This is a genomic window from Brucella sp. NBRC 14130, assembly GCF_040371715.1.
GTDB classification, from domain to species: domain Bacteria; phylum Pseudomonadota; class Alphaproteobacteria; order Rhizobiales; family Rhizobiaceae; genus Brucella; species Brucella intermedia.
The window spans coordinates 57672-171026 of sequence record NZ_BAABTE010000004.1; the positions used below are offsets into that span (position 1 = coordinate 57672).

A 113355-nucleotide genomic window follows, 5' to 3' on the forward strand; every position below is an offset into this window, starting at 1 on the left:
GAAATGGGTTCGCGTAAAATCGTCTGGAAACGCGGTCTTCAGAAAATGAAGCTGCGCACCAAGGTTGAGGCCGAGCGAAAGCGACGGGGAAAACGTATCCTTGAAATCGGGTTTGATGGCGGCATAGGCGGCACGGATTTCTGCCGGATAGTCGAGTTCATAATCGAGGACAGGCATCGCCAGAGTGCCGTCCGCCGCGACAAGGGCGGCTGATGCGCCATGCGTCGTGATTGAAATGGCGTCGAAGCCCGGATCTCGGGCAAAAGCTGCAAGACTTTTCAGGAAAAAGCGCCACAGCCCATCAATGTCATAATGCGGATAGGGACCATGGCGCAGCACCGTATTGGGCATGCGGCTGGCGGCAATCTCTTCGCCGCTCGCGGCATCAAGCACAACGACTTTGGCATTTGTCTTGCCGATATCCAGAATGGCAATGTGTTTCATGGGCGCTTCATGGCATATGAAAGACAGGCTTGAGGTCCACCGAAACCGGCGAGTTGTCCGGATTGGTCGCCATGATGTCGGCCATATGCGCCCACCACTTTTTCATCACCGGATGATCGGGCAGGGCGGCCATGCCGTGATTGGCACTGCGCGTCAGCACGCCGAACAGGGCATTGCTCTCCTCATCGAAATAGATGGCATAGTCCGACACGCCAGCCTTGTGCAGGAGTTCCACCAGTTCCGGCCATATCGCGTCATGGCGGCGGCGATATTCCGCTTCCATGCCGGGGTTTAGCTTCATGCGAAATGCATAGCGTTCACTGGTCATGCCGCGCGCCTCGCCCTGAGCTGCCTGATGAGGATGGGCAGTGAAATGGTGACGATCAGAAGCAGGCCGATGAAGATCGACATGACGATGCCCGGCACGTTGAGAAGACCAAGGCCGAAGGTCACGAGGCCCATCACGAAGGCGGCGATCACCACGCCGACGATCGTGCCCGAGCCGCCGAGGATCGACACGCCGCCAAGCACCACCATGGTGACGATTTCCAGTTCCCAGCCCTGCGCGATGGACGGCCGCGTGGAGCCGAGGCGCGAGGTGAGGCAGACGGCGGCGATACCGCTCATCACCCCGGTCATCAGGAAAAGCACGAACTTGGTTTTCTCCACCGGAATGCCGGAAAAGCGCGACGCAAATTCATTGTTGCCGATGGCATAGATGCGGCGCCCGAAACTGGTCCGGTGCAGGAGCACGCCGAACAGCACGGCAAAGAGCACAAACAGCGCGAATTCGAACGAGATCACCCAGAACACATAGCCCTGTCCGAAATAGGCAAAGCTCTCCGGATAGCCGCCAAAGGCCTGATCGCCGAGCACGATATAGGAAATGCCCCGAAACAGGCTCATCGTGCCGATGGTGACCACGATGGAGGGCAGTTTCAGCCCGGCAACCAGCCCGCCATTGATCGCGCCGCAGACAAGACCCGTGCCGATGCCGATGACGACGAGGCCGGGAGTGCCGACGCCAGCCTGCGCCGCCGCGCCCATGGCCGTGGAGGCAAGCGCGATGATGGCGGCGACCGAAAGGTCGATTTCACCGGAAATGATCAGAAGCGTCATCGCGAAGGCGATCAGTGCCTTTTCGGTGAAATTGAACGTGGCGTCCGACAGGTTCCAGGCATTGAGGAAATAGGGCGAGGCGAAGGAATTGGCGATGAAGATCGCAATCGCCACGCCAAGCAGGAGCATTTCCCAGCTTGCGAAGATGCGCGAGAAAGGCGTTCCGAGCCGGTCGGGAATGTGACGGCGCTGTTCGTTATTCATGCCGCAGCCTCCTCATAAGTCTTTGCGGCCTTGTCGCGCAGGATGATGCGTCCGCGCCGCTTTTCCTGCCGCGCATTGAAGATCACGGCCAGAATGATGACGGAACCGGAGATCGCCATCTGCCAGAAGGGCGATATGTCGATGACCGGCAGGGCGTTCTTGATGACGCCGAGGAAAAGCGCGCCCAGCACCGCACCGGCAACCGTACCGATCCCGCCAAGCGTCGAGATGCCGCCAATGACGCAGGCCGCGACGCTGTCGAGTTCGAACCCGGCGGCTACATCCACATAGGCGACGGCATAGCGCGAGACCCAGAGATAGCCGCAAAGCCCGGCAAGCGCGCCCGACAGCACGAAGGCGAAGAAGCGCGTGCGCCCCACATCGATGCCGGTATAGACGGCGGCGGTCGGGTTGCCGCCCGAGGCATAGAGCGCGCGCCCGAAGAAGGTCCGCGTCAACAGAACATAGATCAGAGCAACGATCAGGATCGCCGTCCAGCCAAGCAGCGGCAGGCCGAAAACCACCGTGCGGGGCGTGTTGAGAAACGGTGCCGTCATCTGGTGCGCATTGACCCACGCGCCGCCGGAGAGCACGAAGGCCATGCCGCGATAGATGGTAAGCGTGCCAAGCGTGACGACAATGGCCGGAATGTTGAGCTTCCAGACGAGAATGCCGTTGATCGCACCAAGAACGGCACCGATGCCAATGGCCAGCACGATGAGAAGCACCAGCGGGAGCCCGGGGTAGGTGGCGTTCAGCATCGCGACCGCCATGCCGGTAAAGGCGAGATTGGCGGCGACCGACAGATCGATGGATTTTGTCAGGATCACCGCCATCTGCCCGAGCGCGATGATGATCAGGATCGACGTATCGTTGAAAATATTCGCCAGATTTCCGGCGTTGGCGAAGCCCGGCGCGCGGCTTGCGAACAGCCCCACCATAAGCGCGATGATAACGAGGAGCAGGAGTTCGCGCTGCTTGAGCAACTGTTTCATCGTCTACTCCGTATTTCCGGTGGCGGCGCGCACGAGCACTTCGGCATCAAGGCTGGCCCGCTCGAAGATGCCTTCCATCAGCCCTTCGCGCATCACCATCACCCGGTCCGACATGCCGATGATTTCCGGCAGTTCCGACGAGATCATGATGATGCTCAAGCCTTCTGCCGCCAGTTCGCTGATGAAGGCGTGGACCGCGGCCTTGGAGCCGATGTCGATGCCCTTGGTCGGCTCGTCGAGAATGATGACCTTCGGGCTGGTGGCAAGCCACTTGCCGATGACGACCTTCTGCTGGTTGCCGCCGGATAGGGTTCCGACAGGGACCGAAAGTGCGGCGGCGCGCAGGTCGAAACGCTCGGCATATTTGCGCGCCAGCGCCAGTTCTTCCGCCATGCGCAGAAAGCCGTTGCGTGACGTGCGGGCAAGCGAGGGCAGCGACACATTCTGGAAGATCGGCAATTGCAGCACGGCGCCGTGGCGTCCGCGCTCTTCCGGCACATAGACGATCCCATGCGCCACCGCATCGCCGGGGCGGCGGATGCTGATCTCGCGGTCTTCCAGCACGACACGGCCGCTCGAAGGCCTGGTGATGCCGAAGAGCGACTGCGCGAACTCCGAACGCCCAGCACCGACAAGTCCATAAACGCCGAGAATTTCACCCTTGCGCAGCTCAAATGAAATGTCGCGAAATTCGGTCGGATGCGAATAGTTTTCAACCTTCAGCACGGGCTTGCCGATGGCGACATCCTGCTTGGGAAAAGCCTGCTCGACGGAGCGCCCGACCATCATGCGCACGATATCATTCTGCCGCGTATCGGCCAGCGCGCCGTGTCCGACAGCGTGACCGTCGCGGAAAACGGCATAATTGTCGGCGATTTCATAAACTTCATCGAACTTGTGGCTGATGAACAGGATGGCCTTTCCCTGCGCCTTCAGCCGCGCCACGATGCGGAACAGATCGTCCACTTCCTTGCGCGACAGCGCAGCGGTGGGCTCATCCATGATGACGATGCGCGAATCCACCGACAGCGCACGGGCAATGGCGACCAGATGGCGCTGCGCGATGGACAATTCCTTCAGCTTGATACGCGCATCGACGGTCGTTTCCAGCGACGACAGCAGCGCCTGTGAGCGCGCATAGACGGCCTTCCAGTTGACAAAGCCCAACCTCGTGCGCGGCGCATGGCCGAGATAGATGTTTTCGCCCACCGACAATTCGTCGAAAAGCACGGTTTCCTGATGAATGGCCGTAACGCCGTGATCGGTCGCATCCTGCGCCGTCGCGAAATGCACCGGCTTTCCGTCGATGAGGATTTCGCCTTCGTCGGGCTGGTAGATACCGGTCAGGATTTTCACGAGCGTGGATTTTCCCGCGCCGTTCTCGCCGATCAGCGCCGTCACCTTGCCGGGGTAGAGCGCGATGTTCACGTCATCAAGCGCTCGCACACCCGGAAAGGTCTTGGCTATGCCGCGCATTTCCAGAATGGGCTGGTCCGTGGCGGCAAGCGCCGGCTCTCCGACGGATTGGCCCCCGGATTGGCCGTTGGATAGAAAGGCTGCATTCATCGCAGATACCTGAAATCGGGTTTGGAAAGCGACAGGCGGCATTGGGTGCGACACCCAATGCCTCTTTTGTGCGCGCATCTTTTCCGAAAACCGGTTTCCACCTTTCGGGATGCGCTTTTCCGATCAGAAGACCTTGGAGAACTCGTCGATGTTCGACGCGTCATAGACGAACGGATCGCTCATCGCGGCTTCGCCGTTATCGCCGATCTTGATCTTGCCCATGCGTCCGGCTTCGATTTCCGAACCCGGCTTGCCATCGGCATCGCCCTTGACGAGGTGATAGGCAATCTGGGTTGCCGAATAGCCGAGGTCGATCGGGTTCCAGATCGCGAATTCCTTGGTCGCGCCCGACTTGATCGCGCCCGCCATTTCGGAGGGAAGGCCAAGGCCCGTCACATAGACTTCGCCGATCTTGCCCGCATCCTTCACGGCCTGCGAGGCGGCGAGGACGCCGACGGTGGTTGGCGCCACGATGACCTTCACATTCGGGTTCGAGGTGAGAAGCCCTTGCGCTTCGCGGTAGCTCTTGTCGGCTAGGTCGTCACCGTAAACAGTCGTCACCAGATTGAGGCCGGGGAAGTCTTTCAGCTGCTTCTTCATCTCGCCGATCCAGATATTCTGGTTGGTCGAGGTGGTGGTGGCAGACAGGATCGCGAAATCGCCCTTGCCATCCGGCAGGTGATCGGCGGCAAGCTTGAGGCACATCTTGCCGATCAGTTCGTTCGAGGACGGATTGAGGTGAACGATGCGGCCTTCAGGCGCGACGCCCGAATCCCACGAGATGACCTTGATGCCGCGCTGCGCGGCTTTCTTCAGGGCAGGGACGACCGCATCCGGGTCGTTGGCAGAAATGGCGATTGCGTCAACGCCCTGCGCGATCAGGGAATTGATGACCTCGATCTGGCCTTCCGCCGTCGTCGTGGTCGGGCCGGTATAGATGACCTCTACGCTATCCCCTCCCTTGGCCAGTTCCTTGGCGGCTTCCTGCGCGCCCTTGTTGGCAGCTTCAAAGAAGCCGTTGCCGAGCGACTTTGCGACAAGCGCGATCTTCATGTCGGCGGCCTGCGCGTGGGTGGCCATGAAAGCCACGGCCAGCGCTGTACCCAGTACAAGTTTCTTGAAAAGTTTCATGTCTCATTCCTCCCAGTATAAAGACATATGTTTCGCTTCGTCCGGTTCGGAACCGGAGCGTAAGTCAGGTCCGGCTCAGGCCACCTCGGCGGAACCTCCGCCTTCGTCACCTCTGCCTGCATTTGCGGAAACCTGCGCCACGATGAGCCGGATGCCCGCATTTTCCACCATGCGCCGTGCTTCGTCCGAAATGCCGTCATCGGTGATCAGCGTGCTGACCCGGTCGAGAGGGCAAAGGATGAGACTGGAACGGCGCGTGAATTTGGTTGAATCGACCATCAGGACAAGTTCGTCCGCCTGGCCCATCAGCTTCTGTTCGCTCTGGATGATCAGCGCATCGGACTCCATCACCCCGAGCGGGCTGATGCCCTGACAGCCCATGAACATGCGTCGTCCGTAGAAATTGCGGATGACGTCGTTGTCAAACGGCGACAGGATCAGGCTCTGGTCGCGATAGATCGCGCCGCCGGGCACGATCACCGTACTTTTCGACTGGCGCAGAAGATGTTCCGCTATGGCAAAGGAATTGGTCAGCACCTGCAAACGGCGCGGGGCAAGATAGTGCACCATCTGGAAAGTCGTGGACCCGCCATTGATGATGATGCTGTCGCCTTCCTCGCAAAGCGCCACGGCCTCGCGGGCGATGGCGCGCTTGCGATCCGCATTTTCCGATTCCGAAACCTTGAAGGGACGTCCGGTCAGGCTGGCGAACTGCGGCGGATGGATTGCCTCCGCCCCGCCGCGCACGCGCTTGATGCGGCCCTGCATATGGAGCGACGCGATATCCCGGCGAAGGGTCGCTTCCGACGCTTCCGTCAGTTCCACCAGATCCTGAATGGTGATCACCGGCTTTTCCTGAACTGCGCTCAGGATGATGCGGTGGCGCTCTCTTTCGTGCATGGCTCCTCCTTTTTCTTGTATCGGGCAAAAAGCCTGCGCGTGTCAATCATAAACAATCACAACAGCGCACAATAATCACATTAATGATTGAAGATGATTGTTTGTGATTGACAGCAATTCCTTTCATACGTCATATCTGCCGCTAACATGATCGCTGGCGCATCGGACGGGCACATGGCCCGGACATGCGGATTGCGATCCACCATAACAGCATTGGGAGGATGACATGGTGGCCCAGAGCAGGCTTCTCGAAAACCGGTGGGATGACGCCAGGGCGGCAACGATGGATGAGCCGGGCAAGCTGCTCTATCGCTCCAATCTGCTCGGTTCCGACAAGCGCATCACCAATTACGGCGGCGGAAACACCTCCGCCAAGGTGGAGGAAACCGATCCGCTCACCGGCGGGAAGGTGCAGGTTCTCTGGGTGAAGGGCTCCGGCGGCGATGTCGGCACGATCAAGCTGGACGGTTTCGCCACGCTCTATCAGGACAAGCTCGACGCCTTGAAAGGCATCTATAAAGGCGTCGAGGACGAGGACCGCATGGTCGGCTTCCTGCCGCATTGCACGTTCAATCTCAACCCGCGCGCCGCTTCCATCGATACGCCGCTGCATGGCTTCGTGCCTTTCAAGCATGTGGACCACATGCACCCGGATGCGATCATTGCCATCGCAGCCTCCAAAAACTCCCGTGAACTGACGGCCGAGATTTTCGGTGACGAAATCGGCTGGCTGCCATGGCGCCGCCCCGGTTTTCAGCTCGGCCTCGATCTTGAAGCCTTCGTGAAGGCAAACCCGGACGCCAGGGGTGTCATCCTTGAAAGCCATGGGCTTTTCACCTGGGCCGACGATGCGAAGAACTGTTATGAAACCACACTCGCCCTCATCAACAAGGCCATCGAATGGCTGGACCGGAAGACGGCAGGCAAGGCTGCTTTCGGCGGCGCTGCCGCGCAAAGCCTTGCCGCTTCCGAGCGCCGCGCCATCGCCGCGCGGCTGATGCCGGAAATTCGCGGGCTGATCGGCAAGGACGAGCGCAAGCTCGGCCATTTTGACGATCAGGACGCAGTGCTGGAATTCGTGAACTCGAATAATCTGCATCCGCTCGCAGCACTTGGCACCTCCTGTCCGGACCATTTCCTGCGGACCAAAATCCGTCCTCTGGTTGTCGATTTCGATCCGGCGAAGCCCGATGTCGATGCCCTGGTTGCCGGGCTTGAGGGAGCGCTGGAAGCCTATCGCGCCGATTACAAGCGCTATTACGAAGCGTGCAGGCGCGACAATTCACCCAGAATGCGCGACCCAAATCCGGTGATTTTTCTTATACCCGGCGTCGGCATGCTGTCCTTTGCCCGCGACAAGGCGACGGCGCGCATTGCTGGTGAGTTTTATGTCAATGCGATCAATGTGATGCGCGGTGCTTCCGGCGTATCAGAATATCAGGGCCTGCCGGAACAGGAAGCCTTCGATATCGAATACTGGCTGCTTGAAGAAGCAAAGCTGCAACGTATGCCGAAGCCAAAAAGCCTTGCGGGCCGCGTTGCATTCATCACCGGCGGCGCTGGCGGTATTGGTTTTGCGACCGCCGAAAGGCTGGCGGGCGAGGGCGCTTGCGTGGTTTTGGCGGATATTGACGCAGGATCGCTCAAAACCGCTCACGAAAACCTCGTAAAGCGGTTTGGTGCCGATCAGGTGCGTAGCGTCGAACTGAATGTCACCGACGAGCACGGCGTCGCGAAGGCCTTTGTCGAAGCCAGTGTCGAGCTTGGCGGCATCGACATTCTGGTTTCCAATGCCGGTATCGCCTCATCCGCGCCGGTGGAAACCACCGAACTTTCCATGTGGAACCGCAATATCGACATTCTGGCGACCGGCTATTTCCTTGTGTCGCGAGAGGCATTCCGCCTGTTCCGCCGCCAGAAGATCGGCGGCAATGTAGTGTTTGTCGCATCCAAGAACGGGCTTGCCGCTTCGCCCAATGCTTCGGCCTATTGCGCTGCAAAGGCTGCGGAAATCCATCTGGCGCGCTGTCTGGCGCTGGAAGGCGCGGATGCGGGCATTCGCGTCAATGTGGTCAACCCCGATGCGGTTCTGCGCGGCTCGAAGATATGGGACGGCGAATGGCGCGAACAGCGCGCAGCGTCTTCCAAAATCGAGGTTTCCGAGCTTGAGGAACATTATCGCAAGCGCTCCATGCTGAAGCTGAATGTCTTCCCCGAAGACATTGCGGAGGCGATCTATTTCCTTGCGAGCGACGCCTCGGCCAAGTCGACCGGCAACATCATCAATGTAGACGCCGGAAACCAGCAGAGCTTTCCACGCTGATCCGGGAAAGGCGCGACAGCCCTTGCTTTCGCGCCTTTTGTCCATGAAATTCAGGACATTCTGGGAGGAACCATGTCCGAACAACGCATTGCGGCAGATTTCATCGCCGAGCATAATTCCGGTTTTGAAGACGCCTTGAACAGCGATTATCAGGCGCTTGGCGAACAGCTTTTGCGCCGTGGCATCGAGATCGACAGGATCACCGACAAGGTGGCGGCTTATTTCGTCGCCGTGCCTTCATGGGGCACCGGCACGGGCGGCACACGCTTCGGGCGCTTTCCGGGCAGGGGCGAACCGCGCGGCATTTTCGACAAGCTCGATGATTGCGCGGTCATCAACGAGCTAGGCCGCGCAACGCCGAATGTTTCACTGCATATTCCATGGGACAAGGCTGATCCAAAGAAGCTGAAAGCCCATGCGCAGGCGCTTGGTCTCGGCTTCGACGCCATGAATTCCAATACGTTTGCCGATGCGGCGGACCAGAAGCTTTCCTATAAATTCGGGTCGTTGACCCATGTCGACCCGGCAGTGCGGGCACAGGCCGTCGAGCACAATATCGAGTGCATCGAAATCGGAAAAGCCATAGGTTCCAAGGCCTTGACCGTTTGGCTCAGTGACGGTTCCAACTTTCCGGGCCAGCAGAATTTCACGCGCGCCTTCGAGCGTTATCTGGCTTCGATGGGCGAAATCTATAAGGCGTTGCCAGACGACTGGCGGCTATTCTCCGAGCACAAGATGTATGAACCGGCCTTTTATTCGACGGTGGTTCAGGACTGGGGCACCAATTATCTCATCGCCTCGACGCTTGGGCCGAAGGCGCAATGTCTCGTCGACCTTGGCCATCATGCCCCCAACACCAATATCGAAATGATCGTGGCGCGGCTGATCCAGTTCGGAAAGCTCGGCGGTTTCCATTTCAACGACAGCAAATATGGTGACGACGACCTCGACGCCGGCTCCATCGATCCCTATCGATTGTTCCTTGTTTTCAATGAGTTGGTGGATGCCGACTATCGCGGTGTGGCGGATTTCCATCCCGCCCACATGATCGACCAGTCGCATAATGTCACCGATCCGCTGGAAAGCCTCATCTCATCCGCAAATGAAATCCGCCGCGCCTATGCGCAGGCGCTGCTGGTGGACCGCGAAGCACTGGAAACCTACCAGCGGGAAAACGATGCGCTGATGGCATCCGATACGCTGAAACGCGCCTACCGGACAGACGTCGAACCGATCCTGGCGGAAGCGCGCCGCCTCACCGGTGGGGCCATCGAACCCATTGCCGCATACAGGGCGAGCGGCTACCGCGACAAGGTTGCCAGGGAGCGCCCGGAGAGCAAAAGCGATGGCGGGGCATTCAACTGAAACCCTGTTTGCCACAAAATAGCCACAGAAAGAACGGGCGCTCGCCGCATTTGAGAAGCGTTTTATGACGTTTTTCGTTCGAAAAATCGCGTTTAACGGGCCGTTAGCGCGATTTTCTGAACGTCAGATTGAAGCGAAACGGACCCAATTTTTCATGCTCGCCGCGCTTCAAGGCAAGTATGCCGTGATAGAAGAGGCGCGACGGTCCGCCCCACACAACCACGTCGCCATGGTGCAGGATATATTTCGCGATCGGGTCGGTTCGCTTCAGCCCGCCGAACTGGAAAGTAGCGGGCAGGCCGAGCGACACCGAAACAATCGGCTGGTTGAAATCCTGTTCATCCTTGTCCTGATGCAATGAAAGTTTCGCACCCGGCTCATACCGGTTGATGAGGCAGGCGTCCGGCACGAAATCGGGATAACCGGCTTCTCCGGCGGCAGTCCGGGCAAGCGTGCGAAACGCTTCCGGCATGGCAGGCCAGGGCAGGCCCGTTTCCGGGTCGTCGGTGCTGTAACGATAGCCGCTCCGGTCCGTAACCCAGCCGAAATTCCCGCAATTCGTCATCGCAACCGACATGCGATAACCGCCGGGCGTCGTCATATGCCGGAAGGACGCGGCAGCGGAAACATCCGCCACAGCTTTCAGAACGGCATCCTCGCGGGAAAGCGCAAAGCCGCGCAGAAGCACGGCTCCGGGCGCAAGAACTTCACGCGGTTCGATCTGGTCGAAAAGGTCTCTCATGGGAACTTTCTAGCACAAGAACAGATGACAGCCTCCCGAAACCTGCTTTCAAACTGAAACAGCTGCCGCAACCGTGGAAAGAGGGCCGAATCAGGCCGCATGACCGCACTTTCCGGTGCGTTTGCCCCCTGCCGGACCGCAGCTTTTTGTCGGTCAGCAGCCTTCAGGAGAGACTGGCCAAGTCTAAAATCCAATTTTGCTTATATATGTATAGACAACATATAAAAAAGATGGTCCTATGTCGGTGAGACCACAAAAAATTGCTAAACATTAGTGCCGGAACGAGTAGAAGTTCGGCAACAATATTGTTTTGCCAAAGGTCCGCAGGGGAACATGATGCAGGTTTTATCGCTTTTCGACCTCAGCGGGCGTAAAGCGCTGGTTACCGGTGCGAGCCGGGGACTGGGACAGGCCATTGCCGAAGCGCTTGCCTCGGCTGGTGCCGATGTCGCTATTACAGCGCGCAAGTCCGGCGATCTTTCCGAAACGGCATCCCGTATCGCCGCTCATGGGCGCGCCTCGGCAAGTCTTTCGCTCGATGTGCGTGATGTCGCCGCCTGCGCCTCCGCCGTCGCACAGGCAGCGGAAACGCTTGGCGGTCTCGATATCCTCGTCAACAATGCAGGTTATGAAGAAATCCGCCCGTCGCTCGATGTGGACGAGGCGCTCTGGGAGCGTATCGTTTCGACCAATCTCAAGGGCGCGTTCTTCTGCGCGCAGGCCGCTGCCCGCCAGATGATGGAGAACGGCAAGGGAGGTTCGATCATCAATCTCTGCTCGCTGACCTCCTATGTCGGCGTGCCGACCGCCGTGCCTTACGGCTCCTCCAAATCCGGCCTCATGGGCATGACCCACGCGCTTGCGGCTGAATGGGCGCCTTCCGGCATTCGCGTCAACGGCATTGCGCCGGGTTATTTCCGCACCGCCATGACCGATGTGTTTTACGAGAATGACGACTGGCAGAAGGCGATGCTGGCCAAAATTCCGCAGGGGCGTTTCGGCGCGATGGAAGATGTGGCGGGGGCAGTGGTGTTTCTGGCAAGCGCCGCATCGTCCTATGTCACCGGACAGGTGATACCGATTGACGGAGGCTACCTCGCTTCAATCTGATTTTCCTGAAGTGGAATATCAGCAAGTCGCGAAACAGGACTGAAATAACATCATAAAGCATCTTCCGGTGCTTTGACCGAAATGGGAAACTGCGATGAATATAACCGACACCGGACCTAGCCGTAAAGTTTCAAGCGGACCGGCTGCCGTATCGGTCAACAATGTCAGCATGATCTATAACGGCTTCCACGCCGTGCGTGCGGCATCTTTCGATCTCGCCAAGGGCCGCTTTCTGACCATTCTGGGGCCGTCCGGTTCCGGCAAGACGACGCTCCTGCGGCTCATTGCCGGTTTCCAGAAACCGAGCATCGGCGAAATCTTCATCAATGGTGAAGCCGTCAGCGCCGTGCCGCCGCACAAGCGCTCCATCGGCATGGTTTTCCAGAAGCTCGCGCTTTTTCCGCATATGACGGCGGCTGAAAACGTCGCCTTTCCGCTGAAAATGCGCCGTTTCGATGCGCGCTCCATCCCCGAGCGGGTGGAACGCTATCTCGACCTCGTTCGCCTCAACGGCCTCGGCGGTCGGCGTGTGCACGAACTTTCCGGCGGCCAGCAGCAGCGCGTTGCCATCGCACGCGCCCTCGTTTTCGAGCCGGACCTGCTTCTGCTCGATGAACCTCTGGCAGCGCTCGACCGCAAGCTGCGCGAGGAAATGCAGCTTGAATTCCGCCGTATCCAGCGGGAACTCGGCGTCACGACGATCAACGTCACCCACGACCAGCGCGAGGCGCTCGTCGTATCCGACGAGATTATCGTCATGGATGGCGGCGAAATCCAGCAGATGGCTGAGCCCTCCGAAACCTATCGCAACCCATCCAATGCCTTTGTGGCGAACTTCATCGGCGTCACCAATTTCATTTCCGGCAAGGCATCTTCAATCGACGGCAATCTGGTGCGGGTCGATGCGGGAACGGCTCTGGCAGGCACGGCAGGCGAGGGGCGCGGAGGCGTTGCCCCCGGCACGAATGTTTCCTGCGCAATCCGCGCCGAACAAATCCGCATTGGCGGCAGCGCCACAGCGCATGGAGCACTCGATACCGTGCTCGTAGGCATCGTAACCGACGCGATCTTTGAAGGCGAACGCATCGTCTATGAATTGCGGGTTCCTGCCCTGGGAGACGTGTTGATGCGCGTCTTCGACCACGATCCCATCGGCCACAGCCAGTTTGCGGAAGGTGAGACCGTGCATCTTGGCTGGAACGCCCGCGATCTCATCGTCTTTGCCGCATGACTGAAACATTACGGGGAAACTCCACAGGAGAAACAAAATGAACAATCTGAAGAAGCCTTTTCTGATCCTCGACCGCCGCCGCTTCCTGCAAAGCGCGGGCGCTCTCGCCGCCGCAGCCGGCACGACGTCGCTCGGCCTTTCGCGCGCCTTTGCCGAAGAACCGGCAAAGCCAAAGGAGCTGATCGTGCGCGCCTGGGGCGGCAGCTGGGTGGATGCGCTGAAAGCTGGCGTGTCCGATCCGTTTACCGCCAAGACCGGCATTTCTATCCGTCACGACCTGACGGAAGACAACGAAATCCAGCCGAAGCTCTGGGCTGCGGTCGCGCAAAAGCGTGTTCCGCCGATCCACGTCAACTGGGATACGACCACCAATGCGACCAAATCGGCATTGCGCGGCGTGACGGAAGACCTTTCGGACCTGTCGAACCTCAAGAACACCACCGATCTTGCCAAGCCGGTTGGTCTCGACGGCTATCCAATCGTCAACACATATGGCTATGTCTATGTGCTGGCCTATCGTCCGGAAGCCTTCCCGGATGGCCCGCCGAAGTCGTGGCACGCCCTGCTCGATCCGAAGTTCAAGGGCCGCATCGCGCTTTACAACGATGGCATCGGCTTCCACTTCCCGGCGCAGGTTGCCGGTGGCGGCAAGCTGGAAGACATTCCCGGCAATATGCAGCCCGCATGGGATTTCATCACCAAGGTGAAGCAGCAGCAGCCGCTTCTCGGCGAAGACCCGGATTTCACCACCTGGTTCCAGAAGGGAGAAATCGATCTGGCCTGCACCATTTCCACCAATGCGCGCGAAGCCCAGAAGAACGGCGTCAAGATCGACTGGACCGTCCCGGAAGAGGGCGCGAAGTTCGACACGGACGGCCTGTGGATTCCAAAGGGCCTGCCGGAAAACGAGCTTTACTGGGCCAAGGAATATATCAACTTTGCGCTCACCAAGGATGCGCAGCAGGTCTGGCTCGATGGACTTGGCCTGCCGGGCGTCGTGCCGGGCCTGACCCCGCCCGCCGATCTTGTGAACGATCCGGCCTATCCGACCAAGGACGAGGATTTCAAACACCTCATCCGCATTTCGGCAAAGGTGCAGGTGGAAAACGAGAGCGAATGGTTCTCGAAATTCAAGGCCATCATGCAGGGCTGACAGGCCCTTTATTGCAGGAGCTGCCTTCAGGGGCGGCTCCCCATTCAGATATTCAGGAATTGAGACATGCGAGCGGCACGCACTGCCTATCCGGTTGTCTGGCGCATCATGGATGCGCTGGAAGCAATCGCAGCCTTTCTGTGGCCTGCGCGGTTCAACCGCGCCGTGCCTTATCTGATGCTGCTTCCGGCGATTGTCCTGGTCGGACTGCTGGTGCTGGGCCTGATCCAGATCGCGGATACCAGCCTGCGCACGCTCGACACTTCGACATTCCTGATGTCGGACTATTACACGCTCGCCAATTACAAGCGCGCGCTGACGGAAAGCCTCTTTGCAACCGTGGCATGGCGCAGCCTGTTCGGCTCCCTCGTCGTGACCGTGTTCACGCTCGTTCTGGCCTTTCCCTATGCCTATCTCATGGTGCGCACGCCGTCTGCTGCCTTGCGCAAATTCCTGCTGATCGCGCTGTTCCTGCCGTTCTTCATCGGGCAGGTGGTGCGCGCCTATGGCTGGCTCATCATTCTCGGCAATCAGGGCATGGTCAACGAGGCGCTTGGCCTTGTCGGCATCGCGCCGATGCGGCTCCTCTATAACTATCCGGCGGTTCTGTTTGGCCTCATTCAGTATATGCTGCCATTCGCCGTACTGATGCTCGCACCGGCGCTCACCGCCATTCCGGAAGAAATGGAAGCGGCTGCAAGCTCGCTCGGCGCGAACTGGCTGCGGACCTTCGCCCATGTCGTGCTGCCCATGGCGCGTCCGGGCCTGATCGGCGCGGGGCTAGTGGTGATGACGCTTTCGCTCACCGACTTCGCCGTACCAGCCATTCTGGGCGGCGGATCGCAGGATTTCATCGCCAATGCGATCTATGACCAGTTCTTCCGCACATCCGATCAGGGACTGGGCGCGACGCTGGCGCTGCTTCTGGTCGGCGTCGGCTCCATCCTCGTCGGGATCGTATTCACGTTGTTCGGGGCAGGCACGCTTGCCATGGGGAGGGCGCGCAAATGACCTCGCCGCTGTCGAAATCCATCGTCATATGGACATTTGTTATCGCCGTTCTGGTGCTGCTTTCCGCACCGACCATCGTGGTGCTTGGCGCTTCCTTCACATCGGGCAACATGATCACCTTTCCGCCGGAAGGGTTTTCGCTCAAATGGTATCAGAAGATCGCCGGAACGAGCGACCTCTGGGATGCATTCCTGCGCTCGCTCTATGTCTCCTTCATCTGCACCATCGTCGCCATTCCGGTCGGAACGCTGGCGGGCATAGCGCTTGCCAAATATGCAGTGCGATTTGAAAAGACGATCCAGATTTACCTGCTGCTGCCATTTACCATTCCGCTGATCGGTTCCGGCATCGGCCTCATGCTGATCTTCGGTCAGGCGGGCATACTGGGCCAGCTCTGGCCGGTGGGGATTGCAGCCTGCGTCATCAATCTGCCCTTCATGATCTGGGCCGTCACGGCAAGTGCCGCCAATCTCGATGCCGATCTGGAACTTGCCGCCGCCAATTGCGGGGCAGGGCCGATCTCGACCTTCTTCTTCGTCACCCTGCCGGTCGTGGTGCCGGGCGTCATCAGCGGCTCGCTTCTGATGTTCATTCTGGCGCTGAACGAATTTCTAGTGAGCCTGCTTCTGGTCGATGCCCGCATCGTCACGCTGCCGGTGCAGATCTACAATTCAATCCGGTCCATCATCACGCCGGACCTTGCGGCCATCTCCGTCGTCTTCATCGCCTGTGCCGCCGCCGCCATCTTCCTGCTCGACCGGCTGGTCGGGCTCGACATCTTCCTCAAATCGAAATGACCGGTTGCATCTCCACCGCAACCGGCAAGGAGCCGATCATGTCCGATGTTTCTTTTCACGAACTGGCAAAACTGGACGATGCAGCGCGCGCCGAACTGCTCAAGCGTTCGGAAACCGACCTCTCCGGTTTTATCGAGAAAGTGAAGCCGATCATCGAAGCCGTTCGCACGGAAGGCGATGCGGCACTTGTCCGCTTTGCGCGCGATCTCGACAAGGCCGAGGTTGACCCGGCCAACATCAAAGCGACGGAAGCCGAGTTCGATGCCGCCTTCGACAAGGTGGAAAAGGACGTGATCGAGGCCATCCAGTTCGGTATCGACAATATCCGCCATTTCCATGAGGAGCAGAAGCCGGAAGCCATGTGGCTGAAGGAAATGCGTCCCGGTGCCTTTGCGGGCGATCGTTTCACGCCGATCCGCTCCGTCGCGCTCTATATTCCGCGTGGCAAGGGGGCGTTTCCGTCCGTCACCATGATGACCGCGGTTCCGGCCGTGGTCGCCGGCGTGCCTGATCTTGCCATCGTCACTCCGCCAACGCCGGATGGTTCAGTCGATGCTGCCACGCTCGTTGCAGCACGCCTTGCCGGTGTGGAAACCGTCTACAAGGTCGGCGGCGCGCAGGCTGTCGCTGCCGTTGCCTATGGCACGGAAACGGTGAAACCGGCGCTCAAGATCGTCGGCCCCGGCAGCCCGTGGGTGGTTGCGGCCAAGCGCCTGCTTGGCGGCGTGATCGATCCCGGCCTGCCTGCCGGCCCCTCCGAGGCGGTCATTTTCGCCGACGATACGGTGAAGGGCGGGCTTGCGGCGCTCGACCTTTTGATCGAAGCGGAACATGGCCCGGATTCATCGGCATGGCTCGTCACGCACAGCCGCCGCGTAGCGGAGGAAGCGCTGGCCGCATTACCGGACCATTGGGCGCGCATGACCGAGCAGCGCGTCGGCTTCTCCAGGACCGTGCTTACCGGCAAATATGGCGGCATCGTCCTGACGTCATCCGTGGAAGAGAGCTACAGGTTCATCAACGACTATGCGCCGGAACATCTGGAGCTTCTTTCGACCGATCCGTTCGCGCATCTCGGCCATATCACCGAAGCCGCCGAAATCCTGATGGGACCGCACACGCCGGTTGTCATCGGCAATTTCGGCCTCGGCCCGAACGCCGTGCTGCCGACCAGCCGCTGGGCGCGCACCTATGGTCCGCTTTCGGTAACGGATTTCGTCAAGCGTTCGTCCATCGGCTATGTGACGGCATCCGCCTATCCGGAATTTGCAAAACATGCCCGCACGCTGGCACGTTATGAAGGCTTCTCCTCGCACGAGAACGCCGTGTCGGAAATCCGCAAGGATTACCTCTAAGGCCGGGAGGGGCTGCGATGAAGGCTGTCCGGCTTTATGCGGCAAAGGATTTGCGGGTCGAGACCATCGACCCGCCGGCGCATCCCGAGCCGGGCTGGGTCCGGCTCAAGGTGACGGCTGCGGGCATATGCGGCTCGGACCTGCATAATTTCATGACCGGACAGTGGATCAGCCGTTCCCCTTCGGTCGCAGGCCATGAATTTGCCGCCATCGTGACCGCAACCGGCGATGGCGTGACCGGCTTCAAACCAGGCGATACGGTGATCGCGGACTCCCGTTACTGGTGCGGCGAATGCCCGTCCTGCAAAAGCGGCAGGCACAATGTCTGCGACACGCTGGGCTTCATCGGTGAAGTCTGCGATGGCGGCTTTGCCGAGGAGACAGCACTTCCCGTCCGTCTGCTCGTTCATTACGACCCGGCCATCAATCCGGTGGTCGCCGCGATGGGCGAGCCGCTGTCGGTGGCACTGCACGCCATCCGCAGGCAGCGTGTGCCGTCGGGCGAGGCCGTTCTCGTTGTCGGCTGTGGGCCGATCGGCGGGCTTGCAGCGCTGCTGCTCTCCCGCCTGCATGACGGTCCGGTGCTGGTCTGCGACCGCAATGACCAACGCGCCAATCTCGTTTCAACAGTCACCGGCGCGACCGCAGTGCCTCTCGACAAGGCGGCGATTGAAGCCGCAATCAGTGGCCAGCCGATCCGCCATGCGATCGATGCCACCGGCAATATCAGCGTACTCAAGGCAACGCTCGACGTGCTTTCCGGCGGCGGCTCGCTGGCACTGGTCGGCATATCCCATGGCAAGATCGAGCTTGATCCGAATAGTCTGGTCGAGCGGGAGATAAGCCTGATCGGCTGCCACGCCTATCAGGACGAACTGCATGAAATCGCAAGGCTTCTGCCCGATCTTGAGGCGCAGCTATTACAGCTTGTCGACCGGGAAATCCCGCTCGATGAAGTGCCACGCGCCTATGCCCGGCTGATAGCCGGTGAGGCCAACGGCCTGAAAACCATCATACGCCCGGTGATGTAACGGTGCCTTTGCAGGCCTGAAACAGCTACATAATCAAGCCCGCGCCATAGCTATCACATTTATCTGATCCGGGGTTTTTCGCCGGGTGTGTTGACATTTGCCGATTCTCGTAACATTTATAGTTACATGAAAAGAGATAGCAAACTATCGGGCGTCCTGCACGTCCTTCTTCACATGGCGGAACATAGAGGGCCGGTCACATCGGAGGTTCTTGCCAAAGCCATGACCACCAATCCGGTCGTCGTCAGGCGTGTGATGGGCGGTCTGCGCGAGCAGGGCTATGTCCGCTCGGAAAAGGGACATGGCGGCGGTTGGGAGATCGCCTGCGATCTCGACAAGGTGACGCTGCGCGACATTTACGAAGCCATTGGAGAACCGACACTTCTGGCCATGGGAAACCGCGCCGAAAAGCCTGAATGCCTGGTGGAACAGGCGGTCAACGCTTCGCTCGGCAAGGCATTCAGCGACGCCGAAAACCTTCTTCTGGAGCGTTTTGGCGAGGTCACGCTCGCCATGCTGAGCGCGGATTTTCATCAACGCGCGCTGGAACGCGGCGTAAAGTTCGATCTGGAGAGCAGTCATGCGTCATGATGCGATCATTATCGGCGGCAGCTTCGCCGGCCTGTCTGCGGCAACCTATCTGGCGCGCGGCAGGCGAACTGTCCGCGTGATCGACGCCGGAAAACCGCGCAACCGTTTTGCCGAACATTCGCACGGTTTCCTTGCGCAGGACGGCAGCAATCCGCTTTCCATGCTGGATACCGCGAAAACGCAGGTCGAAGCCTATCCAACCGTGACCTTCACACAAGGAAAGGCCGTTTCCGGCGGCGGCGAAATCGACAATTTCAGGATCGAACTCGAAAGTGGCGAGATCGTCGAGGGGCGGCGGCTGATCCTTGCCTTCGGCATATCGGACGAACTGCCGGATATTCCCGGCCTTGCGGAGCGATGGGGCAATACGGTCATTCATTGTCCCTATTGCCACGGCTATGAATTCAGCGACCGGCAGCTTGGCGTTCTCAATCTGTCGCCCATGTCGGTGCATCAGGCCATGCTGATTTCCGAATGGGGACCCACGACCTTCTTCATCGACAAGGGAATGGAGCCGGATGCCGAGGCATTGGCAGAACTGCAACGGCGCGGCGTGAAGATTGAACGCAGCCCCGTCCGTGCGCTCTGCGGGCAGGGGACAGAACTTTCGCAGGTCGAGCTTGACGACGGGCGACTGGTGCCCGTCGATGCGCTTTACATCGGCCCCCGTAATCGCCTGAACAGCGAAATTGCCGGAATATTCGGCTGCGCGATGGATGAACTGCCGCTCGGCAGAACGATACGGACGGACGGTATGAAGACGACAACGGTGCCGGGCATTTTCGCGGCAGGCGATATTACGCGCGGTGCGCACAGCGTTGCGTGGTCAGTTGCCGACGGGGTGACGGCGGGAACAGCGGCGCATCGATCCCTGGTGTTCTAGAGCATTTCCAGCAAAAGTGCGAAGCGTCTACGCGGGAAATCAGTTCACTGGACTGAATTCTTATCCCGCTTCGATGCGGTGGATAATGCGACAAGACAAATACCTGGAGCGGTTCCGACAATTCCGTTTTAACCGGAACCGCTCCAGGCTCCCAATTTGTTGCATTCCGGCTACATTGGCGCTTCCGTCTGCAGCCGTCATATATCAGCCTCTTGCTTATGGGCTCCAGTCCTGCAAATTCAGCGTTCGTGGTCCATCCCGCTACGGGATTCCTGGACCGGATCGGGGAATCCATGAACACCGGGTCAGTCAGTTCAAGACCGCTTGCAGGCATTGCCCTTGCTTGCGGCGGCTACGCTTGTTTTGCCCTTCAGGATGCAATGGTGAAATGGCTCGTCGCGACCTATCAGGTGCCGCAGATCTTGTTCATGCGCAGCCTGGTGATTGTGCTCATCACGGGCGTGCTGATCCGCTATCACCGCCATCCGTCGATTTTCAAAAGCCCTTATCGCAACACCATCGTGCTCCGCGCGGGCCTGATGCTCGGCGCGTGGTTGCTGTTCTACAATGCGGCTCGCCATCTTGAGCTTGCAGAACTGACCACGCTCTATTTTTCCGCGCCGATCATGGTCATGTTCCTGTCGATCCTCGTGCTGAAAGAGAAGATCGGGCCGGGGCGGTGGATCGCCTGCGCCATCGGTTTCATCGGCGTGACCGTGGCTGCGAACCCGACCCATTCGCCCAATCTCATTCCCGCCGCCATGTGCATCGTTGCAGGCTTCTGCTGGGCATGGAGCACGATCCTGATCCGGCTTGTCAGCCGCAGCGAAACCACGATGACGCAGATGTATGCGACCAGCCTGCTGTTCGGTCTGGCCTGCGCGCTGTCGTTTCCATGGACCTGGCAGGAGCCCGACCTTTCCGGCTGGATGCTGATGATCTGTCTCGGGCTGGTGTCGACGCTCGGCCAGTTCCTTCTTTACGAAGGGTTTCGCCACGCACCGGCCTCCGCGCTGGCGCCCGTGGAATATAGCGGTCTGATCTGGGCCTTTATCTATGGCTACCTGATCTGGGCGGAAGTTCCGGCAACAAATGTCTTTGCCGGGGCATTCCTGATCGTGCTGGCGAGCCTGCTGCTCATCGCATGGGAACAGCGTCAGGCGAATTTGCGCAAGCGCCGCGCTCCCTGTTGAGAGCCGGCTGCCAAACTCGCCCCGTGCGGCTGCATCGCTCCTGAAGAAAGCTCAAACCGCGTGCGCGGCCTGACCGACAGGCAAGGGGAACAGCTTGTCATATGCGATATTGAACACAAACGCATAGACCAGATAGAAGACGACAATCGCTATATCCATCACAAGGGCGGCTACCAGCGAAATTCCCAGATACCAGGCGATGAACGGGATCAGGAGCACGATCAAACCGCCCTCGAAGAGGATCGCGTGCAGCACCCGGACAATCATGCTCTTGCTGACGCTGCCGGTGAAGCGCAGCATCGCCTTGTCGAAGCCCAGATTGAACAGAAAATTCCACACGGTCGCGGTGGTAGCCGAAACAATGCCGATGACGCCCATCTCTGCCGCAGGCTTGTCCAGAATGAAGGCCGAACCGGGTATGAAGATCGCCAGACCGATGATTTCAAACATCATTGCATGGCGGACACGGTCCATAAAACTGCGCATTTCCTTTAATCCCTGTTGTTAACGGGCGTGCTTCTATCTTATTCAGACGATAAGAAAAGTTAGATATTATCTGGAATTCAGATAGATGAGCATCGAACTGGAGCAACTCGAAGCTTTTGTGGCCTCCGCGGACCACGGCTCGTTCTCGGCTGCCGCGCGGCAGCTGCGCAAGGCGCAGTCCGCCATCAGCACGCTGGTTTCCTCGCTGGAAGACGATCTCGACGTCAAGCTGTTCAGCCGGGCTTCCCGCAATCCGGTGCTCACCGAGGCCGGAGCACGGCTGTTGCCGGAAGCGCGCCTGCTGCTTGCCCGGCGGGAGCACCTGATTTCAGTCGCCAGAAATTTCGGCGATCACGTTGAAACCCGCCTCGTCGTCGCGATAGACGAACTTTACCCTGAACCAGCCATCGCCACGCTGTTTGCCGCTTTCGCGCAGGAATTTCCGCATGTCGAGCTGGAACTGAAATTCCCACCCTCGACCGCGATAAGCGGGCTTGTGCTGGACGGAAAGGCGGATCTCGGGGTCATGTGGCGCGCCGAACAGATGCCGGATGAACTTGGCTTCCATACCATCGGCTGGGTGCCTCTGGTGCTGGTCTGCGGACGCACGCACCCGCTGGCGCAAACAGCGGTCAGTTGGGAAGATCTGCGTTCGTTTCGCCAGATCATGGCGCGAAAGCACAGCGATACGGCTGAAAGCCAGCGCCTGCGGGTCGGCGCGGATGTTTGGTGGGTGGAAAGCCACTGGGTCATCCTGCAAATTCTCACGCGAGGGATCGGCTGGGCGTTCATTCCCGAACATATACTGAAGGACTCGCCGCTGGCGCCGGAACTCGTCATTCCCCGGTTACAGTTCGACGAGGGCGCACATCCCGTCGCTTTGGAACTGATCTGGAACAAGCGGCGGCGACAGGGGCCCGCCGCCCAATGGCTGCAGCAACGTTTTGCAAAGAGCCGTTTTTGAGTTTCGATAATGAAGTGCCAAGGGCAGGGATCATCCCTGCCCAAGCGCGATAGCGTGCAATGGAGCATGCCTCATTGGGTCTTGAGGGACAGCCAGCGGGTTGCGTGCACGTTCGTCAGATTGTCGCTATAGCCTTCGACCCGTTCCGATACGAGCGCTTGCGACAAGGGGTAGAGCAGGGGAATGACCGGCACTTCTTTCAACAGGATGCGCTCGGCCTTGGCAAGCGTTTCCGCCCGCGCCTTGGCGTCGGTCATGGTTTCCGACCGGGTGATGAGGGCATCGTAATCCTTGTTCGACCAGTCGGATATATTGAAGGAATTGCCGGTGGTGAACAGGCTCAGGAAGGAATAGGGATCGTTGTAATCGCCAATCCACGCCTGATAGGCAAAATCATACATGCCCTTTTCGTGCAAATAGTTGAAATAGGTCGTGCTTTCGACTTCATCCTGCGACGCCTCTATGCCGATATTCTTGAGCATGTCGGCAATGGCGATCATCGAGTTCTTGTTATTGATCGAGGTGGCATAACGCAGCTTGACTGAAAGGCTGCCCGGCTTGACGCCTGCCTCCGCCAGCAATTGTCTCGCCCTGTCTTCGCGATCGAGAATATCCTGGTCCTTATATTCCAGACGTGGCGCATCCGCGACATAGTTTTGGGTGCCGGGAGGCACCATCGAATAGCCGGGCACCATCATTCCGCGCCTGATTTCACTGGCCAGAAAATTGCGATCGATTGCCATCGAGATGGCCTGACGCACCCGTGGATCGCGCAACTTGCCATCGGGTTCGCCTTTGACGCTGACAAAATAGATGCCGAAATAGGGGGCGACGCGCAGATTCTTTCCCAGATTTGCCTTGATATAGTCCATCTGCTCGGCAGCAACCGTGCCACAAATCTGTATCTCGCCGGATTCAAACCGGCGCATGCACGAGGCAGGCTCCTCAAACGGAACCCAGTTCACCACGTCGATCCTGACGCTTCCGGCATCCCAGAAATACGGGTTCTTTTTCATGACGATCTGGGCATTTGGCGTGAAGCTCACCAATGTGTATGCACCGTTCGACACCATGTTTCCTGCCATGGTGAACTTGTCGCCGTATTTCTCGACCGCTTTCCGGTTGAGCGGCAAGGCCGTTTGATGGGCCAGTATGGGAAGGAAATAAGGGGTGGGGGAGGCCAGTGTGATTTTCAGCGTATGATCGTCCAGCGAATGGACGCCGAGCTGATCGACCGGCAGTTTGCCCGTATTGATTTCCCGCGCATTTTTGATCGGATAGAGGATGCTGGCGTAACCAGCACCGGTTTTCGGGTCCATGATGCGGCGCAACGAATACTCGAAATCTCCAGCCGTGACGGGATCGCCATTCGACCATTTCGCGTTCTCCCGCAGGCGGAACGTATAGGTCAGTCCATCGGACGAAATATCCCAGGATTGTGCAACGCCCGGTATCAGCTCTCCCTTGCCGTCTTCCGTGACGAGCCCTTCGTAAAGATCACGCAGCAGGGCGCCTTCCTGCGCCGTTGTTGTCCGATGCTGATCCAGCGATGACAGATCGCTGCCGCTGTCGCGGTTAAGCACGATTTCAGCCGACGCGGCGCCAGCCAAGGAAAGCCAGCAAGCGCTTGCAAGAACGAAACGTAGATACATGAAACCCTCCCAATGACAAAGCGGCCCCAAGGGCCGCGAGAATAAGTAACTGTATCCGTTCAGTGTCAGGCTTACTATTTTAAGTAATTACCCCCGCTTTATTGCCACTTCCTCTTCAATAACGTGCAACTAATTGTGCGATACAATTAATGTAATACAACTTGCGATTAGAGAAAAATATTCCTTTCATCTATCATTCTCACGCATCGTAAGACGAAGCAAATCTTTGACAATAACTTTTTAAATATTTGTGAGGGGAAATGAGATTTACTTTATTATCGATGAGTTCCATTGCGACTCTGAGCACCCTTTCCGTGGCATATGGTGCGGACAACATAGTCGCACCCGAGCCGGATGCAGCACAATATGTCAGGGTCTGCGATGCCTATGGCGCTGGGTATTTCTACATACCCGGCACCGAAACCTGCCTGCGGGTTCATGGCTATGTCCGCTATTTCATGCAGGGCGGCGATGATGTCTATGGCCGCGGCTTTACCGACAAGGACGGTGCGCCATATCTGCAGCGCTCCACCAAGCGCGACACCTGGGATATTTCCACGCGCTTCACGCTTCGCGCCAGCACAGCATCCGAGACGGAGTTGGGTACGCTCAAAACCTATGCGGAAACCCGTTTCCAATGGAGCAATGGCGCGGATTCCAGCTCCACCGGGTCGTTGCGCGTTGCATATGTGGATTTGGGCGGGCTGCGTGTCGGTCTCGATTATTCGGTCTTCACATCTTTCGTCGGCTATCTTGGCGACGTCTTCAACGACGATGTTATCCCGGCTGGCGGCGCACGCACCGCCGCGATCAGCTATACCTATACCGGTAAAGATGGCTGGTCGGCTGTCCTTGCGCTCGAACAGGGCAACAATAAGGACACCGATCATGATTATGGCTATGACGGCACCATAAGCGATTACGCCCCGCATGTCGTTGGCGGCGTGAAATACTCCAAGGACTGGGGCGCCATCATCGCAGTCGCCGCCTATGATGCCCGCAATGAAGAATGGGCGGGCAAGCTGCGCGGCAATCTCAACATTACCGACAAGCTGTCCCTTTGGGCCATGGGAGCCTACAAGTCCAACAAGGACAGCTATATGGACGTCAAGGGCGAGGACGGACAGGTCGCGGGGCAGGTTCGCGCGATCAACAGTTTCTACGGCCAATGGGGTGGCGATTGGGCCGTCTGGGGCGGCGGCGCCTACAAGATGTCCAACAAGACCGTATTCAATGCCGAGCTTTCCTATGACGGCGTGAATACATTCTACACGACCGCAAATGTTGCTTACGAAATGGTTCCGGGCTTCACGGTCACGCCGGAGGTTTCTTATGTGCGGTGGCGCGACAAGAAGTCGGTCCTCAACGGGACAGACGCCTGGCAAGGCTTGATCATGCTGCAGCGGACATTCTGATGATAGAGGAAGCGCCTGAAAAGGCGCTTCTTTCTTTGCGGGAGCAGGCCTTCGGGCCTCAGCGTAAATCAGATAATATGTATTATGGAACTATCCGATGTGAAGCGATGGACCTATCGCGATAGTGGTGGATATCGTCCCGCATGCGCGACGGCGATTAACGGCAGAATGCAGATTATAACAGGATCGCCGCTGAAACTGTGCATGTAACTTTCCAGCGAATCGAGCCGTTTTCACGCGCATTCCAACTGACATTCAAATGTCGGAAATCGCGGGAAATGCGGCGTTTTCTGGGCGCGCCCAGATGGCATTCCGGCTTTGTAAATCAGATGAAAACCCGTGACCCCGTACCAGAAGTTTAGCGCGCGAATTACTCAAAAAATTGTGAATATATTAATTAAGTCAAAGTGTTGATAAGTTCTCTTGCAAGTGGCGATCTTATAAATAAGATGCGGGGCATTTCAAAAATTTCAAAGGAGGGGTTCTCACATGTATCGTAAATTTCTACTGACAGGTGTATGTCTTCTGGCGCTGGCCGGTGCTGCTTCAGCCGAAGCCGTCCTCAATCGCGGCAACGACACCGACCCGGCGACGCTGGACCATCACCGCACCTCGACTGTGTCCGAAGGCAATGTCCTGCGCGACCTTTATGACGGCCTGACCATTCAGGACGCCAAGGGCGAGGCAATTCCCGGTGTGGCGAAATCCTGGGATATTTCCGAAGACGGCACGGTCTACACCTTCCATCTGCGCGACAATGCGAAATGGTCGAACGGCGACCCGGTCACCGCCGGCGATTTCCAGTTCACCTTCCGCCGCCTGATGGACCCGAAGACAGCCGCCGGTTATGCCAGCATGCTGTTCGTCATCAAGAATGCCGAAGACATTGCCGGCGGCAAGAAGCCGACTGACCAGCTCGGCGTGGAAGCCGTCGACGACCATACGCTCAAGGTGACCTTGAACTCCCCTGCTCCGTATTTCCTTGAGCTTCTGACCCACCAGACCGGCTTCCCGCTGCACCAGAAGAGCGTCGAGGCCAACGGCGACAAGTTCACCACGCCCGGCAAGATGGTGACGAACGGCGCCTATATGCTGGAAAGCTTCACCCCGAACGACAAGATCGTGATGAAGAAGAACCCGCATTACTACGAAGCGGATCAGGTGAAGATCGATACGATCAACTGGATACCGTTCGAGGACCGCGCAAGCTGCATGCGCCGTTTCGAGGCGAAGGAAGTGCAGGTCTGCTCCGACGTTCCGGCCGAGCAGATGGACTATGTGAAGAAGAACCTTTCCAAGGAATTCCGCCTGGCGCCTTATCTCGGCGTCTACTATCTGCCGGTGAAGGGCAAGACCGCCGACAGCAAGCTGAAGGACCCGCGCGTCCGTCAGGCCATTTCGCTGGCCATTGACCGTGATTTCATCGCCGATCAGGTCTGGCAGGGCACGATGCTGCCCGGCTATTCGATGGTTCCTCCCCATATCGCCAATTATGTTGAGGATGCGCCAAGGCTGAAATATTCCGACGATATGCTCGAGCGTGAAGACAAGGCCAAGGAACTGTTGAAGGAAGCAGGCGTCGAACCGAATACGCTCTCGGTCGAACTGCGTTATAACACCTCGGAAAACAACAAGAACACCATGGCTGCCATCGCCGACCAGCTTGGCAATATCGGCATCAAGGCTTCGCTCAACGAAACCGAAGGCGCGACCTATTTCAACTACATGCGTGACGATGGTCCGTTCGATATTGCCCGCGCTGCCTGGATCGGCGATTACAACGATCCGCAGAACTTCCTCTACATCAGCCAGAGCGATGTGAGCTTCAACTATTCCAAGGTGAAGAACGCCGATTATGATGCGTTGATGGAAAAGGCGGCAAAAACCCTTGATCTCAAGGAACGCGCCAAGACGCTTGCCGAAGCCGAACAGCTGAAGCTCGATGAACTGAGCAATATTCCGATCCTCTATTATTCCTCGCGCGCCCTTGTTTCGGACAAGGTCGAGGGTTGGACCGACAACCTGATGGATGTCCACAAGACGCGCTGGCTTTCCTTAAAACAATAAATTTTCAGCTTGGGCTGCGCTTATCGGCGCGGCCCATTTTTCTTCCGGCAGTTCCGGAAGGCCCTTTTGCGGGGCGAACATTTTGTAAAAAAGTATATGGGAGTTTTTCATGGTTCGCGGAATTTTGATGACAGGCGTTTGCCTGATGGCGCTGGCAGGTGCCGCATCGGCAGAAACAGTGCTCAACCGGGGCAACGATACCGATCCCGCCACGCTGGACCAGCAACACACGACCACAGTTTCGGAAAACCGTGTCCTGCGCGACCTTTATGAGGGTTTGCTTGTGCAGAACGAGAAGGGTGAGGCCATTCCCGGCGCCGCATCCTCATGGGACATTTCCGAAGACGGCCTCATCTACACGTTCCACATGCGCGAGAACGCCAAGTGGTCGAATGGCGATCCCGTCACCGCTGGCGATTTCGAGTTCACTTTCCACCGCATCATGGACCCGAAAACCGCCGCCGGATATGCCAGCGTCCTATATGCCATCAAGAATGCCGAGGAAGTCGCTACCGGCAAGATGCCGCTGGACCAGCTGGGCGTGAAGGCGCTTGACGACAAAACATTGCAGATCACGCTCAAGAACCCTGCCCCTTATTTTCTGGAACTGCTCACCCACCAGACCGGTTTTCCGCTCAACCGGAAAGCGGTCGAGAAGTTCGGCGACAAGTTCACCCTGCCCGGCAATCTCGTGACCAATGGCGCCTATACGCTTGTCAGCTTCAATCCCAATGACAAGATTTCCATGAAGAAGAACCCCAACTACTGGGATGCTTCCAATGTGAAGATCGATGCGGTGAACTGGATACCGTTTGAAGACCGTGCAAGCTGCATGCGCCGTTTTGAAGCGAAGGAAGTCGATATCTGTTCCGATGTTCCGGCCGAGCAGATGGACTATGTGAAGAAGAACCTGAGCGGCCAGTTCCGCCTCGCCCCCTATCTCGGGATCTATTATATCGACATCAAGGGCGAGCCGTCGAGCAAGCTGCGCGATCCGCGTGTGCGCCGGGCCATTTCCATGGCTATCGATCGTGATTTCCTCGCCGGTGAAGTCTGGCGCGGCGTCATGCTGCCAGCCAGTTCCATGGTGCCGCCCGGCATAGTGAATTACGTCAAGGACGCTCCGAAGCTGGATTTTGCCGATGCGGACATTCTGGACCGTGAGGACAAGGCCAAAACGCTGCTGAAGGAAGCCGGTGTCGAGCCGGGAAGCCTTTCGGTTACCCTGCGCTACAACACTTCGGAAAACCACAAGAATACCATGGCGGCCATCGCCAATATGCTGGGCAATATCGGCATCAAGGCCACGCTCAACGAGGTCGAGGGTACGACCTTCTACAACTACCTTCAGGAAAAGGGGATGTTCGACATTACCCGCGACGGCTGGATCGGCGATTACAATGATCCGAATTCGTTCCTGGAGCTTTATACCACCGGCAATTATTTCAATTACGCCGAATGGTCGAACAAGGATTACGACGCGCTGATGGCGAAATCCGCCACGACGACCAATCTCGCCGACCGGGCAAACATTCTCGCAGACGCAGAGAAAATCCTGCTCAGCGAGGGGGCCGTCGTTCCGCTGATGTATTACTCGTCCACCGCGCTCGTTGCCGACCGTGTTCAGGGGTATGAAAACAACCTGATGAATTCCCACGGCACCCGCTGGCTATCCTTGAAGAACTGAAAACACAAGAAAAACAAGGCCCAAGAAGCATTTTCCAGCCAAGGGCGCGAAGCGGTTTTGCATAAGGAAAATGCATAAAACAAAGAGTTTGGGATTTGCCGGACCGCTGCACGGCGGTTCGGCAAAGAAGGGAAAAGAACATGCTGGGCTATACGCTCCGACGATTGGGTAGTGCGATACCCACGATATTCATCATCATCACGCTGACATTCTTTGCGATCCGGCTGGCGCCCGGCGGACCTTTCGACCTTGAAAGGCCCATCGACCCCCTGATCCTGGAAAATCTCAAGAAGGCCTATAATATGGATGCGCCGCTGTGGCAGCAGTATCTGATTTATCTGGGCAATCTTCTGCATGGCGATCTTGGACCGAGCTTCACGCGCCGTGACTTCTCCGTGAATGATCTCTTCGCTTCCGGCCTGCCGGTATCGATCGTTCTCGGCACGCTCGGCCTGACGCTTGCGGCAATCATCGGAACGTTTCTCGGCACGCTTGCAGCCCTGAAGCAGAACTCGACCATCGACTATTTCGTCGTGGCGCTCGCCACATTCGGCATCACCACGCCGAACTTCGTCGTGGCCCCCCTCCTCAGCCTTCTGTTCGGTGTCATTCTCGGCTGGGTTCCGGCGGGCGGCTGGTCCTCGGCCAATATATCCTACTGGATATTGCCGGTCCTTACCCTGGCACTGCCGCAGGTGGGCGTCATTGCGCGTCTCGTGCGCGGCGCAACGATCGAGGCGCTGCGCGCCAATCACGTGCGCACGGCGCGCGCCTATGGCCTGCCTTCCCGCGTGGTTGTCGGCGTGCACGCCTTGCGCGCCGCCATGCTCCCCGCCGTTTCCTATCTCGGCCCCACCGCCGCCGGCCTGCTCACCGGTTCGGTCGTGGTCGAGACGATCTTCGGCATCCCCGGCATCGGCCGTTACTTCGTGCAGGGCGCGCTCAGCCGCGATTACACCCTCGTCATGGGAACCGTTGTCGTCATTTCGATCTTCATCGTGGTTTTCAACCTGATCGTCGATCTTCTCTATGCATGGCTTGATCCGAGGGTTCGCTATGACTGATCTTTCCGTTCCGACCGAAACAGCCCGGCTGGAAGTTCCAAGCCGCTCCCTCTGGCAGGATGCATGGCTGCGCCTGCGCAAGAACAGGGCCGCCGTGGCGAGCGCCATCGCCCTTCTCGTGACGGCTTTTCTGGGCGTGTTCGGCCCCATGCTCAGCCCGCATCCCTATGACAAGATCTATCCGCAGTTCGTGCGCGTGGCTCCGAGCCTCGAAGCCTATCCGCGCGCGGATACGATCATGCCCGGCCTTGAACGCGAACTGGCCCGTGCACGGCTGAAAGCCGCCGGCGAACCGGAATTGACCGGCAACAATGTCGTTGTCAATTTCACCTCGCAGCGCCCGACAGATGACCGCGTGCTGCGTTATTTCCAGCGTTCCGATCTGTTCAGCAATCCCAAGATCGATATCGCGTCCGATGGGCTGTCGGGCAAGCTCACGCTCGACGTGACGCGCAACTATTTCCTGCTCGGGACCGATAATCTGGGCCGCGATCTGATGACCCGCATCTTCGTCGGCGTTCGCATGTCGCTCGCCATCGGCCTGCTGGCTTCCGCCATGTCGCTGATCCTCGGCGTGTCCTTTGGTGCCATCTCCGGCTATCTGGGCGGGCGCATCGACAATGTGATGATGCGGTTTGTCGATATCATCTATTCGTTGCCCTTCATCTTCTTCGTCATATTGATGCTCGTCTTCTTCGGGCGATCCATTTTCATCATCTTCATCGCCATCGGCGCGACGGAATGGCTGGATATGGCGCGCATCGTGCGCGGGCAGACATTGAGCCTCAAACGGCAGGAATTCGTGCAGGCGGCGGAAGCGCTCGGCGCGACACGCAGCGGCGTCATTACCCGCCACATCATCCCGAATGCCCTCGGCCCCGTCATCGTTTTCGTGACGCTTCTGGTGCCGAAGGCAATCCTGCTCGAAAGTCTCCTTTCCTTCCTCGGTCTCGGCGTTCAGGACCCCCTCACCTCTCTGGGGTTGCTGATTTCCGAAGGTGCCCAGAACATGCGCGGCGCCAGCTGGCTATTGATCTGGCCTGCCATCACGCTGACCACCATCCTGTTTGCGCTGAACTTCCTTGGCGACGGCCTGCGCGACAGCCTTGACCCGAAGGATCGCTGAGATGACAAGTGAAAACATTCTGAGCGTGCGCGACCTGAAGGTCACTTTCGACACGCATGACGGCCCCGTCGAAGCCGTGCGCGGCATTAATCTCGATGTCAAAGCGGGTGAGACCATCGCAATCGTGGGAGAATCCGGTTCGGGCAAGAGCCAGACGACGATGGCGATGATGGGCCTTCTCGCCCAGAACGGCAGGGCTACCGGTCAGGCGCTCTATCGCGGGCAGGATCTGATCGGCATGCCCGAAAAGAAGCTCAACACCATCCGCGGCGCAAAGATCACCATGATCTTTCAGGAGCCCATGACATCGCTCGATCCGCTTTACCGCATCGGCGACCAGCTTGCAGAACCGCTCCGCTATCATCGCGGGTTGAGCAAGAAGGATGCGCGCCCGCGCATTCTCGAACTGCTCAGGCTCGTCGGCATTCCCGAACCGGAACGCCGCATCGACAGCTATCCCTATGAACTGTCGGGCGGCCAGCGCCAGCGCGTCATGATCGCCATGGCGCTCGCCAACGAGCCGGATATCCTGATCGCCGACGAACCGACGACCGCGCTCGACGTCACCATTCAAGCGCAGATTCTCGACCTTCTGGCCAATCTGCAGAAGCGGCTTGGAATGGCGGTGGTCTTCATTACGCATGATCTCGGCATCGTGCGGCGCTTTGCCGACCGGGTTTACGTGATGCGCTCGGGCGAAGTGGTCGAAACGAACGAGACGGAAAAGCTCTTCAGCGCGCCCGAGCACGCCTATACGAAGATGCTGCTCAACGCGGAGCCGGAAGGCGAAAAAACTCCTCCCCGCGATGATGCGCCGGTTCTCATTCGCGCCGATAATGTGAAAGTCAATTTTCTCATCAGCAAGCCGTGGCTTGGGGCCGCCAACTACCTCACAGCCGTCAACAATGTCTCGCTGACGCTGAAGCAGGGCCAGACCATCGGCATCGTGGGCGAATCCGGTTCGGGCAAGTCCACGCTGGGGCGCGCCATCCTGCGGCTGATAGCCTCCGAGGGCCGCATCGCCTATCTGGGGCAGGAATTGCCGCACGAGCCGCAAGCAATGCGCCCCAAGCGCCGTGAATTGCAGCTCGTCTTTCAGGACCCGTTCGGCTCGCTGAGCCCGCGCATGACGGTCGGACGCATCATTACCGAGGGGCTTCTGATCCACGAACCGAACCTTTCGGCAAAGGAACGCGACCGCCGTGCACAGGAGGCGCTGAAGGAAGTCGGTCTCGATCCGGCCATGCGCAACCGCTATCCGCACGAATTTTCAGGCGGCCAGCGCCAGCGCATCGCCATTGCGCGCACGATGATCCTGAAACCGCGCGTCATCGTGCTCGATGAGCCGACAAGTGCGCTCGACCGTTCGGTGCAGAAGCAGATCGTCACGCTTCTGCGCGACCTGCAAAAGGACCATGGACTGTCCTATCTCTTCATCAGCCACGACATGGCGGTCGTGCGCGCCGTCTCGGACTATGTGATCGTGATGAAGAACGGCAAGATCGTCGAACAGGGCGACACCGAACAGGTCTTTGATCGCCCGCGCGAGGACTATACCAGGGCCTTGATGGCGGCGGCGCTCAGCGAAGAACGCTTCGGCACATGACGAGATAAGCGGAAATGGGCCCGATTTTCGGGCCCATTTTCATCACGCCCAGAGGGTTCAGGCGACGCTGTGCAGTTCGGTGCATACCTTGTTGCGTCCCAGATGCTTGGCGCGATAAAGTGCAGCATCCGCCCGGTGGAACACGGTCAGGAAATCACGGTCTCCCGGCGTACAGAATGCGATGCCCGCACTGGTCGTCGTGGAAAAATCACCGGCCAGAGCTTCAAAAACCGTCGCTGCGAAGGCCTTGCGGATCGCATCCGCCATGGCGAGAACCTCGCTGTTCTGCTTCTGCCGCAGGACCAGGACGAATTCCTCGCCGCCGACGCGGGAAATCAGCGCCTCGCATCTGACATGGCTGCGCAGGACATTGGAAAAGGTTCCAAGCACCTCATCGCCGATGATGTGGCCGTGCGTATCGTTGATCGACTTGAACGCATCGAGGTCGAAGATCACGACGGAATCCCCGAGCTGCAATTCATTGTCGGTCAGCACATCGTAAAGGGCGCGCCTGTTCAGCAATCCGGTCAGGCTGTCGGTGCGCGCGTCATTGGCGTGGCGGCGCGCAATACGCGACTGGGTGAAATTCAGCGACAGGGCGCCAATGCCCGTAATCCCGATGATGGCCGTTATCGCATTGATATGTTCAGCCCAGTTGCTGGGAATGGCGGTCATCACCCATTGCCGTTCATAAAGGATCACCGCACCGCAGAGAAAGAACGAGATCGCCGTCAGGACATAAAGCGCGATCATGCCTGTCACGGGCACCGGCGCCTCGCGGTAGACATGGAAATATTCCTTCGCGGTCAGCAGGAGCAACAGGGCCGATGTCAGGTTGAAAATTGCCGTGCCGGTGCCTGTCTGTCCCGCCAGGATCGGCAGCACCGTCGCGCAGATGACGGCAATCGCCAGAACGATCAAAAAGCGGCTGCGAACCGCACGGCCCGAAATCTGCCGCGAACCGAGGATCAGCAATATGAAGCCGAGGCTTTCGAGGGTGAAGGCAATGATGGAGGCCGTGGCCAGCGGCAACGGACCGGCATAATAAAGCACCGCCCCCGTGCCGAGCAGAATCATGCCAAGGCAACCCCACAACAGGAAGCTGTCGCGGGAGTTCTGGTACCAGACACTCAGGATCGTCAGGGCCACTGCCAGGGAGCAGATACCCGCCGCAAAAAACAGAGTATTCTCGTCAAAACCCAAGGATGCGTTCCCCCAACCGCAAGACACTGCCCGACAGAGTGTAATTCAGCTCTTTGTAATAAGCGATAAGCAATGTGCCTGCGCGTCTCTCCTGGCAGCCCTAGTCATTTCAGGCGCCATTTCCATCAAATTGACAGGGTCCTGCCCCTAAACCCCAGAAGCTGAAAACTTTTTTATTCCGGCCACTTGAACGGCCGTGGCAGCTTACTAAATCGACGCCGTCACACTAACATTTTCGTTCGATCAAATGGAGGTTCTGATGAGCGACCGTTTGTTTGACAGCCCTGTATTTGTTAAGGATGGGCCCTATCTCATTCGCGAAATTGCCTGCGTTGAAGATGCAATAGATTATCTTTATGAATGGCCGGAGCATGACCGCGATGTCATATATGAAATGACATGGAAGGCATGTTGCGATGCGCAGAACGGTCTCAAACCCCTGCACGTCGCGCGCCATGCGGTAGCAGGCTTCGCCCTCAAGCGAAATATTCTCGAAGAACCGCAGGCAGCAATTCCATGGGCATCGAACATTCGATCTGGCGGCGGCAGAGTTCCGGCATAGGAGCTTCGCTCATGCACTGGTATTTTATTATCGAGGGTACGATCCTTGCAGCTTTTCTGACGGTGACAGCCGCGCTGGTATGGAAAAACCTGCGCAGGCACTGATTATCCAAGGCAAAACCCCGGCACCGATGGGCCGGGGTTTTGCATTTCTGGATAGACGTGCATCTCCAATATTCGGTTGAAACGGGAAATGCCCTGTCCTCCGGCCTACATCACGCTGCCAGCGAAGCCATGTCGATGACGAAGCGGTAGCGCACATCACTCTTCAGGACGCGTTCATAGGCTTCGTTGATCTCCTGGATATTGATCTTCTCGATTTCGGAAACGATGTTGTGCTGGCCACAGAAGTCCAGCATTTCCTGCGTTTCCTTGATCGAGCCGATCATCGATCCCGCAAGCGACTTGCGGCCCGGAATGAGCGAGAAGGCGTGCACCGGCACCATATGTTCCGGCACGCCGACAACAACCATGGTGCCGTTTACCTTGAGCAGCGCAAGATAGGCATTCCAGTCGATGGCGACGCCGACCGTGCAGATGATGAGGTCGAACGTTCCGGCCAGCTTCTCGAAGGTGGCTGCGTCGCTGGTGGCGTAATATTCATGAGCGCCGAGCTTGAGACCGTCTTCCTTCTTGGAAAGCGACTGGCTCAGCACCGTCACATGCGCGCCCATGGCGTTGGCGAGCTTGACGCCCATATGCCCGAGCCCGCCCATGCCGATGATCGCGACCCGCTTGCCCGGACCTGCATTCCAGTGGCGCAGCGGCGAATAAAGCGTGATACCCGCGCAAAGCAGCGGAGCTGCCGCATCGAGCGGAAGATTGTCGGGCATGGAAAGGACATATCCTTCCTTCACGACGATATGGTCCGAATATCCGCCCTGCGTCCGTTCCTTTCCTTCGGCGTCGAAGGTGTTGTAGGTCTGGATGAGGCCCGGAAGATATTGCTCGTTGTCGACATCCCGGCTGGCGCAGCCGACGCAGGAATCCACGAAGCAGCCGACGCCGACCTTGTCGCCGACCTTGAATTTGGTGACCGCATCGCCGACGGCAGTCACGACGCCTGCGATTTCATGTCCCGGAACGATGGGATAAACGGCATTCTTCCATTCATTGCGAACGGTATGGATGTCGGAATGGCAGACGCCGCAATACTGGATCGAGATGACCACGTCATCCGCGTTGGGCTCGCGCCGTTCAAATGTGAACGGAACCAACGGCTCGTCTGCATCCGTAGCAGCATAACCTCTTGCTATGGCCATGATAGACTCCATTTATTGGATTGGGGAAGCAGGCGGAATATGCCGGAGACCCGGGCAGATGCGGTAGACCGATCCTGCAAGCTTCTTGCACGATCCTGCAAAACTGCCTGTTTCGCGATTGCCGATACCGACCCGCTTGCGCAATAATTGCTCTATTCCATTTCATCTGACCGGATCATCCATGACGTCATTGACAGAGACCTATAACGAGCTTGCCGCTCTCGCGGAGCGTTTCACCGCACAGGACGGCGAATACCGCACGCCGATCGAGGGCCTGTCGATCAGCAGGCGCACGACGCCAAGCATACCGTGCCACAGCAGTTACAGGCCCTGCCTCGCCATGGTGCTGCAAGGCGCAAAATCGCTGCGCCTCGGTTCCGAAACGATCAACTATACCAAGGGCGAATATCTGGTGACGTCGCTGGACCTGCCGGTCACATGGCGCGTGGTGGAGGCCAGCCCGGAAGCGCCGCATCTGTGTCTGGCGCTCGCCATCGACAGCGAGAAACTGACCGACCTGATCGGCCGTGTGGATGTTCGCAGACGGATGCTAGCCGATGGGGATCAATGGGGAATAACCGTCAACGCCGCGCCTGCGGGCCTGCTCGATGCCGCCTTGCGCCTGCTGCGCCTTCTCGACAACCCCGACGATATTCCGGTGATGGCGCCCCTGATCGAACAGGAAATCCTCTATCGCCTGCTGACGGGTTCCGGCGGCGAGCGACTGATCAACATCGCCACCGCCGACAGCCAGGCCAACCGTATAGCGCGGGCTATCGCATGGCTTCGCCAGAACTTTGCCGCACCGTTGCGGATCGAACAGCTTGCCGAACACGTCAATATGAGCGCGTCGTCGTTTCATCACCATTTCAAGGCGATCACGGCGATGACGCCGGTGCAGTATCAAAAGCAGCTCCGCCTCAACGAAGCCCGCAGGCTGATGCTGGTCGAGCGGCTGGACGCCGGCACGGCGGGCCATCGCGTCGGCTATCAAAGCCCGTCGCAGTTCAGCCGCGAATATAGTCGCTTCTACGGCAACCCGCCGATGCGCGACATCGAAGCCGCCTGAATGACAAAACGGCGGAACTTTCATTCCGCCGTTCTTTAAAGAGCATCCCGAAAAGTGTGAAACGGTTTTCGGGAAAGATCGCCCAAAACAATGGGACAGAGCGCCGATCTGATTCAGTCAGATCGGCGCTTCGTTGTCAGTGGGTCTGGCTGTTGCGGACCGTTGCAACATCCGCCGCCTTCACCGGCCCGGCGCTGTTGCCCCATGCGGAGCGCACGAAGGTAGCCAGTTCGGCAACTTCATCGTCCGTCAGGCGGTCGGCATAGCCCTGCATCACAAGACGCATCGGACGCTTTGTCGTGGACGGAACCTCGGCGCCGTGCAGGATGATCGAGATCAGCGGCTTCGTTTCCGAACCTGTCACCAGATCATTACCGGCAAGCTCGGGGAAGATTCCCGGAGCCCCCCTGCCCGTCACGAAATGGCAGGCAGCACAGTTGTCGAGATAGAGCCGCGCACCAAGCGGCATATCGGGAGAAGCTTCGGTCAGCATCTTTGTCGTTGCTTCACCGGCGGCATCAGCCGGGGCGGCTGGCAGCGCCTTGGACGCCTTCACGGCAAACTCCTGCGGCACTTCAACGGCAGCACCGTCAATCCCCTTCAGGAATGCGGCAATCGCCAGATTGTCGGCATCGGTGAGATGCTGAAGCGAATGTTCGACCGCAAGGCCCATTTCGCCATTGGCCGTGGAGTAGGAATTGCGGCCTGTTGCAAGATAGGTCGCCAGTTCCTCGATGGACCACTTCTGCGGGGCGGAATTTGCGCCGCGCAGCGACGGTGCGTTCCAGCCATCGACGACGCCGCCGGTGAGGAAGTCCTTGTCACCAACCTGCGTGCCGCTCTGCGCCATCAGCGGATTGCGCGGGCTGTGGCAGGCGGCGCAGTGAGCCGGGCCCTCGACCAGATACTGGCCGCGATCCTGTGCTTCCGACTTGCCTGCGGCCTTGAAGCCCGCTTCCTGACCGAGAGCCAGCCAGTTCCATGCACGAATGCCGAAACGCATGTTGAACGGGAAGCCGAGCTTGGTTTCCTGAACGACATTGTTCACCGGCTGTACCTGATGCATGAAATAATCATACAGCGCGCGGACATCTTCCTCGGTCAGCTTGCGATAGTTCTCGTAAGGCATTGCCGGATAGAGATGTGAGCCATCGGCACGAATGCCGTCATAAAGAGCGGCGCGGAACTGATCGAGTGTCCAGTTTCCGATGCCGGTTTCCTTGTCCGGGGTGATGTTGGTCGTCCAGATCGTACCCATTGGGCTTGCAATCGGGCGTCCACCGGCAAAAGGCTTGCCGCCTTCCGCCGTGTGGCAGGCCATGCAGTCCGATGCATACATGACATACTGGCCCTGCCCTTCGGCGGGTTTCCAGTCCGCCGCCAGTTCCCTGGTCGGCTTCGTCAGCTGTACCGGCACGAAGATGAAGGCCAGCAGCGCGACAATTCCGATGACGACGAGAGCGCCGATTATGCGAAGAAAAGTCTTCATCACCATTCTCCTCAGATCAGCGGACGCGGATTGGACAGGTATTGCGTGCGGATCGCATGCGCAGTCGAATAGGCAAGCCCGCCGAGCAGACCTGTCGGATTGTACTGCGTGTTCTGCACGAAATTGCCCGCGCCGGTCAGGAACACATTGTGCTTGTCCCATGCCTGCGAATAGCGGTTGACCACGCCCTCACGCGGATTGTCCGACATGATATGGCCACCCGTATTGTGCGTCGTCTGGTATGGGCGCACGTCATACTGCGCGCCTTCCTTCTTGAAGGACGACTGCATCAGGTCGGGGTTCATCGTCTTGGCCAGCGCTTCCATCTTGGTCTTCATGTACTGGGTCATCCGAATATCGTTCGGATTCCAGTTGAAGGTCATGCGCATGAGCGGGCGACCGTGACGGTCCTTGTAGGTCGGGTCCAGATCGAGATGGTTGGTCCGGTAGGACATGTGCGAACCATGGCTGCCGATCGACATGGAATGGCCGTACCATTCGGCGATGGCCTTTTTCCACGCGCCGCCCCATGCCGGTGTACCGGATGGCAGCGCCATGCTGCGGATCGGCTGGCCGTTGGTCTGGCCGGCGCGCCAGTACGAACCGCCGATGAAGCCTTCCCGTCCGAAATCGATCTGGTTGACACCGAAATCGTCGATGCACATGCCGTTCGCGCCGGTGCCGATGAAAGGGTTGAATTCCTCATCCTTGAAGAAGAGCGTCACGCCGCCATTCATCTGATAGGCATAGTTGCGCCCGGTGACGCCCTCGCCCGTTACCGGGTCGTATGGCTGACCGATGCCCGACAGAAGCGCCAGATGCACGTTGTTGAGCGAGAAGGACGCGAGGATGACGATATCGGCGGGCTGGAATACTTCTTCCTGCGTCGCCTCGTCGAAATAGGTCACGCCCGTGGCGGTCTTACCGTCCGGCGCCATTTCGACGCGAAGAACTTCAGACTCCGTGCGATAGGAGAAATTCGGCATGCGCTTCAGCGCATCGAGGATGGCCGTCTGCGGCGATGATTTGGAATACTGGTAGCAGCCGAAACGCTCGCAGAAACCGCAGTGATTGCACGGCCCCATCTGCATGCCATATTCGTTGACATAGGCGGTTGAGGCAATGCCGCCCGGCGACGGGAACGGGTGATACCCCATGCCCTGAGCCGCATCGGCAAACTTCCGTCCGTCCCAGGTGGTGTGCATCGGCGGCATCGGGTAGTCATTGGAACGCCAGCCCTCGAACGGATTGCCGCCTTCGACGATCTTTCCCTTCAGATTGCCCGCCTTGCCGGAAATGCCCGCGATGCGCTCGAAACGGTCGAAGAAAGGCTCCAGCTCGTCATAGTGGATCGGGTAGTCGCCGAGAAGCATGTCTTCGGGAATGATCTGCTCGCCCCAGCGTTCCTTGACATAGGAGCGCAGGCGCAGCTCTTCGGGCTGCGGACGCCAGTTCAGGCCGTTCCAGTGCGTGCCCGCTCCGCCGACACCGTTGCCGGGCAGAAACGAGCCGAAGCTGCGGTAGGGCAAGGCGACTTCGTCGGCGTTGCGGCGGATCGTGACGGTCTGCTGGCTGGCGCGCTGCATCATCTTCAGGCGCACGCCGTATTTCAGCTCGTCGATCATGTTGGGATATTTGAAATCCGGGACCGTGTTCTGGTCATGCCCGCGCTCGAGCGCGACGATTTCAAGCCCTTCCTGCGCCAGTTCCATGGACAGGATGGCTCCGGTCCAGCCGAGGCCGACCACAACCACGTCTTTTTTCTTTTCCTGACGTGCCATCGTTAAGCCCTTTCGCCCTTGATCGAGACCGGGCCCAGCGGGTAGCGAACATTGTAGCGTTCGACCCATTCCTTGTAGCTGCCGCGCGCACCGGGGAAGCCGATATAGCTCCACGCCTGCATGCCGTGATTGCCGCCATACATCGGATCGGCGAAATAGCCTTCCTTGGTGTTCTGCAAGAGAAGCGTGAAGAAGTCGCGCAGTTCAGGCTGAAGGCCGACCTCCCCTTTCTGCAGCGAGGTCAGCGCCGCGTCCTGCTGTTCACCAGTCAGGGCGGAGAAAGCCGCGCCGTACTTCTGCTCGCACCATGCGTTGAATGCGGGAATGCCCTGCCGGTAAATCTGCGCAGGGTTCAGCGGTGTCTGCCAGCCGCGCGTCGGATCTGCGGACGGATCGTGGGGTCCGACCATGTACCAGTCATCCGCGCGACCGAAATCGCCGGCGAGCTGGAGATCGATGAATACGGGAACACGGGCTTCGATGGCGCCGGGGCCGTCGCCTTCGGACGGGATCAGTCTCGCCGTGGCGGCAAGGACGAAAGCCCATTCGACTTCATTGAAATACTGGCGTTCATATTGTTCGAGTGGAACCGGGGGAGTTTGCGGTTCCGCTTTTGCTGAGACAGCGAGCCCTGAAAGCATCACACTTGCTGCGGAGGCTTTCAGAAAACTGCGACGACTCGGATATCCGGGGAGGTCGGTCATGTCGTTTCCTGCCGATCTGGTGGGTAAGACTTTTTGAGGTGTTTCCGAGAAATTCCACGATACGCAGACGAGAAACATATACGCTGGATACACATACCTTCAGAATAGTTCAAATATCTTGTACCCTAGTTGTGCATAAACATGCCGAGGTCTCTATAAAACCGGGGCTTTAGCGCGTTCGGAAAAGCCCCGCAGAACGACCGGAAATCCGCTTGCTTGGGCGGTATGGCGCGTTGTTTTCACAATCACGTGATTGCAGGCACGTGATTGCAGGATTTGCCCGCCGAATATTGCCCGGCAACGCCCTTGAGCCCGCTTCCGCAGGGAAAATTCGCCTCGCCCGACCGGAACCGGCCCCGGCTTTTCACGTTGAAAGCGGTGGCCGAAAGAGGTCATTATGGGCCGTCGTGGTTTGCGCACGACGGGAGTGAAACGAAGGGAGGTCAGAAAAATGAAGGCACGCACAGCGACTGTCGGTGATCTTGAAAGCGTTTTTCATGACCTTTCGAGGCGCATGGCGATCGAATATATCGCCGCCGGCAAGGATACCAAAGCCGCCTATGACAACCTGATGATGAACCTGCGGGAAGGTCGTGCACATGCCTTGCTGCAAGACGACAAGGTGGTGGCAATCATCGCGTGGCACGAAGCGGATGGCGCGACGGACACGCTTTTCGCCGCGAAGGAAGAATTCTTCAACCGCAACACCGTGCGCTTCTGCAAGCAGCATATCCGGCAGATTCAGGCGCTGGCGGGCGATCTGCCTGTCCACTCGCGAAGCTGGCTCGACCGTTCCGACATTGTGAAATGGTTCCGGATCATCGGCTATGAGGAAAAGGGCACCGAGAACGGCGCCCGGCTGTTTGAACTGCCCGCCCCCAACGACGCAATCGTCTCCGCATGATTTTCGCCACCGGAGCAATTCCGGTGGCGCCCACGGCAAAAGCAAAATCCGACTGCAAAGCGGCCGAACTTGAGAAGTCTGTTCCTTGATGAAGGAGACTTCGTAGCTCACCATCGCAGCATGGACACGAGCTATATCTATATCGCCATCGCCCTGCTTCCATTCCTGCTCTGGAGCACGATCATCGTCGTACTGTCGGAGCTGGATATTGATGCCGGTCACACGGACCGCGATAGCATGAGCGATGATCGCCCCACCGACGACCAGATGGCCGATGTCGTGACCATTCCCTACGGCCTGATCTTCCCCCTTTATTATCACACGCCGACCGCATCCCGGGAGATCGGCTGACCTTTTCCAAGCGCCCGGCACAACCCTTGTTCGCAAGCTGCTTCACGCCCGCCATACAGGGTTGCGGAAGCACGGGCAAAGTGTTGCAGATAGATCGCAGCCGCAAGCCGGACCTCACCCTTACCCTTCGATTGCCCCCTAATAATTGTTGACTCTGTTACTCCATTTTATAGTTGAGTAGCAGACTCTTATTTAATGTCACGAGACGGGGAACGCTCGCGACAGGCTTATGAACCGAGGGATCCGCATGCGCTTCTATTCCCGTCACGGTCGGCTGAACCTGGCTTTGACCTGCTCCACCCTTCTTGCTTCCACTGCGATTTCGCTGGCTCAGGACAGCGCGCAACCGCTTGTTCTGGACACGGTTACGATCCAGTCGCAGAGCAACGACACGCTCGTTCAGGACGGTTATGTCGCCAAGAGAGATCGTGAAGGCACCAAGATCGACACGGATATCGTCAGGATTCCGCAGTCCATTTCGGTCATCACCCAGCGCCAGATGGAAGACCAGAAGCCTGTTACGCTCAACGATGCGTTGAGCTATACGGCGAGCGCCAATCCGAACAATTTCGGCTTCGACACACGGTATGACGCGTTCTATCTGCGTGGTTTCCCGGCCTATTACACCGGCATGTTTCGCGATGGCCTGCGCATCATCAACGGCCCGTCTGCGTGGCTGAAAACCGATCCATACGGCATCGAGGGCATTACGGTGCTGAAGGGCCCGGCTTCCTCCCTCTATGGCGTGAGCGGCCCCGGCGGTATCGTCAACGTCGTTACCAAGCGCCCGAAGGAAGAAGAATTCCGTGAGGTGGAGTTGCTGTTCGGCAGCCACAATCGCTATCAGGCCGCTTTCGACCTGTCCGGGCCGGCCAATGAAGACAAAACATTCCTCTATCGCATTACCGGCCTTGGCCGCATTAGCGATACCGAACTGCCCGGCTATCCGGACGACAAATATTACATTGCCCCGTCATTCACCATAAAGCCGGATGAAGACACGCGCTTTACATTCCTCAGCGAGTTTTCCCGCTCCGTGACCGGCTGCACGGCGGCGTTCTACAATCCGTCCTATGGCGAGGTTTCCAACCTCTACGAAGGCGATCCGAACTATAATGATTTCGTGCAGAAGCAGGGCCGCGTTGGTTACGAATTCGAGCATCGTTTCAACGATCTGCTGACCGTTCGCCAGAATGTCCGCTACAGCGATGTCGATGCCGACCTTGAATATAGCGGCCATTATCCGCAGGAAGGCAGCGCCGATCTCGCCCGCTACTGGGGCCACTACAAGGAGCGCATGAAGAACTTCGTCGTCGACACGATGGCGCAGTTCGATTTTGAAACCGGAGCGCTGACCCACAAGGCAATCGCTGGCATCGACTATGCCTGGTCGGACTACAAGGCCTATAGCGGCCTGTCCTACGTGTCGATTGAAGACATTCGCGCAATGGACGTTCCGTTCAACGGCGCCCAGAAGATGAATCAGGTCGGCATCTACGCGCATGACCAGATCGAGTGGGACAACCTGACCGTGTTCGGCAGTGGCCGCTATGACTGGGTGAAGTCCACGACCACGGATGTCGACTATACCGATACCAGGCAGAACGACAGCGCGTTCTCGGGACGCGTCGGCGTGGCTTACAAGACCGAATGGGGCCTTATCCCCTACGTCAACTATTCGACCTCCTTCTCTCCCAATATCGGCTTCGTTTACGATGACGTCGCGAGCGATGACAGGCACGTCGCCAATCCGACCATCGGTCGCCAGAAGGAAATCGGCGTCAAATACGAAATTCCCGGTTATAACGCCGTCATCAGCGCTTCATTGTTCGACATCGACCAGAAGGACGGCATCGTGCTCGATGCGTCTTCGGGCATGAACAAGCAGCGCCAGCTCGATCTGAATTCGCGCGGTTTCGAGCTTGAAGCCAATGCCACGCTCGATAACGGCATCGGCATCATCGCTTCCTACACCCACTTGCGGGTCAAGATCGACAAGGGCGCGGAAGGCACCGTCGGCAACGAACTCTCCGGCACGCCGAACGATGTCCTGTCGCTCTGGGGCAACTACAAGATCGAGAACGGCGTGCTTGCCGGTCTCGGCCTCGGTTCCGGCATTCGTTACGTCAGCTCCAGCTATGGAGACGATCTGAACAGCTTCAAGAACGAATCCCGCATCATGGTCGATGCCGCCGTTTCCTATGATTTCGGTTATCAGGATCCGAAGCTTGAAGGCGTTCTGTTGCAGGTCAACGCCAAGAACATCTTCGACAATCGCGACCCGGTCTGCACGGCAGGCTATTGCTATCAGCAGGAAGGCCGCCAGGTGTTCGGCAGCCTCCGCTACCGCTTCTGATGGCCCAAATGGAGCGGATGGACAAAGCACCCTCGCCGGTCGCCGTGTTTGCGACGATCGGCGGCCTCTACATCGCCCAGAGTGTCATTGGCGGCATGACGTGGACGGGTTTGCCAGCGATCATGCGCGACAATGGCGTATCGCTCGACCAGATCGGCCTCGTTTCGCTCATCATTCTGCCCTGGGCGCTCAAGTTTCTCTGGGCGCCCGCGGTAGAGCGTTTCCGGCTGCCTCCGGCGGGCAAAACCCGCACCGCCACCATTATTCTCGGCGGCGGCTTTCTGTCCGTTCTCTGCCTCCTTGTCATCGGCTTTGTCGATCCGGGACAGGTCTATCTGCTGCTTGCGATCCTGGCCGTCGTCGCCTTTGCCACGGCGACTGTGGACATCGCCTGTGACGGCTATGCCGTGCAAAGCCTGTCGCCCGAAAACTACGGTTGGGGCAATGCGGCGCAGGTCGGCGGCGCCTATCTCGGGTCGGCCATCGGCGCCGGTGCCTTTCTGATCCTAGTGGACAAAGCGGGCTGGCAGGTTGCCATCTGGACCATGGCCGCAGTCCTCGTGCTGCTCGGCCTGCCTTTCGCGGTCTTTTCGCGCGGCCGAGACAGCATCGAGGATCGCCCTCACACCCCTTCCCTGCTGGCCGCATGGCGGCGACCGGAAATCAGACGCGGCCTTGCGGCGGCTGCGGTCTATGTGATCGCGCAAAAGGCCGGACTGGCAATGCTCGGCCCGTTTCTCATCGATGCAGGGCTTGACCTCACCACGGTCGGCATTTTGAACGGAGCAGGCAGCATGTTCATCGGCCTTGCGGCGGCGCTGGCCGGTGGCTGGCTGGTTCGCGCTTTCGGCGTTCGCGGCATTCTGGTCGCGGCCCTGCTGCTCCAGGCTTTCTGCTTCCTGTTCTTTGCCCTCCATTCCACCGACAGGAATGCGGGCGTCGTGCTCATTGCGGTTGCAGTGGCGAGTTCCTCCGGCGTTGTGGCACTTGGTTTCGTCGCGCTGTATGCGCAGTTCATGCACTGGTCGGATCCGAGGCAGGCCGGGGTGGACTTCACCCTGTTCCAGTGCATGGATGCTCTCATCAGCATGGCGGGCGGCGTCGCATCGGGCTACGTGGCGCAATATTTCGGATATGGACCGTTCTTCGCAGGCGTCGGCGCCATCGCAATTCTTGCAGTGCCGCTGATATGGAAACTCTGCCGTCCGCGCCTATCGCATTAGTTGCACGGGGCGACCGATTCCCCCCGTACCTTAACCGATTTCTGACGATTAGCCGCTATCTGATGGATAGCAGCCAATCGGGGGAAATCATGGCTTGGAAATTGATGTTTGCGAGTGCCGTCCTTGCTGTAGCTCGGACAATGCCAAGGGTCTTCGTTGCGCCCCAGGGGCCCGCCGTCGTCTCCGACAATGCAATGGAAATGGAGTTGAAGCCCGCGCCGATCAATCCTGACTGGGTGCTGGATGGCAATCCGCAGGCCCGCTCCAGCGAGCAATCGGCAAGCGCGGACGGGGCCGCCTATACCGCCATATGGGATTGCACCGCAGGTACCTTCCGCTGGTATTTCGGCTGGGACGAAACCGTCTATATCCTTGAAGGCGAAGTCCACGTCACCGATGCGGACGGCGGCACCCGCACCTTGCGGGCGGGCGACGTCGCCTATTTCCGCGGTGGCACATGGGCTACCTGGAAAATCGAAAACTATTTGCGCAAGGTCGCCTTCATGCGTCGCACCTTGCCCGCACCCGCTTCATTCATTTATCGCGCAAGCGACGCCGCAAGACGCCGTCTGGGTCGGCGCAAAGGCGGCGCTCTCAACTGATTACCGCTTTGTGATCGGTACGGGCGATGGAGCCGCGCCCGTCAGATTGACGGGCGGTCCCGGTTTTCAGTATAAATCCCCCATGGCCTTTGCCATACGTGATGGGAATGGGGTTCTCCCGAAACTGCCAGCAATTGGCTGATGACTCCTGCTTGAATTGAAACAGGAGAAGAGCGCGTCGCAATGCCTCGTGAAGCAGGATACTTATCAAGATTCCGGAAGCAGACGGCGAAGCCTCTATCCATTATTGAATGGACACAGAACAATGCAAGCTACCCTCGTTGTAGCGCTCGGCGGAGCGATCGGAAGCGTCGCGCGATATTGGCTGGCCCTCTTGATGCTTCCCGTAAGCCGTGAGCTTCCCTGGGGCACTATCGTCGTCAATATTATCGGTTCGTTTGCAATCTCGTTCTTCGGAGCATTGACGCTGGAACAAGGCCGCTTTCCTATCCCAGAAATCTGGCGCATCGCTTTCATGGTCGGCGTCTGCGGAGGCTTCACCACTTTCTCGTCCTTCAGCTTGCAGACAATGGACCTCCTCCGGGCTGGCCAACCGGGCAAGGCATTGTTCAATATCGGTTTTTCGGTCGTGCTGTGCCTCATCGCCGTATGGCTCGGACTGCTGGCCGCCGAACGCTTCAACGGCGGCATCGAACAGGTCGCACAGAATGTAATCGAGGAAGAAGCCTCTTGAGCATTGCTTCGGGCGCGAAACCTGTCGCGCCCTTCTCATTTTCGCGCCCCTGAGAGAAAGTAAATTCGAGTATTAGATCAATAAAAAAAGCACACACCCTCAATCGAGAATCATCTTCTGGCGTGTCAAGTAATTTTATGCTAGTCTATACAATATTATATTTTAGGATTAATGAATATGAAATTGATACATTCTCTATTCTCCAATCCCTTGCATTATTCGGGGTCGTCATAGTGATAATGTTCATGATTTTTATTGGCATGAACACCAATGGGACATTGTAGTATATTTGAGGTTCGCTTTTGCAAGGATTGCAGTCTGGTGGCGCTGGGGTTCTCCACAGTTGCACAAGCTCGGCCGTCCTTGGGACCGAGAAGAACGAAGGCTTTCAATACGGGCATCGTAGCCCGAGCCAACACGCGCGCCCTTACAACCAAATATCGCTGATATTTATTGAATTCGATGAAAATGGCGGAGGGGGTGGGATTCGAACCCACGGTACAGTCTCCTGCACGCCGGTTTTCAAGACCGGTGCCTTAAACCGCTCGGCCACCCCTCCAGGCAATTGACTTCTCGTGCTTTTCCCGATTTCGGTAAAGCAGCAAACCGCAGCAAGCTACCGATTTGCGACCAATCGCTCAGCGAGTGACTTCTTAGCAGCTTTTCTTTTCACGTCAACGTGCACTGTTTCATTTGCCAGCATTCTGGATAGCAGAGATCAAAACGGCGGCTTGTTGAGAGGACGACAGCGAACCGGCGCTCGAAATGCAACTTTCGATGTCGATGCCATGGCCAGCGGCCCGATGCGCACTAGGTTCTTGCGAGCAGCCTCTATCACAGATTGCCATTTCGGCAGAATTCAACACGGAGAAATCCCATGCAGCACGAAATCCGCGAAAATATGGAAGTAATCGGAGCCGATGGCGTGCATGTCGGCACGGTCGACCACATTGAAGATAACCGCATCAAGCTCAAGAAGACCGATAATTCCGGCCAGCACGCCGGCCATCACCATTATATCGAACTCGGCTTCGTTGCCGACGTTGAAGGCGACAAGGTAAGACTTTCCGCCAATGCGAATGTGGCGGTAACCCTGGAAGAAGAAGCCTCCGGTCGCCCGGTCGATCTTTGAAGCAGTCCGAACGCCAGTTCATAACACGGCGCCGCGGGCTGCCGTGTTATGAGCGCGCTGCCCTCTCCAACATCTTCATCATTTGTTGCAGATTCGGACGCCGGTCTGATAGAGTTTTTATGCAAAAATGCCGCAATGAAGCGACCGGGCTTGTCCTTTGCCATAATGCGGCTTAAACTTGAGTTTAATAATCAAAATAAGAAAAAGGGAAGCTATGAGTCTGGATTCCGTAAAGGCCTTTTTTGCGGCCAAAGCGCCTGAAATCGAAGTGATCGAACTGCCTACCAGCACCGCCACCGTTGTTCTCGCCGCCGAAGCGCATGGCGTGGAACCGGGGCAGATCGCCAAGACGCTCTCCTTCTCGGCCAAGGACCAGACCATTCTCATCGTTACTCGCGGCGATGCCCGCATAGACAATCGCAAGTTCAAGGATCAGTTTGGAACGAAGCCGCGCATGCTGGATGCCGAGACTGTCCTTGCCGAAACCAGCCATCCGGTCGGAGGCGTGTGCCCGTTCGGCCTGCCGAGCGCCCTGCCCGTCTATTGCGATGTTTCGCTGAAGACCTATGAGGAAGTCGTGCCCGCAGCCGGGGCTACCAACAGCGCCGTGCGCATCGCTCCGCACAGGATGGCCGAACTCGTCAGCGCCGAGTGGATAGATGTTTGCCAGTGACGCTAAAATGGACATTTGCGGCCGGTCTGGGAGGAACTCGCAGCGAATTGATGCCGGCAACAACTTTTCCCCTTTAAAGGTGAGAAAAGACTTCATATATTTTAAGAATGATTCTAAAGTGGGTTAAGAAACAGATACTCGCTTTAGCGCATGTTCCGATCGCGCCTTGAACCTTTCGGAAACGAAGATGCGACAGGACCAGAATTTTAAAGCAGTTCCGAAACAGGGATGAACCGTTTTCGGTTGGAGCTGCAAACTCAAGGATTGGAGCATCGCTGCCTCTGTGGAGGCGAGATTGCTTCAAGACGTGTTGAAAGGAACAGTGATGCGTCTTACCCGCCAGACGAATTATGCCGTTCGTATGCTCATGTACTGCGCTGCCAATGATGGCAAGCTCAGCCGCATTCCGGAAATCGCGCGCGCATACGGCGTTTCTGAACTGTTTTTGTTCAAGATTCTTCAGCCGCTCGTCGAGCATGGGCTGGTAGAAACGGTACGCGGCCGCAATGGCGGCGTGCGGCTCGGACGCGCGGCACAGGACATTTCGCTGTTCGACGTCGTGCGGGTGACGGAAGAAAACTTCGCCATGGCCGAGTGCTTCGAAAACGACGCCACCGAATGCCCGCTGGTTGATAGCTGCGCACTGAATTCGGCGCTGCGCGAAGCGCTCAATGCCTTCTTTGCCGTGCTGATGAAGTACAGCATTGCCGACCTCGTCAAGGCGCGCCCGAATGTGCGGCACCTGCTTGGTCTCGATGAGATGGAACCGGAGCGCGTCGCGAGCTGACGGCTCAGCGCCAGGGTGCGAACGTACAGGTCCGGCTTGCTGCCGGACCTTTTTTCATTCTGCGGCGGCGCGATAGGCGGACTGCGGCAGTATGAAAGGCACGCCCTTTTCGGGCGGAACGCCGACCCGCAACGAGCATTCATAGACACGTTCGAGCCGCTCGTCAGTCAACGCTTCGCGCGGCGTCCCCATCACGTCGAGCTTGCCCTTGCTCATCACCGCGATACGGTCGGCAAACATGGCGGTCAGGTTGAGGTCGTGCAGGATCGCGATCACTCCGCCGCCTGCCGCCGCGAAATCCTTCGCAATCTCCATCACGACGATCTGATGCCGTATATCGAGGCTTGAAATCGGCTCATCGAGAAACAGATAACGCGCCTTGCCGTCCACGACCGGTTTCCAGACCTGACACAGAACACGGGCAAGCTGCACGCGCTGCTGCTCTCCGCCGGAAAGCTCCTGATAGAGCCGCCCGCTGAAACCGGCAAGATCAACCCTTTGCAAGGCGAGATCGGGCAGCCGCTTTTCTTCATCCCGAGAAACACCGCTATAGCCGCCCGTAAGCCCGATCTTCACAATTTCCCGTACCGTGAACGGGAATGACAGGGCGCTTGCCTGCGGCAGCACCGCGCGGCGCGCCGCCATCTGCCAGGGCTTGATTTCCGCGAAGGACTTGCCATCCAGACAGGCTGTTCCGGTGTAGGCGATATCACCGGAAAGCGCACGCAGCAGCGTGGTCTTGCCGGAGCCGTTCGGCCCGACGATTGCCGTCACCTCGCCCGGTTTGGCGGAAAAGGCGACGTCGCTGATGATGGTCTTGCCCGACAGGCTTACGCCCAATGAAGTCGTTTCAATCATGACAGCCTCACAGATCGAGCAGGCCGCGCTGGCGCAGCAATATCCAGAGGAAGAACGGCGCGCCGAAAAGCGCGGTGATGATGCCGATCGGCAATTCCGCCGGAGCCACAATCGTGCGGCTTACCGCATCTGCGAGCAGCAGAAGCGTCGCGCCCAGCAGGGCTGAGGCCGGCAGGAGATAGCGATGATCCGGACCGATGCCAAGGCGCAGCATATGCGGCACGACGATACCGATAAAGCCGATCCCGCCTGCGACGGCGACCGTCGCGCCGGTGGCGGCAGCGACCGTAACAATGGCGATGTTCTTGACGCGCTGCACCTGAATGCCAAGATGGCCAGCGGCAGCTTCGCCGAGAGCCAGCGCATTGAGACCGCGTGCCAGCAAGGGCGATACGGCGAGGACGACGGCAATGATCGGACCTGCGGCGCCGATCTTCGCCCAGGTGGAACCTGCAAGCGAGCCAAGGCCCCAGAATGTCAGGTCGCGGAGCTGGCGGTCATCGGCCAGATAGATAAGCCCGCCGGTGGCAGCGCCCGCCAGCGCCGCCAGTGCGATACCTGCGAGCAGCATGGTCGCCACAGAGGTCCGCCCCCGCCGCGTCGCAACACGATAGAGCAGAAACGTGCTGCACAGCCCGCCAAGGAATGCCGCCAGCGGCAGCGCATAGACACCAAGAGCAGCAATGACCGGCGCAAGAACGGTGCCGCCCAGAACGATCATGGACACCGCTCCAAGGCTCGCGCCGGCGGAAACGCCAACGAGGCCCGGATCGGCAAGCGGATTGCGGAAAAGCCCCTGCATGACAGCCCCGGAAACCGCGAGCCCCGCCCCTATCAGCATGCCCATGACGATACGCGGCAGGCGGATTTCCATGATGATCAGATGATCGCGGCGAAATGCATCCGCGCCCTCGGTTCCACCGGAGGTCAGAGTGCGCAGAACCGAAAGCACGGACGCGTCCGAAGCGCCAGCCGTGAGGCTGAACAGAGCAGCGAGGCACAAGGCCGCCGCGAGCAATATGATGGTGAGCCGTGCGCGTGCCGCGCGGTCTCCCGTGTCGTTTTCTGCATGACGCGCTGCAATGCGCTGCTCGCGCGCCACGCGACCCTGGATCGTCATTTCCAATAATCCTTGCAATCGGGCCCGCGCTGGAACCGCGCAAGCCCGACCATGTTACTGCCCCGCAGGAGCGCCATAGAGTTTTGCCGACAGGTCGCGAATGGCGGCGCCGGTTCGCGGCCCGAAACCCAACAGATAGGACGCCTCCATCGAAACGATGTTTCCGTCACGCCCCGCCGGTGTTGCCGCGATAACCGGGTTTTTCATGAGCGATTCCGGCGTCATCCCATCCGCGCCCGTATCCATGATCAGGATCATGTCAGGCGCCGTCTTCTCAACGGCCTCGTCGGTCAACTGCTTGTATCCGTGATATTCGCTGACGACGTTTTCACCGCCGGCAAGCTTGATCATGCCATCAGCCGCCGTGCCGGTGCCTGATGCCATCAGGCGTCCGCCGGGGGCCGACAATACGAAAAGCACACGCTTGCGTGGGTTATGGCCTGCCGCAGCCTTTTCGGCCGCCTCAATGTCGCTGGATATTTCTGCGGCAAGCGTCCGGGCCTTGTCTTCCAGACCGAGGGCCTCGCCCACGATCTCGATTTTCCTGACGACGCTTTCGCCTGTAAAGGTCTCCGGCACGACGATCATCGGCACGGACGCTTTTTTCAGGACATCGAGTGTATCCTGCGGGCCACTGCCTTCGAGGAGCAGAATGCCGGTCGGGTTGACCGAAAGCACGCCTTCGGGGGCAAGCTGGCGCATATATCCCACATCTGCCAGCTTCTTGACGGCTTCGGGATAAACGCTTGTCTGGTCACGACCGGCAAGCATATTTTCCGCCCCGAGAGCGTAGACTATTTCCGTCAGCGATCCGCCAACGGAAACAATGCGCGACGTATCGGTGAAACGATCGACAGTGTCGGCGCTCGCAGCGCCGGTCGCCAGCGACAGTGCGATGGCGACAAGGGCGGCTCCGTGCCTGAGGCGCAAGGAAATGAACGACATCGCCGTCACCCTATGCAGCGGAGGATTGCGGCAGACGTGGAAGATTTTCCACGATCATGCGCCAATCGGCCAGTTCCGCTTCGCCCTCATGACGCTCACCGAAGAACTGAACAATCAGTTCGCCCCTGGCATCATAAGCTTCGAGCGAGGTCACAGGCCCGTCCTTGGTCGGCTTGCGCACAACCCAGACGTCAGAGATGTGATCGAGGCGCAAATGCATATGGAAAGTCGGGTCCAGCACGTTCAGCCAAGGGCCCATCATCTTGATCTCGTGGATCGGCCCCGTGTGAATCTGGATGCAGCCGCGGCTACCGACAAAGCACATGATCGGAAGCTTTTCCTGCACCGCATGGTTCATCATGGCCTCGACTGACGACGTGTCGACCCGCCAGGCGAAATCATGACCGGCAAGATGCACGGCCTGATGCCGGTCCACGCCGAAATCCTTCAGCAGGCCGACAAACTGGTGCACATCAGTGAGAGCGCCCCAACGCTCACGGAAAGCGTTGATATCGAGAAGCGACACATCCGCCTTCGGCCCCTTGGGAGCGAGGATGCTTGTTTCGATGACCGGTGACTGATCATCCAGCAGCATATCGGTTACGAGCGCCTCATAGGCATCAACGTCGGAAGCCGGGCGCAGATGTATCTTGAAGACCGCCTCGCCCGTGGCGTCGAAGAACTGCAGGCTGCGGCGCGTTGCTTCACCGTCCCGCTTGGCGACTGCAAAACCGTGAACCCAGTGCTTTGGAAAAATGCGAAGATCGATTTCCTTGCCGAGCGCCAGCGAAGCGTGCGCTCCCCAGACGGTCTTTTCAAAAGGTCCGATCTTTTCATGGACCACGCTTTCATTGCGCGTCAACGCCATGATTTCGCCGACAGACGCGATGCGGTTCAACAGCGTTTCAACATCGGCGCGAATGCGTCGCGCCGAAATCAACGCCGTCTCGGGCTGTCCGCAATGCGCTGCAACAAAATCGGCTTCTGATATAGCGAGACTCTGCGCAAAATCGCGTTCGCGCATTTTCGGATTATCAGCCCGTGCCTTGAGAATCTCCTCTGGGGAGGGCTTGGTATGGGTCGTCATCTGATGTTGCCTACTTGTTTAGGATGAGCTTGCCTTGGCGGGTGATCTTGAGGCGATAGAGCGAGCCGCCGTGCTCTATGCCCACTTCCCGGGAGCCGTCGAAAAGTTCGCGGCTGCCATAGGTTTTCAGTTGCGGCTCAAGCGCACTCTCGCCGAAGCGAGGTCTTATCTGAGCCGGAACACATCCGGTCGAATCGCTGTGAAGCTGGCTTTCGGAAATGCGATCTGCGGCCCGATCGGAAACGGGTCCGCGCGGCAACCGCACCTGCATGTCGATATGGATACGCCTGTTCATTTTCTCGCCTCAGCATCGACTTTCCACACGGTGACGACAGCAAATTTGTTTTGTTGACATCAATACTCATGTTTATTAATCACTGCATTACTGGAATAAACGAGTCAAGTTTAAATCTCGCTTTTTCCACGCAAGCCAGGGAGATGTTTTCTTCCCAGCCAGCACGCGGCCTTCTCTTGAGGGGGAAGTCATAAACAATTGAAATTTTTCGGTTTCTTCGCTGTCCACAGGACTGGCGAAGCGTGTCTGGTCATGAAGGAAACATTGGAAATGCGGGCGACTGGTGGGGTTCATAGAAGGTCATTCAAGGCGAGCACGGGACTTGCCGTCATTCTGGCGGCGATGACGTCGCAGGCATTCGCGCAGGAGCAGAAAGCGGCTGACGACGAAGCCGGCGTTGCGCTGAAGACGATCACCATTCGTCGCGCGAACGACGTACAAGTGCCGACCTCGGTCACGGCGCCAGTGGGCAAGGTGAACCGCGAAGAGATCAATCGTTTCGGTGGCGCGAAACTGGACGATGTGCTGCGCGGAACCGCAGGCGTCTTCACCCTCCAGAGCGGCTCCAATCCGGGCGTGGCGGTCAATATCCGTGGCTTTGAAGGCTCCGGCCGCGTCAACATGATGATCGACGGCGTGCCGCAGAGCTATCGCAACACCGCGCATGACGCGCAGGGCTATGCCTATATCGACCCCAATCTGCTGTCTGAAATTGATGTGGCGCGCGGCGCTGTTACGACCGAAGGCGGTACTGCGCTTGCTGGTAGTGTAAATTTCCGCACGCTCGGCGTGGACGATGTCATTCTCGACGGCAAGGACAAGGGCGTTCTTGGACGTGCTTCCTGGGGCAGCAACGGCACCGGCTTTTCCGAAATGCTGGCGGGTGCGGCCCGTGTCAATTCCATCGGGCTTGTCGCAGCCATCAGCCGCCACGATTCCAACGACTACAAGAATGGCGACGGCGTGACTGTCGAGAAGACCGGCGAGGAACTGACTTCCGGCTTGTTCAAGGCCGAGTTCGGCCTTGGCGAAGACCAGAAGCTGACGCTTGGCGGCGTTCTCTACAACAACCACTACGGCACATATGCTGCGGGCTATCGTCCGGGAACCTATACGATCTACGATATGTTCCTGCAGAACCGCACGTTCTTCGCACAGTATAACTATAACCCGTCCGACAACGATCTCATCGGCATCGACGTCAACCTCTACCACAACAGCACATTGCAGAACTGGGTGGATGGAAATGGCGGCTTCGTCGGGCGGCAGGTCTCGACCGAAACCACCGGCATGACCGCCTCGAACACGTCGCGCTTCACCTTTGGCGATGTGGCGGTTGCATGGAAGAACGGCTTTGAAATCAACCGCGACAATGCGGGCGGCACCAAGACAGGCGTCAACCCGACAGATGCCACATCCAATCGCGGTGCGGTATTCTCGGAAGCGACCTGGAATTATCAGGCGCTGCAAGTCGTTACCGGCCTTCGCTATGATTACTTCAAGCTCGAAAGCGAAGACAGTTCGATCTCGAACAGCGACAGCGAGTTCAGCCCCAAGGTCACAGTCGCCTACAACGTGACCGACTGGTTGCAGCCCTACATTACCTATGCGCATTCCATGCGTTCGCCGACTTTGCAGGAAACCTTCCTTGGCGGCATCGCCCATGCCGGAACCGCCGGGCTGCATGGAAACCCCAATCTCCGTCCTGAAAAGCAGCGCGGCTGGGAGTTCGGCGTCAATATCGCTCGCGATGGCATCCTGACCGCAGAAGACGGCCTGCGCATCAAGGCCAACTATTACATGATGCGGGTTGAGGACTATATCACCGCCTCCAGCACCAACAGCCAGTTCATCAATGTTGACGGCACGTCCGATGTGAAGGGCTTCGAACTCGATGCCCGTTACGATGCCGGCTTCGCGTTCGGCGGCATTGCCTATACGCACTCCACTTCCGAACTGCCTGAGCAGACGGCTGGGCTTGGCGCCAACCAGTATCTGCCGGAAGATGTGGTGACTGTTACCGCCGGTGCGCGCTTCTTCGAGCGCAAGCTTGAAAGCGGCCTGCGTGTCCAGCACGTTTCAAGCGGTCGGACCATCAGCGGCAGCGATACCGATCCCTACACGCTGGTGGACGTGTTCGCGAAGTACAAGTTCACCGATACGGTCGATCTTTCGCTTCAGGTGCTCAACATCGCCGACAAGGAATATACCCCTGCGCTGAGCACCTATGGCTCCGGTCGCGGGCGCACCTTCCTCGTCTCGACGCAGTTCCAGTTCTAGAACTGCGGGAGGCGTTCCCGCCTCCCGTTTAAGATCGTCACATCTGCTAAGGCCGACCAACCTGACCGCGGCGGCCTTCTGATCCCGAGATGTGACGCGGCGAGTGCAGCCCTACCGCTGCACTCGCCGAAAACTATATAGTTAGAGCATTCCGCTTCGCACTTTTCGGGATGCGCTACAGCCAGTCCCAAACCTGATGGAAAAGGATCAGCAATGTTCATAGCCATGAATCGCTTCAAGGTTCGCGTCGGCAGCGAGGCCGATTTCGAGACCGTCTGGAAGAATCGTGACTCCAGATTGTCGGAACTTCCCGGCTTCGAAGGCTTTCATCTGCTTCGCGGCGCGACCAACGAAGAAGAAGGCTACACGCTTTATGCTTCGCACACGGTCTGGCGCGATCGCGAGGATTTCGTCGCGTGGACCAAATCCGAACAATTCCGCGATGCGCATCGCAATGCCGGGGATAACAAGCCGCTCTATCTCGGTCCCCCACAGTTCGAGGGCTTCAGCGCCGTGCTTGGCTCGTGATGCCGCAGGCCGCTGCCTATCCACAAGGTGCGGCGAAATAGCGCATAATGTCCTGGCGGCGCCTTTCCCGCGCCGCTATGGCGAACGCAGTTGGCAATTGTCCTTTAAAGATGGGTAGTTAACTCATATTTAGAACAATTCTAAGCTATTGATTTTTAGAACATTTCAAAAACATAAAAATTGACAGAACTGAACCCGAACGGCCATAACCTGACTTAATTGGGTGGGTTTTATAAACGCCGCTTAAGTAACGCCTTTAATGTTCGGGCCTTTAACCCTTGCAGTTGGAGGAACCATTGACCGGTTCAGTTCGGCCTTGCGCCATGAGTGAAATAAAGCTGCCAGCTTTTTCGGGCGGCCACACAGTTGAAGTACAGTTTGAGCCGGTAAAGTCCCTCCCTTCGGTGCTTTTCGCATCCGACTTTTTCTGCGCGCGCATGGGAGATAGTTCCTCATGCTAGTGTGCAGCTGCAATGTTATTACCGATAAGGACATCGAAGCCGTCGTTATCGAGCTTCTCGATCAGGATTGCTGGCAACTTATCGTACCTGGCACCGTCTATAACATCATGTCCAAGCGCGGCCGTTGCTGTGGCTGCTTCCCAAACGTCGTGGAAACGATCATAAGGGTGACTGAAGAGTATCATCTTCGTCATAACCAAATGGACGAAAACGTGATCCAGTTCATGGATCGTGTACGTTCTCTACGCGACAAATTCGGGAGTTCATGGAATGAAAGGCGAACCAAAGGTCATCGAGCGGCTTAACGAGGCACTTTTCCTCGAGCTTGGCGCTGTAAACCAGTATTGGCTTCACTACCGCCTCCTCAACGACTGGGGCTTCACGCGTCTTGCCAAGAAGGAACGTGAAGAGTCTATCGAAGAAATGCATCACGCCGACAAGCTGATTGACCGCATTATCTTCCTGGAAGGTTTTCCAAACCTGCAGACCGTAGCTCCGCTGCGCATCGGCCAGAACGTCAAGGAAGTTCTGGAAGCCGATCTTGCAGGCGAATATGACGCCCGCGCTTCCTACAAGAAGTCCCGCGAAATCTGCGACGAACTCGGCGACTATGTTTCCAAGCAGCTTTTCGATGAGCTTCTGGCTGATGAGGAAGGTCACATCGACTTCCTCGAAACCCAGCTCGACCTTCTCGCCAAGATCGGCGAAGAGCGTTACGGCCAGTTGAACGCGGCTCCGGCCGATCAGGCCGAGTAAGCCAACCTCACCAAGTATCAAGAAGCCGGAGCCCTGCGCTCCGGCTTTTTTTGTCATCTCAACTTTACCGTTGCCCCTTTATCGTGATATTGCGCGCGCAATTTCCGATATTTGCAAGGTTCTCCCAATGAGCGCACCGCGCGTCAGTTTCGTTTCCCTTGGCTGCCCGAAGGCGCTTGTCGATTCCGAACGCATCATCACCAGCCTTCGCTCCGAAGGTTATGAAATCTCCCGCAAGCATGACGGCGCCGATCTGGTGATCGTCAATACCTGCGGCTTTCTCGATTCCGCGCGCGATGAATCGCTGGATGCCATCGGCCTTGCCCTCAACGAAAACGGCAAGGTAATCGTGACCGGCTGCCTGGGCGCAGAGCCCGAGGTCATCCGCCAGCGCCACCCGAACGTGCTCGCCATCACCGGGCCGCAGGCCTATGAAAGCGTGATGAGCGCGGTGCATGAAGCGGCCCCTCCCGCGCACGACCCGTTTGTCGATCTGGTGCCCCCGCAGGGCGTGAAGCTGACCCCGCGCCATTACGCCTACCTGAAAATCTCCGAGGGCTGCTCGAACCGCTGTTCGTTCTGCATCATTCCGGCGCTGCGCGGCGATCTCGTCTCGCGCCCGATTGATCAGGTCCTGCGTGAAGCGGAAAAGCTGGTCAATGCAGGCGTGAAGGAAATCCTCGTCATCTCGCAGGATACGAGCGCCTACGGCCTCGACATCAAATATCAGGAAGCCATGTGGCAGGACCGCACGGTTCGCACCAAGTTCCTCGATCTCTCGCGTGAACTGGGCGAGATGGGCGTATGGGTGCGCATGCACTATGTCTACCCCTACCCGCATGTCGATGAAGTCATTCCGTTGATGGCGGAAGGCAAGATCCTGCCTTATCTGGATATTCCGTTCCAGCACGCCTCGCCCGCGGTGCTGAAGAATATGCGCCGCCCCGCACATCAGGAAAAGACGTCGCGCCGCATTCAGGCCTGGCGTGAAACCTGCCCTGATCTGGCCGTGCGTTCCACTTTCATCGTCGGCTATCCAGGTGAAACGGAAGAAGATTTCCAGATGCTGCTCGACTGGCTCGACGAAGCCAAGATCGAACGCGCCGGCTGCTTCAAATATGAGCCGGTCAAGGGTGCGAAGGCCAATGACCTCGGTCTGGAGCAGGTACCGGAAGAGATCAAGGAGGCCCGCTGGCATCGTTTCATGGCCAAGCAGCAGCAGATTTCGACCAATCTCCTCAAGAAGAAGGTCGGCAAGCGCCTGCCGGTCATCATCGACGAGTCGAACGGAACGGTTGCCAAGGGCCGCACGCGCTACGATGCTCCGGAAATCGACGGCAGCGTTCACATCCAGTCGCGCCGCCCGCTTCGCGTCGGCGACATCGTGACGGTAAAGATCGAAGCGAGCGACGCCTACGATCTGCACGGCATGGCGGTCTGATGGCGGCGGACGCGGCCATAAAGATCAGAAAAACAGCCTCGGCTGACGTGGCGGCGATTGTCGCCATGCTGGCCGATGATGCGCTGGGCGCAAAGCGTGAAGATGCGAGCCTTCCCTTGCGGGATTCCTATCGCAGCGCATTTGCAGCCATCGACGCCGACCCCAACCAGCTTCTGGCTGTCGTGGAGCAGGATGGCGAGATCATCGGCTGCATGCAGGTCAGCTTCATACCCGGCCTCTCGCGGATGGGCATGTGGCGCGGCCAGATCGAAAGCGTCCGGATTGCGAGCCGCATTCGCGGCGGTGGAATCGGTCGTCAGATGATCGAGTGGGCGATCGAACGGTGCCGCGAACGCGGCTGCGGCCTGGTGCAACTGACAACAGACAAATCACGTGCCGACGCATTGCGTTTCTATCGCTCCCCTGGCTTCATCGACAGCCACGAAGGACTTAAGCTATCGCTTTAACAGACGGCTTCAATACAATGTAAGAAAATAAAAAGGGCGCTTTGAGCGCCCTTCTTTTTGATCGTGGTGAAAACTCACTGCGGTAGCTTGTCGTCCACGCCAGCGACGTAGAAGTTGAGGCCCAGCAGGGTCTTGTCGTCAGCCTGTTCGCCTTCTTTCAGCCAGACGGAGCCGTCCTGCTTCTTGATCGGACCGGTGAAAGGCTTCAGTTCGCCGGACTTGATCTTGGCTTCGGTTTCTTCCGCCAGTTTCTTCACGTCGTCCGGCATGTTGGTATAAGGCGCCATCTTCACGAGGCCTTCCTTCATGCCCCACCAGATGTTCTGGCTCTTCCACGTACCGTCGAGAACGGCCTTGGCGCGGTCGATATAGTAAGGACCCCACTCATCCACAACCGCGGTAAGCTGCGTGTCGGGCGCGAACTTGATCATGTCCGATGCCTGACCGAAAGCCTTGATGCCGCGATCATGCGCGACCTGAATGGCAGCGGTGGAATCGGTGTGCTGGGTGATGATGTCCACGCCCTGATCGATCAGAGCCTTGGCTGCATCAGCTTCCTTGCCCGGATCGAACCAGGAATTGGCCCAGATCACCTTGACCTTGAAGTCAGGATTGACGGACTGCGCGCCGAGCATGAACGCGTTGATGCCCTGCACCACTTCCGGCACCGGCACGGAAGCGATGTATCCGGCCACGCCCTTGGTGGACATCTTGGCGGCGATCACGCCCTGCACGTAACGGCCTTCATAGAAGCGCGCATTATAGGCCGACATGTTGTCGGCGGTCTTGTAGCCGGTCGCGTGTTCAAATTTCACATCCGGGAACTTCTTGGCGACCTTGAGGGTCGGGTCCATGTAGCCGAACGAGGTGGTGAAAATCAGCTTGTTGCCTGCACGCGCCAGACGCTCGATCGAACGTTCGGCGTCAGCACCTTCCGGCACGTTTTCCAGGAAGGTGGTTTCGATCTTGTCGCCAAGCGCTTCAACAAGCTCCTTGCGGGCCTGATCGTGCTGATAGGTCCAGCCGAAATCGCCCGGAGGTCCGATATAGATGAAGCCGATCTTCAGTTTATCTTCTGCATGCGCCGCGCCGCCGAGCATAAAGCTCGTCGCGGTGGCTATAGCCAAAAGCGTCTTTTTCATGATCCCTGCACTCCTTGTTTGCACCCACTAACCAGAACGAAAATCCTTGGGAGTGATTTTCGTCTACCCCTCAACCGTTGGCTTTACCTGTCCGGCACGAAGGGCTTGCCGAGCGAAGCCGGCGTATTCATCATCGTCAGGCGCTTGTTGCGCGAAATGATGACCAGCACCACAATCGTCGCAAGATAAGGCAGCGCGGACAGAAACTGCGATGGCAGGCCAAAGCCCAGCGCCTGCGCGTGGAGCTGGCCAATCGTCACCGCGCCGAACAGATAAGCGCCGATCAGCACCCGCCAAGGTCGCCACGAAGCGAAGACGACGAGGGCAAGCGCGATCCAGCCACGACCGGCAGTCATGTTTTCCACCCATTGCGGTACATAGACGAGCGAAAGCTGCGCGCCCGCCAGACCGGCGCAGGCACCCCCGAACAGCACCGCCAGATAGCGTGTGCGCACCACATGCACGCCGAGCGAATGGGCGGAGCCGTGGCTGTCGCCGATGGCGCGCAGGGTAAGGCCAGCCCGTGTACGGAACAGAAACCACGCCACGCCGATAACCAGCAGGATGGACATATAGAAGATCGGGTCCTGACCAAAGAGGAACCGACCGACAAGCGGGATATCGGTCAGATAGGGAATATGAACGGCTTCTAGCCGGACGCCGGGAAGCCCGACAAAACTTTCGCCGAGCAGGGCCGACGCGCCGACGCCGAGGATTGTGAGCGCCAGCCCGGTCGCCACCTGATTGGTGACCAGTATGAGCGTCAGAAAGCCAAAGACGGCGGAGAAGAGAGCGCCCACCAGAACGGCGGCAAACAATCCCAGCCATGCCGAACCGGTCATCTGTGCGATGGCGAAGCCGGACACCGCACCCATCAGCATCATGCCCTCGACACCGAGGTTGAGCACGCCGGAGCGCTCCACCACCAGCTCACCGATGGCCGCGATAAGGAGAGGCGTCGCAGCCGTTGCAATTGTCAGGAGAATAGCCTGTGTCAAATCCATGGGATCAGGCCTTTCCCGCTCGGGCTGCGGATATGAAGCGAATGCGATAGAGGATCAGCGTATCGCAAGCGAGAACGAAGAACAGGATCATGCCCTGAAACACGCGTGCTGACTTTTCCGAGATGCCTATGGAAACCTGTGCCGCTTCGCCGCCAAGATAGGAAAGCGCCAGCACCAGACCGGCCGCGATCGCCCCCAGCGGGTTAAGACGTCCGAGAAAGGCGACGATAATTGCCGTGAAGCCATAGCCCGGGGAAATGACGGGGCGAAGCTGGCCGATGGCGCCCGAAGTTTCCGCAATGCCGGCAAGACCGGCAAGTGCGCCGGAAACCGCAAAGACGAAGAACACCATCCTGCCTGCGCTGAAACCCGCAAAACGCCCTGCCCTCGGGCTTTGGCCGATGACCTTGACCTCGAAGCCCTTCAGCGTGTGCTTGAGCAGAAACCAGACGACCACCGCCGCCACAAGCGCGAAGATGAAACCCCAGTGGGCACGGCCCGATGCACTCCAGATTTCCGGCAGAATGGCGCTATCGTTGAACTGGCGGGTTTCGGGGAAGTTATAGCCTTCCGGGTTGCGCCACGGGCCGCGCACCAGCCAGTCGAGAAACAGTTGCGCGACATAGACAAGCATGAGGCTGGTCAGAATTTCGTTCGTGTTGAAGCGCACTTTCAGCAAGGCGGGAATGGACGCATAAGCCATCCCGCCTGCCATGCCCATCAGCATCATCAAGGGCAGAACCACCCATGACTGCAGATCGGGGAACATGACGGGCAGCACCGAGCCCGCGATGGCACCGGCAATGAACTGCCCCTCGGCACCGATATTCCAGTTGTTGGACAGGAAACAGATGCATAGCCCCACCGCGATCAGGATCAGCGGCGCGGCTTTCACGAGTAATTCATGCCACGACCAGATGTCGAACAAGGGCTCCACGAAGAAGACATAGAGCGCATGCAGCGGGTCCTTGCCCATCAGCGCAAAAGCGAGACCGCCGAAAACCAGCGTCAATGTCAGCGCAAGCAACGGCGACAAGGCGCTGAAAAGTTTTGAGGGTTGCGGGCGTTTGACGAGTTCGATCCGCATCATGCAGCCTCTCCAGAAACACCGCCCATCAGGAGGCCGATCTTTTCCAGCGTCACATCGGCAATCGGCATTGGATCGGAAAGCTGGCCGTGGTTCATGACCGCGATCCGGTCGCTGATTTCAAGAAGTTCATCAAGGTCCTGGCTGATAACGAGAACTGCGGAACCGGAACGCGCAAGATCGACGAGCGCCTGACGAATATGCGCCGCAGCACCGGCATCGACGCCCCATGTCGGCTGGTTCACCACCATGACAGACGGTGAACGGTCAAGCTCGCGCCCGATGATGAATTTTTGCAGATTACCGCCGGAAAGTGCGGATGCTAGTGGATTTTCAGCGCTCTTGCGCACATCCATCCGTTCGATGATGCGCTTTGCAGCCGACCGAAGCGCGCTCTCCGCGATCAGCCTGAGTTTGCCGCCGCGCAGGAACATTTTCGCGTCGGTCCTGTATCGCGACAAGAACAGATTGTCGGTTAATGTCATGGTTGGAACGGCACCGTGTCCAAGCCGTTCTTCGGGCACGAAGGCCGCGCCCATCATGCGCCTTTCGCTAATGCCTGCCTTGCCTGCATCCTTCCCGCGAATATGCAGATTCGAGGCGCTGGACTGCAACACTTCACCGGAAACGGCTTCGAAAAATTCGCCCTGCCCGTTGCCCGCAACGCCTGCAATGCCAACGACTTCGCCAGCGGCAACCGAAAGCGAAATATTTTTCAGCGCCGTCGAAAACGGTCCGCGCGGCGGTTGCGACAGCGACCTGATTTCTAAAAGCGCATCGTCACCCGCATTTTGCGCCGCAATGGGAGTGCGCGCCACGACGTTGATGTCGTTTCCAACCATCATGCGGGCAAGCGATGCGGCGGTTTCCTTGCGCGGATCGCAATGCGCGACAACCTTGCCATGCCGCAACACCGTCGCGCGGTCACAAAGGCGCTTCACTTCCTCCAGACGATGGCTGATATAAAGGATCGACTTGCCTTCGGCTTTCAGCCGCTCCAGCGTTTCAAACAGCCTGTCGGCTTCCTGCGGCGTCAGCACCGAAGTCGGTTCATCCAGTATGATCAGGTCCGGCTCCTGAAGGAGACAGCGCACAATCTCGATGCGCTGGCGTTCGCCAACCGACAGGTCGCCGACATGCGCTTGCGGATCGACAGGAAGTCCATAGGTCTTGCCGACCTCACGCGCACGTTTTGCAACCTCGGAAAGCGGAAGCGAGCGGTCCAGCGACAAGGCGATGTTTTCAGCGGCGGTAAGTGAATCAAACAGCGAAAAATGCTGGAAAACCATGCCAATGCCGAGTTTTCTTGCAGCGGCAGGTTCGTCTGTCGCGACAGGCTGCCCTTTCCAGACGATTTCGCCTTCAAGGGGTTGCAGGGCGCCGAACAGCATTTTCACGAAGGTGGACTTTCCCGCGCCATTTTCGCCCAGGAGCGCGTGAATCTCGCCTTCCCCGATGGTGAGATCGACACCATCACAGGCCCGCAGCTGACCAAATACTTTCGTGAGCCGGCGGACATCAAGAAGAGGCCGGTCGGTTAAAGGCGCTGTCATTGTTCCCCATTTGTATTTTTGAGCGACCTTAGCCAGCAAGTCTGCTCTTGAAAAGCCCAAAAGCAAGCAGCGGTGGACATATGCACACCGCCGCGATCATCAGTCAGTTCAGGGAAGCAGAATGGTCGTTCCTGTGGTCTTGCGGGCTTCCAGATCCTCATGCGCCCTTGCCGCATCCTTGAGCGCATAGGTCTGGTTGATCTCGATCTTGACGGCGCCGGTTCCCACCACATCGAAAAGCTCTGCCGCCGTCTTTTCGAGGTCGGCCCGCTTGGCGATGTAATTGAACAGGGTCGGTCGCGTGGCGAAGAGCGATCCCTTCTGGGCCAGAATGCCCAGATCGAACGGCGGAATGACACCGGAGGACTGGCCGAAGCAGGCAAACATGCCAAGTGGCTTCAACACATCCAGTGAGCCCATATAGGTATCGCGTCCAACGGAATCATAAACCACATCGACGCCCGCTCCGTCCGTCAGCTCCTTCACCTTTTCGGCGAAGTTTTCAGTGCGGTAATTGATGACGTGGTCGTAGCCGTGCTTTCTGGCGAGCGCGATCTTTTCTTCCGATCCTGCCGTGCCGATGACGGTAGCCCCGAGGTGCTTCGCCCATTGCCCGGCAATGAGCCCCACACCACCGGCGGCGGCATGGAAGAGGATCGTCTGTCCCGGCTCGACCCTGAACGTGCGCCGCAGAAGATACTGCGCCGTCATGCCTTTCAGCATCATCGAGGCGGCGGTCTTCAGATCGACATTATCGGGAACCCTGACCAGCCGTTCGGCTGGCAAAATGCGCTCGTCTGCATAGGAGCCCGGTGTGGCGACATAGGCAACGCGATCGCCGACGCGAACATCGCTCACGCCCGGACCAACCGCCACGACCGTGCCCGCACCTTCATTTCCAGGCGTGAACGGCATCTGCGCCGCCTTGTAAAGCCCCGTGCGGAAATAGACATCGATGAAGTTAAGACCGACGGCTTCGTGGCGCACCTTCGCCTCGCCCGGACCGGGTTCACCGATCTCGATCTGCTCATACTTCATGACGTCCGGACCACCGGTCTGGTGGACGCGAATAGCATTGATCATGGTGCTTCTCCGCTCTTCTGCTTCTTTTCGACAACCTTTCTGGCCTTCGCAAGTGCCGCTTCACGGCCCAGGCTCGGGAAAAGCTGCATGATCGCCCCGATGAAATAGATGTAAAGCCCTGTCACGGAAACGCCGACGCGAACCCACAGCGGCGCATCCAGAGTATAATAGAGCGCAGCGGCACCAAAGGCACACCAGAGCAGGAAAACAGTCAGGTTGAGCGGGCGCAGGCGCACGACGCGCACCGGATGCAGGAAGTTGATCGGCAGGAACGAAAGGATCGCCGAAACGACGACAGTCGCGAATGCGACCCACTCGCCCGGCCTGACGATGAAAAGCGTAAAGACGACCATGTTCCAGACGACCGGGAAACCCTTGAAGAAGTTTTCCTTCGTCTTCATGCCGGTATCGGCATAATAGATCGCGCTCGAAACCACGATTATGGCACCGGATATGAACGACAGATAGGTGCCCATGAATCCGCTTTGATAAAGCGCGAAGGCAGGTATCAGAACATAGGTGACGTAATCGATGATGTTGTCGAGAAGCTCGCCGGACCAGTTCGGAAGAACATATTTCACCTCGAGCTTGCGCGCGATGGGACCATCGATGCCATCGACGAAAAGCGCCAGCCCCAGCCACCACCACATCGCCGTGTAGCGCCCGTCGCTGGCCGCCACAATGGAAAGGAATGCCAGAAACGAACCCGATGCCGTCAGAAGGTGAACCGAAAACGCCTTGGCTTGCGGCGCGGTGACTTTCTTGGCTTTGAGTTTTCCGGTCAGTTTGGTTTTCACGCCGTCCGCCATTTCAGTTTGTCGCCGCGCTTATCCCGCCCAAGACAATCCCCGAGGCGGCGAGTATATTTAATCTATCGGGGAACGCGTACACTACACAAACTGACATCCCCAAAACTAATGATCATCGAAACCTTTTCCTTCCGGAAAAAGCCATGATCCTGGAGCAGCTTTCCCTGAATAAGCGCAAAAGAGCAAGTAAGGCGTGAGGCAAATCCGCCATAATCCCACGGAAGAATGGCCTTTTGGCTGTATTTCGGTTTAAGTGCGGCTGGAATCATCAGACGATGCACGAGGCCCGCAATGTCGGGCCGGGGATGAAACACGATGAACGATCTTGTTGTGAACAAGCCACTCACCGACATTGTCATCAGCGGCAGCGGACCTGCCGGCATGATGGCTGCGCTGGCCCTCGGCGCGAAAGGCTATCGCACCGTCCTGCTCGGACCGGAGACCGACAAGGGAGACCGTCGCACGACAGCGCTCATGATGCCGGCCATCAGATTGCTGGAGGGACTGGGCGTCTGGCTGGATATCGAGCCGGAAGCGGCAGCCCTCGCCTCCATGCGCATCGTGGATGCGACACGGCGGCTTGTGAGAAGCCCCGTCGTGACCTTCCGGGCCGGTGAAATCGACGAGGCCGCGTTCGGCTACAACATCCCCAATGCCGTATTGAACGAGAAACTTTCTGAAGCCGTCGCACGCAATCCGAGTATTCAACGCATCAATGCACCCGTCATCGAATATCGCCACAATGGCGACCACGTGACCGTCACCCTGTCGGGCGGCGATACGCTGCATACGCGGCTGGTCGTTGCAGCCGATGGACGCAATTCGATGGCTCGCGAAGCCGCCAGCATTCGTACACGCCGCTGGAGCTATCCGCAGACGGCCGTTGTGCTTTCCTTTTCGCACACTGTCGATCATGAAAACATTTCGACGGAGTTCCACACCGAGGAAGGCCCTTTCACCCAGGTTCCCCTCAAAGGCAAACGCTCGAGCCTTGTCTGGGTTGTGAATCCGGGTCGCGCCGAAACGCTTCTTGCACTTGATGACGCCACGCTCGCCAGGCGCATCGAGGAGATGATGCAATCCATGCTCGGCAAGATCGAACTCGAAATAAAGCCCCAGGCCTGGCCGCTTTCCGGCCTCGTGCCCCATGTCTTTGCAGCCAGACGCACGATTCTCATCGGCGAAGCGGCGCACGTTTTTCCGCCAATCGGCGCACAAGGCCTCAATCTGGGATCGCGCGATGTCGAAACGCTGGTCAAGGCCATAGAAAGCGATCCGGCAGATCCCGGTTCGGATCGGGTCATTCGCGCCTATGACCGTGCGAGACGCCCGGATATTCTGGCCCGCACCGGCTCCGTCGATGCACTCAATCGTTCGCTTTTGTCCGGCATGCTTCCGGCGCAGATCGTGCGTGGCGTGGGGCTGGAAATGCTTCGCTCCTTTGCGCCGCTGCGCGCGTTCTTCATGCGTGAAGGGCTTCGTCCCGGCAGCGGTTTCTCGCATCTTCTTCCGAAACTGCCGAGGCTTCCACACCCAGGCGACGGAAAACGCTCCAGCTAACCTGATTTTCGGACCACCTGACACATCAAACTGACAGAATTGCCGGTCGCCGCCGACTTTAATTTGTCGCGCGGTGAACTAAATAATGTTGCATGGGTATGACACAGATAAAGCACGCGAAATTCCAGATCGGCCAGGTGGTCAAGCACCGGCTATTCCCCTTCCGCGGGGTCATCTTCGACGTAGATCCAGAATTCGCGAATACGGAAGAATGGTATGAATCCATTCCCGAGGAAGCGCGCCCGCATCGCGATCAGCCATTCTATCATCTGCTCGCTGAAAACGCGGAATCCGAATATGTCGCCTACGTTTCGGAACAGAACCTCGTGCCGGATTTGAGCGGCGAGCCCCTGCGCCATCCGCAGATAGAAGAAATGTTCGACCGGCTGGATAACGGTTCATATCGCGTAAAAGCGCAGCACTCGAACTAGGGCGCGTTTCGCTCCGATTGACTCGGATCGACGCCCTAATCGCTTCTCTTTGAAGCATCATCATTAAGATAGAAGCGTCTTTTAAAGCGATAGTTGAAAAGAAAAGGGGCGCTCGAAGCGCCCCTTTCTCGTGACAGACTGGATGCAGCTTAGTTTGCTGCGCCCTTTGCCTTGTCCTGTTCAGCCTTCATCTTGGCTTCAAAGTCTTTCTGCTTCTTCTGGACGGCGTCCTGAAGTTCCTTCTGGCGTTCTTCCAGTTCCGACTGCTTGAGAGCCGGGCCAGTCAGAGCGCCGGAGAAGCCGGTGAGTGCAACCGGAATCGGGTTCGGCTTGTTCTGATAGTTGACCGAAGTCAGGGTCAGCTTGCCGCCCTTCTTGAGCGCATTGATGAGATCGTCGGTCAGCGGAGCTTCGGCGATGCAGCGATCCGGGAAGCAGATGCCGTATTCAAGCTTGACCGGCTTGTTGTTGTCGATCTGAAGGCCCACACCGGCAGGAATCAGACGGCCGATAGGAACGGTCACCTGAAAGATCTTGCGGTTGATCTTGCCCTTGATCTCGATGAGGTTGACGGCGGTCAGGAGCTGGCCGGAATCCGCGGTGACGATGTTCTGCGTGTTGCAGATGTCATTGTCTTCCTGCTTCGAGCAGACCTTGAACCAGCCCTGTGGCGGCTGCTGCGCCGATGCAGGCATCGTCGCGGAGGCAAGCAGGGCGAACGCGCCAGCAATGGCAGATGCGGCAGCGATTGTCTTCGTGCTGGACATGATCAACAGGTTCCTTTCAACACTCTGATCTATAGTTCCCGTTCTGTAGTTAAGTCAGCGATAGACCGTCACTGATTTGAAAATGCGGCAACAGCGTGACCTTGAGGGTTTTAGCCCCCATTCAGGCCCTATCCGGGCCCAATCCGGAGCCGTGTTACAACGACTAGGGGCATGAATCCAGATGAGTTTCGACATTCCATGCTCGGAATCCGCCAAAATCTTTGTTTTAGCTCCTACTGTCACGCGGCGGACACGCCCTAATTCCGCACTTAATGTACGATCATGCTAGTTTTCGGTTCCGAATCGGCGCTTCCCGGCGGCGACCATCAAACTTGTTTACAATGGACGATTGAAGTTGAACGGATTGATTGCCTATCTCCGCAAAGCGGTTCTTGCGAGCTTTACCGGAGCGGCTGTCGCCGCAATGCCGGTGCAGGCGGTAGCGGAAACCCAGCCGGACTACGCGCTCTCCATGCATGGAGACGTGGCGCTGCCAGCCGACTTCACCCATTTTCCTTACGCAAACGCCGACGCGCCGAAGGGCGGCGCGCTCACAATGGGCGTTGTCGGCACTTTCGACAGTCTCAATCCATTTGTGCTGAAAAGCATGCGTACAACGGCGCGCGGCCTGTTTCTTGACAGCGATCTGGGAAATCTGGTTTTCGAACCATTGATGCAGCGTTCGCGAAACGAACCTTTCACGCTCTATCCTCTCCTTGCGGAGAAAGTCTCTACCGATCCGGATCGCAAATGGGTCGAGTTCACGTTGAACTCGAAAGCGAGATGGTCTGACGGCCAACCGGTGACGGTGGACGATGTGCTCTTCACCTACGACATCCTGACGGAAAAGGGACGCCCTCCCTACAATAACCGGATGAGCCGTGTCGAAAAGATCGAGAAGACGGGCGAACGCTCCGTTCGCTTCACATTCAACGACAAGTCGGACCGTGAGTTTCCTATGCTTATCGCGTCCGTTATGCCCGTGCTGCCAAGGCACGCCATCGATCGCGAAACTTTTGGCAATTCGTCCCTTAAACCACCTGTTGGAAGCGGCCCGTACCTTGTTTCCGGCGTGCAGCCCGGCCAGCGGATCGTCTACAAGCGCAACCCTGATTATTGGGGCAAGGATTTACCCTCCCAGCGCGGCCTCAACAATTTCGACACTTTGACAGTCGAATATTATCGCAACGAAACTTCCCTTTTCGAGTCCTTCAAGAAGGGGCTGCTCGACGTCTTTATCGAAGCAAACCCGACCCGCTGGCAAAAGCTCTATGATTTCCCGGCAGTCAAGCAGGGACGGGTTATCAAGGACAACTTTGAAAAAGGCACCCCAGCCAATCTGCTGGGATTCGTGTTCAATACGCGCCGCCCGATCTTCGCCGATCGGCGCGTCCGGCAGGCGCTGGGACTGCTGTTCGACTTTGAATGGGCCAACCGCAATCTCTTTGCCGATCAGTACCGGCGCACGCAAAGTTACTGGGAAGGATCGGAGCTTTCTTCCGTTGGCAAACCTGCGGACGACCGCGAGAAGCAATTGCTTGCGCCTTTCCCCGACGCTGTTCGCGAGGATGTCATGAATGGCACATGGCATCCGCCGGTAACGGACGGCAGCGGCCATGATCGCACGCCTGCAAAGAAGGCCTATGATCTGCTGACGGAGGCAGGCTTCCAGTTTGAACACGGTCTTGCGGTCGATCCTTCGGGCAAACCGCTCACGTTCGAAATCATGACGCGCTCGCCCGACGAGGAAAAGGTCGCGCTTGCTTACAAGCGCAATCTCGCGCGGCTCGGCATTACGGCAGAAATCCGCACCGCAGATGATGCCCAGTATCAGCAACGCCTGCAAACGTTCGACTACGACATGATCCTCGGCGCGCTGACCGGTTCGCTTTCGCCCGGCAATGAACAATGGATGCGCTGGGGCGCGGCCTCCCGGGATGTGCAGGGAAGCTTCAACTATCCCGGTGTTGCCGATCCGGCGGTCGATGCGATGATCGAAGCGCTGCTGGCCGCAAGGACCCGTGCAGATTTCGTCAGTGCGGTCCGCGCGCTTGATCGGGTGCTTATCTCCGGCGACTATTACGTTCCGCTCTACTACCTGCCCTATCAATGGGTGGCGCGGTGGGACCGCATCGAACATCCGCAGAAGACTTCGCTCTACGGTTATCAACTGCCGACATGGTGGCGCGCAAAACAATGACCGGGCTTTAACGTCAATGTAATTCGCCCTACATCCACCCAATATATGATGAGTATTCTACGGGAGGCCGAGCCTCCCGGTTCCTGCACGGAGATTGAACCATGGCCGCCAGAAAGATAACTATCGATGTGGTCTCGGACGTCGTCTGCCCATGGTGTTTTCTGGGGCGCAAGCGCCTCGAGGCAGCTCTTGCCATGGTGCCGGATGTGGAGGCGGAAGTTCGCTGGCGTCCCTTCCAGCTGGACCCTACCCTGCCTCCGCAAGGCAAGGATCGCCAGGCCTATATGCGGGAGAAATTCGGCACCGGCGGGAAGATCGATGACATCCACAAACAGTTGACCGAGCTTGGCGAGGAAAACGGCATCGTCTTCGATTTCGACGCCATCGCCCGCGCGCCGAATACGCTCGACGCACATCGCGTCATCCATTGGGCGGCACAGGCTGCACCCGATACGCAGGATCGGATGGTCGGCCTGTTGTTTTCGCTCTATTTCGAGCAGGGACAGGATATTGGCGACCATGAAGTGTTGGTTGATGCGGCGGCAAGCATCGGCATGGACGCAGCAGTTGTCGCCCGGCTTCTTCAAAGCGATGCCGACAAGGCGACAATTCGCGAGGAGATAGATACGGCCAGCCGCATTGGTGTGCGCGGCGTGCCGTGCTTCATCATCGACCAGAAATACGCCGTCATGGGCGCACAGACGGCCGATGTCCTTGCCGACGCCATCCGCCAGACAGCGGAAGGTTTTGAGCCAGGAATTGCCGAAGATCGCTGAAAGAAAAGCTATAAAAAAGCCCGCGCTCCATCTGGACGCGCGGGCTTTTTCTTTGAATAATTGAGTGCCTACATGCTCTGATCGGACACGCGAACCAGAGTCCAACATGGCTGCTTGGCAAATTCATATTCCATATATTCGCCGCCGTCCGTGCCCTTGATGACTACGATCTTATTGCCATTGGCACCATCTTTGTATTCGGCCTGCAGCTTCTGACGTTCCAGCGTTGCCATATCTGGCATCACAGGCCATTCAACGTCAGCGAGTGGAACTTCCTTGCTTGTCTTTTTTGGCTCCGGGTCAGCTTCCATGTCGAGGCCTTCAAAGATGACTGTCTTGGCGGTCTGAGCTTCCTGAATCGCAATGTTATGGCTGAAACGCGTGACAAAATTCTCGATACCTTCAACCTTGCAGTTGAGTGTGGTCAGAGCAAAAGCCGATTGAGAAGCCAACACAAGTGCACCCGCAGTGCAGAAAATGCGCAAAGCATTCTTAAGCATCAAAGTTCTCTCCGTTCTAAAATCTCGGGACCAACAGGCGGCTCCGAACCCTCAGTTTTTATCCCCGTGTGCCTCAGCCGCCTGTAGCAATTTTTGCGAGCTGAGTCATGATGACTGCCGAGCCGTTGAGGCGCTTCTCCGGTGTTGCCCAGTCGCGGATGAAAACAATGCTCTGATCTGGCCTGATCTTGGCCATAGAACCCTGTTCCCCGATCATTTTCACAAGCCCGACCGGATTTGCAAAAGTGGCGTTGCGGAACTGGATGACCACGCCCTTCGGACCGGCGTCGAGCTTCTCGACATTCGCACGGCGGCAGAGCGCCTTGATGTAAACGATCTTGAGCAGATGCTGCACTTCTTCGGGCATCGGGCCGAAACGGTCGATAAGTTCTGCACCGAAAGCATCGATATCCTGCGGCTCTTCCAGATCGGCAAGGCGACGATAAAGACCGAGGCGGAGCTGAAGATCGGGCACATAGGCTTCAGGAATCATCACCGCCGTGCCGATCGCGATCTGCGGCGACCACTGGCTGTCTTCAACCTCGATTGTGCCCTTGAGTGTCGCCACGGCTTCTTCCAGCATTTGCTGATAGAGCTCGAAACCGACTTCCTTGATATGGCCGGACTGTTCCTCGCCGAGCAGATTGCCTGCCCCGCGAATATCCATGTCGTGGCTTGCAAGCTGGAAGCCCGCGCCCAGTGTGTCGAGCGACTGCAGCACCTTGAGGCGACGTTCCGCCATCTGCGTCAGCATCTTGCCCGCAGGGAGCGTGAACAGCGCGAAGGCGCGTTGCTTGGAGCGCCCGACACGACCCCGCAACTGGTAGAGCTGCGCCAGGCCGAACATATCGGCGCGATGCACGATCATCGTGTTGGCCGTCGGAATATCGAGGCCGGATTCCACGATGGTCGTGGACAGAAGCACATCATACTGGCCATCATAGAAGGCGTTCATGATGTCATCCAGCACGCCCGGCGCCATCTGGCCGTGGGCTACGGCGACTTTCAGCTCAGGCACATGGGTTTTCAAGAATTCTTCGATCTCGCCAAGATCGGAAATACGCGGGCAGACATAGAAGCTCTGGCCGCCGCGATAGCGTTCGCGCAACAGCGTTTCGCGAATGACGAGCGGATCGAACGGCGACACGAAGGTGCGCACTGCCATGCGATCGACCGGCGGCGTGGTGATGAGCGAGAGTTCGCGTACCCCCGTCAGCGCAAGCTGCAAGGTGCGCGGGATCGGCGTGGCGGACAATGTCAGCACATGCACGTCCGACTTCAGCTCTTTCAGCCGTTCCTTGTGCTTGACGCCGAAATGCTGCTCCTCGTCGATGATGAGCAGTCCGAGATTCTTGAACTTGATGGAGTTGCCGAGCAGCGCATGGGTGCCGACGACGATATCGACGGTTCCATCCTCCAGCCCCTTCTTGGCAGCCGCAAGCTCCTTCGTTCCCACGAGCCGCGATGCATGGGCAACATTGATGGGCAGACCGTGGAAACGTTTGGAGAAGGTCTTGAAATGCTGGCGTGACAGAAGCGTCGTCGGCACGACGACCGCAACCTGAACACCACTCATCGCCGCAATAAAGGCAGCGCGCAGCGCCACTTCCGTCTTGCCGAAACCGACATCGCCGCAAATCAGGCGATCCATCGGCTTGCCAGCAGCCAGATCGTCCGCGACGGATTCGATGGCCGTCAACTGATCGTCGGTCTCATCATACGGGAAGCGAGCCGCAAACTCGGCATAAAGACCATCTGGCGGCGTCATGACCGGCGCGCCGCGCATCTGGCGTTCGGCAGCGATCTGGATCAGATGACCGGCAATCTCAAGCAGGCGTTTCTTGAGCTTGGCCTTGCGCATCTGCCATGCGCCGCCGCCAAGCTTGTCGAGAACCGCATCCGAGCCCTCCGAACCATAGCGCGACAAAAGCTCGATATTTTCTACCGGCAGGAACAGCCGGTCGTCGCCTGCATAATGGATTTCAAGGCAGTCATGCGGCGCACCTGCCGCCGTGATCGTCTTGAGGCCAATGAAGCGACCGATACCGTGATCGACGTGGACGACAATGTCGCCAGCGCTGAGTGAGGCAACTTCCGAGATAAAGTCCTGATCCCGCTTGCGGCGCTTGGAGCGGCGGACGAGGCGGTCGCCCAGAATATCCTGCTCGGCCACGATGACGAGATCGCCCGCATCGAAACCGCTCTCGACGGCCAGCACCGCCGCCGTCACCTTGTCGCGGGACAGCGCCTTGACGGTAGAAAGCCTGTCGACGGATTCGATCTTTTCCAGCCCATGTTCGTCGAGCACCTGCAAAAGACGGTCGAGCGAGCCTTCGGTCCAGGCAGCAACCAGCACCTTCTTGCCCGACGCCCGCAGTTCGGCAATATGCTTCACCACCGCCTCGAACAGGTTCACGTCGGTGGCGGCGCGCTCCTCGGCAAAGCTGCGGCCCTTATGCACATCGGCATGAACAATCGTCCGACCCGTAACTTCCGGCGCACCGAACGGCGTCAGGTCGATGCGCATGCCCCCGGTTTCCGCGTGCTTCTCGACCTCTGATGGCGTGAGATAAAGCGTTTCCGGCTTCACCGGCTTGTAAGGCACGGCGTCACTGCCCGGTTCCTTGCCTTCAGCCTGCCTCAGCCGCGCCTCGTAATGATCGACAACCATGGTGTGGCGTTCGGTCAGCGCCTCATGGACAAGATGGTCGAAAACCACCGGCATATCGCCCGCATGATCGAATACGGTGTCGAGCCTGTCATAGAATAGCGGCAGCCAGTGTTCCATCCCGGCAAAGCGGCGGCCTTCGCTGATAGCCTGATAGAGGGCGTCATCGCGCTGCGGCGCACCGAACATCGCGACGTAATTCTTGCGGAAACGGCTGATCATGTCAGGCGAGAGCGTAATTTCGCTCATCGGCTGAAGCACGAATTCCTTCCGCGTGCCGGTGGTGCGCTGCGAGGCTGGATCGAAAGCGCGAATCGTCTCCAGCGTATCCCCGAAGAAATCGAGCCTGAGCGGTTCTTCCGCGCCTGGCGCATATAGATCGAGAATACCGCCGCGCACCGCAAATTCGCCGATGTCGCGCACGGTGGAAACGCGCTCGAAACCGTTGCGCTCCAGCCGGGATGCCAGATCGTTCATATCCAGCTGGTTGCCGGGACGCGCAGAAATCACCTGTTCGGCAATCGCAGCCTGTGGCGGCAGTTTTTGCAGCACGGCATTGGCTGTGGTCAGAATGATTGCCGGATGCGGCGCTTTCCTGAGCGCGGCCAGGGCGCCAAGCGCAGTGAGCCTGCGCGCGGCGGCGTCCGCTCCCGGCGACACGCGATCATAGGGCAGACAATCCCAGGCAGGCAGATGCAGTACCGGCATGTCCGGCGCCACGAAACTCAAGACCTGTTCCAGATCCGCAATGCGCTGCCCGTCGCGCACGATATACATGATCGGCCCGCGTTCGCCGATCTCTTCCACCAGACGGATAAGACAGAACGCCTCATAACCGTCGGCGACGCCGTCGATCACGATATGACGATTTGCCCCGGATGCGCTGGAGGACTTGAGACCTAGTTTGCTGAAAACGGGCATGGGAACCTTGAACTCAGAATTCTATGCGGTCGCGGAAGGCGACAATATCGCGAAACAGCGGCGTGTCGTAGTCTGCAGGGATCGGGCTTTCGCCGGTCACCCATTTGAGAAGATCGCGGTCGAGCACTTCGAGAATATGCTCGAACTCCTCAAGCTGCGGATCGGTGAAGCCGACAATATACTCATCCGCATATTGTCCAAGGATCAGATCCATCTCGCGCATACCGCGATGCCACGCGCGAAACAGAAGCTTGCGGCGCCGTACATCCAGATTTTCCGTCGCCAATGTGCTGCCAGTCATCCTTGGTAAGCTCCAGTCAGTTCCAAATTGCTGCTGGTATATAGCATCTGCGCCGCAAACGGGAACCCGTTTATCCAACAGGAACAAAAAGAGCACAGAAAGATTGCACGCCGCCCTTGCACGGCAGCCAGAAGCAGTTAATGCTCCCGCCATGCGTCCATCCGTTCTCGACCCTTTTTTCGCCTCCGTTCGTTCGCTTTCAGGCATTGGCCCGAAGGTCGCCGCCCTGCTTGGCAAACTGCTCGGCACCGACATACCGGGCGCGGAGCCGAAAGTCGGCCAGCTTCTGTTTCTGGCGCCGCATAGCGTGATCGACCGGCGAAACCGCCCCGGCATCGTCAACGCGCCAGAGGGCGCAATCGTCACGCTGGAAGTAACGGTAGACCAGCACCAGCCAGCGCCGCCCGGACGCGGCAATGTTCCGCACCGCGTCTTCGCGCATGACGATACCGGCGAAATCGCGCTGACCTTCTTCCATGCACAATTGCCATGGTTGCAAAAAATGCTGCCCGAAGGCGAGACCGTCATCGTGTCTGGGAAGGTGGAATGGTTCAACGGCCGCGCCTCCATGGTCCATCCGGACTACATTGCGAGCCTTGAAGATGCGGCCAATCTGCCGATGGTCGAGCCGGTTTACCCGCTAACGGCTGGCCTGTCGCCCAAGACGCTGGCGCGCGCCGTCAAGGAAGCACTGACGCGTGTTCCAACAATGCCGGAATGGGTCGACGCTCCCCTGCTGGCGCGGGAGCGCTTTACCAGTTTTCAGCAATCGCTCAATACGCTTCATCTGCCGGAAGACCCCTCCGATATTGCGCTTGAAAGTATTTCGCGACGCAGGCTCGCCTATGACGAGTTTCTCGCCGGACAATTGGCGCTCGCCCTTGTTCGCGCCAAGACCCGACGTCTTTCCGGTCGCCCATTGGAAGGAACAGGACGCATCGTCGCCGAAATCATGCGCCACCTGCCCTATCGCTTGACGAAGGGGCAGGATCAGGCCGTTCGCGAGATCATCACAGACCTCAAATCGCCTGAACGCATGTTGCGGCTTTTGCAGGGTGATGTCGGCTCGGGCAAGACGGTGGTGGGGCTGCTTTCCATGGCGCATGCCGCTGAATCCGGTGGTCAATCCGCGCTGATGGCGCCAACGGAAGTTCTCGCCCGCCAGCATTTTGCGACCATTGCGCCGCTTGCGGAGAAAGCGGGATTGAAGGCCGCGCTCCTGACCGGTCGTGAAAAAGGACGCGACCGGAATGCAGTGCTTGAAGGATTGAAAAGCGGCGAGATCGATATTGTGATCGGTACGCACGCGCTTTTTCAGGAAAAGGTCGAGTACCACGACCTCGTCTTGGTCATCATTGATGAACAGCATCGCTTCGGCGTGCATCAGCGCCTGATGCTGACGGCCAAGGGTTCAGCACCGGATATGCTGGTCATGACGGCGACACCCATTCCGCGCACCCTTGTGCTTACCGCCTTTGGCGATATGGACGTTTCGAAACTGATTGAGAAGCCAGCCGGACGCCAGCCAATCACAACGGCTATCGTGCCGATGGAGCGCATGGGCGAACTTGTCGAGCGGATCCGAAAGGCTGTCGGAGAAGGACAGAAAATTTACTGGATCTGCCCGCTGGTCGAAGAATCCGAAGTTGTTGAACTGACATCAGCGGAAGAACGCTTTGAAAGCCTCAAACCCGTCTTTGGAGAGCGTATCGGCCTTATCCATGGCCGCATGAACGGTGCTGAAAAAGACGAGGCCATGCGGGCATTCAAGCAGGGCGAAACCCGTATTCTGGTTGCCACCACAGTGATCGAAGTCGGGGTGGATGTGCCCGACGCCACGATCATCGTCATCGAGCATGCAGAACGGTTCGGTCTGTCGCAATTGCACCAGTTGCGCGGGCGTGTGGGGCGCGGCGACAAACCTTCAACCTGCCTGCTGCTTTACAAGGGGCCGCTCGGTGAAATCGCGCAAGCCCGGCTGAAAGTGATGCGTGAGACGGAAGACGGTTTTCGCATCGCCGAGGAAGACTTGAAACTGCGTGGCGAAGGTGAACTGCTTGGCACGCGGCAATCCGGAACGCCGGGTTTCCGTCTGGCTTCCATCGAAGCGCATGGCGATCTTCTGGAAATCGCCCGCAAGGATGCGCGTTACATTCTGACCAGCGATCCCGATCTGGAATCCGAACGCGGACAGGCGCTGCGGATATTGCTCTATCTCTTTGGGCGTGACGAAGCGATCAGGCTTTTGCGGGCGGGATAATAATCTCGCTCCTCCCTATCCTGAGGTACGGAGCGAAGCGATGCCCCACCCTTCGAGACGGCACTGAGCACCTCCTCAGGATGAGGCATTGGGGAGTGAAATCACCTTCAACGCTTTATAAAAGCCGTAACAGCTGCTTTTCCCGATTACTCGACAGTCACCGACTTTGCCAGATTGCGCGGCTGGTCGACATCGGTGCCCATCAGAACAGCGGTGTGATAGGCCAGCATCTGGATCGGCAGCGCATAGACAAGCGGCGTGATGAATTCCGGAACGTCCGGCAGAACGATGGTTGCCATCGTGTCGATGCTGGCAGCTTCTGCGCCTTTTTTGTCGGTGATGAGAATGATCCGACCGCCGCGCGCTGCCACTTCCTGCATGTTGGAAACGGTCTTCTCATAAAGACGATCCGATGGCGCGATGACAATTACCGGCATGGTTTCATCGATCAGCGCAATCGGGCCGTGCTTCAACTCACCGGCAGCGTAGCCTTCGGCGTGGATATAGGAAATTTCCTTGAGCTTCAGCGCGCCTTCCATGGCAAGCGGGAAGGATGTGCCGCGACCGAGATAAAGCACATGATTGACCTTGGCCAGTTCATGGCAAACTGCGGCGATCTGCTCTTCCAGCTTCAGAACCTGATTGATGAAACGCGGCGCTTCGGAAAGCTGGCGCACCAGTTCCTGTTCGCGCTTGTCATCGATTGCGCCACGCGATTTCGCAGCCGCGATAACAAGCGAGGCCATGGCCGACAACTGGCAGGTAAAGGCCTTGGTCGAGGCGACCCCGATTTCCGGTCCGGCAAGCGTCGGGAAAACGGCATCGGATTCACGCGCAATGGTCGAGCCCGTCACGTTGACGACAGCGGCGATCTTTAGCCCCTGCGATTTGCAGTAGCGCAGCGATGCCAGCGTGTCAGCCGTTTCGCCGGACTGCGATACGAACATCGCCAGCGAATCCTTCGAAAGCGGCATTTCGCGATAACGGAATTCAGACGCGATATCGCTATCGACCGGCAGGCGCGCAATCTGCTCGAACCAGTATTTGCCGACGGACGCAGCATAATAAGCCGTGCCGCAGGCAGATATCGTCAGGCGGTCGATCTTGCTGAAATCGATGCCGATTGCTTCCTGACGCACCTTGCCCGTCGTGAAGTCGAGATAGTTGGCAAGCGTGTGAGAGATCACTTCCGGCTGCTCGAACATCTCTTTCTGCATGAAGTGACGATGATTGCCCTTGGAGACGAGCATGTTAGCCGTCTGCGTCTTTTGGATCGGGCGCTCAACTTCACTGTTGTTCTCGTCGTAAACGGTCACACCCTTGCGCGTCAGAACGGCCCAATCGCCATCTTCGAGATAGGCGATGGTATCCGTGAAAGGCGAAAGGGCGATGGCATCCGAACCGAGGAACATTTCACCTTCGCCATAACCGACGGCAAGCGGCGGCCCCTGGCGAGCGCCGATCAAAAGCTCTTCGTCGCCCTCGAAAAGGAAAGCAAGCGCGAAAGCGCCATGCAGCATCGGCAGGCTGTCGCGGACAGCCTCTACCGCAGACTTGCCCTTTGCCAGTTCGCGGGTCACCAGATGCGCGACAGCTTCGGTGTCGGTTTCGGTCTGGAACTTGTAGCCTTCCGCCTCAAGCATGGCGCGAAGCTCGGCGAAATTCTCGATGATGCCGTTATGAACGACCGCCAGGCGCTCGGTAATGTGCGGATGGGCGTTACGCTCCACCGGCTTGCCGTGCGTCGCCCAGCGGGTATGGCCAATACCGATGACACCAGGGAGCGGTTCTCCAGCCAGTCGCTTTTCCAGATTGACCAGCTTGCCTTCGGCACGGCGGCGATCGAGCTTGCCGTTCTGCAAGGTGGCGATACCGGCAGAATCGTAGCCGCGATATTCAAGCCGCTTCAGTGCATCCACGAGAAGCGGAGCGACTTCGTTATTTCCGATAATCCCGATAATTCCACACATGGGCTGCTCCAGATCCGACGTTGAGACGTAATGTTTCGCGGTTTAAAGATTCTAACGCAGAACGGCAACCCAAGGGATTGCCGCTCACTTAAGCTATTGGACGATTTATTTCGCCGCGACTTTAGCCGCTTTGATGGCGGCATACTTCTCTCGCAGGATTTTCCCCCGACCTTCCTTCGTTTCCTGCCGGGCACGACCGAAGGCCAGCGCATCGGCAGGAACATTGTCAGTGATCGTGCTGCCCGATGCGATATAGGCATTGTCGCCGATTTCTACCGGCGCAACCAGCGAACTGTTCGACCCGATGAACGCGTTTTCGCCGATCACCGTCTTGTACTTGTTGTAGCCGTCGTAATTGCAGGTGATCGTGCCTGCACCGATGTTGCTCGATGCGCCGACTATCGCGTCGCCGATATAGGTCAGGTGATTGATTTTCGCGCCTTTATGCACGGTGGCATTCTTCACTTCGCAGAAATTGCCGACCTTGGTCTTTTCTCCCAGATTTGCACCGGGGCGCAGGCGGGCAAACGGCCCGATCTCTGCCTTGGGGCCGACCTCCGCACCTTCCAGATGCGAGAAGGAATGAATCAGGGCTCCCGACGCAACATGCACATGCGGGCCGAAGAATACATTCGGCTCGACAATAACGTCGGCCTCGATCAGCGTGTCATGCGAGAAGAACACCGTTTCGGGAGCAATAAGGGTCACGCCCGCAAGCATCATCTCGCGGCGCTTGCGCTGCTGCCAGATGGCTTCGGCTTCAGCCAGTTCGACACGATTGTTGATGCCGATGACATTATCGACCGGTACTTCGATGGCCGTCACATTCATGTCCTTGCTATGGGCGATGGCGACGATATCGGTCAGATAATATTCGCCCTTGGCGTTGTTATTATCGACGGCATCCAGAAGTGTCAGAGCATGTTGGCCACGGACAGCCATCAGCCCGCCATTGCAGAAACCGATCTGCTGCTGCGCTTCGCTTGCTTCCTTTTCCTCCACGATGGCGACAATCTTGTCACCCTCTTCGATCAGGCGGCCATAGCCGTGCGGATTCTCCGGGCGGAAACCGATAACGACAACGTCAGCGCCTGCGGCCAATCGCTCGCGGGCCTTTTGCAGGGATTGTGCCTCGATCAGCGGCGTATCACCAAAAACGATAAGCAGATCATCATAACCGCGTTCGATCGCCTCGCGCGCGGCCAGAACTGCATGCGCTGTACCGAGACGTTCCTTCTGCTCGAAGGCCGAGACAGGCCCCGCATTCTTTTCCACCGTCGCGCGCACTTCGTCGGCGCCACGCCCCACGACCAGCGCAACATCGCTTTTGCCGGTACCCTGAACGGCCTTGACCACGTGCGAGACCAGCGGCAATCCCGCCACCTGATGCAACACTTTGGGCAGGTTGGATTTCATGCGTGTGCCTTCGCCAGCAGCTAGCACGATGGAAAGGCAGGTACGGTCTGTCATTGTGTCGTCCAGAAAATTGAGATGATCTTCGCTCATAACATCAAAGCGTCTATGAAAACTTACGCGCCAGTCTTCAGGAAAAGACCTTCGATTTGTCCAAGTGCAGGAAAGGTTTCAAGCATCCAGTACGAGAATGATTGCATGCCGCCCGTCAGGAACAAAACCCCTGCTATTACCAGAAGCGCGCCCATCGCTTTCTCCACCTTGCCCAGATGCACCCGGAAACGCGAAAGAAACCGCATGAATGCGCCGGAAAAAAGGGCGGCGATCAAAAATGGAATGCCAAGGCCAAGCGAATAGGTTGCCAGCAACAGCGCACCCTCGCCCACTGTGCTGCTACCGCCCGCAAGCGTCAGGATCGGCCCAAGAACTGGCCCGATGCATGGCGTCCAGCCAAATGCAAATGCCAGCCCCATGACATAGGCTCCAAGCGGCGACGCGGGAGCGTTGCGGGCCTGAAAACGAGCTTCGCGAGACAGGAACGACAGGCGCAGGACGCCGAGGAAGTTCAATCCCATCAATATGATGACCACGCCCGCGACGATTGCAATTTCCTGCTGCCAGGCGCGCAGGAAGGCGCCAATCGAAGAGGCGCCAGCGCCAAGCGCCACAAAAACAGTCGTAAAACCGAGAACAAAGCAAATTGCGGCAAACGCCAGTGAACGGCGCGCCGAAGGCGCTGCTGCAACGGTTGTCGCGTTCTCTGCACGGAAATCCTCGACGCTCACGCCAGCCATATAGCACAGATAAGGCGGCACAAGCGGAAGAACGCAGGGTGACAGAAAAGACAACGCACCGGCTCCGGCAGCGGTCATGTATGAAATATCGAGCACCAAGACCTCTTTCAATTCATCAAATCACTTGCAGCCTGCCCCAACCGCAGGCTTATATAGACCAACTTCTGCTCTACTTTGAATATTTTCAATGCGGCATCTCGCTCGAACACAAGTTCGCCCTAAATCGAGATCATTGCGCAATTTATATATGTTGCTCCAACCGGACGATGTTCCTATGAGCCTTATTGATGATGACGAAGTGCCTTCCATGCCATCCGAAACGTCAGCAAGACATCATGGCTGGTTCACCCGCTACCAACATTTTCTGTTTCCGATAGCCGGTATCGCCATTGCGTTGCTTGCAATCTATGTGCTGGAGAATCTCCTCCAGCATACATCACGCACGGAAACGCTCGCCGCACTGCATAATATATCTTGGGCAACGCTTGCGCTGGCCGTGTTTTTCACGGTTTTGAGCTATGCCGCTGTCGCACTTTATGATGTCGTGGCCGTCGACACGATCGCGCCAAACCAGATTCCGCGCCGCCTTGCAGCCGTTGCAGGCGCCGCCGGCTACGCGATCTCCAACGCGCTCGGCTTTTCCCTGCTGACTGGCGGTGCCCTGCGTTATCGCATCTATGCCGCGGAGGGCGTGAGTCTTGCTGACATCGGCAAGATCGTCGGCACGTCATGGTTCGCGATCTGGTTCGCCCTGATCATAATGGTTGGCGCCGCGCTTCTCATCGATCCGCGGGATGTTCCCTGGCTCTCTGCCATCGATTCCCGCATCGATATCGTTGCCGGTATCGCTATTCTGGGCGGTATCGGCTGGTTGATCTACTGGCTGTCGCATGGGCAGCGCAGTTTCACGATAGGTTCATTCAGCCTGCGCCTGCCCAACTCGAAGGGAGCGCTGCTCCAGATATTTGCCGGGCTCGTGGATGTAGGCGCCGCAGCCGCTACGCTCTATGTCCTCATGCCCGCCGATGCTGTGCCGAGCTTCGCCGTTTTCTCACTCGTCTATGTGATCGCCATCGTGCTGGGCATTGCCAGCCATGCGCCCGGCGGCCTGGGCGCCTTTGAAGCGACAATCATTGCGGGCCTGGGCCTTGGCGGAAAACCGGATGCGATTGCGGCGCTTCTCGCCTACCGGCTTATCTATACGATTATGCCGCTTTTCGTGGCGACCGCAGGCATTCTCATATGGGAGATCATGCGCCGCCGCCATATGCTCGGCAAGCAGGCACGCTTCGCCAAACGGCTGGTCGAGCCACTCATCCCCGGCCTGTCTGCCAGCATCATCTTTCTGGGCGGGATCATGCTCCTCGTTTCCGGGGCCACGCCGGACCTTCGCTACCGCGTCGAAGTGCTCTCCGACATCGTTCCGGAATCCTTCATGGAAATGTCGCACCTCGCCGCCAGTCTGGTCGGCGTGGCGCTGCTCATCGTTGCTCGCGGTCTCTCAAAGAGGCTTGCGCGAGCATGGGTGGCTGCGCAAATCCTGCTTCTCTGCGGCGCTGCCTTTTCTCTGGCAAAAGGCCTCGACTGGGAAGAAGCCATTACTCTCTGCCTTTTCGCTTTCACACTGTGGGGTTTCCGGGATTCGTTCTATCGCCGCCCTATTTCGGGGCCGTTTGACCTGAGCTGGAACTGGATCGCAACCGTCGGTACAACTGTGCTCGTTTCCACATGGCTTGGATTTTTCGTTTATCGCCACGTGGAATATTCCAACACACTCTGGTGGGATTTCGCCTGGAACGGCAATGCCCCACGCTTCCTGCGGGCAACCGTGTTGGTCTTTGCCGTGGTCGCCGCAGTTGGCCTTTACTCCATCATCAACCGGAACGGTCATCGCAGGCGAAAGGTGGATTATTCAATACCCCCCGCCGTGCCCGCCCTCGTCGCCCAATGGCCGCACACGGATGCCGCCCTGGCGCTGCTTGGTGACAAGCAATTTCTTCTGGCCCCCGACAACAGCTCCTTCATCATGTATTCCCAGTCCGGAGGCAGTCTGATCGCGCTTGGCGAACCCATCGGTAATGAACAAACCGGCAAAGAGCTTGCATGGTCATTTCACGGGCTGGCCGACAAGCTCGCCCTCCGCACCGTATTCTACGGTGTTGGTCCGCAAAGCCTGCCCCTGTTTCTGGATATGGGCCTTGTCGCGCTGAAACTCGGTGAAGTCGCCCGCGTCGATCTCGCCGAATTCTCGCTGGAAGGACCGCGTCGCCAGCCGTTCCGCTATGCCGACAGAAAGATCGACAAGGATGGACTGACGTTTGAAATCATTCCGGCCGCTGATGTGCCTCCGCTCATCCCACGCCTGCAGGAGATTTCGGATGCCTGGCTGGATTTCAAGTCGGGCAGCGAGAAAGGGTTCTCGCTCGGATATTTCGATGAAGAATATATGAAACGCTTTGACGTTGCAGTGCTGAAACGCGACGGAAAAATCGTGGCTTTTGCCAACATATGGCGCGGCGCGGACAAATATGAAATCACTGTCGACCTCATGCGCTACATGCCGAATGTGCACAAGCTCCTTATGGACGCGCTTTTCGCGAAGCTGCTGATGGCCGGCAAGGAAGAAGGCTACAAGTGGTTCAACCTGGGCGCCGCCCCGCTATCGGGCCTGAGCGGCAGCAGGCTGGCCTCCCGCTGGAACCGCTTCGGCTCGTTCATCTACAAGCGCGGCGCCGATCTCTATCACTTTGGCGGATTGAAAGCCTTCAAGGAAAAATTCGATCCTGTCTGGACGCCGCATTACATGGTTTGCCCGGGCGGCCTTGAGACGCCGCGCGCCCTTCTCGATGCCACAACCCTCATCAATGGCAGCCCACTGGAGTTCATCCGCAAATGACGAAAAGACGCGTTCTCTTTATTGTTCTCGGGTTGGCGTTGGTGGCAGCAGCAGGCGTGTACGGCACAATGCATACTGGTAAAATCGCGCGACTCTGGACAAAAGTCATAGATTCCGACGAGCCGGTTATCCATGCCAGTGCCGAAAGACTGTCCAACATCCCTGTCTATATGCCGGAGAACGATCCTGTCGGACTTGCCATCCTGCTGAGTGATGACGGCGGCACAGGCGACCGGGAAAAACAATTCATGAATGCCATGCTTGCCCGGAATATGATCGTTCTGCCGGTCGAGCTTGGTCCGTGGCGCGCGGCGCTCGATAAGGAGGACGGCGAGTGCAACTATCTGGACTCCGATTTCGAAGCCATCGCCAAGGAAGCCTTGCGCGGGCTGGACCTCGGTGTCTATTTTCACCCCGTCCTGACGGGTGTCGGACAAGGCGCGACCATCGCTTATGCGGCGGCCTCGGATTCGCCGGATGCAACGATTGCAGGCGCTGTCGCGCTTGATCCGGTTCCTGCCAGGACCCGCCTTCCTTCTTGCACGGAAAAAGCCGCAGCAACCAAGGCCCCGGATGGAGGCTTCACCTATGGGTTCAATGTGGCAATTCCGGCCCCTGCCCTGGTGATCGGGCCGGCCGGATCACCGACGAATAATCCCGTTACTGCCCGGCAGGAAAATTTTGCCGTGCTTCAATCTGCTCCTGCATTTCCGGCAAGACTCAAAATGGCTGTCGACAATGTCGTGGCCATGGCGGATCAGGATGCCAAGAACGAAGCCCTACCGATCGTCGACCTTCCTGCGAAGGACGGAAAGGCCGATATGGTCGTGGTCTTTTATTCCGGTGATGGTGGCTGGCGCGACCTCGACAAATCCATCGGCGAGTGGCTGCAGGCACACGGTGTCCACGTGATCGGTGTGGATTCGCTACGCTACTTCTGGTCCGAACGCACACCGGAGGAAATCGCCAACGACACGACGGCGATGATCAAAAAAGCTGATCCGACAAATAAATTGCCGGTAGCTGTTCTCAGCTATTCGTTTGGCGCTGATACATTTCCGTTTGCCTGGAAATACCTGCCTGCGGCCATACAGGACCGGACGAAAATGATCGGCCTTCTCGGGGCCGAAACGACGACCACATTCCAGGTTTCGATTGAGGGCTGGCTCGGAATGGATGGTGACAAGGACGTCATTCCGGCCATTTCGACAATCCCGCTCGACCGGGTCGTCTGTGTCTATGGACAGGAAGAAGAGGATACCGCCTGCACTGCTCCGGAACTGAAGGGCATGGAAGTCATGAAACTGGCTGGCGGCCACCATTTCGATGAAAATTATGAGCCGATTGCTGCCAGCCTTTTGGAAAAGATGCGCAGCCGTGCCGGATTGCCGCCGCGACCAGCCAGTTGATAGGCCGCCGACAGGTCATCGCCAGAGATCAGGTGTAAAAAATCGCCCAACCGCAAATTGGGGATCAAACGGTAACATCTAAGTATTGAATGTGTTGGTGAGCGCGCAGGGATTCGAACCCTGGACCTACTGATTAAAAGTGGCTTCCGCTCATACAATTTAGAACATCATGAACGCTATGAAACATCGGAAGTCCCTGCAAAACATGGGGATTTCTGTTCTATAGTGTCCAATGGCGTATCAGCGAGTTTTGACATTTCCGTACCCATACGGTACCCAAATGGAAATCAGAAGATTTTCATCAGTAGGTTCAATATGGCAAAGGTGCGTCTGACTACTCGCTTCATCGATACGGTCAAAGTCGATGTTCGGACGGACTATCACGACACGCTTGTTCAAGGCCTGACCTTGCGTGTAGCACCGACAGGTACCAAGACGTGGAACCTCCTCTATACCCGCGACAGCGACAGCACCAAGCAGCGCGTGAAGCTTGGCCGCTATCCAGCCATCGACCTTGAAAGCGCCCGTGGGAAGGCACTGAAAGCCATGAGCGGCGTTTCTGAAGGTGAAGACCCTGCCGAGCAGAAACGCGCTAGGCGGGGCGCTATGACGGTCGAGGAGCTAGGCGCGCTTTATATCGAGAAGTATGCCCAGCGGAATAAGAAGACGTGGAAGCAGGACGAGCAGCTTCTGAAGGCAGATGTCTACCCTGAAATCGGGCGCATGAAAGCCGAGGCAGTCAAGAAGCGCGATATTTTGGATATTGTTGAGGCTAAGGCCGAAGCGGGCAAAGGGGCGCAATCGAACAATCTGCTGGCAGTCATCCGAAAGATGTTCAATTGGGCAGTGGATGGTGACTATCTCGAAGCCTCGCCTGCATCTGGCATCAAACCGCGAGCGAAGCCCGTCAGGCGCGACCGAGTGCTTTCCGGTGAGGAGGTCAAGGCAATCCTAAAGGCGCTTCCTGACGCCGCTCTCAGCCCGCATACGGTGAGCATCATCCAGTTGCTGTTCCTGACCGGGCAACGCTCCGGCGAGGTGTGCGGGATCAAGCGCAGCGAAGTCGATCTTGATGGGAAGAAATGGACGATCCCAGGCAGCCGCACGAAGAACGGAAACACGCATGTTGTCCCTCTATCCGAACAGGCGCTGGCGATCCTTTCCAAAGCGGTAGCCGCCGCCGACAAGGACGAGGAAGACCCTGCCCTATTCAGCCGCGTCGATAATCCAATTGAAAGCAATGCCATCGCGCAAGCGGTTAGGCTGAAGCTTCAAGTCACTGGGGAGCGATGGACGCCTCACGACATACGCCGCACTGTTGCGACTGGAATGTCCAATCTTGGTGTCATGCCGCACATTGTTGAAGCCTGCCTGAACCATATCAGCGGTTTCAGGTCCGGTGTCGCTGGCGTCTATAACCGCGCAACGTATGAGCCGGAGAAGCGAGAAGCCTTGGAAAAGTGGGCAGATAGCTTGTCTGGAACACTCAACGAACCAACAGTGAACAAAATAGCACGTGATTAGTGTGGATAGCGCCCCTTAAAACGGGTTGCAACGTAGGGATCATGCCCCTTTTACGCTATATTGGAAGGCAGTTAATCGATTGCCGGAACGGTGAAGTCATGAGCAAATCTGTAAATAGCATCAAGACATTAATCAGCATTCGTGAAGTATGTTCTATCACCTCTTTCTCACGCTCCACGCTGTGGAAGAAAGTTAAGGAAGGTGCGTTCCCTAAGCCGATCTCGCTGAGCGATGACGGTATTCGGAAAGCTTTTGTGTCCGATGAGGTTCAAGCGTGGATCGATGATCGTATTTCCCTTCGCGATCACAAGGACGCAGCATGAGCGAGTTCGTCACCAATGATGGTGAAGTACTCGACTATGCCACGGCGAAGGCCAAGGCAAAGTCCAGCATTGCCACCTTCAAATTTGAACTTTTGGAAACTGTCCGAGGTGATCCCCGCTTGAGAAGCGCGCCTTGTGAAGCAGTTGTCGGCGTTCTGATCAGTTTTCTTTCTGTAGATGAACACACCCTGAAGCCTACGCTCGTTTACGCGTCAAACATCACGATACTGGCGCGCACGACAATCAAGACGAAGGCTACGGTCATCAAAGCGCGGAAGCTGCTTGAGGAACATGGATACCTCGTCAAGAAATCTTGCACGGCAAGCGGTTGCGATCTCTACCAAGTTCACAACCCTCACTATGAATACGTGCAGATGCACATGCGCGAGAAAGCAGAGAAGCTGAAAAGTGATGCTGCTGCTGCGCGTGAAGAAGAAAGACGTAGGAAGGCCAAAAAGCTAATAGGGGGTACAGAATTTGAACCCACGGAAAACCATGAAGGGTTCAATAATTGTACCCACAAGGGTGCAGAAAATATACCCAATATCGTAGAGCACTACCGTGGAAAGGCTAGCATAGAAGAGGAGCAATTCCTTTCTGCCTATGGAGAGGAGGACAATCAGTGTCAGCCTTTACCTGTTCCGGCCTCGCAGGAAGAACTTGAACACATGATGACGGAAATTTGCTCCGGCGTCTCAATATCTCCAGCGGTCACATCGTATTTGAGGCGAATGCTTCTGGCCGGTGAGCTAACGCCGGAGATCATCACTCAGCAACGGGCCTTCGCGGAAAGGCATGCAGCATGAAGCAGCTTGACCTATTTGAATGGGCTTCAGCGAGACCCACCGCGCAAATCATCAACTGGATACCGCACCTCGCCAAGAGAATGTGGGAAGAGCGGAATATTCCTATCCAACCGCAGCAGGCAACCGTCATGGATTTTCGGGCCACGATCTATCAGCCCGGAGAGAGGAAACGGGCATGACCGATCAGAAGAACCCGCGAGTTATCGAGGCTGCTACCTGGCTGGCGACCACGCCCGACCATCTGAAGCCGCATCCGGTTATCCAAGAACTGCGGCAGCGGTTTGCACTGACGGCGCTCGAAGCCAGTCTGGCGGCAACTGAGGCCCGTTTAATTCGTGCGAGGTCGAATTAATGGAAACGGCAATCGAGACATTGAGCGAGCAGCAGATTGAGCTTCTTGGTATCATGGGCAAAGACATGGCGAAGACGATCATGCAGACGGCAATTCTGCACGACGCCACTGACCCGATAGCGCTCGACATGGTTGTGCAACATTCGGTGAGCAATGCCTATGAAAGTCTGATCGCAGGAGGAGCAACAGAGCTTTACGCGACACTCGCCAGCCGAGTGCTTTATCAAGTCATTCGTCAGGAGTGTTTAGCCATTTCCAACGCCACGGTACGGAAAGGAGGCCATGCTTGAATAGCGCCCAGCAACCAGTCCACGCCAAACGCTCCTCGCTCGCTACAGAAAGCTTGTGGGGCGCATCCGAGATTGCCCGTTTTATGGGTGTCAGCACCGACTACGTGCGCAAGATAACGAAGTCCAAGTCATGCCCGATAAGAATGGTTGAGGGGCGACATTTCTGCACCAAGACTGAAATTGTGGTTTGGCTTGGCATCCAAAACACGTAAGTATCTGTATTTACCTGCATTTAACTGATTTTAGGGTAATGGCTTTAATCGCCGTTACCCTCCATCTTCCGGGGCATGAAGATATGGCCCTTTTCCAAATCAGCACCCCTTGAGCAGCGCGACCAACCGCTGACCGATCCCGAAGGCGTTCTCGCCGCGCTGTGGTCCGGTGTCTCTTCCGGCTCATTTGCCGTGTCCGGTGCTGAAGCTCTCCGCGTCCCTGCCGTAGCATCTGCCATTCGCGTTATCAGCGAAGCCGCCGCTTCTCTTGATGTCACCATCATGGAGCGCCGGGAGGATGGCACCGAACAGAAGGCAGAGGATCACCCGGCGCTCGCCTTGCTGCGCGGTGATGCCAATCCGTGGACATCTGGCTTTGAGCTAATTCGTGATCTGGTAGCCGATGCCCTGACACGTGACTGGGGCGGGATCGCATGGGTGAACCGTGTAGGCGAGGAAGTCCGCGAGATCATCCGCTATCAGCCATCGGCCATTTCCGTAGCCTATGACCCGAAGACAGGGGAACCTTCCTACAGTCTGGACGGGAAGCCAGTTCCGGCCCGCGACATTATTCAGGTTCGCGGCACCTTCGACAAATGCCCTCTCAACCTTGCAGCGGACGCCATCGGCGCAGCGCGTGAGATGGAGAAACATGCGGGCAATCTCTTCAAGAATGGCGCTCGCCCCGGCGGCGTGATCGAGAACGAAAAAAACATCGGTGACGAAGGCGCGAAGAAGATGCTCCTCGCATGGCGAAAAGCCATGGAAGGAGCGGCAAATGCTGGCAAGACCGCGGTTCTTTGGGATGGCGCGAAGTGGAAGGCAATAACGCTGAATAGCGTTGATGCCCAGTTCCTTGAGCTTCGCAAGTTCCAGATTAGTGAAATAGCCCGCGCCTTCCGTGTCCCGCCTTCGATGCTATTCGAGCTTGATCGGGCCACTTGGAGCAATTCCGAACAGATGGGCCGCGAGTTCCTGACCTACTGCCTTGAGCCGTGGCTGAAGGCCCTTGAGGTTGGTCTTGGCCGTGCCTTGCTCACCAAGGACGAGCGCAAGCGCTATCGCATTGCCTTCGACCGCGACGACCTCACCCGCGCCGATCTGACAGCCCGCGCAACGGCCATTTCCAGCCTGATTAGCGCCAAGGTGCTCAACCCGAACGAAGCGCGCCAGTGGCTCGATATGGAGCCATATGCGGGCGGCAACGAATTCGGCAATCCGCACATCAATCCGAACGCTCCCGGCATCGGCCCAAACGCCGCCCCAGAGCTTGATCCAGCCGAGGAGGAATAATGGATCGCCTAGACCTATCCACCCGATTTGAAGCCTCTGGCGATGAAGGCGTCTTCACCGGCTATGCTGCGATCTGGGACGAACCGAACGCGCACAAGGAAACCGTGCAGCGTGGCGCATTCCGTCGCTCGCTTCAGGAGCATGTTCGGGCCGGTACCAAGCCGCTCATGCTGTGGAGCCATAACCAGTCCGAAATCATCGGCGTGTGGACCGAAATTCGCGAGGATGACAAGGGCCTGTCTGTGACCGGCAAGATTGTCACCACGACGACGCGGGGCAAAGAGGCGTTCGACCTTCTGAAAGCCGGTGCGCTCAATGGCCTGTCCATTGGCTTCCGTTCCCGCGCAGACAAGCGGGCGGCGAATGGCCTTCGCGTCCTTACCGACATCGATCTGGCCGAAATCTCCATCGTCGGGCTGCCCAGCGCGGGCCGTGCCCGGATCACCTCTGTTCGAAGCTCTGGCCGCTCATCCGAGAGCGCAGCGGCCTTCATTGATGCATGCCGGAAGGCGAAATGCGCTCTCGTAGACAAGAGGAAAAACCCATGAAGCATTTTATGCCTCTCGAAACTCGTTCCGAGGGTGACGACCCGCTTGCAGTCGCAACGCAAGCCGTTGAAGACCTTCGCAACGGTTTCACCGAGTTCCGCACCGCAGCAGAAACCCAGCTCGCCGGTATCGATGAGCTGCGCAATCAGGTGACGGAACTTGAAACCCGCATGAACCGCCCCACCGGTGGCAATGGCGGCAATCAGGACATCAGCCTTGAGCGCCGAGCATTCGCAAACTTCCTTCGCCTTGGCGACAACCGCATGGAAGCGGAAGAAGTGCGTGCCCTGATCGTCGGTGACGATACCAAGGGTGGATATCTCGCACCGGCTGAATTTCAGGCCGAGGTGATTAAGGGTATCGTGGAAATCTCCCCGATCCGTCAGGCCGTCCGCGTTGGCTCGACCGGCGCAGGCGAAGTCATCCTGCCGAAGCTGACAGGCCGTCCGACCGCCTCTTGGGTAGGTGAAGACGAGGAACGCGACGAAACGACCATGACCTATGGTCAGATCGAAATCCCGGTTCACGAGCTTGCCTGCTTCATCGACGTATCGCTTCGTCTTCTCGAAGACAGCGCCATCAACGTTGAAAGCGAAATCTCCACGGAACTGTCGCAGGAGTTCGCCGTCAAGGAAAATGCCGCGTTCTCCGATGGTAACGGCGTCAAGAAGCCTCTGGGCATCCAGCAGGCCGCAGGCGTTGCCGAGATCGTCAACGGCCACGCGACCAACATCAGCGCCGATCAGTTGATTGCGCTGATGTACTCCATGCCAGCCGCGTACCGGAATAACGGTTCTTGGCTCATGAACGGCACCACGCTGGGCAAGGTCCGCATCCTGAAGGATGGCAACGGAAATTACCTCTGGCAGCCGTCCTATCAGGCAGGTCAGCCATCGACGCTTCTGGGCCGTCCGGTCATTGAAGACCCGACCATGCCAGATGCAGCAAACGGCACGTTCCCGATCTTCTACGGCGATTTCAACAAGGCGTACCGCGTCTATGACCGCGTGGGCATGTCGATCCTTCGCGATCCGTACACCCAGGCAACGAAGGGCATGGTCCGTTTCCACGCTCGCCGTCGTGTCGGTGGAGCACCAACCCTCACCGAAGCTCTTCGCAAGCTGAAGATGGCAACCGCGTAAGGAGGAAGCCAATGCGTGATATTGCTCACAACATCCGAGTAGTGCAGGCCGTAGCGCCTGCCGTACTCGCGGCCACCACGAATAGCGCCGCTCTTGACCTGATCGGGTTTGAAAGCGCTGCATTCGTCATCAACACGGGCGAAATTGCTGGTGATGGCGTCTTCTCTGCCAAGGTGCAGGAAAGCGACCAGACCACGGCAGGATCGTTTACCGATGTAGACCCGGATCACCTACACGGTGCATTCCCGGCTACCCTGCCAGCCAATGGCACGGCCAAGATCGGTTATCGTGGCTTCAAGCGCTATGTGCGCCTTGTCCTCACCAAAGCCAGTGGCACGTCTATTGCTGCCGGTGCGGTGCTGATCAAGGGCAACGCAGCAGAGAAGCCGGTGGCCTAACATGCCGGTGCGCGCTCCCTCTGTCTGTGGCTACTGTGGCAAGGCCCATCGTTCCGGTGAAGCATGTGCTGCAATGGTCGCAATGCAGAAGGAGCGCAAAGCCCGCTTCGACAAGACCCGCCCATCTGCTCGCCAGCGTGGATATACCGCCGAATGGGAGAAGGCCCGCAAGGAATACCTCGCAGCCAACCCAGTGTGCATCCGTTGTGGTGCGCCCGCTGCGCTTGTGGATCACATCACCGCTCATAAGGGCAACATGGCCTTGTTCTGGAACCGCGCCAACTGGCAGCCGATGTGCACACCTTGCCATTCGGTATCAAAGCAGGCCGAGGAACGCCGCAGCATCCAGAAAGGCCCTTTCGAGGCATCGAAACCGGGGGGTGATCCTGAACTTTCCGCCTCGGCTGGGGACCGGCGCGGGCAGGCACTTACGAAAAAATTCCGAATTAGCTCTCGTTTTAATGAACGCTGAGAGAGGTATTGTTCAATGATTGTTGACCTCGAATTGATGAAGGCCCAACTCGGAATAACCGAGGACATGGGAACCATTGACGATGCTCTCATCAACCATGCGATTGAGGCCGCGCAGGATCATATCGAGCGGCTTCTTGGCTTCAAGATCGAGGAGATTTACGGCGGCACCGATCAGCAGCCTATTCCGGCCTCTCTGAAGCAAGCTGTCCTGCTCACCGCTGCAAGCTGGTACGAGAACCGCGAAGGCGTTCTGGTAGGCGTTTCCGGTCAAGAGTTGCCGTTCGGTGTCTGGCCCATCGTGAACGAATACCGCGAATGGAGCTTCTGACATGAGGGCAGGCAAGCTTGATCGCGTCATAGCCGTACTGCGATACACGGTCATCGGAGACGATGGCATGGGCAACGAAACCCTTGACTGGGCTGACCTCGTGACCCTGCGCGCCCAGATCGTGACCGCCAGCACCGAGGAATTCATTCGCTCTTACGGCATTGCCAATGACGCCGTGATGATTTTCCGCACCCGGTATTACCCATCGATAGACCCCGCCGACCGCATTCGGTTCGATGGCCGTTCGTATGACATCAAGGAAGTCACCCTGATAGGCCGCAATCGCGGTCTGGAAATGCGCTGTGTGAGGTTGGCCGAATGAGCACTCGCGGGCGCAAGGCCGAACTGAAGGCGATAGACGGCGGGCTGAAGGGCGTTCCCCAGCCACCCGAAAGCGTACCTGAAAACATGGTGGCGGAATGGAACGCTATTGGCGCTGACTTGGCCGAACGGCAAATCCTGACAACCCCGGCTCTCGGACTGCTCGAAAGCTATCTGATTGCGCGCTGGTCAGCACAAGAGGCGCAGAAGGCTATCGCAGAACACGGCGTTCTGACGAAGACCGCCCACCAGATGCTCAAGCCTAATCCTGCCAACGGGCTTCTGTCGAAGTCACTGGAAGCCGTGGCGCGTCTGGGCGCAGAGCTTGGCATCTCACCTGCATCTCGATCCAAGGGTCAGTTTAAGCCGAAAGGAGGGCAAGATGATAAAGGCGCGCCGTCCGGCCTGGCTGTTTGATGACAGCGATATACCCGATCCCTTCGGTTACGGTGAACGCGCTGTAGATTTCCTCAAGCGCCTCCATCATCCGAAGAGCGAGACCGGCAAGTTTGATCTGCCCCCATTCTGGGAAAGAGCGGTCAAGCGCATCTATGGCCCCGCGTTTCCAGACGGCAGGCGTCAGGTGCGCACGGTATTCGCCTTGCTGCCACGTGGTGCGAGAAAGACGACGCTCGGCGCTGGCCTTGCATTGCTTCACACAGTCGGCTGGGAACGCAAACCGGGCGGTCAGGCTGTGGTTGCGGCTTCTGCCGAAGAGGATGCAGTGATTGCCTATGAGGAAGCCGCTGGCATCGTCAAGGAAACCGACTGGCTGACCGAGAGCAAGGTCAAGCTGAACGAGAGCACATACATTCTTGAGCACAAGCTGTCAGGCGCGAATTTCCGGGCGTTGGCATCAGGCGGGAAAGGCAAGCTCGGCAAGACGCTGCAATTCGTTCTGGCTGATGAATTGATCGCGTGGGATGGGGACCGCTCCCGCAAGACATGGCAAGCGCTGCGCACCGGCATGAACAAGACTAAAGGGGCGTTGCTTGTCATCATCACACAGGCCGGACGCGGGCAAGAAAACCTTGCATTCGGTCTGCTCGACTATGCGCGCAAGGTACAATCCGGCGAAGTAGAAGACCCTAGCTTCCTGCCGATCCTGTTTGAAACGGACCCTAGCGAGAAATCAAAATGGACCGGCGACGGCGTGGAGGAATTCGACGGCTGGCAGGATGAACGCCTCTGGCACTTCATGAACCCCGGATTGCTTCTGGGCTTTCCAGATATTGACGGCTTGCGCGACTATGCCAGAGAGGCACATGAACGTCCTTCAGAGCGTGACGCCTTTTGTCAGTTCCATCTCAACATGTGGATGGACTACAGCGATAGCCCGTTCGTGGAAATGCCGGTCTATGACGAAGGCCGGGGCGTGGTCGATCTTGAGGACAAGGAAGCCACACAGGAGCCGTGCTGGCTTGCTGTGGACCTTTCCAGCACTTCGGACCTTTCGGCAATTGTAGCCGTCTGGGGAAGCCGTGAGCGGGGATATGAAGCCTATCCGTGGTTCTTCTGCCCCGAAGACAATCTTCAGCGCCGTGCAGACAAGGACGATGTTCCTTATCCCCAGTGGGCAGAGGAAGGATTAATCACGCCCACACCCGGAAACGTGATCGATTTCCGCATTGTCGAGGATCAAATCAGGGAGCTTTGCGCCCGGTTCAATGTGCAGGAAATTGCATTCGATCCGCACTTGGCGCGCAATACCCTGAATAATCTCCTTGAGGATAGCTTTCCCGCTGTCGAGATGCGTCAGGGCTGGATCACCATGGCACCGGCAATCGCAGAGCTTGAGCGGGCTATTCTGGGCCGTCAGTTCAAGCATGGCGGTCATCCTATCCTGCGCTGGCACTTCGACAACATAGCCGTTGAAGTCGACAAATCAGGAAACAAGTCTTTCCACAAAGGCAAGTCCAAAGACCGCATTGACGGCGCTGTGGCCGCTGCCATGGCCGTTGCTCGCTGTGCCGCTGGCGAAAGCAATGTGTCGTCATACGCTACCACAGATGAACGCGAAGTCATTGAGTGGGGGGCGATCTGATGAACGTTGTCGCCAAGTTCACAGGTCGCGTTCTCTCCGAAGAGGAACTGCGGGTTATTCGGATCAACGAAACCCGCACCTATCTGCGCGATGCAGGCAGGCCGGCTAAGGCCAGGTTCAAGCCCCGCAAAATCAACGACGATCTGCGCACCCGCCTGCTGGATACAGTCATTGTTATCCTGAAGGAAGGCAGACCCACGCTGTTCGCTCTGGAAGGCACCTGTCGGCACCATGTGCGGGCATTCCTTTGTGTCGAGGGCTGGGGATGGGAAGAAGCGGACATCGCGTCTGCTGACATCGTTCTGACCGCTCTTAACCGTATCGGAGCGAAGCGCCCTTCATGGGCAGATGGTCAGCCCGAATATCGTGGCACCGGCTTCCACGGCAACATGCGCCGCTGCATCAATCAGAAATGCCATGCGCTGCTCGAAGATAATCAGAGGCTCTATTGCTCTGACCATTGTCGTCACTATGTCGTGGTCACTCGCTGGAACGAACAGAACCGGGAATATAAGAACGCGTCACAGGTCATCAACCGAGCGAAGCGCAAGGCTGCCGACCCCGACGCCTACAAGGCGAAGAACCAGGAATATTATTTGCGCGAGAAAGAGAAGCGCCCAGTTAGGGACTGCGTTCTTTGCGGCAAGCCGTTCAAGGCGAACAAAACGCAGCGCTACTGTTCCGATGCCTGCAAATACAAACGTAACGAGGCCGAAAAAGAGCGGGCATGTGTCGTCTGTTTCAATCGGTTCTTCGTCCGCTGGGCTTCGGAACCCAAGCAGACCTGCTCCAGGAAATGCGCGGCGCGTCTCGCACGATATGGCCCGTCTAAGCCATTGAATTCCAACGACCTCAAATGTGAACCGATTGTCCCGGTGCTTCCGGGCGGTATCCCCTATGGAGAAAACAAATGACCGTACGTCCCTTTGATGAAGTATTCCGGGATTTCGTTATCCCGCACGTTCCGGCTTCTGGTGTGTTTCACCCGGAAAAGAAGGATATCCGCGATAGCTTGAACGCTGTCATTGCGGGGCCATTCCCTGACAATCGAGTGATCAAGCTCAACAATGCAAATGAAGGAACACCGAACGAAATAATTGTTTCGGCATCAGTAGCCATCCCAGCGGCGGCGTATCAGGTGCTCTATATCCTGAATGTCACTCAGGAGAATACTGGGCCGGTAACGGTATCCGGCGCAATTAATCGCGCACTTGTTACGAACATCAATCAGCCGGTTCCCGCTGGCTATCTCACACCCGGTATGGCTGTACTGTGCATCGATACCGGCACTGAATTGCGGATGCTTTCTTATGGTGACGTGGAGGCAGAGGTAGAGGCACTTGTGGATCGTGCCGAGGACGCAGCAGCGGCGGCAGAGGCAGCCGCTGGCGGATTATTGTCGAATTTCGATACTGTGCCCAGTGTTGAGGCGGCCAACATCCCCTCTCTCGTGCACTATGTGCGTACAGCTGGCTATTCCGCGGTAGGTGATGGAGGAGCAGCGCTGTACAAGCGCGTGGCATCTGAACCATCTCATGCAGGCAAGGTGAGGTCTGATGATGGTGCGTGGTGGGAAATTGCAATTTCTCGCCTTTCACCACGTATGTTTGGCGCGAAGGCCGATTGGAACCGTTCGACATTGACCGGGACCGACAATGGAAATGCGCTCCGAGCAATGTTCGAGACGTCAAAAGCTCTTGGTGGATTGCCTATGGTTATCGACGGTCGATTTGCATTTAGCGGCAACCTTCCCATTACGAATACGCCGGTTTCCATTCGGGGAGAATGGTTCTCTGGTGCAATGCTGGTTTGCACCGATGACAGCGACGGTATCGTTATCAATCAGAACGATTACTGGAACAGCACGTATGTTGAAGGCGTTTCTATTCTAACGCAGATATTAAGTACAAAGACAGCTTTGTTGATCACATATAGCGCTGCCGACAGCATCGGAAATCGTAACTTCCCACGATGTGTCGTTCGCGGTGTGAATATGTACGGCGTCGATCTCCTTCAGCATGGGTGGGGTGGAGGGCTTCTGGCCACGAATGTTCATAATGCAACCTACGATGAAATAACCGTCAATGGCAGACGTGATCAATCCTTACCTCAGACTGATATAGAGCATTGGGCTACTATGGAGTTTGGCATTAAGATCGTAGGGAGTGACGGATTTACTGCTGTCCCATCGGATATTCTTATCAACAACCCAAGGATTTATGGCGCTGTCGCGGGTATTGATCTAGTAGGAGAATGTGAAGGAGTACGTATCGACAATTATATTCTGGTTGGGGTTCAGTACGGAATAACGGGGAGTATGTCCTCCACGAGGCCGTGGGTTCAGATATTAGGAGGTCATATTAATTACTTAACACGAGGCATAAAACTTACAAACTCCCCGCAATCGAATATTGATGGGGCGTTATTGTATAAATTCCAGTTTAGTACAGATGACAGCTATGCAATAGAGTTTGACGGGTGTGATCATAGCCAAACTGATAATATCCGGCTCTATAACCTTTGTTCTGACGCGTCAGTCAGTGGGGTGCATAACGGCATTGCTATCAATAACTCAAACGCTTGCTCGGTGGGTGACATAATTGCACATAATCCAACGCGAGTTGTTCAGATTACTGGTACATCAACTCAATGCAGGATCAAAACTCCGTTAATGCAGGGAGTTTATCCTAACAGTCCGACACGTGATGCCGTTTTCGACAGCAGCACTGGCGGTGGGAATGAGTATGGGGGGAGTATCCTACAAGCGAGTAATGGCGTCGTCGTGAATGTTCCGTCCTCTTTGACAAACATCCTCACGACTGACCCGATACGACTTGGAAAAGGTGAGAGGGTGCAGATTGACATTGCCGTAAAGGGCACCAAACCCGGATCAGCAGGGTTTATGTACACCGCCTTAGCCCCGTCATCCGGGGATGGTGGAGTTGGCTATTTTGGCCTGATTATGAATTCATTAGAAAATAGACAATTTGGTGTAAGCGGTGACTGGTCAGTGGCATATTCAGGTACATACAGTGTAGTTTCGTCAGGTACTTTTACGTTCAATATCCAAGGGTTCTCTGAGATTTCTGACGCGAGTGTCCCTGCCAATGGTGCGCAAATTACAGTGACGAGGTTGTAGTGGGGCAGGAAGTAAACACTGATCATGAACTGTACCCCAAAGAGCATTGGGCGGATTACTCCCCCAGTTTTACGCATGAAAATCGGCCTATACCTATCGATCATGGAGAAATATTCTATGATGAAGAAAGCCATACGCATTAGTCAATGACAACGCCTTAACGAACTCAGTTCGCCGCCCACTGAGGCGGCTTTTTCTTACGAGGACCAAAATGGACAATATGCCCCGGTTAGCTGCTCTTCTGCTTCATTCGTCCGTCAACACCACGATCATGCTGGTAGATGCGATGTTTGTGAAGAATGTCGTCTCCGCCGGAGAGGCTGCGGCAATGCTGTTAGAGTATTCAGACCGTTTGCAAGAAGATGCTGAAAATCTCGGCATTGACGCTCATATTCAGCCACATATTGATCAGGTTCATGCAAAGATTGAGCATCTTCGGTCTTTCAAGAAGCCTTAACAAGCACCATATTTCGATTGGCCGGATGCGCCTTGGTAGTCATGCACCAAAAGCATCCCGATTAGACGGCGAGTGCGATAACCCCGTCAGTGCGCGGACGCCATCCATGGCATGTCGCGGCGCACAACTAGCGCCCTTTATCAAAGGGCGCTGAGCTGCATTTAAGCACGAATGCTTATCAATGGTTTTTGAGGAAATTTGTCGAAGTGCTCCTTCGAACGCCAAATATCCCAATCCTTGAACGATATTGTTGATGGCCTGGTGTAATTCGATGGCTGCCAAGTCTCCGTGGAAAAGCTCAACGGCTCTTGCATTTCGTTGAAGCCGATGAATGAAATGAGATTGACAGCTTGATCGATGTGAAGAACGCCTGAGTGTTCCTCGATATTCACGGCCTTCCCAACTTCACTGTCAATAGTCGTAATTGGAAAAACAACCCAATCAACCCCATACGATGCGACAATCGGGTCATGTGTTGGCGATACATAGAAACACTGCGGTTGAGGAATGTCACGTTGATCGTTCGGGTGAATTTTGTTCAAAAAACCCAGAACTGGATGCTCACCATCTCGCAAAACAATTGCAAAATTATAGCTGTGGCCTGCCTTAAGCCGAATTAGTTCCCCAGGCTCAGTCTGACTTAAATTCTTGGTCGTAATCTTAAGTAGATTTTCCATGGTCTCCCCCTATTTACATCCTTTGCTTTTAGCGGCGCTCTCAATAGCGTTTACCTTGCCCTTTGAGACCGCTACCTGTCCTTCTTTGTCGCCGCCGAACGTGCTGGACGCCGGAACCCCAATCAGGAACACCCCGACTGCATCACCGGTGGCAGCCTCGTTCTGCTGCTTGGACAGGCTTGCAAGCGTATTACGCTCTTTCACCAATTCGCTCGCCAATGCCTGGCAGCTCAGATTGGTATAAGCCGCCATCGGAATATCGACTGGCACGATTGCATCGGGACGTTTTGCGCAAGCGACAGAAACAGCGCTGAGAGACAGCGCAACGATAATCTTCAATTTCATGGAAATACTCCCCTTTCCCCAATCTGATTTCTGGCAAAGGAGAGAGCCGCCGTCAATATGCTGCTTTGGTATTAGCTAAGTCTGCGCTGGCTTGCGATGCGCTCTTGCTAATAGGCTCTCTAGAACGTTCTCGTCATGGTCAGGCAAATCGGTGAAGTAGGCGTCGAGTTTGTACCGATCCCAGACAACGCGCCCATCGATCCGCTTCCCTTTGGGCATCCGCCCGTCTTTGACGAGTTCGTCAAACTTAGTTGTGCCGACGCCGATGTACCGGGCGGCTTCCTCACGGTTCATGCCGCGTGGCGGATAGGAATAAGGATCGCTTTTCACAAGTAACCTCTTCCCTTGTCCTCGTAAGGAATTTCATCCGAGATGTCGTTCAGGAGTTCCTGCGGGATCAGGCGGATATAGGCGTTGCCAATCTTAATCTCTGGGATGCATCCGGCCTTTTTTGCGCCCTCGCAAATCGCGGTGACCTGACGGGCGGTGATGTCGAGACGTTTCGTCATTTCACTAAGCCACTTCCAAAAATGAGCCGGAATTGCGCCCAACGATAGTTGTCGGAGAGTTCGTTACGATGATCGTTGAAAATCTGCGGAGGTGTTGGGTTCGCCAAAACAGTTCGTGCAGCAAGCTTTTGTTGATCTCGACCTTTCGAGCCGAGGTTAGGGAAAAGCAGATCAGCTATTTCTCGCATGAAATCGCCGGTTTTGTCCGGATATATTGCCGAATACCAAGAGAGAAAAATACCCATCGAGTATGGGCTTCGCCCATTGGCAAACATATAGTCAAGACAAGCAGTCAATATCACTGCGTCGCAATCGTCTTCCTTAATGTCAGTGAAAACTGCATCCGGGTCTTTATCTGCATGTTTTACAAAGTTTCGTGGTGCGTTGATCAGTCCAACAATTTCCTTCGCTGTGCCGCCATAAACGTCAACTATTTCTTGCAGTATCCTGATTTTCTCATCTTTCTTGAGAAGCGAATTACAGACTTCCCACGAGTTGGCAGCAAGAGTGTAAACTGCGATAGGTTCGTTTAAATACCAGTGAATATGGAGTGCGGCTAATAATTGCCTACGGGCCGCATCTATTTTAGATATCGTTTTCAATGTTAGATTGCCTCCACCCCCAATACAAATCTTCTACGACCTGTTTTCTCTGGTTTGTCGTCTTAAGCGCAAGGCGTCTGCGAGGGCCATCCTCTCACCTAGCAGTGCAGCTGCACCCTCTTCGGATTTGACCGAGACAGTGTTGCGCCGTTGGTATTCCTCAACAGCAGCAGGTGTAATGCGAAGCAATTTGCCGACGCGGAACGCTTCAAGTTGGCCGGAATTAATCATGTTCAGTATCTGGCGGGATGAGCATCCCCAGAGTTTTGCCACGTCTTCAGGACGATAGGCGTATTGATGTGTCATGGCTTTAGACCTCCCTCGTATGGAGAGGCTGGCAGTGACCTACAGAGCAGTCAAGTTTTCCTTTTTGCTCGCTTGCTCCGCAACTCCTCAATTCGCCGCTGAAAATCAGTTGTGTCAATGAACTCCGATTTGGTTCTGGACGTTGGCCGGACAGGCTGCCTGCCGAAGCTCTTGCGCCGGTTCTTGAAGTCTTCAATGTCGGCGGGATCATATCTCCGGGTTTCGCGCACCGATCCGTTACCGATGTTGATGGACGGTATCTCGCCAGACACGGTTAGATCGCGCAACTGCCTTGTAGAAATGGCAAGCTCGCTCGCCGCCTGTTCAGGTGTAAGGAGGGGCATTACGTTCACCTTTGTGGACTGGCCACGCCGATCCAACTCGCGATTATGAAGAGTGTCCGCATACCAGCCCCTTTTGCCGCAAGCTGGCAGAGGCGCGACAGGCGGTCAAGAAGATTGAAACGTTTTTAGGCAACACTATTAATTATCATAGATAAGAGGAGTGCTATGTGTTGCCTAAATCCGAAGAAAATGATCATGGCTTCCCGCGCAAGAAAGACCGATTTTTCCGGACTTCAGATATTGGACGTAATACTGTACTCGCGTTGAATAAAGCCCAACGAAGACGCAATGTAATCACAGGCTATCGCGAAGCTGCTGAATTACTTGCTGCCAAAGTGGAAGAAGGTCGAGGTTTTGATGATAATCTCGTGTTTCCACTTATCTTCAGTTACCGCCATGTATTCGAAATATCGATGAAGGAAATAATCGACGTTGGTGGATGGCGAGAGGGCATCACTCTAACCAAATCAGAAAAAAATCATCAATTATTGCCGCTCTGGAGAAAGACAAAGCAGGTTTTATCTTCAATGGACTTAATGAACTGGGGCGTTGACGATAGCACCATCGACCGGCTGATGAATGAATTCGATGGAATTGACCTTCACTCTTTCAGCTTCCGATATCATACGGATAAAAGTGATGAACTGATCAACATGCACCGCGATTACGTGGATCTAGTTATTTTTATTGAGACTGCCCGGCGGCTGACAGCGTACTTCGAAAGAGTGACGTATGAGCTAGATGATCGGGTGCAATATATTTTGAATGAATTGGCGAAAGAAAAACAAACCTGACTTTCGGTTTGGGGATATTGCGACGCCTTTCAACCATTCGATTTGAGCGAAAGGTTGCTTAGGCTTTCAGCCGAACGCCGGGACCGCCATCGCGATTATCCCCATTGGCGAGAAACACAATTCCCCTACCCTCTAGCGCAGCCTGAATAGCCGATAGCGTCGAAGCCTTCGGATCAGCGCTGCCGCGTTCAATATTGTTAAGGCCAGTCGTAGATAGACCGGCCAGTTTCGCAAGCTCGGCTTGGGTCATGCCCAGCATAGCGCGCGCTCCACGTATTTGCTCTGGTGTAATCATGACTATTTTTTACACCGCAATTGTTTTTTTATCAAGTGGGCTTGACGATGATTGCAATTATGATTAATTCAATCTTACTTGATAAATTAACAAGTGGAGATTGTTAAATGCCGACACAACAAGGTCAGGCAACCGCCGAAGGTTTGCCGGAATTTGAACATCCAGAGCAGCGCATTCGACGGCTCGCCAAGGAGATATCAGCGACACTGAATGATGTGGACGACTATCAGGTTATCATCATCTATCCGTCCGCTGCGGCAGATTATCCCGTTCAGGTTTGCCTCGATGGTGAGTTTTCCGAACTGCTTGAAGCCGTAGTCCGTTTGCGCAAGGAACGGCGGGAAGGAGCGGTCACATGCGAGTGAATGAGAAAAAGCAGCCTGACGCGCTCCTTGCTCTGGAAAATCCCATCTGCGATGCGGAGAACGCGATCTCAATCCTGATGAATATTCTGCATTCGCGATTTGATCAGGATCACGCCGAAGTAACCGGCGACAAGAGCCATTGGTATCTCTCGGAGAATGAAATCTCGGACTTCATGTACATCGGCCATCAAGCGAAGCGCCACATCCACCAGATCAAAGAGGGCTTCAACGCCGCGATTGAACAGCGGAGGGCCGGTCGATGATGCTCCTCTATTCATTCCGTAACCGCTGCTGGCAATGGCTGGCGCTCTGGCCTGCCGTCAAGCTGACCGCTCATACGAGGACTTCATGCGGAGGTACGACCGATGAACGCGATACTCATTCGCCTTACGGTGGCGAGGTTCGTTCTCAGGATCGCACGGTGCTTCGCTGAACTGGTTGCACCTGAGATCAGAACGCCAGTACCCAGCATTGCAAAAGAGTACCCATACGGTACCCACGACACAAACGCCCGAACAGATCAGTAGAGGAGTTAACGTAAGTAACTGATTTTGTTGGCGATTTTGGTGAGCGCGCAGGGGTTCGAACCCTGGACCTACTGATTAAAAGTCAGTTGCTCTACCGGCTGAGCTACGCGCTCCCTGTTGGAGCAAATCGCCCCCGGAAGTGCGGCGGAACATAAGGGCGGCTTACGGATTGGTCAACACCATAAAGTCAGGTTTCTCCAACATAAATTCAAAAAAATAACAGGTCAGGGATACTCTATCTCGCGCAACAGCTTCCAGATGCCGGTAAATAGGTCATTTTCACGTTTTTCTGAGGGCTTAACAGCTTCAACAGAACAGCGATTCTGAACCGTATGGTGATAGGAACAGTACTGTCAGGCCTTCCGGGCCGGACCTTGCCGCGTGGCCATGCTACAGCTAGGGTCAGGACCTGTTAATTTGTTGGAAGTGGCGCCAGAGCTGCTGGAGCGGCGAAGGGCGACTACATCCAAACGGTCGGCCTCGTGCCATTTTCACCAAATTAACAGGTTCTGCCCTAGCTTCATCGGAATGAACTAACAGCACGGTATTTCATGTCTCTGGCCACCAAGGCATTCTTCCATTTCCGGCGCTCCTTATCCGGCGTTGGCATAGCGTTAGGCACCCTGTTTTTTGCTGCGGCGCTCACACCGAGCCTCGTTCCACGCACCTATGTCATGCAGGGCATTCTCGGTGGCGTCGCGTTCGGATCAGGTTATGGCATTGGCGTGCTATGGCGCTGGCTCTGGCATTACCTGGAATTGCCCGAACCCCAAGACCGCCTGCGCAGCAGAGCCAATCTTGCCGTCGGCGTGGTCTGTCTCGCGGTGGCCGTCGCAGCGCTTTATTTTGCCGCAAGCTGGCAGAATTCGGTTCGAGCCGTCATGGACATGGAACCGGTGCCCAGCGCCTATCCGATTAGCGTTTCGGCTTTGGCAGTACTGACATTTCTCGTTCTGTTGGTACTTGTTCGCCTTCTCATCCGGCTAGGGCGATTCGTCTCCGGGAAAGTGCAACTCGTCATGCCTCGCCGGGTAGCCAACGTCCTCGGCGTCACGATTACCGTGATCCTTGTCTGGACGATTGCCAACGGACTGCTCATCCAGTCCGCGTTCAGGGTTCTGGACCGTTCCTTTCGCGAGTACGACGCTCTGATCGAGCCGGATCGCCCACAACCGACGGCACCGAGCAAAACCGGCAGTGCTGCCTCGCTTTTGCATTGGAACGAACTTGGGCGGGCTGGACGCGAATTTGTCTCCTCGGGCCCTGCCGCTGCCGACATCACGGCAATGACCGGAGAAAGGGCAATCGACCCCGTACGCGTCTATGCGGGCCTGCAAGTCGCCGACACGCCGGAACAACGAGCTGAGCTTGCGCTGGAAGAGCTGAAGCGGCAACGCGGCTTTGACCGTTCGGTACTGGTCGTCATCACGCCCACAGGTACAGGGTGGGTTGACCCTGCAGCAATGGACGGTCTTGAGTTTCTGCACCATGGTGATGTGGCCAGCGTCGCCGTGCAGTATTCCTATCTTTCCAGCCCATTGTCGCTGCTCTTTCAGCCCGAATATGGAGCGGAAGCATCGCGGGCGCTGTTCATCGCCGTCTACAACTACTGGAAAAACCTGCCGCGGGACAGCCGACCTCGCCTGTATCTTTATGGCTTGAGCCTCGGTGCGATGAACTCGGAAATTTCGTCCGAGCTTTTCGAAATGCTCGATGACCCCATCAACGGCGCGCTATGGAGCGGCCCTCCTTTCCCCAGCCGCGACTGGAAAGCCATGACCAGAAGGCGAAATCCGGGAACGCCGGAATGGTTGCCGGTGTTCAGGGACGGCTCCTTTGCGCGTTTCATGAACCAGTATGGTGAAGCCCCGGGAAATGGAACGCGGTGGGGCCCGATGCGCGTGGTTTATCTGCAATATGCCAGCGACCCGGTCACTTTTTTCGACACGCTGTCCTTCTACCGCCAGCCTGATTGGATGCAGGCACCGCGCGGGCCCGATGTGTCACCCGATCTGCGATGGTATCCGGTCGTAACCATGCTTCAGCTCGCGCTCGACATGGCCTTTGGAACGGCCACACCGATCGGACATGGGCATGTGTATGCTCCTGAGCACTATGTCGATGCGTGGCTGGAAGTTACCGGCGTAACTGGCTGGGATGCGGACAATATCGCAAGGCTCAAGCAGTATCTGCGCCAGAAAATGGATGGGACAAACATCGAGGGCTATGAACAGCGCGGCGGATAAGAGCGCATCCCGAAAGGCGTGAAACCCATTCGACAGGATGCGCGTCCCACCGGATAGTCGGGGGCCGCGCTGTTTCTTAATTCGCCGGTCAGTAATCGGGCGATTTCTGCGGCGTCTGGGAACCGTTCAGATTCAGCATCGGAATGGCTCCGTTCGGCAGCATCGTGGTCGGCAGTTGACCATCCCATTTCTCGGCCTGCGTCAATGCAACGAGACCCGGATTGTCGCGCAGTGCGTCGCCACGTGCCTTGATGGCCGTTGCTTCCGCCTCGCCCTTCAGCCTGATCGCGTCAGCTTCGGCTTCCGCCTGAAGACGAACGGCATCCGCCTGCGCCTCTGCTTCGGCGCGGCGAGCATCTGCCTGCGCTTTTGCCTGCGTTACGGTGATTTCGGCCTGCACCTTTTCGCGCTCTGCATTCTGGCGAAGCCGCTGCACTTCAACTTCGGCCAACATGCGCTGTTCGATGGACTGCTCATAGGAGTCCGAAAAGTCGATATTCTCGATCTGCACCGTGTCGATGATGACCGGACCGCGCACACTGTTCTGAATGGCCTGCGCAATTTCCTGATTGAGACGGCTTCGTTCCTGAATAGCCTCCACGGCATTGAATTTGCCGAAAACCGTCTTGCTTTCCTCGAAAACGCGCCGCTCTACAAGGCGGGACAGGAGCCCGTCTTCACCGCCATAGGTCGCGTAGACTTCTTCCACGCGGTCTGGCGGAATGCGATAGTTGACCGACAGGTTCATCGTGGCTGGTTGCTGGTCGCGGCTATAGGCTTCCATGCTGTTATAGATCGCAGCTTTGGATTGCACCGATATTCGTACGATAGAATCGATCACCGGAATTTTGAAACCGAGGCCGGGTTGTGCAACGCCGGAAACAGCACCGTAGCGCAAAACAACGCCACGCTCGCCTTCATCAATCGTGTACCAGGAACCAAGTACTACGCTCAATATACCGAGTAAAATTACACCGGCTATTGCTTTGGGTAAAATCGCGCGCATCCTGTCTCCTTTGGCGCTCTGTTGTAACAGAGGGGAACCGAGAGCTTTTCAACAAGCGCGCTGCCGGAACTCACCCCGACCGCCTTTTAGGGTGCACCGCCGTGAATGACAATTACTGGTGGTACAGATGATGAAGCTAGTCCACAAAAACAAAGCCGCCCTTGAAGGGCGGCTTCATTGTGTTCAGCAGTTTCCAACTATCAATATGGCGAATAACACTGCTGGCGGGGGCCGTTATACGGCTGAAAAGTATTGTCCGAGGCCCTATATGAGCGATAACGATTATAGCACCACTGTACATGTGAATTGCTGTAACCGTAAGCCGGTGCGCGATAGACTGGCGGGGGCGGTGGCGGCGGAGCAGCAATCGCACCACCAATGATTGCACCGGCGCCGAACGCAGCGAGCGGATACCACCAACCGTCATTATGCCGACGATAGCCGTGGCGATAATAGCGGTCACCGCGATAACCATTCCAGTAACCCGGCCCCGGGCGGTATGGTCGGCCATGCCAGCCCGGACGAGGTCCCGGTCGGTAACCGCCCCAGTGCCCATGGCCCGGTCCGCGACGCCAGCGGTCATCCCGAACCTGTTGAACATGCTCGTTGCTCGCCGCAGGCGCAGTTGGCATGACGGGCGCAGCCGAGACCGGGACTATCGCGCCGATCAAAAAGCTTGCACCGACAAGGCCGACCATCATCTTTTTGAAGGTGTTCATCCTGTGCTCTCCATTTCAATGATGCCATCATTGCCGTCCGTTTATGAATGTCCGCTGAACGTTGCCGGGAAAATCTGCCCGCTCCCTGTTTTCTCTTGGCAACGCGGCATGTTTCATGCGGCTTCTAACGGAGGAGACGACAATTGGTTCTCGCTACTCCATTATTTTCGTTAGCAAATCGCGAGACAATCGGATAACTTCCGTGAAGTAGGGCAGCTTGTAAGCGTTTTCAGGGAGTGGGGTTTGCATTGGCAACAAAAGCAGGGCCGTCCGTAAAAATTTTGGGAACATCTTTTTCCCAGGAAGCGGATCCTTTCACGGCGGCAGTTCAACTGACGCCCATGCCGATGCTCATCACCAATCCCCGCCTGCCCGATAACCCCATCGTCTTTGCCAACAAGGCCTTCCAGAACCTGACAGGCTATGAAGCCGATGAAATCATTGGGAAGAATTGCCGTTTCCTGCAAGGCCCAGGCACGGACCCGAAGCATGTCGAGATGATCCGCGCGGCAATTGAAACGGAACAGTCGATCGATATCGATATTCTAAATTACAAGAAGTCAGGCGAACCATTCTGGAACCGGCTTCACATCTCCCCTGTCAAGACCGAAGCAGGCGAACTCCATCACTTCGTTTCATCACAGCTCGATGTGACCCTGGAACTCGGCAAGCTGGTCGAGCTGGAAAAAGAACGCGAAACGCTTTCGCTTGAAAAAGAGCGCAGCAACGATCAGCTGCAATATATCATCGAAGTGGCGAATGTTGGCTTCTGGACGCGGGATTATCATACGGGCGAAATCAGCTGTTCATCGGAATACAGGCGTATTGTCGGGCTGACGCCGGATGAGCCGGTCAACTACGACAAGATCATCGAAATGGTGGTGCTGGAAGACCGGATTGCACTGATCCAGCGGTCGCAGGAATCTTTCGCGACCGGCAAGTCTTTCCGGATGGAATATCGCATCACGAACAGGCTGGGTCAGGTGCGCTGGGTGGAAACCCGGGCCAAGGCACTGACGGGCAAGTCACCGACGCTTCTGGGTATCGTCATTGACGTCACCGAGCGCAAGAAAGCTGAAGCTGACAAGGCTTTGGTCACCCGCGAAATTTCACATCGGTTCAAGAACTCGATGGCGATGGTGCAATCCATCGCCAACCAGACCTTGCGGAACGCCACCGATCCGCAGACCGCGAACGAGTTGTTCAGCGAGCGGCTGCGCGCACTTAGCCAGGCTCACGACATGCTGCTGCGGGAGGACTGGACGGGCACCACGATCAACCAGATCTGCGACACCGCGCTTGCCCCTTTCAACAGCACGTTCGGCCATCGAATCCGTACCCATGGTCCGGCACTGGTGGTGAGCGATCGGGTAACTGTCTCTCTTTCACTGGGCCTGTATGAACTGGCAACCAACGCCGTGAAATACGGCGCGCTGTCCAACGAAAGCGGCACGGTCCAATTCGACTGGAATGTCGTTCAAAGGCAGGGCGAGCAGAAACTTCATATGCGCTGGATCGAAAGCGGCGGACCTCCAGTCGAACGTCCTGCCCGGCGAGGCTTTGGCCAGCGGCTGCTCTACTCCGTTCTCGCAGGCGAGTTGAAGGCAAAATGCGATATCGACTTCGCGCCGGGCGGACTGGTAATTGATGTCCTCGCTCCCATGACAGCGGATGTGTTTCCGCAACTCGACGGCATTTCACGTTCGCAGGCTGAGTCCGTCTGATGAAAAAGAGCAGCGAAATCGCTGCTCTTTTCTTCTTTAGTTGTGCGGGCCGCGACGGCGCGGCTCGATGTATACGCGGTCACGATGACGGTGGCGATCATGGCGCCAGCGAGCACGGTCGCGTTCGCGATAATAACGGGGTGAATGACGATCCCACCCGCGACGGTCATCGCGCCAGCGGCGATCCCAGACGCAGCGACCGCTTCGCGTACGAACCGCACCACGAGGGCAGCGATAATCAACCTGAATGGCAGAACCAGCACCATGGGCACCGACAGCCGGTAGTGCGGCCGGAGCAACAGGCGTGGCCGCTTCAGCAACAGCAGTTAGCGCGAAAAGCGCGAGAGCCGCAGAAACCAACTTGAATTTCATTCCATTTTCCTTTTCAGAGCTGTCCAGAATTGGAATATCTTGCCCACAAATACCTAGGTCAAACGGGCGAGTGGTAAAGTCACTTAATCTTACGGTGAGCCATCAATCTCGACCTCGCCCCATCAAACGGGACGCCGCACACCACCTGCAATTTTGCTGGGGTATTTTTAAGAGAATCTGGATATCAGAAGCCAATTGAATTCGCATGCTATCCCTTGAAGCAAGGGAGAAGCTGCAGAATCTCCAATCCGCAAAGCCGATCCTGCGCCGGTTCACGTCCGGTAGCGGGCGGAGCTTTGCGGCTGTCGCAAGGAGCAGGAACATGGATCATTCGGCCTCTAAAATCGACGCCACATGGGGCGAGAAAACCGGTCTGGGTACGACCCAGATCGAATGGATCGAACTGGTCGGCGGCTTGCCGGAGCAAGATTCGCTTTTCCTTCGCGACCTGATCGGGCGGCACCGTGAGCAGTTCGTCGGTGTGTTCTATGATCGTCTGATGAGCAATCGTGATGCGGCAACTTTCCTGTCCCAGAAAATGGTCCAGGAGCGCCTGCACAACTCGCTGAGCGATTGGCTCCTGAAAATGTTCGAGAGAACCGCCGGCGATGTTGACGCATTCATCCGTGAGCAGCGCAAGGTCGGCGAAGTTCATGCCCGCATCGACGTGCCGATCCATGTCGTCATGCAGGGCGCGCGTCTGCTCAAGAACGAGATCGTTCGCCAGTTGAAGCTGGAAGTTGCCACACGCGAGGGTCTGGCGCGTCTGATCGTGCATGTCAGCAATGCAATCGACATTGCGGTTGAAATCATGAGCCAGTCCTTCGTGAAAGACGCGCGCGAAAGTGCCCAGACCGACGAAGCCTATCGGGCCTTTACGCTGAGCCATGATTTTCCGCTTGAGCGAGAATCGCAACGTGCCGCACTCATGGAATGGAGCCAGTCGCTCCTTTTCAATCTCTATGGCAATCCCGACAGCCCGCTTCACACGCTGGCCAGCTCGGACTTCGGATTGTGGTTGCAGCACAAGGCCGATCTCATGTTCTCCAATTCCTCGACGCTGGAAAATATCCGCCGGAATGTAGAACA

The 113355-nt window shown here is 57.3% G+C and carries 111 protein-coding genes, 2 tRNA genes, 1 pseudogene and 1 riboswitch (2 of these 115 running past the window's edge); of the genes and pseudogenes, 68 read left to right on the forward strand and 46 right to left on the reverse strand.

Annotation, left to right across the window (positions count from 1 at the left end; translation table 11 throughout):
• From ABWW28_RS08925 to ABWW28_RS08955, 7 genes are all read right to left on the reverse strand, one after another.
• Positions 1-444, reverse strand: the beginning of a protein-coding gene (locus ABWW28_RS08925; RefSeq protein ID WP_176587802.1) for an FGGY-family carbohydrate kinase. The gene continues 918 nt to the left of window position 1, outside the view; the window shows 444 of its 1362 coding nt (coding positions 1-444); it begins with the start codon at positions 442-444; its stop codon lies beyond the left edge, outside the window.
• A gap of 7 nt (positions 445-451) precedes the next feature.
• Positions 452-772, reverse strand: coding sequence for an L-rhamnose mutarotase (gene rhaM, locus ABWW28_RS08930; RefSeq protein ID WP_176587801.1), 321 nt, complete (start codon positions 770-772; stop codon positions 452-454).
• Complete coding sequence (locus ABWW28_RS08935) at positions 769-1767, reverse strand: ABC transporter permease (RefSeq protein WP_121994623.1); 999 nt, start codon at positions 1765-1767, stop codon at positions 769-771. The genes rhaM and ABWW28_RS08935 overlap by 4 nt, the downstream gene beginning before the upstream one ends.
• Complete coding sequence (locus tag ABWW28_RS08940; protein WP_151659518.1) at positions 1764-2762, reverse strand: ABC transporter permease; 999 nt, start codon at positions 2760-2762, stop codon at positions 1764-1766. Before ABWW28_RS08940 ends, ABWW28_RS08935 begins: the two co-directional genes overlap by 4 nt.
• 3 nt (positions 2763-2765) lie before the next feature.
• The gene (locus tag ABWW28_RS08945) at positions 2766-4328 is read right to left on the reverse strand and encodes a sugar ABC transporter ATP-binding protein (RefSeq protein ID WP_376780767.1); all 1563 of its coding nucleotides are present in this window, start codon (positions 4326-4328) and stop codon (positions 2766-2768) included.
• A gap of 123 nt (positions 4329-4451) precedes the next feature.
• A complete protein-coding gene (rhaS, locus tag ABWW28_RS08950; RefSeq protein WP_006468842.1) occupies positions 4452-5459 on the reverse strand; it encodes a rhamnose ABC transporter substrate-binding protein in 1008 nt (335 codons plus the stop codon).
• A 75-nt stretch (positions 5460-5534) separates the two neighbouring features.
• Entirely contained in the window at positions 5535-6359 is an 825-nt protein-coding gene (locus tag ABWW28_RS08955; RefSeq protein ID WP_100649930.1) for a DeoR/GlpR family DNA-binding transcription regulator, read from the reverse strand.
• Between the two features lie 226 nt (positions 6360-6585).
• Between ABWW28_RS08955 and ABWW28_RS08960 the strand changes: the two genes are divergently transcribed.
• Complete coding sequence (locus ABWW28_RS08960) at positions 6586-8682, forward strand: bifunctional rhamnulose-1-phosphate aldolase/short-chain dehydrogenase (RefSeq protein ID WP_176587800.1); 2097 nt, start codon at positions 6586-6588, stop codon at positions 8680-8682.
• Between the two features lie 72 nt (positions 8683-8754).
• Positions 8755-10047, forward strand: a complete 1293-nt coding sequence (rhaI, locus tag ABWW28_RS08965; RefSeq protein WP_176587799.1) for an L-rhamnose catabolism isomerase — start codon at positions 8755-8757, stop codon at positions 10045-10047.
• 103 nt (positions 10048-10150) lie between these two features.
• On the opposite strand, the gene alkB is transcribed toward rhaI, so the two are convergent.
• Positions 10151-10789, reverse strand: a complete 639-nt coding sequence (alkB, locus tag ABWW28_RS08970; protein ID WP_176587798.1) for a DNA oxidative demethylase AlkB — start codon at positions 10787-10789, stop codon at positions 10151-10153.
• A gap of 336 nt (positions 10790-11125) precedes the next feature.
• Between alkB and ABWW28_RS08975 the strand changes: the two genes are divergently transcribed.
• The 10 genes from ABWW28_RS08975 (at position 11126) to ABWW28_RS09020 (ending at position 21144) form a co-directional block, all read left to right on the forward strand.
• Positions 11126-11899, forward strand: a complete 774-nt coding sequence (locus ABWW28_RS08975; protein ID WP_176588023.1) for an SDR family NAD(P)-dependent oxidoreductase — start codon at positions 11126-11128, stop codon at positions 11897-11899.
• 94 nt (positions 11900-11993) lie between these two features.
• The gene (locus ABWW28_RS08980; RefSeq protein ID WP_176587797.1) at positions 11994-13130 is read left to right on the forward strand and encodes an ABC transporter ATP-binding protein; all 1137 of its coding nucleotides are present in this window, start codon (positions 11994-11996) and stop codon (positions 13128-13130) included.
• A gap of 37 nt (positions 13131-13167) precedes the next feature.
• Positions 13168-14283, forward strand: coding sequence for an ABC transporter substrate-binding protein (locus tag ABWW28_RS08985; RefSeq protein ID WP_176587796.1), 1116 nt, complete (start codon positions 13168-13170; stop codon positions 14281-14283).
• 66 nt (positions 14284-14349) lie between these two features.
• Positions 14350-15294 (forward strand): ABC transporter permease, encoded by a 945-nt coding sequence (locus ABWW28_RS08990; protein ID WP_021586041.1) that lies wholly within the window; start codon positions 14350-14352, stop codon positions 15292-15294.
• Positions 15291-16091, forward strand: a complete 801-nt coding sequence (locus tag ABWW28_RS08995; protein ID WP_006468850.1) for an ABC transporter permease — start codon at positions 15291-15293, stop codon at positions 16089-16091. Before ABWW28_RS08990 ends, ABWW28_RS08995 begins: the two co-directional genes overlap by 4 nt.
• A 38-nt stretch (positions 16092-16129) precedes the next feature.
• On the forward strand, positions 16130-17446 hold the full coding sequence (gene hisD / locus ABWW28_RS09000; protein WP_031346404.1) for a histidinol dehydrogenase: 1317 nt from the start codon (positions 16130-16132) through the stop codon (positions 17444-17446).
• Between the two features lie 17 nt (positions 17447-17463).
• Entirely contained in the window at positions 17464-18477 is a 1014-nt protein-coding gene (locus ABWW28_RS09005) for a zinc-dependent alcohol dehydrogenase (protein WP_176587794.1), read from the forward strand.
• A 126-nt stretch (positions 18478-18603) separates the two neighbouring features.
• On the forward strand, positions 18604-19068 hold the full coding sequence (locus ABWW28_RS09010) for an Rrf2 family transcriptional regulator (RefSeq protein ID WP_075041435.1): 465 nt from the start codon (positions 18604-18606) through the stop codon (positions 19066-19068).
• Positions 19058-19951, forward strand: a complete 894-nt coding sequence (locus ABWW28_RS09015) for an NAD(P)/FAD-dependent oxidoreductase (RefSeq protein WP_176587793.1) — start codon at positions 19058-19060, stop codon at positions 19949-19951. Before ABWW28_RS09010 ends, ABWW28_RS09015 begins: the two co-directional genes overlap by 11 nt.
• A 293-nt stretch (positions 19952-20244) precedes the next feature.
• Complete coding sequence (locus ABWW28_RS09020) at positions 20245-21144, forward strand: DMT family transporter (RefSeq protein ID WP_021586035.1); 900 nt, start codon at positions 20245-20247, stop codon at positions 21142-21144.
• A gap of 51 nt (positions 21145-21195) precedes the next feature.
• Here the strand turns inward: ABWW28_RS09020 and ABWW28_RS09025 are convergent, their stop codons facing one another.
• On the reverse strand, positions 21196-21630 hold the full coding sequence (locus ABWW28_RS09025) for a PACE efflux transporter (RefSeq protein WP_113474095.1): 435 nt from the start codon (positions 21628-21630) through the stop codon (positions 21196-21198).
• A gap of 85 nt (positions 21631-21715) precedes the next feature.
• On the opposite strand from ABWW28_RS09025, the gene ABWW28_RS09030 reads away from it, so the two are divergent.
• The gene (locus ABWW28_RS09030; protein ID WP_176587792.1) at positions 21716-22594 is read left to right on the forward strand and encodes a LysR family transcriptional regulator; all 879 of its coding nucleotides are present in this window, start codon (positions 21716-21718) and stop codon (positions 22592-22594) included.
• Positions 22595-22665: 71 nt separating this feature from the next.
• Here ABWW28_RS09030 and ABWW28_RS09035 read toward each other — a convergent pair whose 3' ends face one another.
• The gene (locus ABWW28_RS09035; protein ID WP_176587791.1) at positions 22666-24246 is read right to left on the reverse strand and encodes a peptide ABC transporter substrate-binding protein; all 1581 of its coding nucleotides are present in this window, start codon (positions 24244-24246) and stop codon (positions 22666-22668) included.
• 260 nt (positions 24247-24506) lie between these two features.
• Here ABWW28_RS09035 and ABWW28_RS09040 point away from each other — a divergent pair, with 260 nt between their 5' ends.
• The 6 genes from ABWW28_RS09040 to ABWW28_RS09065 all read left to right on the forward strand — a co-directional run bounded on the left by ABWW28_RS09040 (position 24507) and on the right by ABWW28_RS09065 (position 33211).
• Positions 24507-25661 carry a porin gene (locus ABWW28_RS09040; protein ID WP_176587790.1) on the forward strand — a complete coding sequence of 385 codons (1155 nt, stop codon included), beginning with the start codon at positions 24507-24509 and terminating at the stop codon, positions 25659-25661.
• 489 nt (positions 25662-26150) lie between these two features.
• The gene (locus ABWW28_RS09045) at positions 26151-27728 is read left to right on the forward strand and encodes a peptide ABC transporter substrate-binding protein (protein WP_176587789.1); all 1578 of its coding nucleotides are present in this window, start codon (positions 26151-26153) and stop codon (positions 27726-27728) included.
• 109 nt (positions 27729-27837) lie between these two features.
• Entirely contained in the window at positions 27838-29415 is a 1578-nt protein-coding gene (locus ABWW28_RS09050; protein ID WP_025090316.1) for a peptide ABC transporter substrate-binding protein, read from the forward strand.
• Between the two features lie 140 nt (positions 29416-29555).
• Positions 29556-30479, forward strand: a complete 924-nt coding sequence (locus tag ABWW28_RS09055) for an ABC transporter permease (RefSeq protein ID WP_113462690.1) — start codon at positions 29556-29558, stop codon at positions 30477-30479.
• Positions 30472-31605, forward strand: a complete 1134-nt coding sequence (locus ABWW28_RS09060) for an ABC transporter permease (protein ID WP_176587788.1) — start codon at positions 30472-30474, stop codon at positions 31603-31605. Before ABWW28_RS09055 ends, ABWW28_RS09060 begins: the two co-directional genes overlap by 8 nt.
• A gap of 1 nt (position 31606) precedes the next feature.
• Positions 31607-33211, forward strand: a complete 1605-nt coding sequence (locus ABWW28_RS09065) for an ABC transporter ATP-binding protein (RefSeq protein WP_176587787.1) — start codon at positions 31607-31609, stop codon at positions 33209-33211.
• 57 nt (positions 33212-33268) lie between these two features.
• Here the strand turns inward: ABWW28_RS09065 and ABWW28_RS09070 are convergent, their stop codons facing one another.
• Positions 33269-34414 (reverse strand): GGDEF domain-containing protein, encoded by a 1146-nt coding sequence (locus tag ABWW28_RS09070; RefSeq protein WP_176587786.1) that lies wholly within the window; start codon positions 34412-34414, stop codon positions 33269-33271.
• Positions 34415-34673: 259 nt separating this feature from the next.
• On the opposite strand from ABWW28_RS09070, the gene ABWW28_RS09075 reads away from it, so the two are divergent.
• On the forward strand, positions 34674-34976 hold the full coding sequence (locus ABWW28_RS09075; protein WP_025090310.1) for a DUF982 domain-containing protein: 303 nt from the start codon (positions 34674-34676) through the stop codon (positions 34974-34976).
• A gap of 214 nt (positions 34977-35190) precedes the next feature.
• On the opposite strand, the gene ABWW28_RS09080 is transcribed toward ABWW28_RS09075, so the two are convergent.
• Positions 35191-36237 (reverse strand): NAD(P)-dependent alcohol dehydrogenase, encoded by a 1047-nt coding sequence (locus tag ABWW28_RS09080; protein ID WP_112669817.1) that lies wholly within the window; start codon positions 36235-36237, stop codon positions 35191-35193.
• 181 nt (positions 36238-36418) lie between these two features.
• On the opposite strand from ABWW28_RS09080, the gene ABWW28_RS09085 reads away from it, so the two are divergent.
• Positions 36419-37306: an AraC family transcriptional regulator gene (locus ABWW28_RS09085; RefSeq protein ID WP_176587785.1), complete on the forward strand. Its 888-nt coding sequence runs from the start codon at positions 36419-36421 to the stop codon at positions 37304-37306.
• Between the two features lie 136 nt (positions 37307-37442).
• On the opposite strand, the gene ABWW28_RS09090 is transcribed toward ABWW28_RS09085, so the two are convergent.
• From ABWW28_RS09090 to ABWW28_RS09100, 3 genes are read right to left on the reverse strand one after another with little or no spacing between them, the layout of a single operon-like run.
• A complete protein-coding gene (locus ABWW28_RS09090) occupies positions 37443-38795 on the reverse strand; it encodes a cytochrome c (protein ID WP_176587784.1) in 1353 nt (450 codons plus the stop codon).
• 11 nt (positions 38796-38806) lie between these two features.
• The gene (locus ABWW28_RS09095; RefSeq protein ID WP_006471349.1) at positions 38807-40576 is read right to left on the reverse strand and encodes a GMC family oxidoreductase; all 1770 of its coding nucleotides are present in this window, start codon (positions 40574-40576) and stop codon (positions 38807-38809) included.
• 2 nt (positions 40577-40578) lie between these two features.
• Entirely contained in the window at positions 40579-41280 is a 702-nt protein-coding gene (locus tag ABWW28_RS09100) for a gluconate 2-dehydrogenase subunit 3 family protein (protein ID WP_176587783.1), read from the reverse strand.
• Positions 41281-41731: 451 nt separating this feature from the next.
• Here ABWW28_RS09100 and ABWW28_RS09105 point away from each other — a divergent pair, with 451 nt between their 5' ends.
• The 6 genes from ABWW28_RS09105 (at position 41732) to crcB (ending at position 47410) form a co-directional block, all read left to right on the forward strand.
• Complete coding sequence (locus tag ABWW28_RS09105) at positions 41732-42184, forward strand: hypothetical protein (protein ID WP_006471351.1); 453 nt, start codon at positions 41732-41734, stop codon at positions 42182-42184.
• Positions 42185-42253: 69 nt separating this feature from the next.
• Positions 42254-42535: a hypothetical protein gene (locus ABWW28_RS09110; protein ID WP_244629870.1), complete on the forward strand. Its 282-nt coding sequence runs from the start codon at positions 42254-42256 to the stop codon at positions 42533-42535.
• Between the two features lie 247 nt (positions 42536-42782).
• On the forward strand, positions 42783-44891 hold the full coding sequence (locus tag ABWW28_RS09115) for a TonB-dependent siderophore receptor (RefSeq protein ID WP_176587782.1): 2109 nt from the start codon (positions 42783-42785) through the stop codon (positions 44889-44891).
• Between the two features lie 17 nt (positions 44892-44908).
• Positions 44909-46114: an MFS transporter gene (locus ABWW28_RS09120; protein ID WP_176587781.1), complete on the forward strand. Its 1206-nt coding sequence runs from the start codon at positions 44909-44911 to the stop codon at positions 46112-46114.
• Positions 46115-46203: 89 nt separating this feature from the next.
• The gene (locus tag ABWW28_RS09125) at positions 46204-46716 is read left to right on the forward strand and encodes a cupin domain-containing protein (RefSeq protein ID WP_025090302.1); all 513 of its coding nucleotides are present in this window, start codon (positions 46204-46206) and stop codon (positions 46714-46716) included.
• Positions 46717-46810: 94 nt separating this feature from the next.
• A riboswitch (Fluoride riboswitch) is annotated at positions 46811-46874 on the forward strand.
• A 107-nt stretch (positions 46875-46981) separates the two neighbouring features.
• Positions 46982-47410: a fluoride efflux transporter CrcB gene (gene crcB, locus ABWW28_RS09130; protein WP_006471356.1), complete on the forward strand. Its 429-nt coding sequence runs from the start codon at positions 46982-46984 to the stop codon at positions 47408-47410.
• Between the two features lie 469 nt (positions 47411-47879).
• On the opposite strand, the gene ABWW28_RS09135 is transcribed toward crcB, so the two are convergent.
• Positions 47880-47969 (reverse strand) — tRNA-Ser (locus ABWW28_RS09135).
• A 318-nt stretch (positions 47970-48287) separates the two neighbouring features.
• Here ABWW28_RS09135 and ABWW28_RS09140 point away from each other — a divergent pair.
• The 3 genes from ABWW28_RS09140 (at position 48288) to rirA (ending at position 50002) form a co-directional block, all read left to right on the forward strand.
• A complete protein-coding gene (locus ABWW28_RS09140; protein WP_113462697.1) occupies positions 48288-48542 on the forward strand; it encodes a DUF2171 domain-containing protein in 255 nt (84 codons plus the stop codon).
• 214 nt (positions 48543-48756) lie between these two features.
• Entirely contained in the window at positions 48757-49215 is a 459-nt protein-coding gene (locus tag ABWW28_RS09145; RefSeq protein WP_100649960.1) for a YbaK/EbsC family protein, read from the forward strand.
• A 325-nt stretch (positions 49216-49540) separates the two neighbouring features.
• A complete protein-coding gene (gene rirA / locus ABWW28_RS09150) occupies positions 49541-50002 on the forward strand; it encodes an iron-responsive transcriptional regulator RirA (protein WP_006471360.1) in 462 nt (153 codons plus the stop codon).
• 54 nt (positions 50003-50056) lie between these two features.
• Here rirA and ABWW28_RS09155 read toward each other — a convergent pair whose 3' ends face one another.
• The 5 genes from ABWW28_RS09155 to hemP are packed head-to-tail and all read right to left on the reverse strand — an operon-like array spanning position 50057 to position 54307.
• Complete coding sequence (locus tag ABWW28_RS09155; RefSeq protein WP_112669835.1) at positions 50057-50860, reverse strand: heme ABC transporter ATP-binding protein; 804 nt, start codon at positions 50858-50860, stop codon at positions 50057-50059.
• Between the two features lie 7 nt (positions 50861-50867).
• Entirely contained in the window at positions 50868-51980 is a 1113-nt protein-coding gene (locus tag ABWW28_RS09160) for a FecCD family ABC transporter permease (protein WP_176587746.1), read from the reverse strand.
• 54 nt (positions 51981-52034) lie between these two features.
• A complete protein-coding gene (locus ABWW28_RS09165) occupies positions 52035-52925 on the reverse strand; it encodes a heme/hemin ABC transporter substrate-binding protein (protein WP_176587745.1) in 891 nt (296 codons plus the stop codon).
• Between the two features lie 10 nt (positions 52926-52935).
• On the reverse strand, positions 52936-54012 hold the full coding sequence (locus ABWW28_RS09170) for a hemin-degrading factor (protein ID WP_176587744.1): 1077 nt from the start codon (positions 54010-54012) through the stop codon (positions 52936-52938).
• A 10-nt stretch (positions 54013-54022) separates the two neighbouring features.
• Positions 54023-54307 (reverse strand): hemin uptake protein HemP, encoded by a 285-nt coding sequence (gene hemP / locus ABWW28_RS09175; RefSeq protein ID WP_176587743.1) that lies wholly within the window; start codon positions 54305-54307, stop codon positions 54023-54025.
• A 252-nt stretch (positions 54308-54559) separates the two neighbouring features.
• On the opposite strand from hemP, the gene ABWW28_RS09180 reads away from it, so the two are divergent.
• The 6 genes from ABWW28_RS09180 to ABWW28_RS09205 all read left to right on the forward strand — a co-directional run bounded on the left by ABWW28_RS09180 (position 54560) and on the right by ABWW28_RS09205 (position 60240).
• Positions 54560-56587, forward strand: coding sequence for a TonB-dependent receptor domain-containing protein (locus ABWW28_RS09180; RefSeq protein WP_176587742.1), 2028 nt, complete (start codon positions 54560-54562; stop codon positions 56585-56587).
• 213 nt (positions 56588-56800) lie between these two features.
• Positions 56801-57115 carry a heme-degrading protein HmuQ gene (gene hmuQ, locus ABWW28_RS09185; RefSeq protein WP_006468894.1) on the forward strand — a complete coding sequence of 105 codons (315 nt, stop codon included), beginning with the start codon at positions 56801-56803 and terminating at the stop codon, positions 57113-57115.
• A gap of 454 nt (positions 57116-57569) precedes the next feature.
• On the forward strand, positions 57570-57881 hold the full coding sequence (locus tag ABWW28_RS09190) for a (2Fe-2S)-binding protein (RefSeq protein WP_006468895.1): 312 nt from the start codon (positions 57570-57572) through the stop codon (positions 57879-57881).
• Positions 57847-58332 (forward strand): bacterioferritin, encoded by a 486-nt coding sequence (bfr, locus tag ABWW28_RS09195; protein ID WP_006468896.1) that lies wholly within the window; start codon positions 57847-57849, stop codon positions 58330-58332. The genes ABWW28_RS09190 and bfr overlap by 35 nt, the downstream gene beginning before the upstream one ends.
• Positions 58333-58459: 127 nt before the next feature.
• On the forward strand, positions 58460-59773 hold the full coding sequence (rimO, locus tag ABWW28_RS09200) for a 30S ribosomal protein S12 methylthiotransferase RimO (RefSeq protein ID WP_006471364.1): 1314 nt from the start codon (positions 58460-58462) through the stop codon (positions 59771-59773).
• The gene (locus tag ABWW28_RS09205) at positions 59773-60240 is read left to right on the forward strand and encodes a GNAT family N-acetyltransferase (RefSeq protein ID WP_353390823.1); all 468 of its coding nucleotides are present in this window, start codon (positions 59773-59775) and stop codon (positions 60238-60240) included. Before rimO ends, ABWW28_RS09205 begins: the two co-directional genes overlap by 1 nt.
• Positions 60241-60314: 74 nt before the next feature.
• On the opposite strand, the gene ABWW28_RS09210 is transcribed toward ABWW28_RS09205, so the two are convergent.
• The 6 genes from ABWW28_RS09210 to pcsA form a co-directional block, all read right to left on the reverse strand.
• On the reverse strand, positions 60315-61382 hold the full coding sequence (locus ABWW28_RS09210) for a BMP family ABC transporter substrate-binding protein (RefSeq protein WP_006471365.1): 1068 nt from the start codon (positions 61380-61382) through the stop codon (positions 60315-60317).
• A gap of 83 nt (positions 61383-61465) precedes the next feature.
• Positions 61466-62386 carry an ABC transporter permease gene (locus ABWW28_RS09215; RefSeq protein ID WP_006468900.1) on the reverse strand — a complete coding sequence of 307 codons (921 nt, stop codon included), beginning with the start codon at positions 62384-62386 and terminating at the stop codon, positions 61466-61468.
• 4 nt (positions 62387-62390) lie between these two features.
• Positions 62391-63473 (reverse strand): ABC transporter permease, encoded by a 1083-nt coding sequence (locus tag ABWW28_RS09220; protein WP_113462883.1) that lies wholly within the window; start codon positions 63471-63473, stop codon positions 62391-62393.
• On the reverse strand, positions 63473-65026 hold the full coding sequence (locus ABWW28_RS09225; RefSeq protein WP_353390825.1) for an ABC transporter ATP-binding protein: 1554 nt from the start codon (positions 65024-65026) through the stop codon (positions 63473-63475). The genes ABWW28_RS09220 and ABWW28_RS09225 overlap by 1 nt, the downstream gene beginning before the upstream one ends.
• Before the next feature lie 108 nt (positions 65027-65134).
• Entirely contained in the window at positions 65135-66109 is a 975-nt protein-coding gene (locus ABWW28_RS09230) for a quinone oxidoreductase family protein (protein WP_006468903.1), read from the reverse strand.
• Positions 66106-66918: a phosphatidylcholine synthase gene (gene pcsA, locus ABWW28_RS09235; RefSeq protein ID WP_006468904.1), complete on the reverse strand. Its 813-nt coding sequence runs from the start codon at positions 66916-66918 to the stop codon at positions 66106-66108. The genes ABWW28_RS09230 and pcsA overlap by 4 nt, the downstream gene beginning before the upstream one ends.
• Positions 66919-67233: 315 nt before the next feature.
• Between pcsA and ABWW28_RS09240 the strand changes: the two genes are divergently transcribed.
• Both ABWW28_RS09240 and hspQ read left to right on the forward strand, forming a co-directional pair.
• Positions 67234-68478 carry a UbiH/UbiF family hydroxylase gene (locus ABWW28_RS09240; protein ID WP_176587738.1) on the forward strand — a complete coding sequence of 415 codons (1245 nt, stop codon included), beginning with the start codon at positions 67234-67236 and terminating at the stop codon, positions 68476-68478.
• Between the two features lie 92 nt (positions 68479-68570).
• Positions 68571-68909, forward strand: coding sequence for a heat shock protein HspQ (hspQ, locus tag ABWW28_RS09245; RefSeq protein ID WP_006468906.1), 339 nt, complete (start codon positions 68571-68573; stop codon positions 68907-68909).
• Positions 68910-69058: 149 nt separating this feature from the next.
• Here hspQ and ABWW28_RS09250 read toward each other — a convergent pair whose 3' ends face one another.
• Entirely contained in the window at positions 69059-69676 is a 618-nt protein-coding gene (locus ABWW28_RS09250) for an invasion associated locus B family protein (protein WP_006471370.1), read from the reverse strand.
• Between the two features lie 349 nt (positions 69677-70025).
• Here ABWW28_RS09250 and ABWW28_RS09255 point away from each other — a divergent pair, with 349 nt between their 5' ends.
• Complete coding sequence (locus tag ABWW28_RS09255) at positions 70026-71876, forward strand: extracellular solute-binding protein (RefSeq protein WP_376780708.1); 1851 nt, start codon at positions 70026-70028, stop codon at positions 71874-71876.
• A gap of 101 nt (positions 71877-71977) precedes the next feature.
• Positions 71978-72652 carry a DsbA family oxidoreductase gene (locus ABWW28_RS09260; RefSeq protein ID WP_176587737.1) on the forward strand — a complete coding sequence of 225 codons (675 nt, stop codon included), beginning with the start codon at positions 71978-71980 and terminating at the stop codon, positions 72650-72652.
• A 68-nt stretch (positions 72653-72720) separates the two neighbouring features.
• On the opposite strand, the gene ABWW28_RS09265 is transcribed toward ABWW28_RS09260, so the two are convergent.
• The 3 genes from ABWW28_RS09265 to ABWW28_RS09275 form a co-directional block, all read right to left on the reverse strand.
• Positions 72721-73152, reverse strand: coding sequence for a hypothetical protein (locus tag ABWW28_RS09265; RefSeq protein WP_025090213.1), 432 nt, complete (start codon positions 73150-73152; stop codon positions 72721-72723).
• 73 nt (positions 73153-73225) lie between these two features.
• Complete coding sequence (mfd, locus tag ABWW28_RS09270; protein ID WP_176587736.1) at positions 73226-76741, reverse strand: transcription-repair coupling factor; 3516 nt, start codon at positions 76739-76741, stop codon at positions 73226-73228.
• A gap of 13 nt (positions 76742-76754) precedes the next feature.
• On the reverse strand, positions 76755-77042 hold the full coding sequence (locus ABWW28_RS09275) for an FAD assembly factor SdhE (protein WP_100649974.1): 288 nt from the start codon (positions 77040-77042) through the stop codon (positions 76755-76757).
• Positions 77043-77193: 151 nt separating this feature from the next.
• Between ABWW28_RS09275 and recG the strand changes: the two genes are divergently transcribed.
• Entirely contained in the window at positions 77194-79302 is a 2109-nt protein-coding gene (gene recG, locus ABWW28_RS09280; protein WP_176587735.1) for an ATP-dependent DNA helicase RecG, read from the forward strand.
• A gap of 146 nt (positions 79303-79448) precedes the next feature.
• Here recG and glmS read toward each other — a convergent pair whose 3' ends face one another.
• The 3 genes from glmS to ABWW28_RS09295 form a co-directional block, all read right to left on the reverse strand.
• Complete coding sequence (glmS, locus tag ABWW28_RS09285; protein WP_176587734.1) at positions 79449-81272, reverse strand: glutamine--fructose-6-phosphate transaminase (isomerizing); 1824 nt, start codon at positions 81270-81272, stop codon at positions 79449-79451.
• A gap of 105 nt (positions 81273-81377) precedes the next feature.
• Complete coding sequence (glmU, locus tag ABWW28_RS09290) at positions 81378-82742, reverse strand: bifunctional UDP-N-acetylglucosamine diphosphorylase/glucosamine-1-phosphate N-acetyltransferase GlmU (protein ID WP_353390830.1); 1365 nt, start codon at positions 82740-82742, stop codon at positions 81378-81380.
• A 59-nt stretch (positions 82743-82801) separates the two neighbouring features.
• Entirely contained in the window at positions 82802-83575 is a 774-nt protein-coding gene (locus tag ABWW28_RS09295; RefSeq protein ID WP_176587732.1) for a cytochrome c biogenesis CcdA family protein, read from the reverse strand.
• 178 nt (positions 83576-83753) lie between these two features.
• Between ABWW28_RS09295 and mprF the strand changes: the two genes are divergently transcribed.
• The 20 genes and pseudogenes from mprF (at position 83754) to ABWW28_RS09395 (ending at position 101435) form a co-directional block, all read left to right on the forward strand.
• Positions 83754-86375: a bifunctional lysylphosphatidylglycerol flippase/synthetase MprF gene (gene mprF / locus ABWW28_RS09300; protein ID WP_176587731.1), complete on the forward strand. Its 2622-nt coding sequence runs from the start codon at positions 83754-83756 to the stop codon at positions 86373-86375.
• The gene (locus tag ABWW28_RS09305) at positions 86372-87784 is read left to right on the forward strand and encodes an AcvB/VirJ family lysyl-phosphatidylglycerol hydrolase (RefSeq protein ID WP_176587730.1); all 1413 of its coding nucleotides are present in this window, start codon (positions 86372-86374) and stop codon (positions 87782-87784) included. The genes mprF and ABWW28_RS09305 overlap by 4 nt, the downstream gene beginning before the upstream one ends.
• A 225-nt stretch (positions 87785-88009) precedes the next feature.
• Complete coding sequence (locus tag ABWW28_RS09310; protein ID WP_353390832.1) at positions 88010-89308, forward strand: tyrosine-type recombinase/integrase; 1299 nt, start codon at positions 88010-88012, stop codon at positions 89306-89308.
• 98 nt (positions 89309-89406) lie between these two features.
• Complete coding sequence (locus tag ABWW28_RS09315) at positions 89407-89631, forward strand: helix-turn-helix transcriptional regulator (RefSeq protein WP_353390834.1); 225 nt, start codon at positions 89407-89409, stop codon at positions 89629-89631.
• Positions 89628-90437 carry a hypothetical protein gene (locus ABWW28_RS09320; RefSeq protein WP_353390836.1) on the forward strand — a complete coding sequence of 270 codons (810 nt, stop codon included), beginning with the start codon at positions 89628-89630 and terminating at the stop codon, positions 90435-90437. The genes ABWW28_RS09315 and ABWW28_RS09320 overlap by 4 nt, the downstream gene beginning before the upstream one ends.
• On the forward strand, positions 90434-90616 hold the full coding sequence (locus ABWW28_RS09325; RefSeq protein WP_353390838.1) for a hypothetical protein: 183 nt from the start codon (positions 90434-90436) through the stop codon (positions 90614-90616). Before ABWW28_RS09320 ends, ABWW28_RS09325 begins: the two co-directional genes overlap by 4 nt.
• Complete coding sequence (locus ABWW28_RS09330; RefSeq protein ID WP_353390840.1) at positions 90613-90789, forward strand: hypothetical protein; 177 nt, start codon at positions 90613-90615, stop codon at positions 90787-90789. Before ABWW28_RS09325 ends, ABWW28_RS09330 begins: the two co-directional genes overlap by 4 nt.
• A complete protein-coding gene (locus tag ABWW28_RS09335; protein ID WP_353390842.1) occupies positions 90789-91079 on the forward strand; it encodes a hypothetical protein in 291 nt (96 codons plus the stop codon). Before ABWW28_RS09330 ends, ABWW28_RS09335 begins: the two co-directional genes overlap by 1 nt.
• Before the next feature lie 287 nt (positions 91080-91366).
• Positions 91367-92584: a phage portal protein gene (locus ABWW28_RS09340; protein WP_353390843.1), complete on the forward strand. Its 1218-nt coding sequence runs from the start codon at positions 91367-91369 to the stop codon at positions 92582-92584.
• Entirely contained in the window at positions 92584-93132 is a 549-nt protein-coding gene (locus ABWW28_RS09345; protein ID WP_182506493.1) for an HK97 family phage prohead protease, read from the forward strand. Before ABWW28_RS09340 ends, ABWW28_RS09345 begins: the two co-directional genes overlap by 1 nt.
• Positions 93129-94274: a phage major capsid protein gene (locus ABWW28_RS09350; protein WP_353390845.1), complete on the forward strand. Its 1146-nt coding sequence runs from the start codon at positions 93129-93131 to the stop codon at positions 94272-94274. Before ABWW28_RS09345 ends, ABWW28_RS09350 begins: the two co-directional genes overlap by 4 nt.
• A gap of 11 nt (positions 94275-94285) precedes the next feature.
• Positions 94286-94672 (forward strand): hypothetical protein, encoded by a 387-nt coding sequence (locus ABWW28_RS09355; RefSeq protein ID WP_353390847.1) that lies wholly within the window; start codon positions 94286-94288, stop codon positions 94670-94672.
• Between the two features lie 82 nt (positions 94673-94754).
• Positions 94755-95144, forward strand: a complete 390-nt coding sequence (locus ABWW28_RS09360; protein WP_353390849.1) for an HNH endonuclease signature motif containing protein — start codon at positions 94755-94757, stop codon at positions 95142-95144.
• Positions 95145-95159: 15 nt separating this feature from the next.
• Positions 95160-95474 (forward strand): head-tail connector protein, encoded by a 315-nt coding sequence (locus tag ABWW28_RS09365; protein ID WP_109367371.1) that lies wholly within the window; start codon positions 95160-95162, stop codon positions 95472-95474.
• Position 95475: 1 nt separating this feature from the next.
• On the forward strand, positions 95476-95796 hold the full coding sequence (locus ABWW28_RS09370; protein ID WP_353390851.1) for a phage head closure protein: 321 nt from the start codon (positions 95476-95478) through the stop codon (positions 95794-95796).
• Positions 95793-96212: a phage terminase small subunit P27 family gene (locus ABWW28_RS09375; RefSeq protein WP_353390853.1), complete on the forward strand. Its 420-nt coding sequence runs from the start codon at positions 95793-95795 to the stop codon at positions 96210-96212. Before ABWW28_RS09370 ends, ABWW28_RS09375 begins: the two co-directional genes overlap by 4 nt.
• Entirely contained in the window at positions 96178-97839 is a 1662-nt protein-coding gene (locus ABWW28_RS09380; RefSeq protein ID WP_353390854.1) for a terminase large subunit, read from the forward strand. Before ABWW28_RS09375 ends, ABWW28_RS09380 begins: the two co-directional genes overlap by 35 nt.
• Positions 97839-98753, forward strand: coding sequence for a hypothetical protein (locus ABWW28_RS09385; RefSeq protein WP_353390855.1), 915 nt, complete (start codon positions 97839-97841; stop codon positions 98751-98753). Before ABWW28_RS09380 ends, ABWW28_RS09385 begins: the two co-directional genes overlap by 1 nt.
• Positions 98750-99277 (forward strand): annotated as a pseudogene (locus ABWW28_RS27605) (hypothetical protein); the annotation flags it as partial. The gene ABWW28_RS09385 and the pseudogene ABWW28_RS27605, both read left to right, overlap by 4 nt.
• A gap of 1912 nt (positions 99278-101189) precedes the next feature.
• Positions 101190-101435: a hypothetical protein gene (locus ABWW28_RS09395; RefSeq protein WP_353390859.1), complete on the forward strand. Its 246-nt coding sequence runs from the start codon at positions 101190-101192 to the stop codon at positions 101433-101435.
• 161 nt (positions 101436-101596) lie between these two features.
• On the opposite strand, the gene ABWW28_RS09400 is transcribed toward ABWW28_RS09395, so the two are convergent.
• From ABWW28_RS09400 to ABWW28_RS09430, 7 genes are all read right to left on the reverse strand, one after another.
• The gene (locus ABWW28_RS09400) at positions 101597-102112 is read right to left on the reverse strand and encodes a hypothetical protein (RefSeq protein ID WP_353390861.1); all 516 of its coding nucleotides are present in this window, start codon (positions 102110-102112) and stop codon (positions 101597-101599) included.
• A 9-nt stretch (positions 102113-102121) separates the two neighbouring features.
• A complete protein-coding gene (locus tag ABWW28_RS09405) occupies positions 102122-102457 on the reverse strand; it encodes a hypothetical protein (protein ID WP_353390863.1) in 336 nt (111 codons plus the stop codon).
• A gap of 75 nt (positions 102458-102532) precedes the next feature.
• On the reverse strand, positions 102533-102787 hold the full coding sequence (locus tag ABWW28_RS09410) for a helix-turn-helix transcriptional regulator (protein ID WP_353390865.1): 255 nt from the start codon (positions 102785-102787) through the stop codon (positions 102533-102535).
• Entirely contained in the window at positions 102784-102966 is a 183-nt protein-coding gene (locus ABWW28_RS09415; protein ID WP_153527572.1) for a hypothetical protein, read from the reverse strand. The genes ABWW28_RS09410 and ABWW28_RS09415 overlap by 4 nt, the downstream gene beginning before the upstream one ends.
• Positions 102963-103568 carry a hypothetical protein gene (locus ABWW28_RS09420; RefSeq protein WP_353390867.1) on the reverse strand — a complete coding sequence of 202 codons (606 nt, stop codon included), beginning with the start codon at positions 103566-103568 and terminating at the stop codon, positions 102963-102965. Before ABWW28_RS09420 ends, ABWW28_RS09415 begins: the two co-directional genes overlap by 4 nt.
• A 33-nt stretch (positions 103569-103601) precedes the next feature.
• Positions 103602-103874, reverse strand: coding sequence for a helix-turn-helix domain-containing protein (locus ABWW28_RS09425; protein ID WP_353390869.1), 273 nt, complete (start codon positions 103872-103874; stop codon positions 103602-103604).
• A 50-nt stretch (positions 103875-103924) separates the two neighbouring features.
• Positions 103925-104218, reverse strand: a complete 294-nt coding sequence (locus tag ABWW28_RS09430) for a helix-turn-helix domain-containing protein (protein ID WP_353390986.1) — start codon at positions 104216-104218, stop codon at positions 103925-103927.
• Positions 104219-104385: 167 nt separating this feature from the next.
• Here ABWW28_RS09430 and ABWW28_RS09435 point away from each other — a divergent pair, with 167 nt between their 5' ends.
• Positions 104386-105012 (forward strand): hypothetical protein, encoded by a 627-nt coding sequence (locus tag ABWW28_RS09435; protein WP_353390870.1) that lies wholly within the window; start codon positions 104386-104388, stop codon positions 105010-105012.
• Between the two features lie 58 nt (positions 105013-105070).
• Here ABWW28_RS09435 and ABWW28_RS09440 read toward each other — a convergent pair whose 3' ends face one another.
• Positions 105071-105271 carry a helix-turn-helix domain-containing protein gene (locus ABWW28_RS09440; protein WP_302701006.1) on the reverse strand — a complete coding sequence of 67 codons (201 nt, stop codon included), beginning with the start codon at positions 105269-105271 and terminating at the stop codon, positions 105071-105073.
• A gap of 143 nt (positions 105272-105414) precedes the next feature.
• On the opposite strand from ABWW28_RS09440, the gene ABWW28_RS09445 reads away from it, so the two are divergent.
• Genes ABWW28_RS09445 through ABWW28_RS09455 form a run of 3 tightly spaced genes read left to right on the forward strand, consistent with a single transcriptional unit; the run spans position 105415 to position 106105 of the window.
• Entirely contained in the window at positions 105415-105672 is a 258-nt protein-coding gene (locus tag ABWW28_RS09445; RefSeq protein ID WP_353390872.1) for a hypothetical protein, read from the forward strand.
• Complete coding sequence (locus ABWW28_RS09450; RefSeq protein ID WP_353390874.1) at positions 105663-105935, forward strand: hypothetical protein; 273 nt, start codon at positions 105663-105665, stop codon at positions 105933-105935. Before ABWW28_RS09445 ends, ABWW28_RS09450 begins: the two co-directional genes overlap by 10 nt.
• Positions 105932-106105: a hypothetical protein gene (locus ABWW28_RS09455; RefSeq protein WP_353390876.1), complete on the forward strand. Its 174-nt coding sequence runs from the start codon at positions 105932-105934 to the stop codon at positions 106103-106105. The genes ABWW28_RS09450 and ABWW28_RS09455 overlap by 4 nt, the downstream gene beginning before the upstream one ends.
• 131 nt (positions 106106-106236) lie before the next feature.
• Here ABWW28_RS09455 and ABWW28_RS09460 read toward each other — a convergent pair.
• Positions 106237-106312: transfer RNA gene (locus ABWW28_RS09460), tRNA-Lys, on the reverse strand.
• Between the two features lie 438 nt (positions 106313-106750).
• Here ABWW28_RS09460 and ABWW28_RS09465 point away from each other — a divergent pair.
• Positions 106751-108445 carry an alpha/beta hydrolase gene (locus ABWW28_RS09465; protein ID WP_176587729.1) on the forward strand — a complete coding sequence of 565 codons (1695 nt, stop codon included), beginning with the start codon at positions 106751-106753 and terminating at the stop codon, positions 108443-108445.
• 88 nt (positions 108446-108533) lie between these two features.
• Here ABWW28_RS09465 and ABWW28_RS09470 read toward each other — a convergent pair whose 3' ends face one another.
• Together ABWW28_RS09470 and ABWW28_RS09475 are read right to left on the reverse strand one after the other, a co-directional pair.
• Positions 108534-109451 (reverse strand): prohibitin family protein, encoded by a 918-nt coding sequence (locus tag ABWW28_RS09470; protein ID WP_113462715.1) that lies wholly within the window; start codon positions 109449-109451, stop codon positions 108534-108536.
• 200 nt (positions 109452-109651) lie between these two features.
• Positions 109652-110170 (reverse strand): BA14K family protein, encoded by a 519-nt coding sequence (locus ABWW28_RS09475; protein WP_006471381.1) that lies wholly within the window; start codon positions 110168-110170, stop codon positions 109652-109654.
• Positions 110171-110451: 281 nt separating this feature from the next.
• Here ABWW28_RS09475 and ABWW28_RS09480 point away from each other — a divergent pair, with 281 nt between their 5' ends.
• Positions 110452-111894: an HWE histidine kinase domain-containing protein gene (locus tag ABWW28_RS09480; RefSeq protein WP_353390988.1), complete on the forward strand. Its 1443-nt coding sequence runs from the start codon at positions 110452-110454 to the stop codon at positions 111892-111894.
• A gap of 36 nt (positions 111895-111930) precedes the next feature.
• On the opposite strand, the gene ABWW28_RS09485 is transcribed toward ABWW28_RS09480, so the two are convergent.
• Entirely contained in the window at positions 111931-112266 is a 336-nt protein-coding gene (locus tag ABWW28_RS09485; protein WP_006468922.1) for a hypothetical protein, read from the reverse strand.
• Between the two features lie 322 nt (positions 112267-112588).
• Here ABWW28_RS09485 and ABWW28_RS09490 point away from each other — a divergent pair, with 322 nt between their 5' ends.
• A protein-coding gene (locus tag ABWW28_RS09490) for a GGDEF domain-containing protein (RefSeq protein ID WP_176587727.1) crosses the window boundary here: on the forward strand, positions 112589-113355 show its 5' portion. Its footprint extends 655 nt past the window's final position; 767 of the gene's 1422 nt are visible here — the first part of the coding sequence; the start codon lies at positions 112589-112591; its stop codon lies beyond the right edge, outside the window.

Excerpts from the sequence above, each read along its gene's own strand:
- rhaM (WP_176587801.1), bottom strand. The coding sequence starts at position 772 with ATGACCAGTGAACGCTATGCATTTCGCATGAAGCTAAACCCCGGCATG.
- ABWW28_RS08935 (WP_121994623.1), bottom strand. The coding sequence starts at position 1,767 with ATGAATAACGAACAGCGCCGTCACATTCCCGACCGGCTCGGAACGCCT.
- ABWW28_RS08940 (WP_151659518.1), bottom strand. The coding sequence starts at position 2,762 with ATGAAACAGTTGCTCAAGCAGCGCGAACTCCTGCTCCTCGTTATCATC.
- ABWW28_RS08945 (WP_376780767.1), bottom strand. The coding sequence starts at position 4,328 with ATGAATGCAGCCTTTCTATCCAACGGCCAATCCGGGGGCCAATCCGTC.
- rhaS (WP_006468842.1), bottom strand. The coding sequence starts at position 5,459 with ATGAAACTTTTCAAGAAACTTGTACTGGGTACAGCGCTGGCCGTGGCT.
- ABWW28_RS08955 (WP_100649930.1), bottom strand. The coding sequence starts at position 6,359 with ATGCACGAAAGAGAGCGCCACCGCATCATCCTGAGCGCAGTTCAGGAA.
- ABWW28_RS08960 (WP_176587800.1), top strand. The coding sequence starts at position 6,586 with ATGGTGGCCCAGAGCAGGCTTCTCGAAAACCGGTGGGATGACGCCAGG.
- rhaI (WP_176587799.1), top strand. The coding sequence starts at position 8,755 with ATGTCCGAACAACGCATTGCGGCAGATTTCATCGCCGAGCATAATTCC.
- alkB (WP_176587798.1), bottom strand. The coding sequence starts at position 10,789 with ATGAGAGACCTTTTCGACCAGATCGAACCGCGTGAAGTTCTTGCGCCC.
- ABWW28_RS08975 (WP_176588023.1), top strand. The coding sequence starts at position 11,126 with ATGCAGGTTTTATCGCTTTTCGACCTCAGCGGGCGTAAAGCGCTGGTT.
- ABWW28_RS08980 (WP_176587797.1), top strand. The coding sequence starts at position 11,994 with ATGAATATAACCGACACCGGACCTAGCCGTAAAGTTTCAAGCGGACCG.
- ABWW28_RS08985 (WP_176587796.1), top strand. The coding sequence starts at position 13,168 with ATGAACAATCTGAAGAAGCCTTTTCTGATCCTCGACCGCCGCCGCTTC.
- ABWW28_RS08990 (WP_021586041.1), top strand. The coding sequence starts at position 14,350 with ATGCGAGCGGCACGCACTGCCTATCCGGTTGTCTGGCGCATCATGGAT.
- ABWW28_RS08995 (WP_006468850.1), top strand. The coding sequence starts at position 15,291 with ATGACCTCGCCGCTGTCGAAATCCATCGTCATATGGACATTTGTTATC.
- hisD (WP_031346404.1), top strand. The coding sequence starts at position 16,130 with ATGTCCGATGTTTCTTTTCACGAACTGGCAAAACTGGACGATGCAGCG.
- ABWW28_RS09005 (WP_176587794.1), top strand. The coding sequence starts at position 17,464 with ATGAAGGCTGTCCGGCTTTATGCGGCAAAGGATTTGCGGGTCGAGACC.
- ABWW28_RS09010 (WP_075041435.1), top strand. The coding sequence starts at position 18,604 with ATGAAAAGAGATAGCAAACTATCGGGCGTCCTGCACGTCCTTCTTCAC.
- ABWW28_RS09015 (WP_176587793.1), top strand. The coding sequence starts at position 19,058 with ATGCGTCATGATGCGATCATTATCGGCGGCAGCTTCGCCGGCCTGTCT.
- ABWW28_RS09020 (WP_021586035.1), top strand. The coding sequence starts at position 20,245 with ATGAACACCGGGTCAGTCAGTTCAAGACCGCTTGCAGGCATTGCCCTT.
- ABWW28_RS09025 (WP_113474095.1), bottom strand. The coding sequence starts at position 21,630 with ATGCGCAGTTTTATGGACCGTGTCCGCCATGCAATGATGTTTGAAATC.
- ABWW28_RS09030 (WP_176587792.1), top strand. The coding sequence starts at position 21,716 with ATGAGCATCGAACTGGAGCAACTCGAAGCTTTTGTGGCCTCCGCGGAC.
- ABWW28_RS09035 (WP_176587791.1), bottom strand. The coding sequence starts at position 24,246 with ATGTATCTACGTTTCGTTCTTGCAAGCGCTTGCTGGCTTTCCTTGGCT.
- ABWW28_RS09040 (WP_176587790.1), top strand. The coding sequence starts at position 24,507 with ATGAGATTTACTTTATTATCGATGAGTTCCATTGCGACTCTGAGCACC.
- ABWW28_RS09045 (WP_176587789.1), top strand. The coding sequence starts at position 26,151 with ATGTATCGTAAATTTCTACTGACAGGTGTATGTCTTCTGGCGCTGGCC.
- ABWW28_RS09050 (WP_025090316.1), top strand. The coding sequence starts at position 27,838 with ATGGTTCGCGGAATTTTGATGACAGGCGTTTGCCTGATGGCGCTGGCA.
- ABWW28_RS09055 (WP_113462690.1), top strand. The coding sequence starts at position 29,556 with ATGCTGGGCTATACGCTCCGACGATTGGGTAGTGCGATACCCACGATA.
- ABWW28_RS09060 (WP_176587788.1), top strand. The coding sequence starts at position 30,472 with ATGACTGATCTTTCCGTTCCGACCGAAACAGCCCGGCTGGAAGTTCCA.
- ABWW28_RS09065 (WP_176587787.1), top strand. The coding sequence starts at position 31,607 with ATGACAAGTGAAAACATTCTGAGCGTGCGCGACCTGAAGGTCACTTTC.
- ABWW28_RS09075 (WP_025090310.1), top strand. The coding sequence starts at position 34,674 with ATGAGCGACCGTTTGTTTGACAGCCCTGTATTTGTTAAGGATGGGCCC.
- ABWW28_RS09080 (WP_112669817.1), bottom strand. The coding sequence starts at position 36,237 with ATGGCCATAGCAAGAGGTTATGCTGCTACGGATGCAGACGAGCCGTTG.
- ABWW28_RS09085 (WP_176587785.1), top strand. The coding sequence starts at position 36,419 with ATGACGTCATTGACAGAGACCTATAACGAGCTTGCCGCTCTCGCGGAG.
- ABWW28_RS09090 (WP_176587784.1), bottom strand. The coding sequence starts at position 38,795 with ATGAAGACTTTTCTTCGCATAATCGGCGCTCTCGTCGTCATCGGAATT.
- ABWW28_RS09095 (WP_006471349.1), bottom strand. The coding sequence starts at position 40,576 with ATGGCACGTCAGGAAAAGAAAAAAGACGTGGTTGTGGTCGGCCTCGGC.
- ABWW28_RS09100 (WP_176587783.1), bottom strand. The coding sequence starts at position 41,280 with ATGACCGACCTCCCCGGATATCCGAGTCGTCGCAGTTTTCTGAAAGCC.
- ABWW28_RS09105 (WP_006471351.1), top strand. The coding sequence starts at position 41,732 with ATGAAGGCACGCACAGCGACTGTCGGTGATCTTGAAAGCGTTTTTCAT.
- ABWW28_RS09115 (WP_176587782.1), top strand. The coding sequence starts at position 42,783 with ATGCGCTTCTATTCCCGTCACGGTCGGCTGAACCTGGCTTTGACCTGC.
- ABWW28_RS09120 (WP_176587781.1), top strand. The coding sequence starts at position 44,909 with ATGGACAAAGCACCCTCGCCGGTCGCCGTGTTTGCGACGATCGGCGGC.
- ABWW28_RS09125 (WP_025090302.1), top strand. The coding sequence starts at position 46,204 with ATGGCTTGGAAATTGATGTTTGCGAGTGCCGTCCTTGCTGTAGCTCGG.
- crcB (WP_006471356.1), top strand. The coding sequence starts at position 46,982 with ATGCAAGCTACCCTCGTTGTAGCGCTCGGCGGAGCGATCGGAAGCGTC.
- ABWW28_RS09140 (WP_113462697.1), top strand. The coding sequence starts at position 48,288 with ATGCAGCACGAAATCCGCGAAAATATGGAAGTAATCGGAGCCGATGGC.
- ABWW28_RS09145 (WP_100649960.1), top strand. The coding sequence starts at position 48,757 with ATGAGTCTGGATTCCGTAAAGGCCTTTTTTGCGGCCAAAGCGCCTGAA.
- rirA (WP_006471360.1), top strand. The coding sequence starts at position 49,541 with ATGCGTCTTACCCGCCAGACGAATTATGCCGTTCGTATGCTCATGTAC.
- ABWW28_RS09155 (WP_112669835.1), bottom strand. The coding sequence starts at position 50,860 with ATGATTGAAACGACTTCATTGGGCGTAAGCCTGTCGGGCAAGACCATC.
- ABWW28_RS09160 (WP_176587746.1), bottom strand. The coding sequence starts at position 51,980 with ATGACGATCCAGGGTCGCGTGGCGCGCGAGCAGCGCATTGCAGCGCGT.
- ABWW28_RS09165 (WP_176587745.1), bottom strand. The coding sequence starts at position 52,925 with ATGTCGTTCATTTCCTTGCGCCTCAGGCACGGAGCCGCCCTTGTCGCC.
- ABWW28_RS09170 (WP_176587744.1), bottom strand. The coding sequence starts at position 54,012 with ATGACGACCCATACCAAGCCCTCCCCAGAGGAGATTCTCAAGGCACGG.
- hemP (WP_176587743.1), bottom strand. The coding sequence starts at position 54,307 with ATGAACAGGCGTATCCATATCGACATGCAGGTGCGGTTGCCGCGCGGA.
- ABWW28_RS09180 (WP_176587742.1), top strand. The coding sequence starts at position 54,560 with ATGAAGGAAACATTGGAAATGCGGGCGACTGGTGGGGTTCATAGAAGG.
- hmuQ (WP_006468894.1), top strand. The coding sequence starts at position 56,801 with ATGTTCATAGCCATGAATCGCTTCAAGGTTCGCGTCGGCAGCGAGGCC.
- ABWW28_RS09190 (WP_006468895.1), top strand. The coding sequence starts at position 57,570 with ATGCTAGTGTGCAGCTGCAATGTTATTACCGATAAGGACATCGAAGCC.
- bfr (WP_006468896.1), top strand. The coding sequence starts at position 57,847 with ATGAAAGGCGAACCAAAGGTCATCGAGCGGCTTAACGAGGCACTTTTC.
- rimO (WP_006471364.1), top strand. The coding sequence starts at position 58,460 with ATGAGCGCACCGCGCGTCAGTTTCGTTTCCCTTGGCTGCCCGAAGGCG.
- ABWW28_RS09205 (WP_353390823.1), top strand. The coding sequence starts at position 59,773 with ATGGCGGCGGACGCGGCCATAAAGATCAGAAAAACAGCCTCGGCTGAC.
- ABWW28_RS09210 (WP_006471365.1), bottom strand. The coding sequence starts at position 61,382 with ATGAAAAAGACGCTTTTGGCTATAGCCACCGCGACGAGCTTTATGCTC.
- ABWW28_RS09215 (WP_006468900.1), bottom strand. The coding sequence starts at position 62,386 with ATGGATTTGACACAGGCTATTCTCCTGACAATTGCAACGGCTGCGACG.
- ABWW28_RS09220 (WP_113462883.1), bottom strand. The coding sequence starts at position 63,473 with ATGCGGATCGAACTCGTCAAACGCCCGCAACCCTCAAAACTTTTCAGC.
- ABWW28_RS09225 (WP_353390825.1), bottom strand. The coding sequence starts at position 65,026 with ATGACAGCGCCTTTAACCGACCGGCCTCTTCTTGATGTCCGCCGGCTC.
- ABWW28_RS09230 (WP_006468903.1), bottom strand. The coding sequence starts at position 66,109 with ATGATCAATGCTATTCGCGTCCACCAGACCGGTGGTCCGGACGTCATG.
- pcsA (WP_006468904.1), bottom strand. The coding sequence starts at position 66,918 with ATGGCGGACGGCGTGAAAACCAAACTGACCGGAAAACTCAAAGCCAAG.
- ABWW28_RS09240 (WP_176587738.1), top strand. The coding sequence starts at position 67,234 with ATGAACGATCTTGTTGTGAACAAGCCACTCACCGACATTGTCATCAGC.
- hspQ (WP_006468906.1), top strand. The coding sequence starts at position 68,571 with ATGGGTATGACACAGATAAAGCACGCGAAATTCCAGATCGGCCAGGTG.
- ABWW28_RS09250 (WP_006471370.1), bottom strand. The coding sequence starts at position 69,676 with ATGTCCAGCACGAAGACAATCGCTGCCGCATCTGCCATTGCTGGCGCG.
- ABWW28_RS09260 (WP_176587737.1), top strand. The coding sequence starts at position 71,978 with ATGGCCGCCAGAAAGATAACTATCGATGTGGTCTCGGACGTCGTCTGC.
- ABWW28_RS09265 (WP_025090213.1), bottom strand. The coding sequence starts at position 73,152 with ATGCTTAAGAATGCTTTGCGCATTTTCTGCACTGCGGGTGCACTTGTG.
- mfd (WP_176587736.1), bottom strand. The coding sequence starts at position 76,741 with ATGCCCGTTTTCAGCAAACTAGGTCTCAAGTCCTCCAGCGCATCCGGG.
- ABWW28_RS09275 (WP_100649974.1), bottom strand. The coding sequence starts at position 77,042 with ATGACTGGCAGCACATTGGCGACGGAAAATCTGGATGTACGGCGCCGC.
- recG (WP_176587735.1), top strand. The coding sequence starts at position 77,194 with ATGCGTCCATCCGTTCTCGACCCTTTTTTCGCCTCCGTTCGTTCGCTT.
- glmS (WP_176587734.1), bottom strand. The coding sequence starts at position 81,272 with ATGTGTGGAATTATCGGGATTATCGGAAATAACGAAGTCGCTCCGCTT.
- glmU (WP_353390830.1), bottom strand. The coding sequence starts at position 82,742 with ATGACAGACCGTACCTGCCTTTCCATCGTGCTAGCTGCTGGCGAAGGC.
- mprF (WP_176587731.1), top strand. The coding sequence starts at position 83,754 with ATGAGCCTTATTGATGATGACGAAGTGCCTTCCATGCCATCCGAAACG.
- ABWW28_RS09305 (WP_176587730.1), top strand. The coding sequence starts at position 86,372 with ATGACGAAAAGACGCGTTCTCTTTATTGTTCTCGGGTTGGCGTTGGTG.
- ABWW28_RS09315 (WP_353390834.1), top strand. The coding sequence starts at position 89,407 with ATGAGCAAATCTGTAAATAGCATCAAGACATTAATCAGCATTCGTGAA.
- ABWW28_RS09320 (WP_353390836.1), top strand. The coding sequence starts at position 89,628 with ATGAGCGAGTTCGTCACCAATGATGGTGAAGTACTCGACTATGCCACG.
- ABWW28_RS09325 (WP_353390838.1), top strand. The coding sequence starts at position 90,434 with ATGAAGCAGCTTGACCTATTTGAATGGGCTTCAGCGAGACCCACCGCG.
- ABWW28_RS09330 (WP_353390840.1), top strand. The coding sequence starts at position 90,613 with ATGACCGATCAGAAGAACCCGCGAGTTATCGAGGCTGCTACCTGGCTG.
- ABWW28_RS09335 (WP_353390842.1), top strand. The coding sequence starts at position 90,789 with ATGGAAACGGCAATCGAGACATTGAGCGAGCAGCAGATTGAGCTTCTT.
- ABWW28_RS09340 (WP_353390843.1), top strand. The coding sequence starts at position 91,367 with ATGAAGATATGGCCCTTTTCCAAATCAGCACCCCTTGAGCAGCGCGAC.
- ABWW28_RS09345 (WP_182506493.1), top strand. The coding sequence starts at position 92,584 with ATGGATCGCCTAGACCTATCCACCCGATTTGAAGCCTCTGGCGATGAA.
- ABWW28_RS09350 (WP_353390845.1), top strand. The coding sequence starts at position 93,129 with ATGAAGCATTTTATGCCTCTCGAAACTCGTTCCGAGGGTGACGACCCG.
- ABWW28_RS09355 (WP_353390847.1), top strand. The coding sequence starts at position 94,286 with ATGCGTGATATTGCTCACAACATCCGAGTAGTGCAGGCCGTAGCGCCT.
- ABWW28_RS09360 (WP_353390849.1), top strand. The coding sequence starts at position 94,755 with ATGCAGAAGGAGCGCAAAGCCCGCTTCGACAAGACCCGCCCATCTGCT.
- ABWW28_RS09365 (WP_109367371.1), top strand. The coding sequence starts at position 95,160 with ATGATTGTTGACCTCGAATTGATGAAGGCCCAACTCGGAATAACCGAG.
- ABWW28_RS09370 (WP_353390851.1), top strand. The coding sequence starts at position 95,476 with ATGAGGGCAGGCAAGCTTGATCGCGTCATAGCCGTACTGCGATACACG.
- ABWW28_RS09375 (WP_353390853.1), top strand. The coding sequence starts at position 95,793 with ATGAGCACTCGCGGGCGCAAGGCCGAACTGAAGGCGATAGACGGCGGG.
- ABWW28_RS09380 (WP_353390854.1), top strand. The coding sequence starts at position 96,178 with ATGATAAAGGCGCGCCGTCCGGCCTGGCTGTTTGATGACAGCGATATA.
- ABWW28_RS09385 (WP_353390855.1), top strand. The coding sequence starts at position 97,839 with ATGAACGTTGTCGCCAAGTTCACAGGTCGCGTTCTCTCCGAAGAGGAA.
- ABWW28_RS09395 (WP_353390859.1), top strand. The coding sequence starts at position 101,190 with ATGGACAATATGCCCCGGTTAGCTGCTCTTCTGCTTCATTCGTCCGTC.
- ABWW28_RS09400 (WP_353390861.1), bottom strand. The coding sequence starts at position 102,112 with ATGGAAAATCTACTTAAGATTACGACCAAGAATTTAAGTCAGACTGAG.
- ABWW28_RS09405 (WP_353390863.1), bottom strand. The coding sequence starts at position 102,457 with ATGAAATTGAAGATTATCGTTGCGCTGTCTCTCAGCGCTGTTTCTGTC.
- ABWW28_RS09415 (WP_153527572.1), bottom strand. The coding sequence starts at position 102,966 with ATGACGAAACGTCTCGACATCACCGCCCGTCAGGTCACCGCGATTTGC.
- ABWW28_RS09425 (WP_353390869.1), bottom strand. The coding sequence starts at position 103,874 with ATGACACATCAATACGCCTATCGTCCTGAAGACGTGGCAAAACTCTGG.
- ABWW28_RS09430 (WP_353390986.1), bottom strand. The coding sequence starts at position 104,218 with ATGCCCCTCCTTACACCTGAACAGGCGGCGAGCGAGCTTGCCATTTCT.
- ABWW28_RS09440 (WP_302701006.1), bottom strand. The coding sequence starts at position 105,271 with ATGCTGGGCATGACCCAAGCCGAGCTTGCGAAACTGGCCGGTCTATCT.
- ABWW28_RS09445 (WP_353390872.1), top strand. The coding sequence starts at position 105,415 with ATGCCGACACAACAAGGTCAGGCAACCGCCGAAGGTTTGCCGGAATTT.
- ABWW28_RS09450 (WP_353390874.1), top strand. The coding sequence starts at position 105,663 with ATGCGAGTGAATGAGAAAAAGCAGCCTGACGCGCTCCTTGCTCTGGAA.
- ABWW28_RS09455 (WP_353390876.1), top strand. The coding sequence starts at position 105,932 with ATGATGCTCCTCTATTCATTCCGTAACCGCTGCTGGCAATGGCTGGCG.
- ABWW28_RS09465 (WP_176587729.1), top strand. The coding sequence starts at position 106,751 with ATGTCTCTGGCCACCAAGGCATTCTTCCATTTCCGGCGCTCCTTATCC.
- ABWW28_RS09470 (WP_113462715.1), bottom strand. The coding sequence starts at position 109,451 with ATGCGCGCGATTTTACCCAAAGCAATAGCCGGTGTAATTTTACTCGGT.
- ABWW28_RS09475 (WP_006471381.1), bottom strand. The coding sequence starts at position 110,170 with ATGAACACCTTCAAAAAGATGATGGTCGGCCTTGTCGGTGCAAGCTTT.
- ABWW28_RS09485 (WP_006468922.1), bottom strand. The coding sequence starts at position 112,266 with ATGAAATTCAAGTTGGTTTCTGCGGCTCTCGCGCTTTTCGCGCTAACT.